The organism is Acidithiobacillus caldus ATCC 51756, assembly GCF_000175575.2.
Classification (GTDB): domain Bacteria; phylum Pseudomonadota; class Gammaproteobacteria; order Acidithiobacillales; family Acidithiobacillaceae; genus Acidithiobacillus_A; species Acidithiobacillus_A caldus.
Genome location: NZ_CP005986.1, coordinates 339856 through 450390 on the forward strand (window position 1 = coordinate 339856; position 110535 = coordinate 450390).

General features: G+C 64.6%; 116 protein-coding genes and 1 riboswitch (2 of these 117 cut by a window edge). Of the genes, 62 read left to right on the top strand and 54 right to left on the bottom strand.

Annotation, left to right across the window (positions count from 1 at the left end; all coding sequences use genetic code 11):
- Nucleotides 1-784 carry the 3' portion of a DNA-formamidopyrimidine glycosylase family protein gene (locus tag ACAty_RS01675; protein WP_004870345.1) on the top strand. Its footprint begins 23 nt before the window's first position, so the window shows 784 of its 807 coding nt (coding positions 24-807); its start codon lies beyond the left edge, outside the window; the stop codon is at nucleotides 782-784.
- Nucleotides 785-826: 42 nt separating this feature from the next.
- Here ACAty_RS01675 and ACAty_RS01680 read toward each other — a convergent pair whose 3' ends face one another.
- Nucleotides 827-1276 carry a rhodanese-like domain-containing protein gene (locus tag ACAty_RS01680; RefSeq protein ID WP_004870347.1) on the bottom strand — a complete coding sequence of 150 codons (450 nt, stop codon included), beginning with the start codon at nucleotides 1274-1276 and terminating at the stop codon, nucleotides 827-829.
- 199 nt (nucleotides 1277-1475) lie between these two features.
- On the opposite strand from ACAty_RS01680, the gene glnA reads away from it, so the two are divergent.
- The 5 genes from glnA (at nucleotide 1476) to rpoS (ending at nucleotide 6042) form a co-directional block, all read left to right on the top strand.
- A complete protein-coding gene (glnA, locus tag ACAty_RS01685) occupies nucleotides 1476-2891 on the top strand; it encodes a glutamate--ammonia ligase (RefSeq protein WP_004870349.1) in 1416 nt (471 codons plus the stop codon).
- Nucleotides 2892-3037: 146 nt separating this feature from the next.
- Nucleotides 3038-3565, top strand: a complete 528-nt coding sequence (locus ACAty_RS01690) for a DUF4124 domain-containing protein (RefSeq protein WP_004870351.1) — start codon at nucleotides 3038-3040, stop codon at nucleotides 3563-3565.
- Between the two features lie 103 nt (nucleotides 3566-3668).
- Entirely contained in the window at nucleotides 3669-4427 is a 759-nt protein-coding gene (surE, locus tag ACAty_RS01695) for a 5'/3'-nucleotidase SurE (RefSeq protein ID WP_004870352.1), read from the top strand.
- Nucleotides 4428-4441: 14 nt separating this feature from the next.
- Complete coding sequence (locus ACAty_RS01700; RefSeq protein WP_226047748.1) at nucleotides 4442-5101, top strand: protein-L-isoaspartate(D-aspartate) O-methyltransferase; 660 nt, start codon at nucleotides 4442-4444, stop codon at nucleotides 5099-5101.
- Nucleotides 5101-6042 carry an RNA polymerase sigma factor RpoS gene (rpoS, locus tag ACAty_RS01705; RefSeq protein ID WP_187288662.1) on the top strand — a complete coding sequence of 314 codons (942 nt, stop codon included), beginning with the start codon at nucleotides 5101-5103 and terminating at the stop codon, nucleotides 6040-6042. Before ACAty_RS01700 ends, rpoS begins: the two co-directional genes overlap by 1 nt.
- Before the next feature lie 10 nt (nucleotides 6043-6052).
- On the opposite strand, the gene ACAty_RS01710 is transcribed toward rpoS, so the two are convergent.
- Nucleotides 6053-6430 (bottom strand): Mth938-like domain-containing protein, encoded by a 378-nt coding sequence (locus tag ACAty_RS01710; RefSeq protein WP_004870358.1) that lies wholly within the window; start codon nucleotides 6428-6430, stop codon nucleotides 6053-6055.
- Between the two features lie 91 nt (nucleotides 6431-6521).
- Between ACAty_RS01710 and alaC the strand changes: the two genes are divergently transcribed.
- From alaC to ACAty_RS01755, 9 genes are all read left to right on the top strand, one after another.
- Nucleotides 6522-7703 (top strand): alanine transaminase, encoded by a 1182-nt coding sequence (gene alaC, locus ACAty_RS01715; protein ID WP_004870360.1) that lies wholly within the window; start codon nucleotides 6522-6524, stop codon nucleotides 7701-7703.
- Complete coding sequence (locus tag ACAty_RS01720; RefSeq protein ID WP_004870362.1) at nucleotides 7704-9029, top strand: homoserine dehydrogenase; 1326 nt, start codon at nucleotides 7704-7706, stop codon at nucleotides 9027-9029.
- A 45-nt stretch (nucleotides 9030-9074) separates the two neighbouring features.
- Complete coding sequence (thrC, locus tag ACAty_RS01725) at nucleotides 9075-10205, top strand: threonine synthase (RefSeq protein ID WP_004870364.1); 1131 nt, start codon at nucleotides 9075-9077, stop codon at nucleotides 10203-10205.
- Nucleotides 10205-11164: a hypothetical protein gene (locus tag ACAty_RS01730; protein ID WP_004870365.1), complete on the top strand. Its 960-nt coding sequence runs from the start codon at nucleotides 10205-10207 to the stop codon at nucleotides 11162-11164. Before thrC ends, ACAty_RS01730 begins: the two co-directional genes overlap by 1 nt.
- Nucleotides 11161-12894, top strand: coding sequence for a single-stranded-DNA-specific exonuclease RecJ (gene recJ, locus ACAty_RS01735; RefSeq protein ID WP_004870367.1), 1734 nt, complete (start codon nucleotides 11161-11163; stop codon nucleotides 12892-12894). Before ACAty_RS01730 ends, recJ begins: the two co-directional genes overlap by 4 nt.
- Nucleotides 12878-13976 (top strand): peptide chain release factor 2 gene (gene prfB, locus ACAty_RS01740; protein ID WP_153801795.1). Its coding sequence is split into 2 segments (ribosomal slippage): nucleotides 12878-12952 and nucleotides 12954-13976, totalling 1098 coding nucleotides; the frame shifts between segments, so codons are not numbered across the junction. Before recJ ends, prfB begins: the two co-directional genes overlap by 17 nt.
- 94 nt (nucleotides 13977-14070) lie before the next feature.
- Nucleotides 14071-15558 carry a lysine--tRNA ligase gene (gene lysS / locus ACAty_RS01745; RefSeq protein ID WP_004870372.1) on the top strand — a complete coding sequence of 496 codons (1488 nt, stop codon included), beginning with the start codon at nucleotides 14071-14073 and terminating at the stop codon, nucleotides 15556-15558.
- Nucleotides 15555-16799, top strand: a complete 1245-nt coding sequence (locus ACAty_RS01750) for a lipoprotein-releasing ABC transporter permease subunit (RefSeq protein ID WP_004870374.1) — start codon at nucleotides 15555-15557, stop codon at nucleotides 16797-16799. Before lysS ends, ACAty_RS01750 begins: the two co-directional genes overlap by 4 nt.
- Nucleotides 16792-17544, top strand: coding sequence for an ABC transporter ATP-binding protein (locus tag ACAty_RS01755; RefSeq protein ID WP_004870376.1), 753 nt, complete (start codon nucleotides 16792-16794; stop codon nucleotides 17542-17544). Before ACAty_RS01750 ends, ACAty_RS01755 begins: the two co-directional genes overlap by 8 nt.
- Here ACAty_RS01755 and ACAty_RS01760 read toward each other — a convergent pair.
- Nucleotides 17529-18092 carry a DUF2062 domain-containing protein gene (locus tag ACAty_RS01760; protein ID WP_004870377.1) on the bottom strand — a complete coding sequence of 188 codons (564 nt, stop codon included), beginning with the start codon at nucleotides 18090-18092 and terminating at the stop codon, nucleotides 17529-17531. The genes ACAty_RS01755 and ACAty_RS01760 overlap by 16 nt on opposite strands.
- Nucleotides 18093-18163: 71 nt before the next feature.
- Between ACAty_RS01760 and ACAty_RS01765 the strand changes: the two genes are divergently transcribed.
- From ACAty_RS01765 to ACAty_RS01815, 11 genes are all read left to right on the top strand, one after another.
- Nucleotides 18164-20272, top strand: a complete 2109-nt coding sequence (locus tag ACAty_RS01765; RefSeq protein ID WP_004870379.1) for a ComEC/Rec2 family competence protein — start codon at nucleotides 18164-18166, stop codon at nucleotides 20270-20272.
- Nucleotides 20273-20355: 83 nt separating this feature from the next.
- A complete protein-coding gene (locus tag ACAty_RS01770; protein ID WP_004870381.1) occupies nucleotides 20356-20973 on the top strand; it encodes a MotA/TolQ/ExbB proton channel family protein in 618 nt (205 codons plus the stop codon).
- The gene (locus ACAty_RS01775) at nucleotides 20970-21377 is read left to right on the top strand and encodes an ExbD/TolR family protein (RefSeq protein ID WP_004870383.1); all 408 of its coding nucleotides are present in this window, start codon (nucleotides 20970-20972) and stop codon (nucleotides 21375-21377) included. Before ACAty_RS01770 ends, ACAty_RS01775 begins: the two co-directional genes overlap by 4 nt.
- A gap of 61 nt (nucleotides 21378-21438) precedes the next feature.
- On the top strand, nucleotides 21439-22152 hold the full coding sequence (locus tag ACAty_RS01780) for a lysophospholipid acyltransferase family protein (protein ID WP_004870385.1): 714 nt from the start codon (nucleotides 21439-21441) through the stop codon (nucleotides 22150-22152).
- Nucleotides 22153-22154: 2 nt separating this feature from the next.
- Nucleotides 22155-23318 carry a hypothetical protein gene (locus ACAty_RS01785; protein WP_004870387.1) on the top strand — a complete coding sequence of 388 codons (1164 nt, stop codon included), beginning with the start codon at nucleotides 22155-22157 and terminating at the stop codon, nucleotides 23316-23318.
- Between the two features lie 3 nt (nucleotides 23319-23321).
- Nucleotides 23322-24302 (top strand): tetraacyldisaccharide 4'-kinase, encoded by a 981-nt coding sequence (lpxK, locus tag ACAty_RS01790; protein WP_004870388.1) that lies wholly within the window; start codon nucleotides 23322-23324, stop codon nucleotides 24300-24302.
- 16 nt (nucleotides 24303-24318) lie between these two features.
- Nucleotides 24319-24504, top strand: coding sequence for a Trm112 family protein (locus ACAty_RS01795; RefSeq protein ID WP_004870390.1), 186 nt, complete (start codon nucleotides 24319-24321; stop codon nucleotides 24502-24504).
- Nucleotides 24501-25280 carry a 3-deoxy-manno-octulosonate cytidylyltransferase gene (kdsB, locus tag ACAty_RS01800; RefSeq protein WP_004870392.1) on the top strand — a complete coding sequence of 260 codons (780 nt, stop codon included), beginning with the start codon at nucleotides 24501-24503 and terminating at the stop codon, nucleotides 25278-25280. The genes ACAty_RS01795 and kdsB overlap by 4 nt, the downstream gene beginning before the upstream one ends.
- A 56-nt stretch (nucleotides 25281-25336) precedes the next feature.
- Nucleotides 25337-25858: an inorganic diphosphatase gene (gene ppa / locus ACAty_RS01805; RefSeq protein ID WP_004870394.1), complete on the top strand. Its 522-nt coding sequence runs from the start codon at nucleotides 25337-25339 to the stop codon at nucleotides 25856-25858.
- A gap of 60 nt (nucleotides 25859-25918) precedes the next feature.
- Nucleotides 25919-26302: a hypothetical protein gene (locus ACAty_RS01810; protein WP_226047747.1), complete on the top strand. Its 384-nt coding sequence runs from the start codon at nucleotides 25919-25921 to the stop codon at nucleotides 26300-26302.
- Between the two features lie 42 nt (nucleotides 26303-26344).
- Complete coding sequence (locus tag ACAty_RS01815; RefSeq protein WP_004870398.1) at nucleotides 26345-26764, top strand: rhodanese-like domain-containing protein; 420 nt, start codon at nucleotides 26345-26347, stop codon at nucleotides 26762-26764.
- Here the strand turns inward: ACAty_RS01815 and ACAty_RS01820 are convergent.
- Nucleotides 26753-27697, bottom strand: coding sequence for a carbohydrate kinase family protein (locus ACAty_RS01820; protein ID WP_004870399.1), 945 nt, complete (start codon nucleotides 27695-27697; stop codon nucleotides 26753-26755). The two genes, ACAty_RS01815 and ACAty_RS01820, sit on opposite strands and share 12 nt — an antisense overlap.
- Nucleotides 27698-27819: 122 nt before the next feature.
- Between ACAty_RS01820 and ACAty_RS01825 the strand changes: the two genes are divergently transcribed.
- The 5 genes from ACAty_RS01825 (at nucleotide 27820) to ACAty_RS01845 (ending at nucleotide 33076) form a co-directional block, all read left to right on the top strand.
- The gene (locus ACAty_RS01825) at nucleotides 27820-28407 is read left to right on the top strand and encodes an outer membrane beta-barrel protein (RefSeq protein ID WP_226047773.1); all 588 of its coding nucleotides are present in this window, start codon (nucleotides 27820-27822) and stop codon (nucleotides 28405-28407) included.
- Between the two features lie 142 nt (nucleotides 28408-28549).
- Complete coding sequence (metK, locus tag ACAty_RS01830; RefSeq protein ID WP_004870405.1) at nucleotides 28550-29719, top strand: methionine adenosyltransferase; 1170 nt, start codon at nucleotides 28550-28552, stop codon at nucleotides 29717-29719.
- A 33-nt stretch (nucleotides 29720-29752) separates the two neighbouring features.
- Nucleotides 29753-29855, top strand: a riboswitch (S-adenosyl-L-homocysteine riboswitch).
- Nucleotides 29856-29874: 19 nt separating this feature from the next.
- Complete coding sequence (gene ahcY, locus ACAty_RS01835) at nucleotides 29875-31281, top strand: adenosylhomocysteinase (RefSeq protein ID WP_014002237.1); 1407 nt, start codon at nucleotides 29875-29877, stop codon at nucleotides 31279-31281.
- Nucleotides 31281-32111, top strand: a complete 831-nt coding sequence (metF, locus tag ACAty_RS01840; protein ID WP_004870413.1) for a methylenetetrahydrofolate reductase [NAD(P)H] — start codon at nucleotides 31281-31283, stop codon at nucleotides 32109-32111. The genes ahcY and metF overlap by 1 nt, the downstream gene beginning before the upstream one ends.
- A gap of 92 nt (nucleotides 32112-32203) precedes the next feature.
- The gene (locus tag ACAty_RS01845; protein ID WP_004870414.1) at nucleotides 32204-33076 is read left to right on the top strand and encodes a phosphoribulokinase; all 873 of its coding nucleotides are present in this window, start codon (nucleotides 32204-32206) and stop codon (nucleotides 33074-33076) included.
- Nucleotides 33077-33170: 94 nt separating this feature from the next.
- Here ACAty_RS01845 and ACAty_RS01850 read toward each other — a convergent pair whose 3' ends face one another.
- The 3 genes from ACAty_RS01850 to glgB are packed head-to-tail and all read right to left on the bottom strand — an operon-like array spanning nucleotide 33171 to nucleotide 36731.
- Nucleotides 33171-34115: an SPFH domain-containing protein gene (locus ACAty_RS01850; protein ID WP_004870416.1), complete on the bottom strand. Its 945-nt coding sequence runs from the start codon at nucleotides 34113-34115 to the stop codon at nucleotides 33171-33173.
- Nucleotides 34100-34540 (bottom strand): NfeD family protein, encoded by a 441-nt coding sequence (locus ACAty_RS01855; RefSeq protein WP_004870418.1) that lies wholly within the window; start codon nucleotides 34538-34540, stop codon nucleotides 34100-34102. The genes ACAty_RS01850 and ACAty_RS01855 overlap by 16 nt, the downstream gene beginning before the upstream one ends.
- Nucleotides 34541-34544: 4 nt before the next feature.
- On the bottom strand, nucleotides 34545-36731 hold the full coding sequence (glgB, locus tag ACAty_RS01860) for a 1,4-alpha-glucan branching protein GlgB (RefSeq protein WP_038471509.1): 2187 nt from the start codon (nucleotides 36729-36731) through the stop codon (nucleotides 34545-34547).
- A 149-nt stretch (nucleotides 36732-36880) separates the two neighbouring features.
- Here glgB and ACAty_RS01865 point away from each other — a divergent pair, with 149 nt between their 5' ends.
- Both ACAty_RS01865 and ACAty_RS01870 read left to right on the top strand, forming a co-directional pair.
- Nucleotides 36881-37258 (top strand): hypothetical protein, encoded by a 378-nt coding sequence (locus tag ACAty_RS01865; protein WP_004870422.1) that lies wholly within the window; start codon nucleotides 36881-36883, stop codon nucleotides 37256-37258.
- A complete protein-coding gene (locus ACAty_RS01870; RefSeq protein ID WP_004870423.1) occupies nucleotides 37255-38748 on the top strand; it encodes an MFS transporter in 1494 nt (497 codons plus the stop codon). The genes ACAty_RS01865 and ACAty_RS01870 overlap by 4 nt, the downstream gene beginning before the upstream one ends.
- Before the next feature lie 18 nt (nucleotides 38749-38766).
- Here ACAty_RS01870 and ACAty_RS01875 read toward each other — a convergent pair whose 3' ends face one another.
- The 21 genes from ACAty_RS01875 to ACAty_RS01975 all read right to left on the bottom strand — a co-directional run bounded on the left by ACAty_RS01875 (nucleotide 38767) and on the right by ACAty_RS01975 (nucleotide 59539).
- Complete coding sequence (locus tag ACAty_RS01875; RefSeq protein WP_004870424.1) at nucleotides 38767-40128, bottom strand: TolC family protein; 1362 nt, start codon at nucleotides 40126-40128, stop codon at nucleotides 38767-38769.
- Nucleotides 40125-43262, bottom strand: coding sequence for an efflux RND transporter permease subunit (locus ACAty_RS01880; RefSeq protein ID WP_004870425.1), 3138 nt, complete (start codon nucleotides 43260-43262; stop codon nucleotides 40125-40127). The genes ACAty_RS01875 and ACAty_RS01880 overlap by 4 nt, the downstream gene beginning before the upstream one ends.
- Nucleotides 43259-44350 carry an efflux RND transporter periplasmic adaptor subunit gene (locus tag ACAty_RS01885; RefSeq protein WP_038471512.1) on the bottom strand — a complete coding sequence of 364 codons (1092 nt, stop codon included), beginning with the start codon at nucleotides 44348-44350 and terminating at the stop codon, nucleotides 43259-43261. Before ACAty_RS01885 ends, ACAty_RS01880 begins: the two co-directional genes overlap by 4 nt.
- A 70-nt stretch (nucleotides 44351-44420) precedes the next feature.
- Nucleotides 44421-44846, bottom strand: coding sequence for a hypothetical protein (locus tag ACAty_RS01890; RefSeq protein ID WP_014002245.1), 426 nt, complete (start codon nucleotides 44844-44846; stop codon nucleotides 44421-44423).
- 118 nt (nucleotides 44847-44964) lie between these two features.
- The gene (tatC, locus tag ACAty_RS01895; RefSeq protein WP_004870428.1) at nucleotides 44965-45819 is read right to left on the bottom strand and encodes a twin-arginine translocase subunit TatC; all 855 of its coding nucleotides are present in this window, start codon (nucleotides 45817-45819) and stop codon (nucleotides 44965-44967) included.
- Nucleotides 45820-45922: 103 nt separating this feature from the next.
- Nucleotides 45923-46288, bottom strand: coding sequence for a Sec-independent protein translocase protein TatB (tatB, locus tag ACAty_RS01900; protein WP_004870429.1), 366 nt, complete (start codon nucleotides 46286-46288; stop codon nucleotides 45923-45925).
- Nucleotides 46289-46294: 6 nt separating this feature from the next.
- Complete coding sequence (gene tatA / locus ACAty_RS01905) at nucleotides 46295-46531, bottom strand: Sec-independent protein translocase subunit TatA (protein WP_004870430.1); 237 nt, start codon at nucleotides 46529-46531, stop codon at nucleotides 46295-46297.
- A gap of 72 nt (nucleotides 46532-46603) precedes the next feature.
- Complete coding sequence (gene hisIE, locus ACAty_RS01910) at nucleotides 46604-47293, bottom strand: bifunctional phosphoribosyl-AMP cyclohydrolase/phosphoribosyl-ATP diphosphatase HisIE (RefSeq protein ID WP_004870431.1); 690 nt, start codon at nucleotides 47291-47293, stop codon at nucleotides 46604-46606.
- 8 nt (nucleotides 47294-47301) lie between these two features.
- A complete protein-coding gene (gene hisF / locus ACAty_RS01915) occupies nucleotides 47302-48096 on the bottom strand; it encodes an imidazole glycerol phosphate synthase subunit HisF (RefSeq protein WP_004870432.1) in 795 nt (264 codons plus the stop codon).
- Nucleotides 48096-48824 (bottom strand): 1-(5-phosphoribosyl)-5-[(5-phosphoribosylamino)methylideneamino]imidazole-4-carboxamide isomerase, encoded by a 729-nt coding sequence (gene hisA, locus ACAty_RS01920; RefSeq protein ID WP_004870433.1) that lies wholly within the window; start codon nucleotides 48822-48824, stop codon nucleotides 48096-48098. Before hisA ends, hisF begins: the two co-directional genes overlap by 1 nt.
- Nucleotides 48825-48884: 60 nt before the next feature.
- Complete coding sequence (gene hisH / locus ACAty_RS01925; protein WP_004870434.1) at nucleotides 48885-49565, bottom strand: imidazole glycerol phosphate synthase subunit HisH; 681 nt, start codon at nucleotides 49563-49565, stop codon at nucleotides 48885-48887.
- On the bottom strand, nucleotides 49562-50158 hold the full coding sequence (hisB, locus tag ACAty_RS01930) for an imidazoleglycerol-phosphate dehydratase HisB (protein ID WP_004870435.1): 597 nt from the start codon (nucleotides 50156-50158) through the stop codon (nucleotides 49562-49564). Before hisB ends, hisH begins: the two co-directional genes overlap by 4 nt.
- Nucleotides 50155-51231: a histidinol-phosphate transaminase gene (gene hisC, locus ACAty_RS01935; RefSeq protein ID WP_004870436.1), complete on the bottom strand. Its 1077-nt coding sequence runs from the start codon at nucleotides 51229-51231 to the stop codon at nucleotides 50155-50157. Before hisC ends, hisB begins: the two co-directional genes overlap by 4 nt.
- 3 nt (nucleotides 51232-51234) lie before the next feature.
- Nucleotides 51235-52530 carry a histidinol dehydrogenase gene (gene hisD, locus ACAty_RS01940; RefSeq protein ID WP_004870437.1) on the bottom strand — a complete coding sequence of 432 codons (1296 nt, stop codon included), beginning with the start codon at nucleotides 52528-52530 and terminating at the stop codon, nucleotides 51235-51237.
- The gene (gene hisG / locus ACAty_RS01945; protein WP_004870438.1) at nucleotides 52527-53174 is read right to left on the bottom strand and encodes an ATP phosphoribosyltransferase; all 648 of its coding nucleotides are present in this window, start codon (nucleotides 53172-53174) and stop codon (nucleotides 52527-52529) included. Before hisG ends, hisD begins: the two co-directional genes overlap by 4 nt.
- Nucleotides 53171-54442: a UDP-N-acetylglucosamine 1-carboxyvinyltransferase gene (gene murA / locus ACAty_RS01950; RefSeq protein WP_004870440.1), complete on the bottom strand. Its 1272-nt coding sequence runs from the start codon at nucleotides 54440-54442 to the stop codon at nucleotides 53171-53173. The genes hisG and murA overlap by 4 nt, the downstream gene beginning before the upstream one ends.
- A gap of 6 nt (nucleotides 54443-54448) precedes the next feature.
- Nucleotides 54449-54781 (bottom strand): Grx4 family monothiol glutaredoxin, encoded by a 333-nt coding sequence (gene grxD, locus ACAty_RS01955; RefSeq protein WP_004870441.1) that lies wholly within the window; start codon nucleotides 54779-54781, stop codon nucleotides 54449-54451.
- Between the two features lie 46 nt (nucleotides 54782-54827).
- Nucleotides 54828-55067, bottom strand: coding sequence for a BolA family protein (locus ACAty_RS01960; protein WP_004870443.1), 240 nt, complete (start codon nucleotides 55065-55067; stop codon nucleotides 54828-54830).
- A 50-nt stretch (nucleotides 55068-55117) separates the two neighbouring features.
- Complete coding sequence (locus ACAty_RS01965) at nucleotides 55118-55981, bottom strand: ABC transporter permease (protein WP_081254345.1); 864 nt, start codon at nucleotides 55979-55981, stop codon at nucleotides 55118-55120.
- A complete protein-coding gene (locus tag ACAty_RS01970; protein ID WP_004870447.1) occupies nucleotides 55974-57413 on the bottom strand; it encodes a peptidylprolyl isomerase in 1440 nt (479 codons plus the stop codon). Before ACAty_RS01970 ends, ACAty_RS01965 begins: the two co-directional genes overlap by 8 nt.
- Nucleotides 57413-59539 (bottom strand): LPS-assembly protein LptD, encoded by a 2127-nt coding sequence (locus ACAty_RS01975; protein WP_004870449.1) that lies wholly within the window; start codon nucleotides 59537-59539, stop codon nucleotides 57413-57415. The genes ACAty_RS01970 and ACAty_RS01975 overlap by 1 nt, the downstream gene beginning before the upstream one ends.
- A gap of 116 nt (nucleotides 59540-59655) precedes the next feature.
- Between ACAty_RS01975 and ACAty_RS01980 the strand changes: the two genes are divergently transcribed.
- From ACAty_RS01980 to ACAty_RS02055, 16 genes are all read left to right on the top strand, one after another.
- Entirely contained in the window at nucleotides 59656-60669 is a 1014-nt protein-coding gene (locus ACAty_RS01980) for an aminoglycoside phosphotransferase family protein (protein ID WP_004870451.1), read from the top strand.
- On the top strand, nucleotides 60642-61331 hold the full coding sequence (locus ACAty_RS01985; RefSeq protein ID WP_004870453.1) for a nucleotidyltransferase family protein: 690 nt from the start codon (nucleotides 60642-60644) through the stop codon (nucleotides 61329-61331). The genes ACAty_RS01980 and ACAty_RS01985 overlap by 28 nt, the downstream gene beginning before the upstream one ends.
- Nucleotides 61321-61755 (top strand): hypothetical protein, encoded by a 435-nt coding sequence (locus ACAty_RS01990; protein ID WP_004870454.1) that lies wholly within the window; start codon nucleotides 61321-61323, stop codon nucleotides 61753-61755. Before ACAty_RS01985 ends, ACAty_RS01990 begins: the two co-directional genes overlap by 11 nt.
- Before the next feature lie 46 nt (nucleotides 61756-61801).
- Nucleotides 61802-62122, top strand: coding sequence for a hypothetical protein (locus ACAty_RS01995; RefSeq protein WP_004870456.1), 321 nt, complete (start codon nucleotides 61802-61804; stop codon nucleotides 62120-62122).
- The gene (locus tag ACAty_RS02000) at nucleotides 62115-63140 is read left to right on the top strand and encodes a KpsF/GutQ family sugar-phosphate isomerase (RefSeq protein WP_103415097.1); all 1026 of its coding nucleotides are present in this window, start codon (nucleotides 62115-62117) and stop codon (nucleotides 63138-63140) included. Before ACAty_RS01995 ends, ACAty_RS02000 begins: the two co-directional genes overlap by 8 nt.
- Complete coding sequence (locus ACAty_RS02005; protein WP_051620726.1) at nucleotides 63137-63685, top strand: KdsC family phosphatase; 549 nt, start codon at nucleotides 63137-63139, stop codon at nucleotides 63683-63685. The genes ACAty_RS02000 and ACAty_RS02005 overlap by 4 nt, the downstream gene beginning before the upstream one ends.
- The gene (gene lptC, locus ACAty_RS02010) at nucleotides 63682-64233 is read left to right on the top strand and encodes an LPS export ABC transporter periplasmic protein LptC (RefSeq protein WP_004870460.1); all 552 of its coding nucleotides are present in this window, start codon (nucleotides 63682-63684) and stop codon (nucleotides 64231-64233) included. Before ACAty_RS02005 ends, lptC begins: the two co-directional genes overlap by 4 nt.
- A complete protein-coding gene (gene lptA, locus ACAty_RS02015) occupies nucleotides 64223-64759 on the top strand; it encodes a lipopolysaccharide transport periplasmic protein LptA (protein WP_004870463.1) in 537 nt (178 codons plus the stop codon). The genes lptC and lptA overlap by 11 nt, the downstream gene beginning before the upstream one ends.
- Nucleotides 64756-65481 carry an LPS export ABC transporter ATP-binding protein gene (lptB, locus tag ACAty_RS02020; RefSeq protein ID WP_004870466.1) on the top strand — a complete coding sequence of 242 codons (726 nt, stop codon included), beginning with the start codon at nucleotides 64756-64758 and terminating at the stop codon, nucleotides 65479-65481. The genes lptA and lptB overlap by 4 nt, the downstream gene beginning before the upstream one ends.
- A gap of 6 nt (nucleotides 65482-65487) precedes the next feature.
- On the top strand, nucleotides 65488-66921 hold the full coding sequence (locus tag ACAty_RS02025) for an RNA polymerase factor sigma-54 (RefSeq protein WP_004870468.1): 1434 nt from the start codon (nucleotides 65488-65490) through the stop codon (nucleotides 66919-66921).
- A 94-nt stretch (nucleotides 66922-67015) separates the two neighbouring features.
- Nucleotides 67016-67357, top strand: a complete 342-nt coding sequence (gene hpf, locus ACAty_RS02030; protein WP_004870470.1) for a ribosome hibernation-promoting factor, HPF/YfiA family — start codon at nucleotides 67016-67018, stop codon at nucleotides 67355-67357.
- Between the two features lie 4 nt (nucleotides 67358-67361).
- Entirely contained in the window at nucleotides 67362-67811 is a 450-nt protein-coding gene (locus ACAty_RS02035) for a PTS sugar transporter subunit IIA (protein ID WP_004870472.1), read from the top strand.
- A gap of 18 nt (nucleotides 67812-67829) precedes the next feature.
- Nucleotides 67830-68777 (top strand): HPr(Ser) kinase/phosphatase, encoded by a 948-nt coding sequence (hprK, locus tag ACAty_RS02040; RefSeq protein ID WP_004870473.1) that lies wholly within the window; start codon nucleotides 67830-67832, stop codon nucleotides 68775-68777.
- Entirely contained in the window at nucleotides 68774-69670 is an 897-nt protein-coding gene (gene rapZ / locus ACAty_RS02045; RefSeq protein WP_004870474.1) for an RNase adapter RapZ, read from the top strand. Before hprK ends, rapZ begins: the two co-directional genes overlap by 4 nt.
- Complete coding sequence (locus tag ACAty_RS02050) at nucleotides 69667-70074, top strand: PTS sugar transporter subunit IIA (RefSeq protein WP_004870476.1); 408 nt, start codon at nucleotides 69667-69669, stop codon at nucleotides 70072-70074. The genes rapZ and ACAty_RS02050 overlap by 4 nt, the downstream gene beginning before the upstream one ends.
- 180 nt (nucleotides 70075-70254) lie before the next feature.
- On the top strand, nucleotides 70255-70560 hold the full coding sequence (locus ACAty_RS02055; RefSeq protein WP_004870478.1) for an Lpp/OprI family alanine-zipper lipoprotein: 306 nt from the start codon (nucleotides 70255-70257) through the stop codon (nucleotides 70558-70560).
- Nucleotides 70561-70628: 68 nt separating this feature from the next.
- On the opposite strand, the gene ACAty_RS02060 is transcribed toward ACAty_RS02055, so the two are convergent.
- The 5 genes from ACAty_RS02060 to glgA form a co-directional block, all read right to left on the bottom strand.
- Nucleotides 70629-71549 (bottom strand): L,D-transpeptidase family protein, encoded by a 921-nt coding sequence (locus tag ACAty_RS02060; protein ID WP_004870479.1) that lies wholly within the window; start codon nucleotides 71547-71549, stop codon nucleotides 70629-70631.
- A gap of 62 nt (nucleotides 71550-71611) precedes the next feature.
- Nucleotides 71612-72718, bottom strand: coding sequence for an FIST C-terminal domain-containing protein (locus tag ACAty_RS02065; protein WP_038471518.1), 1107 nt, complete (start codon nucleotides 72716-72718; stop codon nucleotides 71612-71614).
- Nucleotides 72697-73356, bottom strand: coding sequence for an endonuclease III (nth, locus tag ACAty_RS02070; RefSeq protein ID WP_004870481.1), 660 nt, complete (start codon nucleotides 73354-73356; stop codon nucleotides 72697-72699). The genes ACAty_RS02065 and nth overlap by 22 nt, the downstream gene beginning before the upstream one ends.
- A 24-nt stretch (nucleotides 73357-73380) precedes the next feature.
- Nucleotides 73381-73803 carry a hypothetical protein gene (locus tag ACAty_RS02075; RefSeq protein WP_004870482.1) on the bottom strand — a complete coding sequence of 141 codons (423 nt, stop codon included), beginning with the start codon at nucleotides 73801-73803 and terminating at the stop codon, nucleotides 73381-73383.
- Between the two features lie 180 nt (nucleotides 73804-73983).
- Nucleotides 73984-75417 (bottom strand): glycogen synthase GlgA, encoded by a 1434-nt coding sequence (gene glgA / locus ACAty_RS02080; RefSeq protein ID WP_187288645.1) that lies wholly within the window; start codon nucleotides 75415-75417, stop codon nucleotides 73984-73986.
- A 153-nt stretch (nucleotides 75418-75570) separates the two neighbouring features.
- Here glgA and ACAty_RS02085 point away from each other — a divergent pair, with 153 nt between their 5' ends.
- On the top strand, nucleotides 75571-76131 hold the full coding sequence (locus ACAty_RS02085; protein WP_004870485.1) for a hypothetical protein: 561 nt from the start codon (nucleotides 75571-75573) through the stop codon (nucleotides 76129-76131).
- Between the two features lie 65 nt (nucleotides 76132-76196).
- On the opposite strand, the gene rfbB is transcribed toward ACAty_RS02085, so the two are convergent.
- The 11 genes from rfbB to ACAty_RS02140 all read right to left on the bottom strand — a co-directional run bounded on the left by rfbB (nucleotide 76197) and on the right by ACAty_RS02140 (nucleotide 85724).
- Nucleotides 76197-77321, bottom strand: a complete 1125-nt coding sequence (rfbB, locus tag ACAty_RS02090; protein ID WP_004870487.1) for a dTDP-glucose 4,6-dehydratase — start codon at nucleotides 77319-77321, stop codon at nucleotides 76197-76199.
- Between the two features lie 16 nt (nucleotides 77322-77337).
- Nucleotides 77338-78246 (bottom strand): dTDP-4-dehydrorhamnose reductase, encoded by a 909-nt coding sequence (gene rfbD / locus ACAty_RS02095; protein ID WP_004870489.1) that lies wholly within the window; start codon nucleotides 78244-78246, stop codon nucleotides 77338-77340.
- On the bottom strand, nucleotides 78236-78802 hold the full coding sequence (locus ACAty_RS02100; protein WP_004870491.1) for a hypothetical protein: 567 nt from the start codon (nucleotides 78800-78802) through the stop codon (nucleotides 78236-78238). Before ACAty_RS02100 ends, rfbD begins: the two co-directional genes overlap by 11 nt.
- Complete coding sequence (locus ACAty_RS02105) at nucleotides 78799-79137, bottom strand: DUF3579 domain-containing protein (RefSeq protein ID WP_004870493.1); 339 nt, start codon at nucleotides 79135-79137, stop codon at nucleotides 78799-78801. Before ACAty_RS02105 ends, ACAty_RS02100 begins: the two co-directional genes overlap by 4 nt.
- A gap of 60 nt (nucleotides 79138-79197) precedes the next feature.
- Nucleotides 79198-79746 (bottom strand): dTDP-4-dehydrorhamnose 3,5-epimerase, encoded by a 549-nt coding sequence (rfbC, locus tag ACAty_RS02110; protein WP_004870494.1) that lies wholly within the window; start codon nucleotides 79744-79746, stop codon nucleotides 79198-79200.
- Nucleotides 79743-80627, bottom strand: a complete 885-nt coding sequence (gene rfbA, locus ACAty_RS02115; RefSeq protein ID WP_004870496.1) for a glucose-1-phosphate thymidylyltransferase RfbA — start codon at nucleotides 80625-80627, stop codon at nucleotides 79743-79745. Before rfbA ends, rfbC begins: the two co-directional genes overlap by 4 nt.
- The gene (galU, locus tag ACAty_RS02120) at nucleotides 80620-81516 is read right to left on the bottom strand and encodes a UTP--glucose-1-phosphate uridylyltransferase GalU (protein ID WP_004870498.1); all 897 of its coding nucleotides are present in this window, start codon (nucleotides 81514-81516) and stop codon (nucleotides 80620-80622) included. Before galU ends, rfbA begins: the two co-directional genes overlap by 8 nt.
- A 63-nt stretch (nucleotides 81517-81579) precedes the next feature.
- Nucleotides 81580-82320, bottom strand: coding sequence for a DUF502 domain-containing protein (locus ACAty_RS02125; protein WP_004870500.1), 741 nt, complete (start codon nucleotides 82318-82320; stop codon nucleotides 81580-81582).
- Nucleotides 82321-82357: 37 nt separating this feature from the next.
- Nucleotides 82358-83758 (bottom strand): sigma-54-dependent transcriptional regulator, encoded by a 1401-nt coding sequence (locus tag ACAty_RS02130; RefSeq protein WP_004870503.1) that lies wholly within the window; start codon nucleotides 83756-83758, stop codon nucleotides 82358-82360.
- Nucleotides 83755-84243, bottom strand: a complete 489-nt coding sequence (locus ACAty_RS02135) for a hypothetical protein (protein ID WP_004870505.1) — start codon at nucleotides 84241-84243, stop codon at nucleotides 83755-83757. Before ACAty_RS02135 ends, ACAty_RS02130 begins: the two co-directional genes overlap by 4 nt.
- On the bottom strand, nucleotides 84240-85724 hold the full coding sequence (locus tag ACAty_RS02140; RefSeq protein WP_004870506.1) for a sensor histidine kinase: 1485 nt from the start codon (nucleotides 85722-85724) through the stop codon (nucleotides 84240-84242). The genes ACAty_RS02135 and ACAty_RS02140 overlap by 4 nt, the downstream gene beginning before the upstream one ends.
- A gap of 338 nt (nucleotides 85725-86062) precedes the next feature.
- Between ACAty_RS02140 and ACAty_RS02145 the strand changes: the two genes are divergently transcribed.
- A complete protein-coding gene (locus ACAty_RS02145) occupies nucleotides 86063-86626 on the top strand; it encodes a hypothetical protein (RefSeq protein WP_004870508.1) in 564 nt (187 codons plus the stop codon).
- 5 nt (nucleotides 86627-86631) lie between these two features.
- Here ACAty_RS02145 and recN read toward each other — a convergent pair whose 3' ends face one another.
- Both recN and ACAty_RS02155 read right to left on the bottom strand, forming a co-directional pair.
- Nucleotides 86632-88314 carry a DNA repair protein RecN gene (recN, locus tag ACAty_RS02150; protein WP_004870509.1) on the bottom strand — a complete coding sequence of 561 codons (1683 nt, stop codon included), beginning with the start codon at nucleotides 88312-88314 and terminating at the stop codon, nucleotides 86632-86634.
- The gene (locus ACAty_RS02155) at nucleotides 88308-89201 is read right to left on the bottom strand and encodes an NAD(+)/NADH kinase (RefSeq protein WP_004870511.1); all 894 of its coding nucleotides are present in this window, start codon (nucleotides 89199-89201) and stop codon (nucleotides 88308-88310) included. The genes recN and ACAty_RS02155 overlap by 7 nt, the downstream gene beginning before the upstream one ends.
- Before the next feature lie 167 nt (nucleotides 89202-89368).
- Between ACAty_RS02155 and ACAty_RS02160 the strand changes: the two genes are divergently transcribed.
- From ACAty_RS02160 to ACAty_RS02190, 6 genes are all read left to right on the top strand, one after another.
- Nucleotides 89369-89641, top strand: coding sequence for an HPr family phosphocarrier protein (locus tag ACAty_RS02160; protein ID WP_004870512.1), 273 nt, complete (start codon nucleotides 89369-89371; stop codon nucleotides 89639-89641).
- Entirely contained in the window at nucleotides 89638-91359 is a 1722-nt protein-coding gene (ptsP, locus tag ACAty_RS02165) for a phosphoenolpyruvate--protein phosphotransferase (RefSeq protein WP_004870515.1), read from the top strand. The genes ACAty_RS02160 and ptsP overlap by 4 nt, the downstream gene beginning before the upstream one ends.
- Nucleotides 91325-92605: an AsmA family protein gene (locus tag ACAty_RS02170; RefSeq protein ID WP_226047745.1), complete on the top strand. Its 1281-nt coding sequence runs from the start codon at nucleotides 91325-91327 to the stop codon at nucleotides 92603-92605. The genes ptsP and ACAty_RS02170 overlap by 35 nt, the downstream gene beginning before the upstream one ends.
- 53 nt (nucleotides 92606-92658) lie before the next feature.
- The gene (locus ACAty_RS02175) at nucleotides 92659-93714 is read left to right on the top strand and encodes an A/G-specific adenine glycosylase (RefSeq protein ID WP_004870518.1); all 1056 of its coding nucleotides are present in this window, start codon (nucleotides 92659-92661) and stop codon (nucleotides 93712-93714) included.
- A 48-nt stretch (nucleotides 93715-93762) separates the two neighbouring features.
- On the top strand, nucleotides 93763-94035 hold the full coding sequence (locus tag ACAty_RS02180) for an oxidative damage protection protein (RefSeq protein WP_004870519.1): 273 nt from the start codon (nucleotides 93763-93765) through the stop codon (nucleotides 94033-94035).
- A gap of 408 nt (nucleotides 94036-94443) precedes the next feature.
- Nucleotides 94444-94671: a hypothetical protein gene (locus ACAty_RS02190; protein ID WP_004870520.1), complete on the top strand. Its 228-nt coding sequence runs from the start codon at nucleotides 94444-94446 to the stop codon at nucleotides 94669-94671.
- Nucleotides 94672-94873: 202 nt separating this feature from the next.
- Here ACAty_RS02190 and ACAty_RS02195 read toward each other — a convergent pair whose 3' ends face one another.
- Complete coding sequence (locus tag ACAty_RS02195) at nucleotides 94874-96577, bottom strand: hypothetical protein (RefSeq protein ID WP_004870521.1); 1704 nt, start codon at nucleotides 96575-96577, stop codon at nucleotides 94874-94876.
- 205 nt (nucleotides 96578-96782) lie between these two features.
- On the opposite strand from ACAty_RS02195, the gene ACAty_RS02200 reads away from it, so the two are divergent.
- Genes ACAty_RS02200 through ACAty_RS02215 form a run of 4 tightly spaced genes read left to right on the top strand, consistent with a single transcriptional unit; the run spans nucleotide 96783 to nucleotide 101628 of the window.
- Nucleotides 96783-97262, top strand: a complete 480-nt coding sequence (locus ACAty_RS02200) for a DUF1841 family protein (protein ID WP_049784615.1) — start codon at nucleotides 96783-96785, stop codon at nucleotides 97260-97262.
- The gene (locus ACAty_RS02205; protein ID WP_004870526.1) at nucleotides 97255-99054 is read left to right on the top strand and encodes a M3 family oligoendopeptidase; all 1800 of its coding nucleotides are present in this window, start codon (nucleotides 97255-97257) and stop codon (nucleotides 99052-99054) included. The genes ACAty_RS02200 and ACAty_RS02205 overlap by 8 nt, the downstream gene beginning before the upstream one ends.
- On the top strand, nucleotides 99047-100504 hold the full coding sequence (fumC, locus tag ACAty_RS02210; RefSeq protein WP_004870528.1) for a class II fumarate hydratase: 1458 nt from the start codon (nucleotides 99047-99049) through the stop codon (nucleotides 100502-100504). The genes ACAty_RS02205 and fumC overlap by 8 nt, the downstream gene beginning before the upstream one ends.
- A complete protein-coding gene (locus ACAty_RS02215; protein ID WP_004870529.1) occupies nucleotides 100501-101628 on the top strand; it encodes a 3-deoxy-7-phosphoheptulonate synthase in 1128 nt (375 codons plus the stop codon). The genes fumC and ACAty_RS02215 overlap by 4 nt, the downstream gene beginning before the upstream one ends.
- Before the next feature lie 164 nt (nucleotides 101629-101792).
- Here ACAty_RS02215 and ACAty_RS02220 read toward each other — a convergent pair whose 3' ends face one another.
- Both ACAty_RS02220 and metG read right to left on the bottom strand, forming a co-directional pair.
- Nucleotides 101793-102338, bottom strand: coding sequence for a DUF805 domain-containing protein (locus ACAty_RS02220; RefSeq protein ID WP_004870533.1), 546 nt, complete (start codon nucleotides 102336-102338; stop codon nucleotides 101793-101795).
- 335 nt (nucleotides 102339-102673) lie between these two features.
- Entirely contained in the window at nucleotides 102674-104716 is a 2043-nt protein-coding gene (gene metG, locus ACAty_RS02225; protein ID WP_004870534.1) for a methionine--tRNA ligase, read from the bottom strand.
- 112 nt (nucleotides 104717-104828) lie between these two features.
- Between metG and ACAty_RS02230 the strand changes: the two genes are divergently transcribed.
- Entirely contained in the window at nucleotides 104829-106157 is a 1329-nt protein-coding gene (locus ACAty_RS02230; protein WP_004870535.1) for an aminopeptidase P N-terminal domain-containing protein, read from the top strand.
- Between the two features lie 28 nt (nucleotides 106158-106185).
- Here the strand turns inward: ACAty_RS02230 and ACAty_RS02235 are convergent, their stop codons facing one another.
- The 5 genes from ACAty_RS02235 to holA all read right to left on the bottom strand — a co-directional run.
- The gene (locus ACAty_RS02235; RefSeq protein ID WP_004870536.1) at nucleotides 106186-106746 is read right to left on the bottom strand and encodes an RlpA-like double-psi beta-barrel domain-containing protein; all 561 of its coding nucleotides are present in this window, start codon (nucleotides 106744-106746) and stop codon (nucleotides 106186-106188) included.
- 164 nt (nucleotides 106747-106910) lie between these two features.
- Nucleotides 106911-107633 (bottom strand): type III pantothenate kinase, encoded by a 723-nt coding sequence (locus ACAty_RS02240; protein WP_004870537.1) that lies wholly within the window; start codon nucleotides 107631-107633, stop codon nucleotides 106911-106913.
- A complete protein-coding gene (locus tag ACAty_RS02245; protein ID WP_038471527.1) occupies nucleotides 107630-108517 on the bottom strand; it encodes a biotin--[acetyl-CoA-carboxylase] ligase in 888 nt (295 codons plus the stop codon). The genes ACAty_RS02240 and ACAty_RS02245 overlap by 4 nt, the downstream gene beginning before the upstream one ends.
- A 22-nt stretch (nucleotides 108518-108539) precedes the next feature.
- Nucleotides 108540-109802, bottom strand: a complete 1263-nt coding sequence (locus tag ACAty_RS02250) for a glutamate-5-semialdehyde dehydrogenase (RefSeq protein ID WP_004870539.1) — start codon at nucleotides 109800-109802, stop codon at nucleotides 108540-108542.
- A 48-nt stretch (nucleotides 109803-109850) separates the two neighbouring features.
- Nucleotides 109851-110535: the 3' portion of a DNA polymerase III subunit delta gene (gene holA, locus ACAty_RS02255; protein ID WP_004870540.1), read on the bottom strand. 305 nt of this gene lie beyond the right edge of the window; the window shows 685 of its 990 coding nt (coding positions 306-990); its start codon lies off the right edge, out of view; the stop codon is at nucleotides 109851-109853.

Genomic DNA, 110535 nt, shown 5'->3' on the forward strand with positions numbered 1-110535 from the left:
ACTGTTCCGGCAGAAGCTGCGACGCAACGTGCTGCACAAGCGACTCGGGCTCGTGCAGATGCGCAACGGCAAGGGCGAGATCCAGGACGACGGTGCCGGCCTTGCCAGTGATGCGCTCAAGGGGCGGGAGATTACCGACCTCTACCGCTATGGTCAGTATCTCTTTTGGGAGCTGGACGGTCGAGAAATCCTGGTGCTGCAACTGGGGGGTGAGCTCAGCGTGGAGGTGGAGCGCGGCGCGCCAACCCCCGCCGAAGGCGGTGATGAGCCCCGCGCACAGCTGGAGATCCAGATCAACGCCCACATGCGCCTGCGTTTGCAGGGTACGCAACTGGGTAACCGACTGCGGCTGCTGGACGAGAGCTCCGATGTGGATTTTCTGACAAAGCTGGGGCCGGATCCCTTGCTGCTTCCGGATGGTGCCCGCAGTCACCTGCGCGAGGCCCTGGCTCGGCGGCGCAGCGCCCTGCGTAACGTCCTCCTGGACGATGCCTTCCTCCCGGGGCTTGGTCCCGTCTGGGCCGATGAGATTCTGTTCCAGGCGGGTCTGCGCCCGGATCGAACCGTGCCGACGCTCACTGAGGAGGAGCGTGAACGCCTGCTGGAGCAGATCGCCAGGGTCATCGAGCGGGCCTTGCGTTCCCAGGCCAAGGTGCCGCTTTTGCCCAAAACCTTCCTCACCCGACACCGTGAAGATGGCCATTGTCCGGGCTGTGGCGGAGCACTGGAGACCCTGAGCGTGGGCGGGCGCAACGCGCTGTTCTGCCCCGCCTGCCAGCACTGATCCCAGGGGCTGAACGGCCGATGGGCAGTCGGTCGCCTTCCTTTATTTATGCTTCCAGGGTAGGCCGCTGGCCTTCCAACCCTCTATCTTGCCTCGTTGGCCGCTGGCATCGGGCTTGCCCTCCATACCGCCAAGGATATTGAAGCAGTGTTGGTAGCCCTGCTCCGCCAGATGTTCTGCTGCCGCTAGAGAGCGACCCCCGGTGCGGCAGAGCAGGAGCAGAAATTCGTCCGGCTGGGCAACGCGGCGGATTTCCTCATCAAAGTGTGGGTTGGGGGTCATGCCGGGATAGAGCTGCCAGGGCACGTGGCAACAGCCCTCGATGAAGCCGGCAAAGTCCAGCTCCGGGTGGGAGCGGACATCCACGAGTTTGGCCTTGGGGTGTTCACGCAGGAGCTGATGGGCCTCTTCCGGGGTCAGATCGCCCGCGTGCTTCTTGCCGGCTGCCCGAGCCCTCTCGGCAGCGCGTTCTAGGATGTTCTGGTGCGTCATGATGATGCCTCGTTTCAAACCAATATAGATACGCCAGTGTAGCACGCTGTGGGGATCTGGAGTGCGGCCTGTAGAGACGCTATGATAGCCCGATTACGTGGACCGAATTTGCCAGGTCCACGTCTGGGCTATGGCGCCGGCGGGGATTGTCGTTGCGGCTGTGGGATCTAGGTCGATGGGGTTTTGTGAGGAGAAGACGATGGGATACCGTCCCAAGGACGTAATCAAGCTGATTGAAGAAAAGGATGTGAAGTTCATCGATTTCCGTTTTGTGGACACCAAGGGCAAGGAGCAGCACGTATCCGTGCCGGCCCACACCATCGACGAGAAAACCTTCGCCGAGGGCAAGATGTTCGACGGCTCCTCCATCACCGGCTGGAAGGGTATCGATGCCTCCGACATGATCCTCCTGCCCGATGCCGATACCGCCGTCCTCGATCCCTTCACCGATGAGACCACCCTCAACCTGCGTTGCGATGTGGTGGAGCCCGCCACGGGTCAGGGCTACGAGCGCTGCCCGCGCTCTCTGGCCAAGCGCGCCGAGGCCTACCTCGCCAGCACCGGCATCGCCGACAGCGCCCTGTTCGGCCCCGAGAACGAGTTCTTCGTCTTCGACTCCGTCACCTGGAAGATCGACATGAGCGGCTGCTCCTACCGGGTCGATGCCGAAGAGGCCGCCTGGAACTCGGGCAAGGAGTACGAGTCGGGCAACATGGGGCACCGTCCCGGCGTCAAGGGTGGCTACTTCCCCGTGCCGCCCGTGGACTCCGCCCAGGATCTGCGCTCGGCCATGTGCCTGGCGCTGGAAGAGATGGGGCTCACCGTCGAGGTCCACCACCACGAAGTGGCTACCGCCGGCCAGCACGAGATCGGTGTGGGTGCCAATACCCTCACCAAGAAGGCCGATGAGGTGCTGATCCTCAAGTACGTGGTCCACAACGTTGCCGCTGCCTACGGTCAGACGGCCACCTTCATGCCCAAGCCCATCGTCGGCGACAACGGCAGCGGCATGCACGTCCACCAGTCCCTGAGCAAGGACGGCAAGAACCTCTTTGCCGGCGATCTCTACGGTGGATTGTCGGAGACGGCACTCTACTACATCGGCGGCATCATCAAGCACGCCAAGGCCCTGAACGCCCTGACCAACCCCAGCACCAACAGCTACAAGCGTCTGGTGCCCCACTTCGAGGCCCCGGTGCTCTTGGCCTACTCGGCCCGCAACCGTTCGGCCTCCATCCGCATCCCCTACGTCACCAACCCCAAGGGTCGGCGCATCGAGGTGCGCTTCCCCGACTCCACGGCCAATCCTTACCTCGCCTTTGCCGCCATGCTCATGGCCGGGCTCGATGGCATCCAGAACAAGATCCACCCCGGTGAGGCCATGGACAAGAATCTCTACGACCTGCCGCCGGAAGAGGAAAAGCAGATTCCCCACGTGGCCTCTTCCCTGGAGGAAGCCCTGCGCGCCCTGGAAGCCGATCACGAGTTCCTGATGAGGGGCAACGTCTTCAGCCAGAGCTGGCTCGAGGGCTACCTGGATGTGAAATGGGCAGAGGTCCAGGCCATGCGCATGACCACCCATCCGCTGGAATTCCAGATGTATTACAGCCTGTGATCACGGTTCTTGTCGGACTTTCCACGCCCCCGCCAGTTGGTGGGGGCTTTTTGTCGGGCGGGGCGTCCTTGACAGTCGTGCCTGCGCACAGCTAATTAGTTGCAGGGTTTTTGGAGCGGCGACGAGTGTCGATGGGAGGAGTCGGTATGCGCGTTTCGCAGGTCTGGAAGAGCACGGTGCACTGGCTGCCGGGTGCGGCGGTCGGGCTTGGTCTGCTGGCGATGCCCATCGCCTCGACGCAGGCTGCCATTTATCGCTGGGTGGGACCGGACGGCGTCGTCACCTACGGCGGCAATCCCCCGGCCAATGCGCGTCACGTGGAGACCATATCTGGCGCACCGGAGGCTTCCGTCAGTACGCCGGTGACGGCGGCGCCGGCAAGTCCGCCGCCGACGCGCCCTGTGCCGGTGGCTCCGGCGGAATCGGCTCCCGTCGAGAACATGGCGCAAAAGCAACTGGAAGCACAGTTGGCCGCGGCGCGCGTGGCACTCATCAACGCCACCGAGGCCTACGAAAAGGGTAAGGCGGAGCGGACGGGTAATGAGCGTAACTACGCCCGCTATCTGGACAAGGTAGAGCATCTGAAGGAAAACATGGACGCGGCCAGACTGCGCGTCCTGTTGCTGGAACACCAATTGGAAACGCAAGGCAAGGGAGCGACTCCCGTACCTTGATCTGGACCGGCGGGCGTCGCTGGACTACCATTGGGCCCGCGACGCAGCAGATTGCACCCTGCTGCGAGTCGTCTCCTGCCGCCAAACTCCCAGGGAGGTCCAGATGCCGCGGATTCTGCTGAGTAACGATGACGGTTACCTGGCGCCTGGTCTCGCGGCACTGGCCAAGGCCCTGGAACCCCTGGGCGAGGTGCAGGTCGTGGCACCGGAACAGGATCGCAGCGGCGCCAGCAATTCCCTGACCCTGGATCGGCCCCTGCGGGTGCGTACCGGTCTCAACGGCTTTCTCTACCTCGTCGGCGGAACGCCCACGGACTGCGTCCACCTCGCCGCGACGGGCATCCTTCCCGAGGTGCCGGACATGGTGGTCTCCGGAATCAATCGCGGTGCCAACATGGGCGACGATGTACTTTACTCCGGTACGGTAGCGGCGGCCATGGAGGGCCGTTTCCTCGGTCTGCCGGCCATTGCCGTCTCCTTGGTAGGCCGAGACCCCGAGCATTACGACAGTGCAGCACGGGTGGCTGCCGATCTGGTCCGCGGGCTGCTCAGCAACCCCTTGCCCGCCGATACCATCCTCAACGTCAACGTGCCGGATCTGCCCTACGCGCAATTGCGGGGACGGGAGGTGACCCGTCTGGGGCGGCGACACAAGAGCGAGTGGGTAATCCCAGCGGCGGACCCGCGCGGCGAGCCCGTTTACTGGATCGGGCCCTCGGGTCGCGAGGCCGACGCCGGCCCCGGCACCGATTTCGATGCCGTGCGCCGCGGTTACGTCTCCATCACTCCGCTGGATCTGGATATGACCCGGTACCGGTTTCTGGAGAGTCTTTCGGAGTGGCTGCAATGCTGTCCCATGTGAGCCCGGAGGTGGGTATGATTTCCCCGCGCACGCGGGCACGGATGGTGGCGCGGCTGCAAGACGAGGGCATCGCCGACGAGCGTGTGCTGGCCGCCATGGCGCAGTTGCCGCGCCACCTCTTCGTGGCAGAGGCCCTGTCGAGCCGAGCCTACGAGCCGGTCTCCCTGCCCATCGGCTTCGGTCAGACCATCTCCCAGCCCCTGGTGGTGGCACGGATGCTGGAGGTACTGCTGCAGGAGGCATCCCCCCACCGGGTCCTGGAAATCGGTACGGGCTCGGGTTACCACTGCGCGCTATTGGCCATGCTGGGGATGGAGGTGTTCAGTATCGAGCGCATCGAAGCCCTGCAACGGCGGGCGGCGGCGACCCTTGCCAGACTCTCCCTCGAGGTGCATCTGCGCCACGGGGACGGAGCCTTGGGCTGGCCGGAACGGGCGCCCTTCGATGCCATCGTTTTCACGGCAGCGGTGCCCTGCGCCCTGCCGCCGCTCTTTGCCCAGCTGCGTCCCGGCGGTGTATTGCTGATGCCTGTGGTGGAGAATGGCCGGCAGCGGCTGCGTCTGCGCCGCTGGGATGGGTCGCGGGTGGAGGAGCAGGATCTCGGTCCCTGTCACTTCGTGCCCTTGTTGGCAGGAACGGTATCGGTGTCGCAGGAGGATACGACGTGGATCTGATGGCGGATACGCAGGAAATCGACGATGGCGAAGCCAATCCGGTGGAGGTCGAGGAAGTCGAAGGCGCTTTGGACGAAGCGGAGTCCGTGGCTCCTGGCGAAGCGGACTTGGACTGGGATGCCACGCGGATCTACCTGCAGGAGATTGGTCACAATCCCCTCCTCACCGCCGAAGAAGAGATCTACTATGGCCGTCTGGTGCAGCAGGGCGATGTCCGCGCCCGCACCCGCATGATCGAGTGCAATCTGCGCCTCGTGGTCCGGGTGGCCCGGCGTTATCTGCATCGGGGCATGCCACTGCTGGACCTCATCGAAGAAGGCAACCTTGGCCTGATCCGCGCCGTGGAAAAATTCGACCCCGAAAGGGGTTTTCGTTTTTCTACCTATGCCACCTGGTGGATTCGCCAGAACATCGAGCGGGCGCTCATGAATCAGACCCGTACCATACGCCTGCCGGTCCACGTCATGAAGGAGCTGGCGGTGGTGCTGCGCGCTGCGCGCTGCCTGGAGCAAGAATTGCGCCGTGAGCCCAGCGTCGATGAGGTGGCAGCGGCGCTCGATCGGCCCGTGGATCAGGTGCGCGGCTGTCTGGAGATGGACGGGCGGGTAACCAGCCTCGACAACTCGGGGCAGCGCGATCAGGGGCGTGATCTCAATGAGGTATTGAGCGATGCGGAGGCGCAGGGGCCCGAGGCCATGGTCGCCGCGCAGAACCTGGCGGTGCGCCTGCAGAGCTGGCTGGCTGGTCTCAGTGAAAAGCACCGCCTGGTGTTGTCCTGGCGTTTTGGTTTGGATGGCGGGGACGGCGCTACCCTGGAAGAGGTGGGGACGCGTCTTGGCATCACCCGCGAGCGGGTACGCCAGATACAGGTGGAGGCCTTGCTGATCCTGCGGCGGCGCATCGAAGCCGAGGGCCTGGATACGCACAACCTCTTTGCCTGAGGTGGTGAGTTCAGCGCGCGCTGGGGTGCAGGAGCGCGGCTACCACCCGACGATCCTCAGCGAGGAGGACATTGTAGGTTCGGCAGGCGGCGCCCGTGTCCATGATTTCCAGGGCGAGGCCCAAGCGACGCAGATCGCCCAGGGCGGGTAGGAGCAGATGCTGACGTTGACCGGTGCCGACCACGACGACTTCGGGTGCCAGGGCGGCGATGCCGGCAAAATCCTCGGCCACGAGTTCCGCGGCCGTGGCTGGCCCCCAGGGGCTCTCCAGGGAGTGTGCGGTCACCAGAATCCCGCCGCCGTGGCGTCGACCCTGAATCACGAAGCCGGCGTCGTCGTAGAGCTGTATCTGGTTTTGGCCAGAATCTTGCTGACGGTGGAGTTTCATCACCCTTTCCTTACACAGATTGACACCGTGGTGGACCCCCTCTATTGTTCTTCGATTTACGTTTTGCCCACAAGCCCAAGGTCCAGCGTCCATGAACAGCGATTTCGAGCGGATTCGCCGCCTCCCTCCCTACGTCTTCAACATCGTTACGGATCTCAAGCTGCAGGCCCGCAAGCGGGGCGAAGACATCATCGACTTTGGTATGGGCAACCCCGATCAACCGACACCGCAGTTCATCGTCGACAAGCTCTGTGAGACGGCCCAGCGTGGTGACACCCACCGTTACAGTGTTTCCCGCGGCATACCGCGGCTGCGGCGGGCCATCGCCACCTGGTACGGGCAGCGCTATGGTGTGGATATCGATCCGGAATCCGAGGCCATCGTCACCATCGGTTCCAAGGAGGGCCTGGCCCATTTGGCGCTGGCCACCATGGGGCCTGGCGATACGGTTTTGGTGCCCAGTCCCACCTACCCCATTCATCCCTATGGCTTCGTCATCGCGGGTGCCGATGTGCGCCACGTGCCCATGCTGCCGGGGCTGGATTTCTTCGAGGAACTGGAAAAGGCGATCAAGGCCGCCTGGCCCAAGCCGAAGATGCTGGTGATCAATTTTCCGCACAACCCGACGGCGACGGTGGTAGAGCCGGATTTCTTTGCCCGCATCGTCGAATTTGCCAAAGAGCATCGGATCTGGGTGGTGCACGATCTGGCCTATGCCGACATCGTCTTCGATGGCTACCGTGCCCCCAGTTTTCTCCAGACCCCGGGGGCCAAGGACGTTGGCGTGGAGTTCTTTACCCTGTCCAAGAGCTACAACATGCCCGGCTGGCGGGTGGGTTTCGCGGCGGGCAACCCCAAGCTCATCGGCGCTCTGGCACGCATCAAGAGTTACTTGGACTACGGTACCTTCACGCCCATCCAGGTGGCGTCCATTGCTGCCCTGGAGGGGCCGCAGGACTGCGTCGAGGATATCCGCAGGGTCTATGAGCAGCGTCGCGACGTCCTCTGCGATGGTCTCAACAGCGCCGGCTGGACGGTGGAGCGACCCAGGGCGACCATGTTTGTCTGGGCGCCCATACCGGAGACCTGGCGCGACAAGGGCTCGCTGGAGTTCGCCAAGATGCTGTTGGAGCGGGCCAAGGTGGCCGTGAGTCCCGGTATCGGCTTTGGCGAGCTGGGCGATGGCTACGTGCGCTTTGGTCTGGTCGAGAACGAGCAGCGCACGCGTCAGGCCATTCGCGGCATCAAACACCTGTTTCGGGAGGGCTGGTAAATGGCGTTGGATACCGCCCCGGTGCGCGTTGGCATCCTGGGCATGGGGACGGTTGGGCAGGGCACGGTGCGCGTTCTGCAGCGCAATGCCGACGAAATTCGCCGGCGGGTGGGACGGGAGCTGCGGATCTGTCACGCGGCGGTGCGCAAGCCCGAGCGTCTGCACGGTCTGGAGTTGGATGCCCGCGTCAGCGCCGATCCTTGGGCGGTAGTACGCGATCCCGACATCGACGTGGTCGTCGAGGTCATGGGCGGCATCGATCCCGCCCGCGCGCTGACTCTAGCGGCCCTGGAGAGCGGCAAGCACGTGGTGACCGCCAACAAGGCGCTGCTGGCCTTGCACGGCAACGAGATCTTTGCGGCGGCCCAGGCGCGCGGGCTAATGGTGGCCTTCGAGGCGGCGGTGGCCGGTGCCATTCCCATTGTCAAGACCATCCGCGAGGGCCTTGCCGGTAATCGTATCCAGTCCCTCATGGGCATCATCAACGGCACCAGCAACTACATACTGACGCAGATGTATCGGGAGTCCTGGGATTTCGAGCGGGCGCTCGCAGCCGCTCAGGAGCTCGGTTACGCCGAGGCGGACCCAAGCCTCGATGTGGACGGTGGTGACGCGGCGCACAAGATCACCCTCATGGCCTCGGTGGCCTTTGGCATCCCGGTGGATTTTGCCCACTGTCACGTCGAAGGCATCCGCCACCTGCAGCGACAGGACGTGGCCTTTGCAGCGGAGTTGGGTTACCGCATCAAGCTCCTGGGTATTACCCGGCGGTGTGACGACGGGGTGGAGTTGCGGGTGCACCCCACCCTCATTCCCGCCAGCCACCTCCTTGCCAGCGTCGAGGGTCCCTTCAACGCCATTCTGGTGCATAGCGATGCAGCCGGACAGAGTATCTGCTACGGTCGTGGTGCCGGTGGCGACCCCACGGCCAGTGCCGTGGTCGCCGATCTGGTGGATGTCGCCCGCACCATGACTGCCGACCCCAGCAATCGGGTACCGCACCTCGCCTTTCAGGCCGATGCCCTCACTGCTTTGCCCCTGCTGCCCATGGCCGCCGTGGAGAGCGCCTATTACCTGCGCATCGAAGCCGCAAACCGGCCCGGCGTACTGGCGCAGGTTGCGGCGGTACTGGCCGCCCATGGGGTGTCCATCGAGGCCCTCATCCAACGCGAGCGCCTTGGCGCCGAGACGGTGCCCATCGTCCTGGTGCTGCACCGCTGCCGCGAGGCGGACCTCGATGCCGCCCTGGCGCAGATGGCGCAGTTGCCGGTGATCGGTGGTGAGGTCCTGCGTCTGCGCATAGAAAACATCGATCAGCAAGGCTAGAACCGTCTTTTTACTGTCTCGTTACCACGCTCTGGATGCGTTCCCATGACTCGATATACCGGCATCATCGACCGTTACCGACCCTATCTACCCCTGGCCCCAGAGACCGAGGCCGTAAGCCTCTGTGAGGGCAACACGCCGCTCATCGAGTGCCAGCACCTACCAAAGGTTCTGGGACTCGAGCTGCGCCTCTTTCTGAAGTTCGAGGGGCTCAATCCCACGGGTTCCTTCAAGGATCGCGGTATGACCATGGCCGTGACCAAGGCGCGTGAGCAGGGTAGCGAGATGATCATCTGCGCCTCCACGGGCAATACCTCGGCGGCGGCAGCGGCCTACGCCGCACGCGCTGGCATGCGCGCCTTCGTGGTCATCCCGGAGGGCAAGATCGCCTTGGGCAAGCTGTCCCAGGCCATGATGCACGGTGCCCTGGTGTTACAGATCCGTGGCAACTTCGATGCCGGTATGCGTATCGTCCAGGAGGTGGCGCAGACCGAACCCATCACCCTGGTGAATTCCGTCAACCCCTACCGCTTGCAGGGGCAGAAGACCGCCGCCTATGAGATCATCGAGGCACTGGGGGGTGCTCCCGACTACCACGCGCTGCCCGTGGGCAACGCCGGCAATATCACCGCCCACTGGATGGGGTACTGTGAGGCGAGCGACCGTCGTGCCGATCCCGCCCAGAGCCTTACGGAAGCCTGTAAATTCTGCGACGGACAGTGTCCCTACGGCCACGGTGGTCCTGGCAAGCGCCCGAAGATGCTGGGCTTTCAGGCCGCTGGCAGCGCCCCCTTCATGGCTGGGGAGTTTATTCGTGAGCCCGAGACCATCGCTACGGCCATTCGCATCGGTCACCCCATGTCCTGGCATCAGGCCCACGCCGTGGTTCGCGAGAGCGGCGGTTGGTTTGCCGCCCACAGCGATGCGGAGATCCTCGAGGCGCAGCGCTGGCTGGCGCAGCACGAGGGGGTCTTCTGTGAACCGGCCTCTGCTACCTCCGTTGCCGGGGTCGTCGCGGCCGCCCGCGCGGGCAAGATCGAGGCGGGGGCGAGGGTGGTCTGTACCCTTACGGGCCACGGTCTGAAGGATCCGGACGTGGCCATCGCCCAGGGCGGCAAGGTGCACACGGTGGACGCCGATCTGGACGCCGTGCAGCGAGCCATACTCCGGGATTGATGACGCCCACCTCCAGCGTCTGGCTCAGCGGCTTGCACGGACTGCCGGACGAGGTGGGTGGCTCGCTTCTGCCGCGCCTCTGGGCACAGGGTAAGCGCCGACTCCTGCCAGCAGGGGACGAACTGGAGCTCATGGGGCGCCTGCTGGGGCTTGCCGGGCCCCTGCCTGCAGCTGCCCTGCTGGCCACCGCCGAGGGCATTTCCTGTGGCGATCACTGGGTGTGGGCCCTGGAGCCCGTGCGCATAGGTGGCGGTGCTGGACGGGCCTTGCTGCAGGCCGGTGAGATCCTTTCCGAAGGGGAGCACGAGGCGCTCTTTGCCGCAGCCCGGGAGTACACCCAGGGGTCTTCCTGGCAACTGGCGCGCGGTCGAGAGCGCTGGTATCTCCTCAGTCCGGAGCCTTTGCCCTTGCACAGCCAGCCCCTGTCCCAGGTGCTGGGACGGGAACTGCAGCAGGGGAATCTATCGGGACCGCAGTCGGGCCAGTGGCGCCGCACCCTGGACGAATTGCAGATGATCCTGGCGGCTCACCCCGTCAACCGCCGACGTGAGCTGCAGGGCCTCGAGCCCTGGAACTACTTTTGGCCCTGGGGTGGGGGTTGCCTGCCTGCCATCCCCGAGGATCCGGCGGTGCGGGGGATCTTTTCAGCGCGGCCGGAGCTGCGGGCCGCAGCCCAGTATTTCGGCGTGGAATTCGCGCACCAACCGCAGCGGGGATCGGCGACCCCCTGGTTGTGGGAGTATCCCGGATCCTGGCGCTTTATGGAGACGGCCGCAGACTTCGAGCAGCGCAGCGCCGAGCTTTTGCGACGCGGTAGTGGCCAGCCCCTGAACCTCTACTCTGGCCTGCTCCCGAGTGGTGGGGTGGAGCGCTGCTCCTGGCACCGGCAACAAGGCTGGGCATTTTGGCGACGACGGCGCTGGCCCGATGGTACGGCCCGGCCGGGAGGCTGGACGTGAGCCGGTGGCAGCAGCGGCCCCTGCTTGCCCCAGAAATCCTTGCTGAGGCCAAACGCGTGGCGCTGGATCCGGTGCTCGCTCGCCTCTACGCCGCGCGCGCCGTGCGCGAAACACGGCAGTTGCGGCTCGATGTGGAGCAGCTGAGTCCCGGTGAGGGGGATCAGGGCCTCCTGGGACTGGGTGCGGCGGCGGAGCTCCTGGCGGACGCCGTGCGGCAGCAGCGCGTGGTCTGCATCGTCGGCGATTACGACTGCGATGGCGCCACGGCCACGGCCCTCCTCCATGAAGCCCTCAGTCTCTGTGGTGCCCGTGCCCTGCGTTATGTCGTGCCCGATCGTTTTCGCTGGGGTTACGGCCTGACCCCGGAACTGGTGGCACAGCTCCCCGCCGATACGGAGATCGTGGTGACCGTGGACAACGGTATCACCAGTGTCGATGGCGTGGCCGCAGCCAAGGCCCGCAACCTGCAGGTGATCATCACCGATCACCACCTCCCGGGCGCCGTTCTGCCGGCCGCCGACGCCATTGTCAATCCGCGCCAACCCGGTTGTCCCTTCCCCTGGAAAAGCAGCTCGGGGGTGGCCGTGGCCTTTTACCTGGCGGCAGCCGTGCGCCGGCGCCTGCTGGATCGCGGCTATCTCGGCGCAGGTGCGCCGCACTTTGGCCAGCTCTGGGATCTGGTGGCCCTGGGTACGGTGGCCGACGTGGTGGCTTTGGAACACAACAACCGTATTCTCGTGCAGCAGGGCCTCAAGCGTCTGCGCAGTGGGCGGGCGCGCCCCGGCCTTGCGGCCCTGCTCGAGTGCGCCGGTGTCGAACCGGCCGCCGTGACAGCGGCCACCCTGGGTTTTACCCTGGCGCCGCGGATCAACGCGGCGGGGCGTCTCGAGGACATGGGCCTGGGCATCCGCCTGCTGCTCAGCCAGGATCGTGCCGAAGCCGCGGAACTCGCCCGTACCCTGGACGAGCTCAACCGCCAGCGACGTGCCATCGAAACGCAGATGAGCGAAGCGGCGCAGCAAATCGTGGACGATCTGCCGGACTGCGGGCATAATCTTGGCCTTTGTGTTTTTCAGCCGGAATGGCATGCCGGGGTCATCGGCATCGTCGCCGGTCGATTGCGGGAACGCTACCACCGCCCGGCCATTGCCTTCGCGCCGGTGGGCGATGGTTTTCTGCAGGGCTCCGGCAGGTCCATAGCGGGTCTGCATCTGCGCGACAGTCTGGCCGACTGTGTCGCGCGCGCCCCGCACCTCCTGGAACGGTTCGGCGGGCATGCGGCGGCGGCGGGCCTGCGCCTGCGCCGTGCGCATCTGGACGAGTTCGTGGCGCTGTGGAACACCGTTCTGGCGGAGCGTCTCACGACCGAGGATCTGGAGGAGAGCGTCTTCCACGACGGACCGCTGGAGAGTTCCAGCCTGGACCTCGAGTTGGCCCGGCGTCTGGAGGCGGCGGGGCCTTGGGGTAATGGTTTCCCGGAACCCCTTTTTTGGGGACGGTTTCGTATTTGCGAGCGCAAGGCCTTGCCCGGTGGCCATTGGCGTCTACATCTGGACGATGGTGCCGGGCGCCGTTTCGAGGCGATCCGCTTTCGCAGCCCCGAACTACCGCCCGGCCCCTGGGTGGAGGCCCTCTACGTTCCGGAGGTCAATCGGTATGCTGGTACGGAGCGCCTGCAGCTGCGCCTGCACGCTCTGCGTAATGGAGAGGAAAATGGCAGAACTCAATGAAATAAAAGCCCTTCTGCAGGATCTGGAGACCCGTGTCCAGGGTCTTAGGGGGTATCTTTGACCTGCCGGGAAAAGCAGCCCGACTGGAAGAAGTACAGCTAGAGAGCGAGGATCCCAAACTCTGGGAGGACCCCGAACGCGCCCAGGCCTTGGAGCGAGAGCGCACCCAGCTGGAGGCCGTTGTCCGGCCGTTGCAGGAACTCGATCAGAAACTGCGGGATAGCGCCGAGATGGTGGAACTGGCGGTGGCGGAGCAGGATGAGGCGCTGCTGGAAGCCGTTGCCGGGGATCTCGAGGCTGCCCGGGCGACCGTGGAAAAGCTGGAGTTTCAGCGCATGTTTTCCGGTCCGCAGGACGGCGCCGACGCCTTTGTGGATATCCAGGCGGGGGCGGGCGGAACGGAGGCCCAGGACTGGGCCAACATGCTCCTGCGCATGTACCTGCACTGGTGCGAGGCGCGCGGTTTCAGCACGGAGCTCGTGGAGGTCTCGGAGGGTGAGGTGGCGGGCATCAAGTCCGCCAGTCTGCACGTGCGCGGCGATCATGCCTTCGGCTGGCTGCGTACGGAAACGGGTGTGCACCGCCTGGTGCGCAAATCTCCCTTCGATTCCGGCAACCGCCGCCACACGAGCTTCGCCAGTGTGTTCGTCTACCCGGAGATCGACGACAGTTTCGAGATCGAGATCAACCCGGCGGATCTCAAGGTGGATACCTACCGCGCCAGTGGTGCCGGCGGCCAGCACGTCAACAAGACCGATTCGGCCGTGCGCCTGACGCACATCCCCACGGGTATCGTGGTGGCCTGTCAGACCGACCGCTCGCAACACAAGAACCGGGCGGAGGCCATGCGCATGCTGCGTTCCAAGCTTTATGAGCTGGAGATGCAAAAGCGCAATGCCGAAAAACAAGCCCTGGAAGATACCAAGAGCGACATCGGCTGGGGACATCAGATTCGCTCCTATGTCCTCGACCAGTCGCGCATCAAGGATCTGCGCACTGGGGTGGAAGTGGGCGATACGCAGCGGGTGCTGGACGGCGACCTCGATGGCTTCGTGGAGGCCGCCCTGAAGGCTGGCCTCTGATGCAACGGGCACTGGACCCGGGCGGCCGCGGCTACCGACGGCCGCGGTGGCGTGCGACAATGGCCTTTGGGTCTCGATAAGGCAAGGACAGGTAGTGGACCAGGAACTCAACGACCAGATGCAGGTGCGGCGCCACAAGCTCGAGCGTTGGCGCGAGCAGGGTGCGGCCTATCCCAACGGGTTCCGGCGCGATGCCGAAGCGGCGGAGTTGCACCGGCGCTACGACCAGAGCGATGCCGCGGAACTCGATGCCCAGGCGGTACAGGCGCACCTGGGCGGACGCCTCATGAGCCGGCGCATCATGGGCAAGGCGAGTTTTGCCGACCTACAGGATGGGAGCGGCCGCTTGCAGCTTTTCTTCAGCCGCGACGAATTGGGCGAAGACGCCTACGCCCAGTTCAAGGAGCTGGATCTGGGCGACGTCATCGGTGTCGGCGGGCAGCTCTTTCGAACCAAGACGGGCGAGCTCTCCCTGCGGGTGGCATCCTTTACCTTGCTGGCCAAGGCTCTGCGGCCCCTGCCCGAAAAATGGCATGGCCTCAGCGATCCGGAGACCCGCTTTCGCCAGCGCTATGTGGACCTCATCGTCACCGAGTCGACGCGGCGGACCTTCCGGATTCGCAGCCAGACCGTGGCGGCGCTGCGCGCCGTACTCAGCAACGACGGCTTCATCGAGGTGGAGACGCCCATGATGCAGCCCATCCCCGGTGGTGCGACGGCGCGTCCTTTCATTACCCACCACCACGCCCTGGACATGACCTTGTACCTGCGCATCGCCCCGGAGCTTTATCTCAAGCGCCTGGTGGTGGGCGGTTTCGAGCGGGTTTTCGAGATCAACCGCAACTTTCGTAACGAGGGCGTGTCCACCCGGCACAACCCCGAATTCACCATGCTCGAGTGGTACGAGGCCTATGCCGACTACACCATGGCCATGGACCGTTGCGAGACCCTCATCCGCGCCGCTGCCCAGGCGGCTCTGGGCAGTACCGATATCCACTATCAGGGGCTTGCCATCCATCTCGGTGAGCCCTTCGCGCGCCTTGGCGTGGCCGAAGCGGTGCGACGTTACCATCCGGATCTGGCGCACAAAAACCTGCGCGATGCGGGTATCCTCGGCGACAAGCTGCGTGAACTGGGCCACCCCTGTCCCGCGGACTGGGGCTGGGGCAAGCGCCTTGTGGAACTCTTTGAAAAAACCGTGGAACCTCGCCTCGAGCAACCCACTTTCATCACCGAATACCCTCTGGAAGTAAGCCCCTTGGCCCGGCGCTGCAGTGCGGATCCCGAACTGACGGACCGTTTCGAGCTCTTCATTGCCGGGCGGGAACTGGCCAATGGGTTCTCGGAGCTCAACGATCCCGACGATCAGGCGGCCCGTTTCCGTGCCCAGGTGGCGGCCAAGGAGGCGGGAGACGAAGAGGCCATGTTCTTCGACGCCGACTACATCCGCGCCCTGGAGTACGGCATGCCGCCCACGGCGGGAGTTGGCCTGGGTGTGGACCGTCTGGTCATGCTCCTGGCGGATCAACCCAGTATCCGGGAGGTCATCCTCTTTCCGCATCTGCGGCCGGAGCAGACGTGACGCCCTACGAACTCTGGATCGGACTGCGCTACACCCGCGCCAAGCGGCGCAATCACTTCATTTCCTTCATCACCGGGACGGCCATCCTGGGCATGGTCATAGGCGTTGCCGCCCTCATAGCCGTCATGGCGGTCATGAATGGTTTCGATCACACCCTGCGCTCGCGTATCCTGGCGGTGACCTCCGATATCATCATCCAGGGCAATGGTGTGCCCGTTCTGGACTGGCCCGTGGCGGTCCGACGCCTGCAGCGCCTGCCCGGTGTCACGGGGGTGGCGCCCTACGTGCAGGCCCAGGCCATGCTCTCCCACGACGGTCTCGTCAGTGGCGCGGTGGTGGAGGGCATCGATCCGGAGCTGGAGGGGCGGGTGAACCGTCTGGGTGCCGACATGAAAGCCGGGAGTCTCGATGCCCTGCACACCCGGGACTGGGGGATCGTTCTCGGGCGCGCCCTGGCGCGACAGCTGGGCGTAGGAGTCGGTGGCAAGGTGACCCTGATCTCGCCCCAGGGTGGGGTGACGCCTCTGGGGGTAACGCCGCGACTGCGTCAGTTCACGGTGGTGGGGCTTTTCTCCGTGGGCATCTATGCCTACGACAGCGGCATGGCCTACATTTCCCTCAAGGATGCCCAGCGCCTCTACGGCTTAGATCAGGGCGTTACCGGACTGCGCATGCAGATCAAGGATCCCTTTGCTGCCCCTGCCTTTGCCAAGGATCTGCAGACCCGCCTCGGGCCCGCTTTTTACGTGCAGGACTGGACCCAGACCCATGAGAACTTTTTCAAGGCCCTGGGTATGGAGAAGATCGTGATGTTCGTGATCCTCTCCCTCATCATTGCCGTAGCGGCCTTCAATATCGTGGCCACCCTGGTCATGGTGGTGACGGACAAGGAGGCGGACATCGCCATTTTGCGCACCCTGGGGGTGCGGCCGCGCAGCATTCAGTTCATCTTCATGATCCAGGGGGCCGTGATCGGCCTGTTTGGGACGGCCCTGGGCGTTGCCGGCGGGGTCCTGCTGGCCCTCAATATCCCCACGCTGGTGCCGGCCATCGAACATTTCTTTCACGTCCAGTTCCTCTCGCCGGAGGTCTACTCCATCAGCCAGCTGCCCTCCCGTCTGGAGGCGCGCGACGTCATCCACGTCGCCCTGGCAGCCCTGCTCATGAGCTGGCTGGCGACCCTGTACCCCTCCTGGCGCGCGGCGCGGGTAGATCCGGCGGAGGCACTGCGCTATGAGTGAGGCGCCGGTACTGGCGGTGGAGCATCTGCGGCACGGCTACACCCTGGGACGGTCGCGTCTGGAGGTGCTGCGCGACATCGAGCTGCGGGTGACGGCGGGAGAGCGGCTGGCCATTGTCGGCGCCTCGGGTCAGGGCAAGAGCACGCTCATGCACGTCATGGGCAGCCTCGAACGACCGACGGCGGGGCGGGTGCGCATCCTGGGCGAGGACGTCTACGCGCTCTCCGAGGCCAAGCGCTCTGCCCTGCGCAATCGGTACATCGGCTTTGTCTACCAGTTGCATCGTCTGCTGCCCGAGTTCACCGCCCTCGAAAATGTCCTGATGCCGCTGCTGGTACGGCGGGAACGGCGGCGCCGAGTCGAGCCCTGGGCGCGGGAGCTGCTGGAGCGGGTGGGGCTGGCCGAGCGCCTGCAGCACAAACCCGGCATGCTCTCGGGCGGCGAGCGCCAGCGCGTGGCCCTGGCTCGGGCCCTGGTCAACCGCCCGGCGCTGCTCCTGGCCGATGAGCCCACGGGCAATCTCGACAGTGCCTCGGCAGAACGCGTCCACCGCCTGATGCTCGAACTCAATGCCGAGCTGGGTACGGCCTTGGTCGTCGTCACCCACGAACCAGCCCTTGCGGCCCGTATGGAACGGGTGCTGCACCTGCGCGATGGTCGTCTGGAGGGTGGCGCCGGCGACGGCGACGCACCAGCAGCGCGTGCGCCGGAAGCCCCAGAGGCCGGGAATCAGGGGGTGGGCTGACGGCGTCGCCGTCGCCGCACGACCCGCACGGTAACCCAGAAACGCCAGCCGATGCGCACCCCCCAATAGACCGTGAGGGACAGCAGGGTCCCCAGGATCACACTGCCAACCCAGGTGATGAGATAGGCGTGCCATAGGCGGTTGCCCATGGTCGCCAGATGCACGTGACCATGGACGAGGCGCTGGATATCCGCATAATGGATGGTTAAGGCGGGGGCCATGTCCATCCGCCGCAGCAGAGCGTAACCCACCTGATAGGCCGCATAGAAGAAAGGCACGATGGTGAAGGGGCCGGTCACCACGAAGGGCATGAGCACGGCGATGGGAATATAGGCGCGCCGCCACAGACACAGGACCAGTATGGTAGCAACGTGGCCGAAGTAGGGTAGGGCACCGATGAAGGTACCGATGGCGGCCCCCCGGGCGACGTTGCGGCGATGGAGCTGCCAGTAGGCACTGCGCGCCAGATAATGGGTGAAGCGCCCCAGTGGGCGCCGTCGCAGGATTTCCTCACGGCGAGGCAGGCGAAGAAATGCAGGCAGGCGCAAGTGTGATCCAGTCGTCGCAGAGAGGGCCTAGTGTACGCGCTGGATGGCCCTGGGCCAAAACCTGGCCGGGCATGTTGGCGGTGAGCCTCGCCATCCTCACCGGTGTCGCGGCCTTTCAGCTGTGGCGCAGCCTGCCACCGCTGGTACCGGCATTCCTGCTTTTCGGGATCGGCCTGGTTCTTGCCTGGCGCTGGCGTCCGGCGCTTCTCCTCAGCATCGCGGCGGCGGCCTTTCTGTGGAGCGGCGTCCAGGCCCTGGAGCGACTGGAGCAGGTGCTGCCGGCGGGGAAGGAGCTGGAAATCCGCGGCCGGATCGACGGTTTTCCGCAGCTGCAGCAGCGCGAGTATCGTTTTCGTCTGGCCCCTTCGGAAATTCGCCTCGACGGTCGGCCACTGGCCCATCCCCCGGCGCTCCTGGAGCTGCACGGCGCCTTGCCGGAGCCGCCCGTTCCGGCTCAGGCCTGGCGCCTTTTGGTGCGCACGGAATCCCTCGCGAGCCTGCGCCAGAGCCCGTATCTGGATCTTGCCCGACAGCGCTTCTGGGATGGTGTGCAGGGCACCGGCAAGATCCTCCACGCCGAGCTTTCCCCACCGTCCTCCGGGTCGCCCCTGGATCTCCTCGCCCGGCTGCGGCAGACCATCCTCGAGCGCAGCAATGCCGCCCTCAGCCGCAGCCGTGCCGGTTACGTTCAGGCGCTCAGCATCGGTCTCGGGAACCAGATCCCCGCCGAGGTCTGGCAATGGTACCGCGATACCGGGACCGCCCATCTGTTGGTGATATCCGGATCCCACGTCGCGGTGGTGACGGGCATGTGGGTCCTGCTCTGGCGCTTTCTGTGGCGACGCACCCCGTGGTGCGCCCGTTGGCCGGCGCAGCAGGTGGCCATCCTTGCGGGCATCCCCATGGCCTGGGTCTACGCCTTCATAGCCGGCATGCAGACACCGGGGGAGCGGGCGGCCTGGATGATCACGGCGGCGGCCACAGCGGCCCTGCTGGGCAGGCGGCACAGCGCCTGGGCCGGGCTCGCCGCCGCCATCGCCGCCATGGTGCTGGCCAACCCGGGCAACGTGGTCGATCTGGGTTTCTGGCTGTCCATCCTCGCCGTGAGTGTCCTGTTGCTCATCGGCTTCGAAGAGGGCAACTGGCGGCGGCAGCTGCAGAGTCAATGGACCATTTCCGTCGTCCTGCTACCCCTCATCGCCGCCCTGTTCGGCATGGTGTCGCTCATCTCACCCCTGGCCAACATCCTCGTGATTCCTCTGGTGGAAGTGGTGGCCGTGCCTCTGACCCTGCTCGGCGCACTGTTTGCCCTGTTCGACTGGGAGTGGCTATATCGGGTGATCTTTCGCCTGGTGGCGGTGGAGATGGAAGGGGTGTCGGCGCTGCTGCATGCCCTGTTGCAGATTCCCTGGGCGCGGGTGTCCACGGGGCAGGGGCGTTACTGGGCCATAGCGGCCGCAACCCTCGCCTTTGCCACCTTTTTGCTGCCACCGCGCTGGCCGCACCGCTGGGTCGGGCTTTTGGGCTTCATCCCCCTCCTGGTTCCGAGCCCCGCGGCAGAGGATCTGCAACTCGAGGAAATCCCGGCGGGCAGCGGCATGGCCATTTTCTGGCAACAGGGTCGCCAAAGCGGTCTGTACACGGCCAATCTCTGGGACAAGGAGAGCCAGCGGGCGGCGGCTGCCGGCATCGACGCCCGCCTCCAGCGTGCGGGCATCGCGCGTCTTGGTCTGTGGGTGCGCGGCGATCTGTCCAGCCCCAGCAAGAAGCCGCCGGCGGCACGGATCTTTCTGCCACCGGGGACGCGGGATGCTTCGCTGGCGGATGCGGTTGTCGACCATTGTCTCCCGGATCGGGCGCCGCCGGACCTGCGCTTCTGGCAAGCGGCGCCGATCCAGCCCTGTATCCTCGCCTTACCGCGACCGGCACAGGTGCTCATCCTGGGTGACATGGACGAGGCCGCCAGCGAGCGTCTCCTGCATCGCAAGAACCTGCGGGGTCTGCGCGTGATTCTGGCGCCGGCTACCCTGAGCGCCTGGCAGCGCCAAGGGATCGAGGGAGCGGCCCCGCGCAGTAGCATCCATTATCTTGGCGAGGGTGGGAGCACGCTCTGGAGTTACGGCCATGGGCGTCTGGCCCTCGCGAGCAGCAAGCCGCGTGCCTATTGGCAAATTCCGTAAACAAAAAAGTGCGGACTCGCCTCGCGACGCGCGGGCAATGTTGCTATATTTCACGCTGTCCAAAACGACTCGTGGGAGCTTGCGTGCACGACTTGTGGGAATTGTTTCGCCTTGGGGGCTTTGTCCTGCCCATTCTCCTCTTGGCCGCGGTCATCGCCCTGGCCATAGCGGGTAATCGCCTCTGGGTGCTGCGGCGGGCCCGCATTGCGCCGCGCGGCCTGGTGGAGCGTGTCGGTGAACTGGTGGAGGCAGGCAAGGTGCAGCAGGCGGTGAAAATCCTGTACGAGAACGACACGCCCCTGGCCCGTATCCTCCTCACCGCCCTGCAACAGGCGGGCCAACCGCGCGACGTCATCAAGGAGATGGTGGAGGAAGCGGGACGGCAGGAGGTGGCGCACCTGGATCGCTACCTGAATTTTCTCGGCAGTATCGCCGGGGTGGCGCCCCTGCTCGGGCTCCTGGGTACGGTGATCGGCATCATGCATGCCTTTGCGGCCATCGGTATGGTGGGCATGGGTGATCCCAAGGCCCTGGCCGGTGGCATCGCCGAGGCCCTCATCACCACCGCGGGCGGCCTGAGCGTTGCCATCCCCAGTCTGCTCTTCTATCGGTATTTTCGCGGGCGGGTGGAGACCTTGGTGCTGGCGACGGAAAAGGAGGCGCTGAAGCTCATCAACCTCTTGGGTGGAGGCAAGGCGTGAATTTTCGCCGACCGAGTCTCGAAGAACCGGAGATCAATGTCATCTCCATGGTGGACATCGTCCTCGTTTTGCTCCTGTTTTTCATGGTGACCACGAGCTTCGTGCACCAGTCGCACCTGTCCATGCAACTGCCCAAGGCACAGCAGGCTGCCGCCGGCGAGCCCAAGTCTCCCATCGTCATCGACCTGGCCGCCAGTGGCGCCGTGAGCATCGATCACCAAACGCTCTCCATGACGCAGCTTGCCGCTCGCCTCAAGGCTCTGGCGGCCAAGGATCCCGAGCGGGTGATCGTGCTGCGCGCCGATCGCAACGCCACCCAGCAGTACGTCGTGGACGTGCTGGATGCCGCCCAGGAAGCCGGACTGACGCGTATCAGCTTTGCCACGCTGACCAGTAGCCACTGATGCCGCAAGCCGAGCGCGCCGCTGCCGTTCCACCTTTGCCCATGTCCGCAGCGTTTGCCTGATGCGTCTGTCCGGTCGGTCCCTGGACCTTGCCGCCTGGCTGGCTGCCCTGATTCTCGGTAGCATCGGTCGTAGTCTGCGCTGGCGGGAAGAGGGTGCTGAGGGGGTGCGAGCATTGGTCGCCCGTGGTCAGCCTTTTATCCTCGTGTTTTGGCACGGACGCCTCGCCATGCTGCCACGCCTGTATCGGGAAGTCGGTGGCCGGCGGGTGAAGATTCTCATCAGCGATCATCGGGACGGCGAGTTGATTGCCCGCGCCATGGCCCACTGGGGCTTTGGCGCGGTACGCGGTTCTACCCGCCGGGGCGCGGTGCGCGGTGCCAAGGGTATGCTGCGCGCGGCGCGGGAGGGGTACGATCTTGCCATCACGCCCGATGGTCCCCGCGGGCCGCGGGAAGTGCTGCAGGCTGGGGTAGTGGACCTGGCGCGTCTGTCGGGCCTGCCCCTGGTGCCGGTGACCTTTTCGGCGCGTTGGGCCTGGGAGTTCGGCAGTTGGGATCGTTTTCTCTTGCCGCGTCCCGGCAGTCGCGCCCTGGCGCTCTGGGGAGAGCCGGTCTGGGTAGGCAGGAATCAGTCGCCCGCCGCCGCGGACGAGTTGACGCGCCAGTTGGAGGATACCCTACGCCGCATGCGTCAGCGCGCCGATGCACTAGTCGGACGCCGACCCTGCCGGGAAAGGGGCGGAAGCCGGAAGCGGATCGAGCCCGGGGAGTGACCATGAGTTATTACGGAGGCAATTTCTGGCGCGCGCGCTGGAGCTCCTGGCAGGACGCACGCGCCGGACGCCGGGCGCAGGCCAATGGCCGCTGGGGATTTCTGCGCGCACCGGGAGAGCGGGGCCCGCTGCTGTGGCTGCAGACCTACGCCGATGCCGAGGAGTTGCAGCTGGCCCTGGAGCTGGCGCGGGCCATCACCGACAAACGTCGGGATCTGCGCGTGGCCCTGACCTTCGAGGAAGAGCCGGAAGATCTCGCGCAGATGGCCAACGGTATTCCCCGACTGGGTCTCGGTTTTGGGCCCTGCGATCATCCCACGGCACTGCGCCGCAGTCTGGAACGCCTGCGCCCCCTGCGGGCCATGACCGTGGGTGGCACGGTGCGACCGGGCTGGCAGCAGCAACTGGAACGTGCCGGGGTGTCGGCCCTGGCCGTGGCAAGCGAGCCGCAGGCCCCCCGGGCTGCCCCGGCGGGAAGCGCTCCCTGGGAGGCCATTTATCCCCGCAGTCTGGGCCAGTGGCAACGCTGGCAGACGCAGGGTCTACGCGCTACGGTGCTGCAAGCGCCGGTGGATTTCGCAAGCCTCATCACCATCGCCCAGGTCGAGCCCAATTTTCGCAGTCTCGCCCTGGGTTCCCGCAGCGAAGCGCTGTTCTGGGTGACGGGGCTCGATCCTCGGGATCTGCCGGCCTGGATCAGCGCCTGGCAGGCCTGGCCCCATCACGACGAAGCCCTGCTTTTTCTCGAGTCCCGCGTGGGTCTGGACACTTTGCCCGCCTTATCCCGCTGGGATCGCAGCCCCCTCACGCCCGGCAGCGTGGTTTGGGTGGATTCTCCCCGCTGGCGCCCAGCTTTGGCGGCTGCCGCCACCGCCATTCACGCCGAGGCGCTCAGCCCGGCGCTGACCTGGCAGCTCTTTGCCGGGGGGCGGCCCTGTTCCATGGCGCCAAGGGTGGAACTGGAGCTGCCGACGACGGTGGATCTCGCCCCGGTTCTGGTCCGCCCCTCCGGGCATGCCGAAGTGCTGTCGTACTGGTGGGACATGTGGCGCGACGCCCATGGAGCGCGTGAGCGCGGCGACGCCCTGCGGCGACTGTTCTGGCAGGTACGGCGTGAGGCCGGTGCGCGCCTGCCGGAACTGCTGCAACGGGTCTTCGACTGGTAGGCCGTGGGTCTGCGTCAGCGCCTCGAACAAGAGTGGTATGGCGGCGGGCCGTTGGTTAACGCCTTGCGGCCGCTGGGGGCCCTGACCTGTGCCCTGGCGGGCTGGCGCCGGCGCCACGTGCGCGGCCGGGGGGGGGCGCTACCCAGTCTCGTGGTCGGCAATCTGACGGTGGGCGGTAATGGCAAGACGCCCTTGACCCTGGCCATCGGTCGCCGCATGCAGGACTGGGGCGTGGCCGTGGCCGTGGTGAGCCGAGGGCACGGTGCTCATCCACCGGAGTTGCCCTATCGCGTGAATCCGGACGACACCTCGGTACGGGCGGGCGATGAGCCACTCCTGCTGGCCCAGACCCTGCCCGTATATCTCAGCCCGCGGCGACATGCCGGTATCGCTGCCGCCGCTGCTGCAGGTTTTCGCTGGGCGCTTCTGGACGATGGCTTTCAGCACCTGGCCTTGCGTGCGGATCTGCGTCTTTTGGTGTTTTCTGGCGCACGGCCCCTGGGCAACGGTCGCTGTCTGCCCGCCGGGCCGCTGCGCGAGCCACGCTCTGCTTGGGAGCAGGCCGACGCCGTGCTGCTGGATGAGGCTGTGGGCAGTCTGCCTCTGCCGCCGACCCTCCCCCAGTTTCGCTACCGCTTGCAGGTGGTGGGCGCGCAGCGCCTGGGAGATGCCGGGCAGCGCATCGACCCCCGGCAGTGGCGCGGTCGGCGCTTCAGTGCCGTCACCGGCATCGCCCGACCGGAGCGATTTTTGCAAACCCTGAAGACGCTGGGTGTCGAGACGCGTCTCTATGCCTTTGCCGATCACCACGCCTTCCGCCCCGAGGACCTGCAGGCTATCCCCCGTCCCCTCGTCATGACGGCCAAGGATGCCGTAAAATGCGCAAGCTTCGCCGGGCCGGACGATTGGGTGTTGCTCACCGAGGCTGAGCCCGAATCGGCCTTCTGGGATTGGTTGCATTCGGCCATAATGAAGCGGTCCTAATTTCCGGGAGAGTCCCATGAGCATCGATCGCCGTTTGCTGGACCTGTTGGCCTGTCCCCAGTGCAAGGGTACGCTCCGGCCCTGTCGCCAGCGGGAGGCTCTCTGCTGTGAGCGTTGCCAGCTCCTGTTTCCCATTCTCGACGATATTCCCGTCCTGCTCCTGGACGAAGCCCAGCCCTTTAGCGGATCGCCGCCACCATGAACTTCACCGTCCTCATCCCGGCGCGGCTGGCCTCCACCCGCCTGCCCGGCAAGGTCCTGCTGGACGTCGCTGGCCTGCCCATGGTCGAGCAGGTACGCCGCCGTGCCCTGGAAAGTGGTGCCGAACGGGTGGTGGTTGCCGCCGATGACCCGCAGATCGTCGAGCGGATTCACCGCTTCGGTGGTGAGGCCTTGCTGACCGCGACGACGCACCGCTGCGGTAGTGAGCGACTGGCGGAGGCGGCACGCCTTCTGGGCCTTGGGGACGAAGAGATCGTCGTCAATCTGCAGGGGGATGAGCCTGGTATGGATCCGGCACTCATCCGTGCCGTGGCAAAGCTGCTGGCAGCCGTTCCCGCACCCGTGGCGACGGTGGCGGTGCCCATCCAAAAAACGGAGGAACTCCTGGATCCGCACGCCGTCAAGGTGGCCCTGGCGGGTGATGGTCGTGCCCTGTACTTTTCGCGGGCGCCCATTCCCTGGCGGCGGGACGACTTCCCCCCGACCTCCACAACCCTGCCGGCGCCAGGGAGCCACTGGCGCCATCTGGGTCTCTATGCCTATCGCCAGGCCTTTCTGCAGGACTACGCCTCCTGGCCCGCCTCCGCGCTGGAGGACATGGAAGCCCTGGAGCAATTACGCATTCTCGAACGCGGGTACAGCATCTTCGTGCACCGAGCGCAGCAGGCGCCCGTGACCGGCGTCGATACCGCCGATGACCTGGAGCGGGTACGGCGCGCCTTTGCCGCGCGCCAGCCTTCCACGGCGGTGCCGTAACCTTTTCGCGAATACCGCCATATCTTCTGATCTCGCAACGAAAGGAGTGATAGCTAATGGACCTCAAACACATCCCCGCCGGCCGCGCCCTGCCCGACGACATTCACGTCGTCATCGAGATTCCCCAGGGCTCCAGCATCAAATACGAGGTGGACAAGGCCTCGGGAGCCGTCTTCGTGGATCGCTTCCTCTTCACGTCCATGCACTATCCCCTCAATTACGGCTTCATCCCCAATACCCTCTCCGATGATGGCGATCCCACGGACGTGCTGGTTCTGGCGCCCCAGGCCGTGGCTCCGGGCGTGGTCCTGCGCGCCCGGCCGGTGGCGGTGTTGTTGATGGAAGACGAGAGCGGAGTGGATGCCAAGATCGTCGCGGTGCCCCACGGCAAGCTCGCCGCTGGTTATGAGGCGATACGGGACGTCCACGATCTGCCCACGGACCTGCGCGATCGGGTCCGGCATTTCTTTGAACACTACAAGGATCTCGAGCCCGGCAAGTGGGTGAAGCTCAAGGATTGGGCCGATGCCGCCGAGGCCCGCCGCATCATCAGCGCCGACGCGGCCCGCGCCGGCTGAAACTTGCGCACGGCACGCGGGGCCGGCAGACTGGGTGGGTTGCCCATGGAGGTTTCGGCCATGAAAACCCCAGCCAAGTCCATCGCCCAGCGCCACGGTTACCGCGGCCTGCAGCGTTCCGATGGCCCTGCCCTGCTGCCCGAGGAACCCCTGTGGCGACGGGTACCCAGTCGCGACGAAGAGGGCCGGTGTCTTGCGGATTTTCGCATGATCATCCCCGGACTGCGCGACAGATCGGGCTCCCAGCAACGCAATACCCTGCGTATCGTCAACGCCGTCCTTCAGCACTACGGCGCCTGGGTCGTCTTTGCCGACTTCAATTTTCGCACCAATCTACTTTGGGTCAGCATCAAGCCGCGGCCGGGTTTGACCTTGGAGATTCCAGCCGCCATCAAGACCTTGGTGCCCGAGGCCTTGCTGCTGGCCGCCTACTGGCGTCGTTGACGAGGCCCAGGGACCATCCACGCATAGCCCAGGAGGTACAGCATGACCAGCAAAAAAAGCCTGGCCGATTTCATCCACGCCGCCCGGGCCGAAGTGCCCGAGGTGGATTGCGAGACGGTACAGGGTTGGTTCGAGATGGGTGATGACGTCCTCGTCGTCGATGTCCGGCAGCGTGAGGACTATGAGGCCGGACGCCTGCCCGGTGCCGTTCACGCGCCACGCGACCATCTGGAGGCCTTGGCCGACCCCAACTACCTGCGCTGCCACCCGGAACTTGCCCGCGCCCACAATCGCCGCGTCCTGCTCTACTGCGACAGTGGCACGCGCTCCCTGCTCGCGGCCCGCACCCTCAAGGACATGGGTTTCGTGGAAGTCTATAACCTCAGCGGCGGGTATCACGTCTGGGAGGCAGAGGATCTGCCCACCCATGCCGGCCCGCCCGCTGCACCTTCAGCCGGGTAGATCGCTGCCGAAGCTGTCGCGATAGCGCGCGCGGAAGTCGCGCAGGTCGAAGTGGTGATTCTGGGTCCCCGCGCTCTCGATCTTGTAGGCACCCATGAGTGAGGCCACCCGACCACAGGTGGGCCAGTCCCAACCATGCTCCAGACCGTAGAGCAGGCCAGCCCGGTAGGCGTCGCCGCAGCCCGTGGGATCGACGACCTGGCGTGCCTTGGCGGCGGGGATGGCAATGTGCTCGCCTTGGGTGTGGATGGTGGAGCCTTCCTCGCCGGCGGTCACCACCAGGGCCTTGAGCTTGCCGCGCAGGGTGTCCAGATCCCACCCGGTACGCTGCAGGATCAACTGGCACTCGTAGCTGTTGACGGTGAGGTAGTCGGCCTTTTCCACGAGCGTGCGCAGGGTGTCGCTGTCGAAGAGGGGCAGCCCCTGACCGGGATCGAAGATCGTCTGCACGCCAGCCTCCACCAGGTCCTGGAGGTGCTGGACCATGGCCGCCAGGCCATCGGGCGCGACGATACCCCAGCGGGTTCCAGCGGGTACCCGTCCCGACAGGCGGTTCTCCTGGGACGAGAACATGGCACCGGGGTGGAAGGCGGTGATCTGGTTGTCGTCGAGGTCCGTGGTGATGAAGGCCTGGGCCGTGTACTGCTCGGGCAGGATGCGGATGTGGCTGGTCTCGATGCCCAAGGCGTGTAGGTGTTCGGCGTAGGGTCCGAAATCCTGCCCGGCGGTACCGACGATGAGGGGTTCCCCACCCAGGAGCTTGAGGTTGTAGGCAATGTTGCCGGCACATCCACCAAAATCCTTGCGCATCTCGGGTACCGTGAAGGATACGTTGAGCATGTGCACCTGATCCGGCAGGATGTGCGCCTTGAAGCGGTCCTGAAAGACCATGATGGTGTCGTAGGCCAGGGAACCGCAGACGATCGTGGGCATGGAGTCTCCTTGTTGGATTTCTGTCAAAAAGAACGTAAGGCTGTGGTATTTTTATCTAAGACGCATTACAATGATACCAGTTTTCCATCGACGTGGCGGTTTCGGGAGTGGCGGTCGTGCGGATGTCCTTGCGCCTTGGGCTTGCGGCCCTGTGTTTCCTGGCGGTGCCGGTGTTTGCCAGCGCCGCCGATCGGGCGTACGTCGACCTTTTCGGCGGTAACACCTGGCTCGACTCCGGCAGCGGTCTGGGTGGCAACGACCACGCCCCCGTACTGGGTCTGCGCGTCGGTCAGAGGGTGGATGCCCACCTCGGTATCGAGGCTCAGGTTGCCGCAGCCTTTGCCCAGTTGCAAAAGCCCGTCGGCCAAAGTGCCAAGCAGTACAGTGGTGCCGTCATCGGCAATCTCTACGCCTTCAACGGACCCAACACGCCCTACCTCTCCCTGGGCCTCGGTGCATCCAGCAATGTCTTTGGTACCGCGGCCGGGCGGGTGACCAATCCCGTCGCCATCTTTGGGGTGGGTTATCAGCATCTGCTGGGGGATCACTTCGGTCTGCGTCTGGATGTGCAGGATCAGATGCTCTTCGACAACCCCGTGCCCCACAATGGTCTGCTGAACGATGTACAGGTCACCGGCGGCATTTCGTACTTCTGGGGCGGTTCCGGCCGTCATCGCGCGTTCCCCATCATCGGGCCCGCCAAGCCCTGAGGTCGTGGGGCCCCTGCCCAGTCCCCCATGAAGGCCATTTGTCGCCTGTCTGAGCGCCTTTCACTTCGTTGCGCAGCCGTCCTCTGCTATAGTCGCAGCCGCTCACCCGTCCTGTGAAAGGCCATTGCGCGAGGATTTCTGCATGCCCAAGAATTATCTCTTCACCTCCGAATCCGTCTCCGAGGGTCATCCCGACAAGGTCGCGGACCAGATATCCGACGCCATTCTCGATGCCATCCTGGCCCAGGATCCCTATGGACGGGTGGCGGCAGAGACCCTCATCACCACCGGCCTCATCGTCCTTGCCGGTGAAATAACCACGACGGCGCAGCTGGACTATGCCGATGTCGCCCGCCAGACGGTGCGCCGCATCGGTTACGACTCCTCCGAGATGGGTTTCGACTGGGCCTCCTGCGCCGTGGTGCAGACCCTGGGCAAACAGTCCCCGGATATCGCCCAGGGTGTGGACGAGGGCCGTGGTCTCGATCTCGACCAGGGTGCTGGCGATCAGGGTCTGATGTTCGGCTACGCCTGCGACGAAACGGATGTGCTCATGCCCACGCCCATTTACTTTGCCCATCGCCTCACGGAACGGCAGGCTCTGGTGCGCAAGGATGGGCGTCTGCCCTGGTTGCGCCCCGACGCCAAGAGCCAGGTGACGGTGCGCTACGAGGGCTCGCGCCCGGTGGCCATCGACGCCGTCGTGCTCTCCACCCAGCATAGTCCGGAGATCAGCCACGGCGACCTGGTGGATGCCGTGCGGGAAGAGATCATCAAACCGGTCCTGCCCCCGGAGATGTTGCACAAGGACACCAAATACTTCATCAATCCCACAGGCCGCTTCGTCATCGGCGGGCCGGTGGGGGACTGTGGGCTGACGGGTCGCAAGATCATCGTCGATACCTACGGCGGCCAGGGCAGTCACGGCGGTGGCGCCTTCTCTGGCAAGGACCCCTCCAAGGTGGATCGCTCTTCCTCCTACGCCGGCCGCTATGTCGCCAAGAACATCGTCGCTGCCGGCCTTGCCAAACGTTGCGAGGTGCAGATTGCCTACGCCATCGGCATCTCCCAGCCCGTGAGTCTGATGGTGGATACCTTTGGCACCGGCGTCATCGACGATGACCAGATCGCCAAGCTCGTGCGGGAACACTTTGACCTGCGGCCCAAGGGCATCATCCAGATGCTCAACCTGCTCCGTCCCATTTATAGCAAGACCGCAGCCTATGGCCACTTCGGTCGTGAGGAACCGGAGTTTACCTGGGAGCGTACGGACCGGGCGGCCAGCTTGCGGGAGGCCGCCGGCCTGAGGTAAAAAGGTGGGGTGGGCCACGGCCCACCCGCCACCGTGGTCGAGGGGCGCTGCAGCTTCGTCCACCTTCCCCCTGCGCGAAGGTGCCCGATGAAGTCAGGCTCGATCCGGTCTTTCCTTCCAACGGCGCTCGCTTTCATGACCAGAGGATATCGACCATGAATGCTGTGCTGCAGACACACCACGATTACAAGGTTGCCGACATTTCCCTGGCCCATTGGGGCCGTCAGGAAATCGCCATCGCCGAGACGGAAATGCCGGCGCTCATGGCCATTCGCCGCAAATATCGGGCCGAGCAGCCCCTCAAGGGAGCCCGCATCGCCGGCTGCATCCACATGACGATCCAGACGGCGGTGCTCATCGAAACCCTGGTGGCCTTGGGTGCCGAGGTGCGTTGGTCGTCCTGCAATATCTTCTCGACCCAGGATCAGGCGGCGGCCGCCATTGCTGCCGCTGGTATTCCCGTCTTTGCCTGGAAGGGCGAGAGCGAGGAAGAATACTGGTGGTGCGTGGAGCAAACCATCCGGGGTCCCGAGGGCTGGCGGCCCAACATGCTCCTGGACGATGGCGGTGACCTCACTGGCCTGCTCCACGACAAGTATCCGGATCTCCTGCGCGACATCCACGGGGTCTCGGAAGAGACGACCACCGGCGTCCACCGTCTGTGGGAGATGCTCAAGGAAGGCAAGCTGCGCATCCCCGCCATCAATGTCAACGACTCCGTGACCAAGAGCAAGAACGACAACAAGTACGGTTGTCGCCACTCCCTCAACGATGCCATCAAGCGCGCGACGGACCACCTGCTCTCGGGCAAGCGTGCTCTCGTCATGGGCTATGGTGACGTGGGTAAGGGCTCCGCGGCCTCCTTGCGCCAGGAAGGCATGATCGTGCGGGTGACGGAGGTGGATCCCATCTGCGCCATGCAGGCCTGCATGGACGGCTACGAGGTCGTCTCGCCCTACGTCGGCGGTATCAACGATGGTACACCGGACTGCATCGATCGTTCCCTCCTAGGGCAGATCGACCTGCTGGTTACGGCCACCGGCAACGTCAATGTCTGCGATGCGGAAATACTCAAGGCGCTCAAGAAGGGAGCCGTGGTCTGCAATATTGGCCATTTCGACAACGAGATCGATACGGCCTTCATGCGCAAGCACTGGGCCTGGGAAGAGGTCAAACCCCAGGTGCACAAGGTCTACCGCCAGATTCCGGCGGGGGGCAAGGTGGATCTCGGCGATGATGACTACCTGATCCTGCTCTCCGAGGGGCGCCTGGTGAACCTTGGCAATGCCACGGGTCACCCCAGCCGCATCATGGACGGCTCCTTTGCCAATCAGGTGCTGGCGCAGATGCACCTTTACGCGGCGGGCTTTGCCCACCTGCCCGAAGAGGAGAAGGCCAAGGCCATCGGCGTGACGGTCTTGCCCAAGAGCCTGGACGAGGAGGTGGCGCGCTACATGGTAGAAGGCTTTGCTGGGGTCATTACCCGCTTGACGGAGGCGCAGGCCCGCTACTTGGGGGTGCCCGTGGACGGCCCCTACAAGAACGACGCGTACCGCTACTGATGGCTACCCGTTGCGAGTTTTCGGTGGAGTTCTTTCCACCGAAAAATCCGGCGGGTGAGGCGAAGCTGCGCGAGACCATCGGGGCGCTGCAGGCGCTGCGTCCCGATTACGCCTCCGTCACCTACGGTGCTGCCGGCTCCACCCAGGAGCGGACCCTGGCGACGGTGGCCATGCTCGCTCGGGATACGGAGCTGGAGGCCGTACCCCACCTCACCTGCATCGGATCCACGGAAGCGGGCATCCGCGCCATCCTCGAACACTACCGGGAACTGGGCATACGCCGTATCGTCGCCCTGCGCGGCGACCTGCCCCCGGATCGGGAAGATCCCGGTTTTTTCCACCAGGCCCTGGACCTCATCGCTTACATTCGTGCCTTTGGCGGCTTTCAGATCTATGCGGCGGCTTACCCAGAGTTTCACCCCAGGGCCGTCCATGCCCGCGCCGATCTGGAGTATCTGCAACGGAAGGTCGAGGCGGGTGCGTCGGGCCTCATCACCCAGTATTTCTATAATCCCGATGCCTACCTGCAGTTGCGCGACGACCTCGCCCGCCGCGGCGTCGATGTTCCCATCACCGTAGGCGTGATGCCCATGACCAACTACGCGCAGATTGCCAATTTTTCGGCGCAGTGTGGTGCCGAGATTCCACAGTTTCTGCGCCGGCGGATGGAAAGCTTTGCCGACGATCCAGGTGCGCAAGCGGAGCTGGCCATCGAGGTGGCCAGTCGGCAATGTCGCCTGCTGCTGGACCAGGGCGCGCCGGGCCTGCATTTCTACACCCTCAATCAGGCCGAAGCCACCCTCGCCATCGCCCGCAACCTCGGTCTTTGAGGGCCTGCATGCGGATGTTACACTCCGATGCAAAGGGCAGACGGGACGTGGCGCCCTGGCCCCACCTTTTCTAACCTCAAAGGAGTTCCTCGATGTCCAAGAAGCATCCTGTCGTTGCGGTCACCGGCTCTTCGGGGGCAGGTACCACCACGGTGAAGCACGCCTTTCACGATATCTTCCGGCGTCTGAAGATCAACCCCGTCGTCATCGAAGGGGACAGTTTTCACCGCTACAATCGCGCGGAGATGCGGGAAGCCATTGCCAAGGCGGCGGCGGAAGGCAAGACCATCAGCCACTTTGGCCCCGAGGGCAACGACTTTGCTGCCTTGGAGGATCTCTTTCGGCAGTACGGTGAGACGGGCACCGGTCGCATGCGTTACTACGTGCACGATGAGGAAGAGGCGGAACTGCGTGGCAGCGCGCCCGGTACCTTCACCCCCTGGCAGCCCATCCCCGAAAACACCGATCTCCTGTTTTACGAGGGTCTGCATGGCGGCGTGAAAACCGAGGAGCACGACGTCGCCAATTATGTGGACCTGCTCGTGGGCGTCGTCCCCGTGGTCAATCTGGAGTGGATCCAGAAGATTCACCGCGACAATGCCCAGCGCGGCTATTCCGCCGAGGCCATCGTCGACACCATTCTGCGGCGGATGCCCGATTACATCCACTACATCACGCCGCAGTTCAGCCGGTCACACATCAACTTCCAGCGGGTACCCATGGTGGATACCTCCAACCCCTTCATTGCCCGGGATATCCCCACACCCGATGAGAGCATGGTGGTCATCCGCTTCGCCAACCGGCGGGATGAGAACTTCCCCTATCTCCTGCAGATGATTCCGGGCAGTTTCATGTCCCGCACCAACACCATCGTCGTCCCCGGGACCAAGATGGGTTATGCCATGGAGGTCATTCTGGGGCCGCGTATCGAGCGGATGATGGAAGAGAAGGGCATGGCCATCTGAAGGACCTGGCCGCGGGCGTCCTTGCGGGCGCCTGAAGTCGAGTGCGCGGGGCCACCGGATGCCGGTGGCCCCGGTTTTTTTGGATGGCGTCCGCTCAGGCTTTCGGTGCGGCGCCGTTGGCGCGATCCTTGGTCTGGACGATGGACAGGGCAGTGGCCACCAGCGCCCCCACATTACCCATGTCCGAGGGAATGACCAGGGAGGTGCCGGCCTTGGCCAGGTTCCCCCATTTTTCGATGTAGTCCTTGGCCAACTGCATCTGCAGGGCCTCCATGCCGCCGGGTCCTTCCACCGAAGCACCGATGACACCGATGGCTTCGGCGGTGGCCTGTGCCACCAACTGAATGGCCTTGGCCTCGCCCTCGGCGCGCAGGATTTCCGCCTGTTTGCGCCCGTCGGCTATGTTGATCTCCTGCTGGCGCTGGCCCTCTGAGGTGTTGATCTGCATCTGTCGCTGGCCTTCGGACTTGGCGATGACTGCGCGTTTTTCCCGCTCGGCGGTAATCTGCAATTCCATGGCGCGGATGATCTCCGCTGGCGGGGTGATGTCCTTGATCTCGTAGCGCAGTACCTTGACGCCCCAGTTCAGGGCGGCTTCATCCACGGCATTGGCGACGGCCGTATTGAGGAGCTGACGTGAGGAGAGGGCCTGATCCAGATGCAGCTTGCCGATCTCCGAGCGCATGCTGGTCTGAGCGAGCTGGATCACCGCCGTATAAGGGTTGCTGGAGCCGTAGGCCGCCTTCACGGGGTCGGTGATCTGGATGTAGAGCACACCATCCACGGTCATGGTGGTGTTGTCGAAGGAGATACACACCTGAGGCGGCACCTCCATGGGGACTTCGCGCATGTCGAAGCGAAAGGCGATGCGGTCGATAAAGGGAAAAATCAGATTCAGACCCGGGCCCAGGACCCGATGATAGCGGCCGAGGCGTTCCACGACCCAGGCGCGCTGCTGCGGGACCACCTGAATGATGGTGCGCAGCAGGAGAAAGGCAGCAAACAGGACGACCAGAATGACGATCAGTGAGGCGGGCATAGAGGCTCCTGTGGTGGGGACACTACGGCAAGCTTGAGGATGTTGCCTTCCTTGGCGACGATGACGGCGCGATCGCCGGGGCAGGCGCTACCCGTTTCCAGTTCCGCCGACCATTCGCTACCGCGGTAGTGCACGCGATACCGTTGTTGTGCGTCGGGACCGCTGAGTATGGCGACGGTCTGACCGAGATCCATATCGTCGATGCCGCTGGCCCTGCGCGCCAGACGATGCCGCAAGGCCATGGTCGCCGGTATGGTGAACAGGCAGGCCGCGAGGAAAACCCAATGGAGGAAATCCGGACGGACGAAGGTGCTGGCACCCAGGGTGATGAGTGCGGCTAGGGCGACGGCCGCCAGATAAAAGGTACCGGTGAAAAGCTCGGCCACGCCCGCGACGAAGGCTATCAGCAGGTAGATGGCCGCCACGGCGCTATTCCTCCTGCCGGCTGAGGAAAACGGCCGCCAGTGGCGGCAAGGTCAGTAGCAGGCTGTGTTCCATGCCCATCCACGCCGTTGCCGTGGCCTCTTGCGGCCAGTTTCCCACGTTGCTGCCGCCGTAGACCTCGGCGTCGCTGTTGAAGATCTCGGCATAGCGCCCGCCGGCCGGGACGCCGATGCGGTAGTCCCGGCGCACCACGGGCGTGAAGTTGAAAACCGCGACAACAAAACCCCCACCGCGATCCCAGCGGAGAAAGCTGAGCACCGACTGCTCCGCATCGTGGCAATCGATCCAGCGGAACCCCTCGGGGGCGAAGTCCTGATCGTGCAGGGCCGTCCTTTCCCGGTGCAGACGATTGAGATCGGCAAAAAGGCGATGCACACCCGCGTGCCAGTCCACCTCCAGGAGTTGCCAGTCGAGACTGCGGCTGCTGTCCCACTCGCGGCCCTGGCCGAGATCGTTGCCCATGAAGTTGAGCTTCTTGCCGGGATGGGCAAACTGATAGGAGAGCAGAAGACGCAGATTGGCGAAGCGCTGCCAGGTGTCTCCGGGCATCTTGTCCAGCAGGGAAGCCTTGCCGTGAACGACCTCGTCGTGGGACAGGGGCAGGACGAAGTTTTCGGTGTAGGCATAGATCTGGCTGAAGGTCAGACTGTCCTGGTGATAGCGGCGGTAGATGGGATCCTCGTGCATGTAGGCCAGGGTGTCGTGCATCCAGCCCATGTTCCACTTCATGGAGAAGCCGAGCCCGCCGACATAGGTGGGGCGAGAGACCATGGGCCAGGCAGTGGATTCCTCGGCGATGCTGAGAATACCTGGAAAACGTTCGTTGAGAACGACGTGCAGTTCCCGCAGGAAATCGATGGCCTCGAGGTTTTCCCGGCCACCATAGCGGTTGGGAATCCACTCGCCCTCCTTGCGCGAGTAATCGCGATAGAGTAGGGAGGCGACGGCGTCCACGCGAAAGCCATCGACATGAAAACGGTCGGCCCAAAAACAGGCGTTGCTCAGGAGAAAGCTGCGCACCTCGTTCCGGCCAAAATTGAAGACGTAGGTTCCCCAGTCCTTCTGTTCACCCTCGCGAGGATCGGCGTGCTCGTAGAGCGCACTGCCATCGAAGCGGGCCAGCCCCCAGTCGTCCTTGGGAAAATGACCGGGTACCCAGTCCAACAGGACGCCGAGGCCGTGGCGATGGCAATGGTCGACGAAGTAGCGGAAGTCATCGGGCGTGCCAAAGCGACTGGTGGGGGCAAAGTAGCCGCTCACCTGATAGCCCCAGGACTCATCCAGAGGGTGCTCCATCACCGGCAGGAGTTCGATGTGGGTGTAGCCCATCCGCTGGCAGTAGTCCACGAGTCTCTCGGCCAACACCCGATAATTCAGGAAATTGCCTTCTTCGTCGCGCTGCCAGGAACCGAGGTGCACCTCATAGATGCTCATGGGAGCGTGCTGCCAGTCGCTTTGGGCACGCGCGGCAAGCCAGGCCTCATCCTGCCACTGGAAGGTGGAGCGGGTGACGCGGGCGGCATTGCTGGGACGTAGTTCAAACTCTTGGGCATAGGGATCGGTCTTGGTGAAGACCAGACCGGTTTCCCGGTGGCGTAGCTCGAATTTGTAGAGTTCGCCCACCTTGAGATCTGGGATGAAAAGCTCCCAGAGGCCGCTTTGCCCGCGCGAGCGCATGGGGTGGGCGCGTCCGTCCCAGCCATTGAAATCTCCCACCACGCTCACCCGTTCGGCATTGGGTGCCCAGACGGCGAAACTGACCCCGTCGACCCCTTCGAGGGTCCGACAGTGGGCACCCAGATGGGCGTAAGCGGCAAGGAGCCGCCCTTCATTGAAAAGGTGGATGTCGAGGTCGGAAAGAAAAGGCAAAAAAGTGTAAGGGTCGTGGCGCTGGTGTTCTCCGCGCAGATCCTGCCAGCGCAGGAGGTAGGGGGTGGGCAGGGGCTCGCTGCTGCGACCCTGAAAGAGTCCGGCCGGGTGCACCTGCTCCAGCGTCTGACTCCCCTGGGCCCAGACGATCTCGGCTCGGCTGGCCGTGGGCAGGAACACCCGTTGCACATAGGCGCCGTTGAGGGCGTGCTGGCCGAGCCAGGCAAAAGGGTCGGCGTGGCGCGCCTCGAGGATGGCCATGGCGTCATCCTCCATCCCTGCCGCTAGCCTTGCACGCGCCATCGCTCTCCCTCTCTTGCCTTGTACCGCTTTGAGCATAGCACAAGCGGTCGCTTTGGGAAGGGACGGTAGCGACGCGACGACGCGCTTGTTCTGACGGAATACTATGTTACCCTCAAGACATACGTACAGAAAAATACTGGGAGGGATGGATGGCGAAAAAATCCGCCGCGGTCGTCTGGCTGGAAGAACCGGAGGGCCACGATTATCCCGCGGCACAGTCCTACCTGTCTTTGCTCTTCGATCCAGCACATGCGGCGCAATGGGTTGCCGACCTTGTCCGTGCGGATATGACGCGTTTTTACGCCAAGGATATCTTTCGCGCTTCCGGCGCCTCGCTGCTGGGTGTCAGCAATTCGCACGTGCAGAAGGACGTCCGCAAAATCCGCAAGGGTATTGCCCTGTCGCCCCTGCTGCTGGTGCGCGATCCGCGCGCCACGCGTCTGATCATTGCCGATGGTTATCATCGCCTGTGTGCCGTCTATCGTTTTGACGAGGATGCCATGATCCCGGCGAAGATCTGCGGATGAGTACCGTGGCCGAGACCGCAAACCACGGCACGCGACTCGCCCCGGGGATCGTGGTGCATCCGGATCACGCCAGCCTCATCCAACTTCTGGACCAGGCGCCACTGCGTCTGCCCCACTACCTTGCTTGGCTGCTGTCTTCGGGGGGGACGCTGCTGGATGGCCTGTCGGTATTCATGCTGGGCATGGCCGTCCCGCTGGTACAACGGGAAATGGCCTTCACTCCGTGGCAACTGGCCTTTCTGGGGGCGGGCCTCGTGGCGGGTGCGGTGCTGGGGGCCAGTGGTGGCGGGCGGCTGGCCGATCGCATCGGGCGCAAGGCCGTTTTCCTGCTGGATATGTTCCTGCTCGTACTGGCTGCCTTGGGGGCGGCGCTGGCCTGGACTCCCACGCTGCTGATCCTGGCCCAGACCCTGGTGGGCGTGGCCATTGGCATGGACTTTCCGGTGAGCAGCAGCTACGTGGCCGAGACCATGCCGCAACGGGCCCGCGGGCGGATGATGGTGGCTACCATCGCCAGCCAGTCCGTGGGTATGATCCTCGCGGCCTTCGTCGTGCTGAGTCTTTTGCACCTGCACGCGGCCGCCGACGTCTGGCGCCTCTTTTTCGTGGCCGAGGCGGTCCTTGCCGCGTTCTTCCTCATCGCCCGTCTGCACCTCGACGAGAGTCCACGCTGGCTCATGAGCCAGGGCCGCAATCGCGAGGCGGTCCACGCCATCATGCGCATCCTGCCGGAGGACCGTCAGATACTGGAGACCATGGCGACCCGGCTTGCCGATACCCGCCTGCACGCGGCGCGTATTCCCCGAGATGACCAGCGGCCGCCTTTTTCGGCGCTTTTTGCCAAGGCCTACCGTCGGCGTACCCTTTTGAGCGCCGTGCCCTGGTTTTTGATGGATATGGCCACCTACGGCGTGGGAATGTTTACCGCCGTGCTTCTGGCGGCCATGCACCTGGGTAGTGGTAGCGGGGATCTTGCGGCGCGCACCCGCGCGCTGACGCTGGGCAGCGGTTTCATCGATCTTTTTCTCCTGCTGGGTTTCCTGCTGGGGATCTGGGCGGTAGTGCGCTTTGGGCGGATCCGCATGCAGTTGTTGGGTTTTGGCGGCATGGCCCTGGGGATGTCCGTACTGCTTCTGGCGAGCATCCTGCCCGGTGGCCCCGGCGCCCACATGGTACTCGTCTTCATCGGTTTCATCGTTTTCAATCTCTGCATGAACATGGGCCCCAACAGCACTACCTACGTCCTGCCGGCGGAGCTTTTTCCGACTCAGCTCCGGGGGACGGGTTCGGGCTTTGCCGCGGCCGTAGCCAAGGGCGGCGCAACCCTGGGGGTTTTCCTGCTGCCCATCGTGCAGGCGCAGGTGGGAGTGTCCGGAGTGCTCGTGCTGATGATCGCCGTGAGTGTGTTGGGCCTGTCGACGACCTGGATATTCCGGGTGGAGGACGGTGAAAAAAGTCTGGAAGCCCATCAGGCTCAGGATCTGGCCTGAGCCCGACGGGGCGGGGTTTCAGGGAACCGGTGTCTCCATCGTGGTCATCTGCGCCTCTGCCGGTTCTGCCAGCGCCCAGAGTTGGTGACTGTCCAGCAACAGCTCCGCCTGTGCCGCGTCGGCCTCGAAGCGCGTCTGCACCAGGGTGCGAGCCGTCTGCAGACTTTGGCGACGTAACTGCAGCCAGTCACTCAAGGGACTCTCCCCCAGGACATAGGCCTTCTGCGCTCGCTGCGCCGCGCGCCACTGGTCTGCATAGGCGCGTTCCAGTTGCGCCACACTCTCGGCAAGTCCCTGTGACTCCCGCAGACGGGCCAGGAATTCGCCTTGCAGGAACTCCCGGGTCTCGGCCAGACGCGCCCGGGCAGCGGTGGCATCGGCCGTGCGCGCAGCGGTCTGATCCTTGCGACTGCCGCTGGGGATGGGTATGGACAACTGCACCCCGACGATGCGCTCGTTGCCGCCACGCTCCGAACCCAGGTATGCGCCGAGGGTGGGTTGTGGCCACTCCTGCGCACGGGCCTGACGCGCCAGAGCCATGGCCTGTTGCCACTGCGATTGCCGGAGGAGCAACTGGTGGTTGTGCTCGAGGTAGTCGTGCAGCAGATCCGTAGAACTGCCGCTCAGGGACTCGAGTTGGATGTGCGCCTGGGGTTGTGGCGGAAGCTCCGGAAAACGACTGTGCCAGGTGGCCAGGGAGGCCTCGGCGCGTGCCCGGTCCTGAGTGGCCATGGCCTCCTCTTGGGCTGCCTCGGCGCGGAGGCGATCCCGTTCGAGAAGACTGGCGTCACCGGCGGCCTGGCGCTTTTCCACGATCCGGACCTGGGTCTGTAGGAGGGCTACGGCGTCGCTGGAAAGCTGCGCGAGGCCTGCATCGCGTTGTACCTTGGTCAGCATCCGCAGAATCTCGCGCAGGTTCTCGTGGCGGGCATCGCCGATCTGGATTCGGCTTTGTCGTACCAGTTCCTCGCCGACGACCCCATCGGCCTGCGCCTGTCCGGGCCAGCGCAGGGGACGCTGCACGCCCAACTGCCATTCCGTATAGCGGCCCTGATCGGGGCCACTGCGAATCTCGCGGCTCTGCACCTGGCTGGAGAGGCTGAACTCGTCGCTACCGCGGCGCAGGGCAGCGGCCTGCGCCTGCGCCGCCTGCCCTGCGGCCTCGGCCGCTGCCGTGGCTGGCAAGCGTTGGAGGATGGGCTCCAGCGCCGTGGTCGTTGGCAGTCGCAGGCCGCTGGAGCTGGCCAGAGCTGCGGGTGGGGGTAAGGCGGGAGCCTCCAACTCCGGGGGGTTGGCCGCAGCGCCCGCCGAGAGGCCAGCACTGAAAAGGCCGGCACTTGCCCATACCGCCAGTTTTTGGGTGATGTGTCGTATGGTCATAGGATTGCCTCACGGTTTTGGGACTGCCCCTTGGCGCCCGAATCCGGTTTCTGCGGTGGCAGACCGAAGCGCGTGAAGAGCAGGGGCAAAAGGATCAGGGTCAAGGCGGTGGAACTCAGGAGTCCGCCTACGACCACCACCGCCAATGGTTTTTGGATCTCGGATCCGGGGCCCGTGGCAAAGAGCAAGGGGATGAGCCCCAGTGCCGTGATGCTTGCCGTCATCATCACCGGTCGCAGGCGCCGCTGGGCTCCGGTGCGCACCGCTTCCACCAGGGGTAGACCGCGTTCCAGAAGCTCGTTGAAATGGCTGACCAGTGCCACCCCGTTGAGTACGGCGATACCCAGGAGGGCGATGAAACCCACGGAAGCCGGTACCGACAGATAGAGGCCCGAGGCCCACAGGGCGATGACGCCGCCCACCAAGGCAAAGGGAATATTGATGAAAATCAATGCGGACTGGCGCAGGGATCCAAAGGTCGTCAGCAGGATCACGAAGATGAGCAGCAGGGCGATGGGGACGACCAGACCGAGGCGCGCCGCGGCCCGTTGCTGATTTTCAAACTGGCCGCCCCACTCGATATGGACCTCCGGCGGCAAGGGCACGGCCTTGGCCACGGCCCGTCGCGCATCGTCGACGAAACCCACCAGGTCGCGACCGCTGACATTGGCCTGCACCGCCGCGAAGCGGCTGCCATTCTCGTGGGCCACCTGGACCGGCCCTTGGATCGCGCGCAGGTGGGCGAGATTCTGCAGCGGGTAGCTCACGCCTTGACCGTTGTCGACACGCACGGAAGCGAAGGCTTCGGGATTACTGCGCAAGGCCTCGCCCGCGCGCAGGAGGATGGGCACGGGCCGGACCCCCTCCAGTAGCGTCCCCTGGGGTTGTCCCTCCAGAAGCGCCCGCAAGTCTCCCTCGAGCGTGCTGGCATCGAATCCCGCCCTACCCATGGCCAGTCGATCCAGTTCGACGTTGAGGTACTCCACCCCTTCAGGCCGTGCTGCCAGGACTTCCGCGGCCCCGGGCAGTCCACGCAGGGTGGCAGCCACCTTCTGCGCCAACTCCCCGAGCTGGGCGATGTCGGGTCCGTAGATCTTCACCACCAAGTCGCCACGGGAACCGGTGAGCATCTCCGCGACCCGCATCTCGATGGGCTGGGTGATGCTGTAATCGAGTCCCGGAAAGCCGTCCAGGACCCGACGCATGGCGGCGATCACGCTCTCCTTGTCGCCGCGCCATTCCTTGCTGGGCTTGAGTACGGTGAACATGTCCGTTTCGTTGAGGCCCATGGGATCGAGTCCCAGTTCGTCGGCACCGCTACGGGCGATGACCGAGCGGATCTCCGGTACGCCATCCAGGAGCGCCTTCTCTACCTGCAGGTCCAGAGCTGCGGCACTTCCCAGGGAGATGGAGGGAAGGGTCTGCAATTGCACGATGACATCGCCCTCATCCAGGGTGGGCATGAAGGTCTTGCCGATGCGGGTATAGGCGATGCCCGCTGCGAGCAGGGCGAGCACGGCCGTGGCATACACCAGGCCGCGGTGACGGAAGGCGAAGTCCAATACGCCGGTGTAGATGTGACTGAGCCGGCGCACGAGCCAGGGATCCTCCGCAGGGCCCTGCCGCAGCAGGAGCGAGGCCAGGACCGGAACCAGGGTCAGGGCGATGAGCAGGGAGGCACCCAAGGCGTAGACGATGGTCTGGGCGACCGGGCGAAACAGTTTTCCTTCCAGACCCTCCAGGGACAGCAGAGGCAGAAAGACGATGACGATGATACCTACCCCAGCCGTGACGGGTGCTGCGACTTCGCGTACGGCGTGGAGGATGCGGTCGAGGCGCTGGCCCACCGCGCGGTCCTGGTCCAGCGGGCGTCCTGGATCGTGGGCGAGGTGGTGAACGAGGTTTTCCACCACCACCACGGCGGCATCCACCAGCATGCCCAGGGCAATGGCCAGTCCGCCGAGGCTCATGAGATTGGCGCTGAGGCCAGTGACTTTCATGAGGATGAAGGTGGCCAGGGCGCTCAAGGGTATGGTCACCGCCACCACGGTGGCTGCGCGCCAGTTGCCCAGAAAGATCAGTAGTAGCACCACCACCAGCACGATGGCCTCGAGCAGCGCATGACTGACCGTGCCCACAGCGCGGTCCACCAGCTGGCTACGGTCATAGAAGGAGTGCACGGTCATGCCCTGGGGCAGTCGCGGGGCAATTTCGGCCAGCCGTGCCTTGACGCCCCGGATCACCTGGGAAGCATTGGCACCCTTCAAGGCGACGACGATGCCTTCCACGGCTTCGTGGCGTCCGTCCTGGGTGACCACTCCGTAGCGGGTGAGGGCTTCCTCCCGGACTTCGGCCAGGTCGCGGACACGCAAGGTCTGACCTGCGCGTTGGGCGACGACGGTGTTGGCAATGTCGTCGCCATTGCGAAACGCGCCCTGCACGCGCACGATACGGGTCAATTCGCCCTCCTCCACGCGCCCCGCCCCGTCGTTGCTATTGTTGCTCTGCAAGGCCTGGCGCAGCCTGTCGAGGCTAATGCCAAAGGCCGTCAGTTTGGCGGGGTCGGGCTCCACCGCAAAGGCGCGGACGTCGCCACCAAGCATGTTGACATCGGCCACTCCGGGGAGAGTGCGCAACTGTGGGCGGATGATCCACTGTAGGGCATCGCGCTTTGCGGCGAGGCTGGCATCGCCATCGACGGTGAACATGAAGACGTCGGACAGGGGGGTGGCGATGGGCGCGAGCCCCCCCTGGGTGCCGGCGGGCAGGTCACCGCGGACATTGGCCAAGGCTTCCCCCACCTGCTGGCGAGCCCAGTAGATGTCGGTCCCCTCCTGAAAATCCACGGTGATATCGGCAATGCCGTATTTCGACAGGGAGCGCACCTGAGTTTCGCGGGCAATGCCCAGCAGCTCCTGTTCCACGGGCAGGACCACGCGAGTTTCCACTTCCTCCGGGGTCATGCCGGGGGCCTTGAGGATGATCTTGACCTGCGGCGCCGAGACATCGGGAAAGGCATCGATGGGCAGGCTACGCCAGGCCACGATACCCGCCCCGAGTAGGGCAAGCAGCAGCAGTAGCGCCAAGAGACGCTGACTCAGGGCGGCACGGGTAAGGGCAAGGAGTGCGTTCACGGGTGCACCTCGCCGGCGGCGGTTTGAATGGCGATGACGCCCGCCGCTGCCACCTGCTCACCCTGACGCAGCGCGCCGGTCACCACGGCTTCGCCATTGCTCCGACCCTGGACCTCTACGGGTGCTACCCGGAAGCCCTTGGCCTGATGGACGAAGACCACGCTCTGGTTTTCCATCTGGGTGATGGCGCTGGCGGGGATCCGCCAGCTCTTGGCAGGAACCGGGAGCAGGACCATCGCGCTCACCGTCTGCCCAGCCAGAAGACTTCCTAGCCGTTCCACTTTGGCCCGCACACGCACTTCCTGACCGGGGCCAAGACTCAGGCTCTTGCTCTGGATACGGCCGACGGTCCGGCTATCCGGGATTTCGACGCGCGCGCCCACCGGGATCTCTCCCGCCTGGCCGACCGGAACCGCCATCTCCAGATAGAGGGCCGCGACATCGACGATGCGCATCAGACTCTGTCCCGGGTCCACCCGCTGGCCAGGGACCACCCCGAGCTCGGTGACCTGTCCTGCACCTTTGGCCCGCAGCACGGCCTCACCGTTGATACCGGCGCTGCCCCCCAGGGCCTGCAGGGCCAGACGCCGCTCTGCCAATACCCGGCTCGACTCGGCGGCGGACAGGCGGCTTTGTTGTAGTCGGCTCAGGGGAATGATGCCTTCCTTGAACAGCATCTCGTCGCGCTGTAGTTGGGCCGCGGCGAGTTGCTGGCGGCCCAGGGCGTCACTGGCCTCGCGCTGAAGCAGGGCTATATCGCTTCCCTGAAGGCGTAGCACCGGCTGACCCGACCTGACGCTGCTGCCGTTGTCCACGAGGACAGCCTGCACAAAGGCCGAAGTGGGGCTGCTGACCAGCCACTGATTCTGCACCGGCACCATGGCCTGCGCTGGTAGCACGAGTGTGCGGGAGCTTGCCGCCTGGACTGGCGCAAGGCGTAGGCCCAGCGCCACCTGACGATCGGGACTGAGGGGAATTTCCGTGGGTAAGGCAAGGGCGGCGTTGGTCCCAAGACTCAGGGTGCACAGGAGCACGGCAAGGGCGAGTGGGCGCACACCCGCCACTGGACGACGGTTGAAAACCTGCATGGCATTTCCTCGATGACTGGATCAAAAAGGGTCTGAACTCGGCCGAGATGGGCCGAAGGACGGTTTTTGCTCAGGGACGAGGAGGCGCCAGGGGTTGTGGTGGCAGACCGGGGGAATGTCGATGCCGTGGCCCCGGACGACGTGGCCAAAGCCGCGCGCGCGGCTTGTCCCCAGCGGGTGCCAGAAAAAGGACCAGGAGGAGAAGGAAGGGGAGCGCGATGGGGGTGTCTGGAATTTCCTGGGCGGGACGCTCCAACAGGGCGTCGATGCCGATGGTGGCACCATCGCCGGGTGTGCTGCCGTTGCTGAGTTGCTGATCCACGGGGTCGGCATCCACGGGTAGCGTTTGCCCCAGATGGAGATGCCAGTGCCAGCCGGCAACGGAGGAGCTTCCAAGATGCTCATGCAGAAAGGGGGCAAACATCAGCAGCAAGGCAAGCCACGCCCCGACACCGATTTTGAGCCACTGGTAAGCCCGCGTTCTTGGACGAGCCATGCTACGCTCCCTTTCAGACTGTTTCCAAGTCTATCTCAGGTCGCGATGGGAGTAAAGGCCAAGGTCAGGTGCTCTGGGCGTTGATGGGAAGCGACGTCACCCGGTGTCGAGGGTGGGCTCAGGGTTCCCGGTCGCTTGGTCTCTGCTCATCCCTGTGGAAGCTGGCTTCGGCGGCGTCCATGGCAGCGGCCGTGTCGGTTTCCTGCGCGCTGTCCACGCCTGCGGCATTCCCTTCTTCCGCCCAGGGACGCGGTGCGACGCGCGCAGCAAAGAAAAGTCCGATCTCAAAGAGCAGGTACATGGGGATGAGCAGCAATACCATGGACATCACATCCGGGGGGCTGAGGATGGCGGCCGCCACGGCACAGATCAAGAACGCGTAGCGACGCCCACGGCGCAGGGTATCGATCTGCAGAATCCCGACCCGTACCAGGACCACGATGAGCACCGGTATCTGAAAGGCAAGGCCAAAGGCCAGGGAAAACTTGACGATCAGGGAGAGATAATTGTCGACCTTGGGCATGGCCGTGATGTCGGTTCCCGAAAAACTCAGGAAAAAGCGAAAGGCATTGGGAAAAACGACAAAATACGCAAAAAGTACGCCGACGATGAATAAAGCAAGAGAAACGAAAATCAAGGGGAAGAACAAGCGCCGCTCGTGCACGTAGAGACCTGGTGCGACAAAGGCCCAGAATTGATACAGCACCACCGGCAAGGCCAGAACGAAGCCGGAAATCAACGACAGTTGGACATAGGTGAGAAAGACCTCCGGCAGACTCGTGTAGATGAGGTGACTACCGGCCGGTAGGAGGCGGGTGAGCGGCTGCGCCAGGATGGTATAGATCTGCTGGGCAAAAGGGTAGGAGATCAGGAAGCCAATGAAAATGGCCAAAACGGCATAGAGCACCCGACGGCGAAGTTCCAGAAGGTGGCCGACGAAGGTATTCTCGGAGGAATCCGGGATGGTGGCCATGGTGATCTTCTACCCTTCTCGGTGGTGAACGGAACTCGTGGAGTGTAGCTCAGGCCGGTGGCAGCCGAGAATGCCCGCACCTTGCGCCCACGCAAAGGTACTATCAGGAGCTTTGCTTTGCTGGGTGAGGCTTGGTTTCGCTGGGCTGCGCCTGGACGACCTGGCCGTCTTCCGCAGCCGCCCGCGTGGTGGCGTCTGTCCGTGGCTCCTCCGCCGGGGCTGCACTCTGGGTGGGATCGGCGGGAAGCAGTTCCGTATCGGCATACTCCCGCAGCTTACGGGCCTCCTGCCGCAGTTCATCCAGGAGGAGCTGTTGTTCTACCTCGGATCGCGCATGGTCGACGGTACGCCGCAGCGCCCCATACCAACGGCCTGCCTTGCGCGCGAGCTCCGGCAGACGTTCTGGACCCACCACCAGCAGGGCGATGATCGCCAGCAGCGCCAGCTCGCCAAAACTGAAGTCAAACACCCTCGCTCACCCGTGGTGGACGCTCTCGGACTCCTTGACGGGCTTGGCCTCGGCGTCGATGGTGCTGTGGCTGAGATTGGCAGGCTCCTGCGCCTTTTTCTCTTCCTCATCCTTGACGGCGGAGCGAAAGCTCTTGATGGCCGCGCCCAGGTCGCTACCCACGTTGCGCAGCTTGGCCGTCCCGAAAAGGGCGACGACGATCAAGAGGATGATGACCAAATGCCAGATACTGAAAGCGCCCATGAACCACTCTCCTTCCCCGCAGGGATATTGCGCCGATATGCCTTGGACCTTATGCCAAGGCCTTAAGTGCCGTCAAGTTTGCTTGCCCCGTGCCGCTTTCTCGGCGAGGCCCGAGACACCCTCGCGGCTGGCCAGGCGGTCGAGTACATCGTCGATGTGCAAGTTCCGTTCCTCCAGGGCGACGAGGGTGTGGAAGAGGAGATCCGCCGCCTCGTTGAGGATGGCCTCGCGCTCGCCATTCTTGGCGGCGATGACGAATTCCGTGGCCTCTTCGCCCACCTTTTTGAGGATGCGGTCCTGGCCGCCCTGGAGCAGCCTGGCGACATAGGACTGGCCGGGATCGGCCGCCCGCCGCCCATGGATGGTCTCCTGCAGACTGTCGAGAAAGCTGCCCGGAGGCGGGGTCGTCTCAGCCCAGGCCGCATCCTTTGCAGCGCGGAAAAAGCAGGTGGCTGCCCCGGTGTGGCAGGCAGGGCCCTCCTGCAGCACACGCAGAAGTACGGTGTCGCCATCGCAGTCCAGGCGCAGGTCCACGAGTTTCTGGACGTGACCGGAGCTTTCTCCCTTGCGCCAGAGTTGCTGGCGTGTGCGCGACCAGTAGACCCCGCGGCCTTCGTCAAGGCTCGCGCGCAGGGCATCGGCGTTCATCCAGGCGAGCATGAGCACCTGGCCGCTGCGCGCGTCCTGGGCGATGGCAGGCACGAGACCCTGGTCGTTCCAGTGAACGGCCGCAAGCAATGCTTCGCTGTCCTTGGCTATCATGCTAGTCCTTACGCGGGCTTGGACGGCGCAGATGCATCGTCCAGGGAATCCAGACGCATGGGCAGGCCACGGGCGGCCAGAGCGGCCTTGACCTCGTGGATGCGGAATTTGCCGAAGTGAAAGACCGAGGCGGCAAGGACAGCGTCCGCCTCACCCTCCATGAGGCCTGCGGCAAAGTCGGCGATACTGCCGACGCCACCCGAAGCGATGACCGGTACCGCTACGGCCCGACTCACCGCGCGGGTGAGTTCGATGTCAAAGCCCTGTCCCGTACCGTCCCGATCCATACTGGTGAGGAGAATTTCGCCAGCGCCGTACTCGGCCATGCGCTGCGCCCAGGCTACGGCATCCAGGCCCGTGGGACGGCGCCCGCCGTGGGTGAAGACCTCCCAGCCCTTGCGCACGCGCTTGGCATCGATGGCCACGACGATACAGGAGTTGCCAAAACGTTGGGCAGCCCGACGCACCAACTCGGGCTCGCGCACGGCGGCGCTGTTGATACTGACCTTGTCCGCACCCGCCCGCAGCAGCGTGCGCACGTCCTCGAGGCTAGCCACCCCGCCGCCGACGGTGAGGGGAATAAAGACCTGGGCAGCCACCGCCGCCACCACCTCGGCCATCGTCCCCCGCCCCTCGTGGCTCGCCGAGATGTCCAAGAAGGTCAACTCGTCGGCGCCCTCGGCATTGTAGCGGGCTGCCGTCTCCACCGGATCACCGGCATCCCGCAGTTCGGCAAAGCGCACGCCTTTGACCACGCGACCGGCATCGATATCGAGGCAGGGAATGATGCGTCGGGTGAGCATCAGTCCTCCACCTGGGCCCGGGCACTGGCATAGTCCAGACTGCCTTCGTAAATGGCGCGGCCGGTGATGGCACCGACGATGCCGTCCTCTTCGTGAGCCTTCAGGGCCAGGACCTGCTCGAGGTTGGCGATGCCCCCGGAGGCGATGACCGGTACCGGTACCGCCCGCGCGAGCGCGACGGTGGCCTCGATGTTGGGGCCACTGAGCATGCCGTCGCGGCTGATGTCGGTGTAGATGATGGCCTCGATGCCGTCGGCCGCAAAGCGCTGGGCAAGATCGATGGGGTCGTGCCGGGACAGCTTGGACCAGCCTTCGGTGGCGACCTTGCCATCGCGTGCGTCGATGCCCACGAGGATGTGGCCGGGAAAGCTGACGGCGGCGTCGGCGACGAAGCCCGGGGCCTTGACGGCCTGGGTGCCGATGATGACGTAGCGCACCCCCGCCTGGATGTAGACCTCGATCTGTTCCTCGTCGCGGATGCCACCGCCCACCTGCACCTCCAGCTCCGGGAAGGCGGCGCAGATGGCGGCGATGGCGGTGGCATTGACGGGTTCGCCCTGGACCGCACCATCGAGATCCACGACGTGCAGCCGCCGGGCTCCGGCCTCTACCCAGCGGCGCGCCGTGGCCACGGGATCATCGGAGAAGACGGTGTCGTCCTCCATGCGCCCCTGGCGCAGCCGAACGCAGTTGCCGCCCTTGAGGTCGATGGCGGGGATCAACAGCATGATGTTTCCTCCATGGTCGCTGTCTATCGATGAGACTTTGTCGGGATGCCGTGCCGGTCCTCAGCCGAAAGCAGCGGGGCAATCGCTGCCGCAGTCGCCGCTCCACTGCAGAAAGTTGCCGAGAAGGCGCAGGCCCGCCTCACCACTTTTCTCGGGGTGGCACTGCAGCGCAAAGATGTTGTCCTGCGCCAGGGCGGCACAAAAGGCAAAGCCATAGTCGCTGGAGGCCGCCAGAAGGTCGGGGTGGGCCGGTTCCACATAGAAGGAGTGGACGAAGTAATAATGGGCATCCTGGGGGATACCCGCAAAGAGCGGATGGGTGATGAGCTGGTGCAGTTCGTTCCAGCCCATGTGCGGGACCTTGAGCCGACGTCCGTCGCTCGCCACCAGCGCCTCCTCGGGAAAAGGTAGGACCCGACCCGGCAGAATGCCAAGCCCGGTGTGCTCGCCGTGCTCGGTGCTGGATTCCATCAGGAGCTGCATCCCCAGGCAGATACCGAGAAAGGGGCGACTGCTGGCCGCCACCCGGACGAACTCCAGAAGATCGCGATCCTCTAGAGCCGCCATGCAGTCGCCGAAGGCACCGACACCAGGGAAGACGATGCGGTCGCAGCGGGCGAGCTCCTCGGCCCTGCTGCTGATGGTGGCCTTGCCCCCGAGATGTTCCACGGCCTTGGCAACGGAGTGGAGATTGCCCATGCCGTAGTCGACGATACCGACGCGGGTGAAACCCATGCTCATCCGCTGAGGGTCCCCTTGGTACTGGGGACACCGCTTTGGCGCGGATCCGGGCTCACCGCCACCCGCAGAGCCCGGCCGCAGGCCTTGAAGATGGTCTCGGCGATGTGGTGGGCATTGTGTCCCCGAAGATTGTCGATGTGCAGGGTGACCTGGGCGTGGTTGACGAAGCCCTGAAAGAATTCATGGAGCAGATCGACGTCAAAGCTGCCGATGAAGGCGCGCGGGTACTCCACGGCGTAGACGAGACCCGGCCGCCCCGACAGATCCACCACCACCCGCGACAGTGCCTCGTCCAGAGGCACATAGGCGTGCCCGTAGCGCTGGATACCGGCCTTGTCGCCCACAGCCTGGGCAAAGGCCTGACCCAGGGTGATACCGATGTCTTCGACGGTGTGGTGGGCATCGATCTGGAGATCCCCGTGGGCGTGGATCTCCAGATCAAAAAGGCCGTGGCGGGCGATCTGGTGGAGCATGTGATCGAGAAAGGGTATCCCGGAGGCGAGTTCTGCCCGCCCGCTGCCATCGAGGCCGATGGCAGCACGGATCTGGGTTTCCTGAGTATTGCGCTCGACAGCAGCGCGACGGGCGGTCATAGCAAGTTCTCCAGGGCAGTGAGAAAGCGTTGGTTCTCGACGGGAGTGCCGACGCTCACCCGGAGATGGTCACCTAGGCGCGGATGTCCTGTAAAGGCCCGGATGAGCACGCCACGCTCGCGCAAGCCGGCGTGGATGGCTGCCGCCCGCCCCGGGCAATGGAAGAGCAGAAAATTGGCCCGGCTTGGCCAGACCTTGAGCCCCAGAGCCTGGAGGGCCGCCGTGAGGCGCTCCCGCTCGCGACAGATGGCGTCCGCCTGCTCCGCCAGAAGGTCCGCGTGCGTCAGGAAAAAATCCAGGCTCAACTGACTCAGGACATTGATGTTGTAGGGTAGGCGCAGTCTGTCCAGAACCTCGATCCAGGGCCTGGGGCCGGCGAGGTAGCCTAGACGCAGGCCCGCCAGACCCTCTTTGGAAAGGGTTCGCAGGAGCAGCAGGTTGGGGTAGTGTCCGAGCTGCTGGGCAAAGCTCAGGCCGCTGAAGGGATGGTAGGCTTCATCCACCACCACGAGACCGGGAGCGGCCGCGACGATGGCCTCCAACGTTGCCTCGGGCAGGCACTGACCGCTGGGGTTGTTGGGCCAGTCCAGAAACACGATGGCCGGTCGCTGGGTCGCCATCTCACGCAGAAACTGCGATAGGTCGAGCTGGAAATCATCGTCCAGGGCCACGCCCACGAAGGGCAGCCCAAAATGCTCGGCGATGATGCGGTACATCACGAAGCTCGGCTCCAGGGCGAGCACCGGTCGGCCCGTGTGGGCCACGGCCAGGATCAGGAGCTGAATGAGTTCATCGGAGCCGTTACCGAGCATGAGCGCCTGGTCCGCCGGGATGCCGCCGTGATGGGCAAGGGCGGCCAGCAAGGCCTCGGGTCGCGGCTCGGGATAGCGGTTGAGGGGAGCCTCCCGCAGCCGCGCAAGCCACGACGCACGTAAGTCCTCGGGCAGGCCGTAGGGGTTCTCCATGGCGTCCAGTTTGACCATGCCCCGGGCATCGGCGACGTGGTAGGCCTTGCCCGCCCGCAGTTCGGGTCGCAGCAGCGCTTCCTGCAGTGCGGCGATGTCGCTGTCCATGCTTCAGTGGCCGGGGATGCGGGCGGCGGCGGATCGAGCGTGGGCGGTCAGCCCCTCCGCCCGCGCCAGACGCTCTGCCAGGGCGCCCAGGGTGGCGGCACCGGCGGCGCTGGCACCGATGAGGCTGCTACGCTTGACGAAGTCGTAGACGCCCAGGGGCGAGGAAAAACGGGCGCTACCGCCCGTGGGCAGAACGTGGTTGGGACCGGCCACGTAGTCGCCCAGGGCCTCGCAACTGTGGATGCCGAGGAAGATGGCGCCGGCATTGTGGATCTTGTCCAGCAGGGCCTCGGGATCGGCCACGGCGAGCTCCAGGTGCTCCGGGGCGATACCATCGGCGATACGGCAGGCGTCGGCGGCGTCCGTCGCGAGGATCAAGGCACCGCGTTCTTGCCAGCTCTGCCGGGCGATGGGAGCGCGATCCAGCTGGCTCAGGGCGTGGTCGACGGCTGCAGCCACCGCTTCCAGGTGGGCGGCATCCCAGGCGATGAAGATGCTCTGGGCTAGTTCGTCATGCTCGGCTTGGGAGAGCAGATCCCAAGCCAGCCACTCGGCGGGCGCGCTGCCGTCGCTGATCACCAGGATCTCGCTGGGGCCGGCGATCATGTCGATGCCCACGCGCCCAAAGACCATGCGCTTGGCCGTGGCGACGTAGGTATTGCCGGGCCCGACGATCTTGTCCACGGCGGGTACGAGTTCGGTGCCGTAGGCCAGCGCCGCCACCGCCTGGGCGCCACCCAGGCGGAAGACGCGATCCACCCCCGCCACCGCGGCGGCCGCCAGCACCCAAGGATTCACCTCGCCACGCGGGGTGGGCACGGTCATGTGGATCTCGCCCACGCCGGCGACGCGGGCGGGCAAGGCGTTCATGAGCACGGAACTGGGGTAGGCGGCCTTTCCTCCCGGCACATAGATGCCGACCCGGGCCAGGGGCAGGACGCGTTGGCCAAGAAGGGTGCCGTCGGCTTCTCGGTACTGCCAGGATTCCAGTTTTTGCCGCTCATGATACCCACGGATACGATGGGCGGCTTCCTCCAGGGCTTCACGCTCCGGCGCGCTCAGGGCGGCCAGCGCCTCCTCCCAGTCACGGCGCGGGATTTCGAGTTCGGCGGCGGTCTCGAGGTGGAGGCCGTCGAAGCGCGCCGAGTATTCCAGGAGCGCCGCATCGCCGCGTTCCCGCACCGCAGCGAGGATCTCCCGCACCCGATTCTCCACCAGCGGATCCAGATTGGCGTCCCAGTCGTGCAGCTGCCGCAGGGCTTCGGTAAAGTGGGGGTCGCGGCTATTGAGGCGCTTCATGGCTGGATGCTCTCCTGCAGCTGAAGGATGAGGTCATCGATGCATCGCTGCTTGCGTTTCATGGCAGCGCGATTGACCACCAGGCGGCTCGAGATGGGCATGATCTCCTCCACCTCCACGAGTCCGTTTTCCTTAAGGGTCCGTCCGGTGGAGACGAGATCGACGATGCGGTCGGCAAGTCCCACCAGCGGCGCGAGTTCCATGCTGCCGTAGAGCTTGATGATCTCGGTCTGGACGCCACGGGACTGGAAGAACTGTCGGGTAATGCGCGGGTATTTCGTGGCGATGCGTACCCGTTCCCAGCGCGCCGGGCGATCGTGCTCGGCAAGGGCAGCAGGCTCCGCAACGGACATGCGACAGAGGCCGATACGCAGGTCCAGGGGCTCGTAGAGATCCAGGCCCTCCTGTTCCAGGAGGACGTCCTTGCCGGCAATGCCGAGGTCGGCGGCACCCCAGCTGACGTAGGTGGGGACATCGCTGGCGCGGATAATGAGAAACCGAATGTTTCCTTGGGTGCTCGGGATGATGAGCTTGCGCGAGCGTTCTGGGTCTTCCGCCAGAGCGATCCCCGCCTTGGCGAAGAGGGGCATGGCCTCTTCCAGAATGCGGCCCTTGGACAGGGCGATGGTAAGGATCTGGCTCACGCGACACTCCGACTGGCGCGCACGCGCTGGATGTCGGCGCCGAGAACACTCAGTTTTTCCTCGATGACCTCGTAGCCACGGTCCAGGTGGTAGATTCGGTCGATGAGGGTTTCGCCCTCGGCGACGAGGCCTGCCAGCACCAGACAAGCCGAGGCGCGCAGGTCTGTGGCCATGACTGGAGCGCCGTGCAGGCGTTCCACACCCCGGACCACGGCCGTTTTGCCGTCGCTGCTGATGTCGGCGCCGAGCCGTTGCAGTTCCGAAACGTGCATGAAGCGGTTCTCGAAGATGGTCTCGGTGATGACCCCACTGCCTTTGGCAATGGCGTTCATGGCCATGAACTGTGCCTGCATGTCGGTGGGGAAGGCCGGATAGGGCGCCGTGCGCACGTCCACTGCCTGCGGCCGCTGGCGCATACGGATGCGGATGCCATCACCGTCGGTCCAGATCTCCGCACCGGCCTCCCGCAGTTTGAGGAGGACGCTTTCCAGGAGCCCGGGGTCCGTACGCCGCAGGAAAACCTCACCGCCGGTCATGGCCGTCGCCACCAGGTAGGTACCGGTCTCGATACGATCGGGCAGGACGGTGTGCTCGGCGCCGTGCAGCGCCTTGACGCCCCGCACCCGGATCACCGAGGTGCCTTCACCTTGGATCTGGGCACCCATGGCGCGCAGGCAACGGGCCAGATCCACCACTTCTGGCTCGCGCGCGGCATTTTCGATGACGGTCTCACCCTCGGCCATGGTGGCGGCCATGAGGATGTTTTCCGTTGCCGTCACCGACACGAGTTCGAGGACGATGTGAGCGCCGCGCAGGCGCCCGGCGCGGGCCTTGACGAAACCGTCTTCCAGAACGATGTCCGCACCCAGGGCGGCCAGACCGCTGAGGTGCAGGTTGACGGGGCGACTGCCGATGGCGCAGCCGCCGGGCAGACTCACCTCGGCGGCCCCGTAGCGCGCGAGCAGCGGGCCCAATACCAGGATGGAGGCGCGCATGGTCTTGACGAGATCGTAGGGCGCCACCAGGGAGTGTATGGGACGGGGATCCACCTCGATGCCCAGATGGCCATCCACCATGACCCGGGCGCCCAGCGTGCTCAAGAGCTGCAAAGTGGTGGTGATATCCCGGAGGTGGGGAATGTTGTGCAGGCGCACCGGCTCCTGCGCCAGGATGGTGGCGGCAAGGCAGGGTAGCGCGGCGTTCTTGGCCCCCGAGATCCGCAATTCGCCACGCAGGGGGCCGTTGCCCCGCAGGAGCAGTTTATCCACTGGCGATCAGGCGTCCTGCTGCTTCTGCACGTTGGCCACCAGCTTCTGGAGCTCGCCCTGCTGGTAGAGGTCGGCCATGATGTCGGAGCCACCGATGAACTCGCCGCCGATGTAGAGCTGCGGTATGGTGGGCCAGTTGGAGTACTGTTTGATGCCGTCGCGGATCTGCGGGTCGGCCAGGACATCCACGGTGAAGACCTCCGTGGCGCCGGCCTGCTGCAAGAGCTGCACGGCGCGGGCCGAAAAGCCACACTGGGGCATGCGTGGGTTGCCCTTCATGTAGAGAACGATGGGGTGCTTGTGCACCTGTTCCTGGATGAGATCTTGAATACTGGCCATATGCACCTCGTTTGGGGATGGGAGACCGGGCCCGCCGGGCGCGGTCTCAGGAAGGCTTGTGGACTTCTTCGGGACTGAGCGTGCGCAACTGCAGGGCATGGATTTCGGCACGCATGCGCTCGCCCAGACACGCGTAGACCTGCTGATGGCGCTGCACCAGCGAGCGTCCAGTAAACTGTGGGGCAATGACCACCGCCTCAAAATGCGCCCCGTCGTCTCCCAGGACCCGGACGTCGGCGCCGGGCAGGCCGGATTGGATCAGTTCGCGAATGGTATCTGCGTTCATGGGCCGGATTCTACCTCAAAAAATGGACGCTGTTGATCCCCGCAGGGTATTCAGGGACGGAGCTTGTAACCGCGGTACAGCAACCACCACGCCCAGCCCCCGGCGAGGAGGAAAAAAACCAGGGCCACCGCCAGGCTCACCCAGACCGAGACGTCGGCGTCGGCGAAAAAGCCGTAACGAAAGCCATCGATGATATAGAAGAAGGGGTTGACCATGGAAAAGCTGCGCCACACACCGGGCAGGGATTGCACCGAGTAGAAGACACCGGCCAGAAAGGTCAGCGGCATGATGAGAAAATTCTGAAAACCGGCGATCTGGTCGAACTTCTCGGCCCACAGGCCAGCGATGATGCCCAGAGCACCCATGCCCCCCGCGCCGAGGATGGTAAAAATCACCACCCACAAGGGATGCAGGATCGGAATCTGCAGATACAGCAGAGCCAGGGCCAGAATCGCCAGCCCCACGGCGGCACCACGGACGATGGCGGCTGCCGTCATGGCCAGAAAGATCTCCGTGGGGCTCAGGGGCGACAGCAGCAGGAAGACGATATTGCCGGTGACCTTGGACTGGATGAGGCTCGAGGAACTGTTGGCAAAGGCGTTTTGCAGGACCGACATCATCATCAGGCCAGGGACGATGAAGGTGGTGTAATCCACTCCCGGATAGACCGTGACCCGTCCTCCCAGGGCGTGACCGAAAACGAGCAGGTACAGCAGTGTAGTCACGAGGGGTGCGGCGATGGTCTGCAGCCAGACCTTGGCAAAGCGCAATACTTCCTTGCGGAACAGGGTCAGGGTGGGGGTGAGGTGCACTCCCTGGGGTAGACCCCGGGGATCGCTGGTCCCGAGCCGCGACGGGCTGGCGCAGGGGTTGCCCCGCGTCGCCCCGGACCCGAGCGTGGGCAGCTCAGGCATCCTGACTCCGCAGGCTGGGGTCGAGGATCTCCACATAGGCACCATCGCGGATGCGGCGCTGCCACTCTTCCAGACGCTGGCGGGCGATGCGGTTGTAGAGCTGCATCCGCGCTGCGGCCAGGATCTGCTCGTCTCCCACTGGTACCTGGCGCTGCGCCTGGGCCTGGAGGATATAGATGGCGTCGCCCACCCGCACGGGACTGCTCACCGCACCGGGCTGCAGGGCCAGGAGGGTGCGCTCCAGCTCATCGGGAAGCTTGCCCGGTGCGACCCAGCCCAGCTCCCCCCCGGCGGCGGCGGTACTGGGGTCCTGACTGTAGCGGCGCGCGAGTTCCGAAAACCGCGTGCCTCCCTGCAGGGCCGTCTCGATGTCCTGGGCGCGTGCCTCGGCCTCCTGCAACTGCAGGCCGTTACTGGCGCGCAGGACGATGGCCGCGGCTTTCACCTCGGTGACCGTCGGTTCTTCGTGTTTGGTGTCCAGCACCTTGAAGATGTGGAAGCCCGTGGGGCCTGGGATCACCGGGCTGATTTCACCAGGCTTCAGGCTCATGAGGGTCTGGCTGATGGCAGGGGGGAGCTCGGCGGCCTTGACCCAGCCCAGTCGTCCGCCCTGGAGCGCGTCGCGACTGCTGCTGACCTCTGCCGCGAGGCGGCTGAAGCTCGCTCCAGCCTCGAGGCGATCGCGTATCTCCTGGGCCTGACGGCGGGCGGCGCTGATGGCGTCGGGCGTGGGATTGTCCGGCAGGGGGATGAAGATCTGCTGCAGGTCGAAGCTCACCCCCCCCAGTTCCTTGAGCTGGCGGGCGAAGGTCTTGACCTCGTCGGGGCCGATGTGGATGCGGCTCTCCACCTCTTGCTGGGTCAGGCGGTCGACGAGGATGCGATCGCGCAGATCGTCCTCGAATTGGGTCCAGGACTGGCCCTGCTGCGCCAAGGCCTGGCGCAGCTGATCGGGGGTGAGATTGTTGGCTCGGGCGATATTGCCAATGGCCTGATCCAGGGTGGCCTGATCGACCTTGATCCCGGCCCGCTTGGCAATCTGCAGCTCGACATCCTGCAAGATCATCTGCTGCAGGACCTGGCGCCGCAGGACCTCCTCCGGTGGCAGCGCATTGGGATCCTGCTGCTGCAGGCGCGCGCGAATGGCCGCTACCCTCTGCGCCAGCTGCAGGGAGGTGATGATGTCGTCGTTGACGACGGCGACCACCTTGTCCAGATCCTCGGCGTTGCTGGGCAGAGGAGCGACGCTAGGGGCGAGGTCGGAACTTTCGGAATAGACCCGATCCGACGCCGATGTAGCAGGCGCCTGCTTTACCAAGACGCTGGGTGCCAGCAAGGAATCGCGGTTGACGAAGGGGGTATCGGCAAGGCCGACGGTACAGATGCTGTTCAAGGCAACCGCAAGGGCTAAGGCAAGACGAGGGTGTGACATCAAAACTCCATGCTGGCGCCCGGCACATACTGGTTGAGCAAGCCGTTGGAGGCGTTACCCACACTGGTCAGGCCGCGCAACACAATCTCGAGATAAACGGCATTGTTGGTCTGCCCACCCAAGAGGATCTGATGATAGACCATGAGTTGGGCCGCCCAGCAGCCGCCATCATAGCCGATCCCCACCAGTTCCTCCAAGGGCTTGTGATCGGCCACATCGTACTGATAGCTCCCCAATACCCGCCACTGGCGAAACACGGGCCAGGCGGCGGATACCCCCGCCTGATTCACGTAGTTTCGGGTATAGCGGTAGTCGAGGTTGAGGACCTTGCCCGCGCCGGGCAGCCACTGCGCGCGAAAATCGGCGCGTTCGAGGCGTTCCCAGCCAGAGCGCGCCTGACCGCTGCCGAGGAGGTAGAGATTCGGCAGCGGTGAATATTCCCCTTGAAAGAAATAATCGGACTGGGGATTCTGCGGAACGATATTGCCGGCGAGATCGATCTGTTGGCGATTGAAGTAGCGAATCTGCCCCAGGGCCGCCTGCCAGATCTGGCGTCCCGCGGCATTCTGGTGACTGCCCTGGAGCCCGTAGATGATCTGATTGGCGCCATTGATGCGGTCACTGCCGCTGAAGAGGCTATTGTCGGCAAAAATGCTGTCGTAGTTGGAAAAGGGCAGGCTGGTATCGAACAGTGGGATGTCGTTCTGGGCGCGCAGGGGGATGTACAGATACTTGAAGATGGGCTGCAGGACGGTGACGCCGTCGGCGGAACCGTAGCGGACGAAATTCAGGCTGCCCTTCAGGCTCAGGGCCGGCAGGGTGCGACTGATGGCGCGACTGTAGGGCGGATTGCGCTGCACCTGATAATAGCTGTAGTAGAGGCGTGCCTTGGGATCGAGAAAGCCCCAGGCGCGGCTGAAGCGCCAGCCGAAGGTCGGAGTCAGGTCCAGACGCTCGCCGATGGGTCCGGCGGACGCGTAGAAGTAGTTGAAATTGCTGCGCCAGTCGAAGTAACCGCGATTCCCCACCCGCCAGTAGCCATTGGCGTAGAGGTAGGGCAGCTGGGAATAGGGGGCGACGCCACCTGGTGCCAGCTCTTGATAATTCTGCAGTACGGCGCCGGCGTCGATGTGGGCGTTACCGTAGTACACCCCCGCCGTCGAGGTCAGGTAAGGAGCGTTGCCGATGCCGCCCAGGAAACTGCTGCCAAAGCCCGCACTGCTGCCGAAATCGGCGAGAAAATTCCGGTAACTCACCCGGTTGATGTTGGTGGCCAGGCTGAATCCGTCGCCCAGATTCTGCTGGTGCTGCCAGGAAATGGCCCAGACCGTGTTGTGCGTGAGGCGATCGGCGGGGAGCAGGTCGAGGTTCAAGCGCCCGGAATAGCTGGGCTCGAGGTAGCGAAACTGGTTCTGCAGCATGACGCCGCGCTTGGTGAAGCCCAACACGGTCAGGGTATCGTCCAGGTTGGGAGCGATGTCGAAGTAATAGGGTATCCCAAGCGTCAGGCCATTGACGGTGGAGCTGCCGAAGGTCGGGGTCAGGAAGCCGGAGTGGCGCTTCAGGGGAAAGCTCAGATAGGGCAGCCAGAAGATCGGCAGGCCAAAGACGTTGAGGGTCGTATTGCGGGTGGTGACGTAGTCGTCGTTCTGGTTCAGGTCCAACTGGCTGGACCACAGCTGCCAGGCCGGAACCTTGCCGTCGCAGGTGGTGTAGCAGGCCTCATTCAGGCGATAGCGTCCCTTGCCCAGTTCCTCGCCCTTTTTTGCGTGGCCGTGGCCGTGCTGGGCTTCCAGCAGATATCGGGGTTGCAGGACGATGCCCTGGTTGGCCTGGACGTGGACGATGGCCTTGGGGGCGGCGGTGACGAGGCCAGGGCTGACCATGCGCACGTGCCCAGTGGCGATGATCTCGTCTTCGTCCTGGCGGTAGTGCACCTCATCGGCATACAGGCGACGGTCGCCGTAGAGGACTTCGACGTCACCACTCGCGGTCCAGTGGCCGCTGGCCACCCCCTGCACGTGATCGGCATAGAGGGTGATGGGTCCGGCTGGCGATCCCCAGGCGCCCGGGGCGAGACCCAGCAAAACCAGGAGAGACCATCGCCAGGGAGCCACCCGAGGCATTTGGGCGTGGTGCCCGTGCGCCGTGCCGCGCGCGCGGTGGCCGCGAAGCCGTGGGGCACAGCCGGAGTGGGCGTGGGGCGCTTTCATAGGCGCCTAAAATCGCACAGAATGCGCGCATGTCGCAATCGCCCATGGCCGCCCGTCCAGAACCCTCGCCACTGCCCGCGCAGGTACGCTCCTGGCTTGCCCAATGGCATCTGCAGGATGGCGCCCAAGCGTTGCGCGGCGACGCCAGCGCCCGGCGCTACTGGCGTCTGCGCGGCGCCATGCTCGCCCAGTTTCCCGCGGAGGATGAACTGCTTCCCTTTCTCCGGGTCCAGTACCGTTGGCAGCGGGCAGGCCTGCCCGTGCCTCGCATCCTTGCCGTACAACCGCGCCTCGGGCTCATCCTGCAGGAGGATCTCGGCGATGTGGATCTGAAGTCCCGGCTGGACGACCGGGCGTCTGCAGAAGCCGCCATGGAGGCGGGCTTGGATCTCGCCTTACGCCTTGCCGCAGCGGGCCGGGGCCAGTGGTCGCGGCCGGCCTTGCCTGCCTACGATGCTACCCGTCTGCTCGGCGAATTGCGGTTGTTCCGCGACTGGTATCTTCCCGCGCACGTGCCGTCGGCGCCGTCTGCCGCGGCGGAAGCGGCCTTGGACGAAATTTTTGCCACGCTCACGGCGCGGGCCCTGGCCCAGCCACGGGTGTGGGTACACCGCGATTTCCATGCCCGTAACATCCTCATCCACCCAAGGTCTGGAGAACTCGTCCTCATCGACTTTCAGGATGCGGTGGAAGGCCCCTGGACCTACGATCTTGCTTCCCTGCTCTGGGATCGCTACTGGGACTGGAGCCAAGAGCGGCGCTCCGCCTGGATTGCCTCCTATCGAGAGGGTCTCGTGGATGCAGGCTTTGCGCCGCCGTCGCCAGAGATATTCGAGGCGCAGGTGCAGAGCATGGCCCTGCAGCGCAATCTCAAGATTCTGGGAATCTTTTGTCGGCTGGCCCGACGCGATGGCAAGGAGCACTATCTGGACTTTCTGCCACGCTTTTGGTCCTACGTCTGGGAAGGGTTGGGACACGATGCGAAGCTCGCAGCGTATCGGGACTGGTTTGCGCCGTGGGCACCCGCGTCCGCCAGGCCATGATCCTCGCCGCCGGGCGCGGTGAGCGGCTGCGTCCGCTCAGCGACTATGTGCCCAAGCCCCTGCTGGAGCTTGGCGGCAAATCGCTGCTGCACTGGCACCTGGAAGGTTTCGCCAGACTAGGGCTGGAGCGCGTGGTCATCAACATCGGGCACCTCGGCGGACAGATTCGTGCCAGTCTCGGTCGGCGCTGCATGGGGCTGGACATCCTCTATAGCGACGAGCGCGATAATCGCCTGGAGACGGGTGGAGCCATCGTCCGCGCCCGCGAGATCCTCGGCGATGCCCCCTTTCTGCTGGCCAATGGCGATGTCTGCAGCGATTTCGACTGGACGCCCCTCGTGACTGCCGACGCCGTGGAGACGCTGGTGCTGGTCCCCAATCCGGCACATCATCCCGGGGGAGATTTTGCCCTCGTGAACGGCCAGGTCCAGTGCCCGCGGGCGGGCCGTGCGACCTTCACCTACGCGGGCATGGCGCGCCTGTCGGGAGCCTGGTTTGCCGAGCGCGTGTGCGCGCCCGCACCCTTGGGCCCTTGGCTGTTGGATTGGGCGGCGGCTGGGCTTCTGGCGGGTTGGCTGCATGAGGGCAGATGGTTTGACGTCGGTACGGTGGCGCGCTGGCGCGATGCCCGGCGCGCCTGTGGAGGAAGACATGGCCTTTGATGAAACCGAGGTGGCCCGCTGGACGCGTCCCGATGTGCAGCAGCGACGGCGCTGGCGGGAAGCGTGGTTGGCCCTGATGGATCTGTGTCTGTGGGGAGAGCTGCGCAGCACCCAGATCGGTACCCTGAGCCGCCTGCGCAAGCGTGTGCTCGACCTGGGCGAGAAGCTGCGTTCCTACGTCGGCGACCGCCAGTGGATTCCCCACCCCCGCGAGCGCATTAAAAACTGCTTGAGCTCGGGTCTGCAGCTGCGCGAGGCGCTGGGGAAGGTGACCGAGAGTCTGGAACAGCTGGATGGTGGGGCAGATCTCGCCCAACTGCACACAATGTGGGATACTTTTTCGTCTTCTCTCCTGGATGACCTCGGCCCACGCGAAGAGGCTCTGGTGGCTCTGCTCAACCAGCAATACGCAGAGGATGTCTAGGGGTACTCCCATGCGGGCACACGGGTGGTTACAAGCGACTGGATCTATGAAAATCGTCTACACCTTGGTAGTTATCGGGGCCATCGGCCTCATCGCGCTGCTGCTCTGGTCGGAGCGGCCCCAGATCCTGTCGTCCGCGGAGACCGGGCAGGTCGGCTGGTACCGCAGCCATCCGCAAGCCCTCGCCAATGAGAATGTCAAATGCTGGCGGCTGTTGCGTGCCGCCTCCTTTGCCGACGTTGACCGTGTCATGGCCGAGCATCCCCGCTGCCAGGAGGTCTACCACGCCCTCTACGGCAAGGACTCGGCGACGGACGACAACGATGAACCCGACCAGCAGGATCCGGAGTCCGATGCGGATGACTGAAACGGCAGGTCGGACGGTGACTGCCCAACGACCCGCGCCCCCCGCGGTGGCTGCGGCGGACTTGCTGGCCACCGCCGCCGAGACCCTGCGCCTGGAGACGGCTGCCCTGGCCGCCCTGGTGGAGCGCCTGGACGAACACTTTGTCACCGCCTGCCAACTGCTCTTGGACTGCCGCGGGCGCGTCGTCGTCACGGGCATGGGCAAGTCCGGCATCATCGCCAAGAAAATTGCCGCCACCTTGGCCAGTACCGGCAGTCCCGCCCTGTTCCTCCACCCGGCCGAGGGCAGCCACGGCGATCTGGGCATGCTCACCCGGGACGACGTCCTGCTGGCCCTGTCCTACTCGGGCGAGACGGCGGAGCTTCTGGCCATTCTGCCCGTCGTCAAACGCCTGGGTGTGCCGCTCATCGCCATGACCGGGCGGCGTCAATCGACCCTGGCACGGCTGGCAGAGGTACACCTGGACTGTCGGGTGGAGCGGGAAGCCTGTCCCCTCAATCTAGCGCCCACCGCCTCCACCACGGCGACACTGGCCATGGGCGACGCCCTGGCCATGGCCTTGCTGCGCGCGCGCGGATTCACCGCCGACGATTTTGCCCTCTCTCACCCCGGCGGTGCCCTGGGGCGGCGTCTGTTGCTGCGGGTGCAGGATCTCATGCGCCGTGGCGCGGATCTGCCGCGGGTCCGACCGCAGACACCGCTTCATGAGGCCATCCTCGAGATGAGCGGCAAGGGCCTTGGCATGACCACCATCGTGGATGAGCAGGAGCGGGTTGTGGGTATCTTCACCGATGGCGACCTGCGGCGTGCCCTCGCCCGCGGGCAGGGAATCTGGAATCTGCCCATGGCCGAACTCTGCCACCCGCGACCCCGGCACATCGCGGCCACGGCCCTGGCAGCGGAGGCCCTGGCGCAGATGGAAGCCGAGCGCATCAACGCCCTCCTCATCCTACGCGACGATGGCCAGCTGGAGGGGATCCTGGCCATGCATGATCTGCTGCGCGCGGGTATCGTATGACGGAGCACAGCGTGGCGCAGGGCGTGTGGGCAAATATCCGGCTGGCCATCTTCGATGTCGACGGCGTGCTCACGGATGGGCGTCTGCTCTTCGATGCCGAGGGCAGGGAGAGCAAGGTCTTCCACGTGCGCGACGGGCATGGCCTGAAAATGTTGCAGAAAGCCGGAATCGAGATCGCTTTCATCACCGCCCGCTACTCGCCGGCACTGGCCTATCGCGCCCAGGACCTCGGCGTCAGCCGAGTCTATCAAGGCAGCCTCGACAAACGCCTGGCGTACCGGGAGCTGAAGCTGGAACTGGGTCTGGAAGATGCCGTCATCGCCTACATGGGCGATGACCTCATCGATCTGCCCATACTGACCAGCGCGGGGCTTGCCACCTGTCCCAGCGATGCCCACCCGGAGGTGCTGGCGCGGGCACATTGGTGTGCCCAGGCCCCTGGTGGTGGCGGCGCGGTGCGCGAATTCTGCGAAAACCTCCTTAAGGCCCAGGGTCATTGGGACCGTCTGCTGGATGCGTACCTGTCGGTGGAGGGGCGAGGGTGAGGCAGCATTGGTCGCAGGCGCTGACGCCCTTTTTCCTGCTCGTGCTCGCGGCGCTGGTCTGGTGGACCTGGCCGAAGCACGCGGTGGATCTGTCGGGCATCGACTGGCACGGCCAGATACATCGAGGCGATCAATCTGTCACCCAGGTGGTCTTGCGTCAGTACGACGCGGCCGGACGCCTGGACCTGCTGGCCACCGCGGCCTCGGCTTATCACGAACCCAAGGACGATGAGACTTTCCTAAGCGACGTGCATATCCGCCGTTTTCGTGCCGATGGTGACCTGCTCCTGAGCGGTGCGCATGCCCTGATCCACGATCAAAGTCGCGATGTGACCCTGTGGGGTGACGTGCGTGGTCGGCTGCAGCCCGATTCCACCCTGCGCACCCAGAAGCTGCGCTACGATCCGGCCAGCGGCATCCTGCGCAGCGCCGATCCCGTGTTCCTCACCCACGGTCGCAGCACCCTGCGGGGTGTGGGTCTGTGGGCCTCGGTGAAGACCCAGGAAGTCCGTCTCCTGCACGATGTGGAGGGAAGTTATGTCCCCTGATCGCCGCCGTCTCATCCCGTTCCTTGCGCTATTGGCCGGCGTCTTCTTGGCGTCGGCCCAGGGCGCCGTCGCACCCACGGACGCCGGTCTCGGTAAAGGACCCATCCACATCAGTGCCGACAGCCTTGCGGCCCAGAACAAGCCGCAGCAGCAGGCCGTATATACCGGCAAGGTGGTCATGACCCAGGGCGACATCGTCATCCACGCCGAAAAGCTCACCATCGATGCGCGTCAGGGTAAAGTCGAGGTGGCCACGGCCGTCGGCTCGCCCGTGACCTTCACCATGTCCAGCGCCCAACGCCATGGCTATGGCAATACCCTCGTCTATCGCCCCGGCAGTGGCGAAATCGTCCTTACCGGCAACGCCCACCTCTGGCAGGGCCCCAACGAGGTGAGTGGTCAGCAGGTTATCTATCACCTGGACGATCAGCGCACCAGCGTCAGTGCCGCCCCGGGCGGGCGCGTTCAGTCGGTGTTCTATCCCGGTACGGTCAAGACCGCCTCCAGCCCCGGTGGGAAACCATGAACGACTCCCTGCACGCCGAGGGTCTGTGCAAGCGCTATCGGCGCCGGACCGTGGTGCGGGAAGTCTCGGTGGAAGTGGCAGCCGGCGAGGTGGTTGGCCTGCTGGGGCCCAACGGCGCCGGCAAGACCACGACCTTCTACATGATGGTGGGCTTGGTGCGTCCCGATGGCGGCCACATCTCCCTCCTTGGGAAGGACATCACCGACCTGCCCATGCACCAGCGGGCACGTCTTGGTCTGGGCTACCTGCCGCAGGAGCCCTCGGTCTTTCGCAACATGAGCGCCGCCGACAACATCCTCGCCGTGCTCGAGCAACTCCCCCTGACGCCCACGGAGCGTGCGGAGCAGCTGGAGCGGCTCATGGGCGAATTGCACCTGCACGCGCTGCGCGACACCAAAGGCCATAGTCTCTCGGGGGGCGAGCGGCGGCGGGTGGAAATCGCCCGAGCCTTGGCCATGAACCCGCGATTCATCCTGTTGGACGAGCCCTTCGCCGGCATCGATCCCATCTCCGTGCTGGACCTGCAGCACCTCATCCGCGGTCTGCGGGAGCGGGGTATCGGCATCCTCATCACCGACCACAACGTCCGCGAAACCCTCGGAATCTGTGAACGCGCCTATATACTCCACGATGGAGCGGTGCTCACCTCCGGCAATCCCGAAGCGGTGGTGAGCAATCCATTGGTGCGGGAAGTGTACTTGGGAGATCAGTTCAAGATCTAAGCAGCCATGAAGCCAGGACTCGAACTCAAGCTCGGTCAGCATCTGACCATGACCCCCCAGCTGCAGCAGGCCATACGCCTGTTACAGCTGTCCACTCTCGATCTGCGCCAGGAAGTGCAGAGCATGCTGGAGAGCAATCCGCTGCTGGATGAGGATGTGGAAGAGGGGAACGAGCCTGCAGAGGCGCTGGAGCCGCGTAGCGAAACCCACGCCGACGAGCGCCAGCTGGATCTCGATGCCGACGACGCGCTACCCAACGAGCTTCCGGTGGACAGCCAGTGGGACGACATCTACGACCTCGGTAATACCCCCTCGGCGGGCCCGCCCCCCGACGACGATCTGCCCGATTTCGAGGCGCGTAACAGTCGCTCTCAGTCTCTGCAAGATTATCTGCGCTGGCAGGCGGACCTCAGCCATTTCAGCGTTCAGGAGCGCAATATCGCCGAGGTGATCATCGACGCCGTGGACGACAGCGGCTATATGGCGGCCAGCATCGAAGAGCTGGCGGCGACGCTGGAGCTGGCGCCGGCAGACGTTACGCCGGTGCTGCGCCGGGTCCAGGACTTCGACCCCCCGGGAGTGGCGGCACGGGATCTCGGCGAGTGTCTGTCCCTACAGTTGCGCCAGTTGCCGCAGCCGGATCTGCCCGTGGTCACCCTGGCGCGGCGCATCGTCGAAGCGCACCTGGACCTTCTGGGCAAACACGATTACGGCCGTTTGGGCCAGCTCCTGAATGCCGATCCCGAAACCCTGCGCCAGGCGGTGGCGCTCATCGCGAGTCTCAACCCTAAGCCGGGCAGCACGGTGGGCGACGATTCGGCCGAATACGTCATCCCCGATGTCATCGTGCGCTGGCGGGGTCGACAACTGCGCGTCGAACTGAATCCGGAGGCCATGCCGCGCCTGCGCATCAATCGGCATTATGCCGAGATGACCAGCGCCCGCGATGCCGCGCATCGCTACATCCAGGACCAGCTCAGTGAAGCGCGCTGGTTCATCAAGAGCTTGCAAAGTCGCCAGGAGACGGTGCTCAAGGTGGCCAGCGCCATCGTCGAACGCCAGCAGGACTTCTTCCGGCACGGGCCCGAATCCATGCGGCCCATGGTGCTGCGCGACATTGCCGAGGCAGTGGAGATGCACGAGTCCACGGTATCGCGGGTCACCAACCAGAAATACATGATCACCCCGCGCGGGCTTTTCGAGTTCAAGTACTTCTTTTCGAGTCACGTGAATACCGATAGCGGCGGAGCAGCCTCCGCCACCGCCATTCGTGCCCTCATCGCCAAGTTCGTGCAGGCGGAGGACCCGCAGCACCCCCTGAGCGATGCCGAGATCGCCAAGATCCTGGCAGATCAAGGGGTACAGATTGCCCGCCGTACCGTGGCCAAGTACCGGGAAGCGGCCAATATCCCTCCGGCCAGCCAGAGACGGCGGCTCTAAGGCGGGATTGGTTCGTCCCTGGGATGGCGCTACACTGTGCTTAGCCCGTAGGTATCGAGAGCGGCCATATCATTAAAGTTTAAAGGAGAATGCCATGCAGATCAGCATCACGGGGCAACACCTGGATCTCACCGAGGCCCTGAAGAGCTATGTCTCAGAAAAAATCTCGCGCCTCGACCGCTACTTTGATCACGTGCTCGACGCGCGTGTGGTGCTGAAACACCAGAGCCATGAGAAGCTGCCCAACATCGTGGAGATCACGGTCCACTCCCCCGGTCACGATTTCCATGCCGACTGCCACGACGCCGATATGTATGCCGCCATCGATCTGGTGGCCGCCAAGCTCGAGGGCCAGGTCCGGCAGTACAAGGAGCGGCTCCGGGACCACCGGACCGAGCCCTCTGGCGCCGTCAGCGTCGCCCTGCAGACGGATTGATACCATGACCGCTCTGCCCCTGGCACTGGATGCTGTCGTCCTGGATCTCGATGTCGATAGTGCCGAGGCAGTTTTGGCGGAACTCGCCCGTCTTTTGTCGCAGCAGTCGGGTGCTCCGGTGGACTCCGTGCAGCAAGCCCTGCGCGAGCGGGAGCAGCAAGGATCCACGGCCATCGGGCATGGGGTTGCAGTCCCCCACGCCCGTTCTGCGGCAGCCCGGGAATTGGTGGCGGCGGCCCTGCGTACCCGCAAGCCCGTTGCCTTTGCCGCGCCCGACGCGGAACCGGTGCAGATCTTCATTGCCTTGCTGGTGCCCGCCAAGGCCACGACGGATCACCTAGAGATTCTCTCGGGCCTCGCCAGCCGTCTGATGCGCGCGGATCTGCGCCAGGCTGTGCTGACGGTGCCGGAGGCGTCGGATTTTCATCGGCTTCTGGCCGAAGCCCTCGGCTGAAGCGGGCGAGGGCTCGGCATGGCCCTGGAGCGGCACATTCAATGTGAGGCGCTTTTCCACGCGCTGGAGCCGGGGCTTTCCTGGCGTTGTCTGCACCTCCCCGATCCTTTCTGCGTTCTCGCTGCAGACCCCGGTGGCGATGCCCACGATCTGGCCAGCGGTGCAGCACTCGTGGGTTTTCTCAATTTCATCCGGCCCCACCCCGTGCAGGTGGCAGGAAGGCTCGAACTGGACTACCTCCGGCACCAGCCCGAGCAGATTCCCCAGTTTCTCAACGAGCGTCTGCGGCTTTTGGTGCTGTGCGAGGTGGACGATATCGATACCGTGCTGCTGGAGCGTCTGCGGGCGCAACAGGTGGCGGTTTTCGTGGCGCCACAGCGGGCGCGAGCCGTGCTGTCGCGTCTGCAGCACTTTCTGCATCAGGAACTGGCACCGCGGGAGTTCCTCCATGGCGTCCTGGTGGATGTTTTCGGCGTCGGTGTGCTGATTCAGGGTGAGGCAGGCATCGGCAAGAGTGAGCTGGCACTGGAGCTCGTCAGTCGCAATCATCGCCTGGTGGCCGACGACAGTGTGCTGTGCGTGCGGGAGGCACCGGAGGTCATCACCGGTCACTGTCCGCCGGCCCTGCGGGATTTTCTGGAAGTGCGGGGGCTCGGGATCATCAATATTCGCGAGCTCTTCGGCGCGGCTGCCATCGTCCGCTCCAAACGTCTGCGCTTGGTCATCGAGATCAAGGAAATGGCCGATCGGGAAATGGCCGATATCGATCGGCTCCAGGGCAAGGTGGATCGTTTGCAGATTCTTGGTGTGGAATTCACGCGCCTGCGCCTGCCCGTGAGCCCCGCGCGCAATCTGGCCGTGCTCGTGGAAGCGGCGGCGCGCAGCCAGTATGTCAAGGAGTCGGGTATCGACATGCTCGCCGAGTTCGATGCCCAGACGCGTCTCGCGGCTGCGGGGCTGCCGTGACCGTTGCGCGCGACTTCATCGTCGTCAGTGGCCTGTCCGGCTCCGGCAAATCCACGGTGTTGCAGGCGCTGGAGGACCAGGGCTACTACTGCGTCGATAATCTTCCCGCGACACTCCTGGTGGAATTCAGCCACACCCTGCGGGCGCGAGCGCCGGAGCAAGCCCTAGCGGCGGTGAGTGTGGATGTGCGCAACCGCGAGTTCCTCGATGACCTGCCCGCAGCGCTGGCGCAACTGCGCGAAGAGGCGCAGCCACGCATACTCTTTCTGGAAGCAGACGAGGACACCCTGATTCGCCGCTACAGCGAAACGCGTCGCCGCCATCCCCTGACGGATGCCACGGATCAGAGTCCGGCGGCAGGCCTGCGTGCAGTTCTCGGGCGCGAGCGGGAGATGCTGCAGAGTCTTGCCAGTGAGGCCGACAAGCGTCTGGATACCTCGCGTATCAACGCCCACGAACTGCGTCTGCGGGTGCAGGCCTGGAGTCTGGCCGCGCGGCATTACCGCGGACTGGTGCTGCTCTTGCAGTCGTTTGCCTTTCGTAATGGCCTGCCCCTGGATTCCGACTTCGTTTTTGACTTGCGGGCCTTGCCCAATCCCCACTACCACCCTGAACTGCGCGAGCTTACCGGCCGCGACGCGCCGGTGCGGGATTTTCTCGCCGCGCGCCCGGAGCTGGCCCGCGCCCGCGATAGCCTCAACGATTTCCTGCAACAGTGGTTGGCACCCTTTGCCCGCGACCATCGCAATTATGTCACCGTATCCTTGGGATGCACGGGGGGCAGGCATCGTAGCGTCTATCTGACGGAAGCACTTGCCGATCTTTTGGCACAGGAGGGCCGCAGGGTGCTCGTCCATCACCGCGAGCTGCAGATTACCGAGTCGCGCCCGTGAATCGCATCGTGCTGCTGACCCACAGCGGGCTTGGTCGCGGTTTTCTTTCGGTGCTGGAACATATCTACGGGGCTGTGCCGGACGCCGTGGAGTTGCGTGAAATTGGCGCCGACAGCGACCTGGAATGGGAAAAAGCGCAACTGCGTCAACGTATCGGGCAACTGGCACCAGGCGAGGCGTTGCTGATCCTCACGGACCTTTTCGGCGCGACACCGACGAATATCGTGCCCGTGGAAATGCTGGGCGCGCGCGCGCGAATGGTGACGGGTGTCAACCTGCCCATGCTTTTGCGCGCGCTATCCCGGCGCGATATGCCCGTGCAGCCGTGGCTGGACGCCGTGCTCGCGGGTGCCCACGAGGGTATTCGCGCCTTTCCCCATAAGCGCGGTAATTTTCCGTCCTAGCAAGATTTTCCGCTTTTGCCCTGTTGCGCGTATTGAGTAGCGTTGCGGACCTGCTACAATGCAGCCCACGGAATGCTCGACAGCGGGGCACTGAGGTTTGGCTCTGCGCGTGCTGGTGCGCCGGACTTTTTTTGACTATGCTTTAAACGCTCGTTATCCAACTCGACAAAGGAGACTGTCATGAGCAAGTTCACCACCGCTTTGAAGGTTACTGCGCTGATTCTGCCCCTCGGTCTGGCCGGTTGCGCCACCACCTCCGATCTGAACAAGGTCGCCGCCAAGGCCGACGCCGCGCAGTCCACGGCCAACGAGGCGCTTGCCAAGGCTAACGCTGCTCAGAACACCGCCACTGAGGCCCTGAGCAAGGCCAACGCCGCGCAGAGCACCGCCGATCAGGCCATGAGCACTGCCAACTCCGCCAATCAGAAGGCTGAAGAAGCCAATGAGAAGGTTGAGCGCATGTTCAAGAAGGCGATGATGAAGTAAGACCACCGAAAGTTTCGGAAAAACCCCCGCCCATGGCGGGGTTTTTTATTCCCGCCAGCGCAACGGTATCAGGACGCCGCTGGCAGGATGCCCACCAGCACCGGCACCCCCTCGGCCTTGTGCAATAGGGTCAAGGCTTCGCTTGGTTCCAGATAAATCCCGGCCGGTGCGCTTTCCTTCAGCCAGAGCATGAACTTTGCCTCGAGTTCCGCCGGGTCCGAGTCATCGTCCAGCACGGGATAGATCTGTAGGTACACGTGGTCCCCGCGCCGGCCCCACAGCCAAGGCTGATTGACCACGGTCACCGGGGTGCCCGCGGGCACCGCAGCAAAGAGCTTGGCGATATCCTCCGGGTAGAGGCGGATGCAGCCGTGACTGACACGCATGCCCACGCCCCAGGGCTTGTCGGTGCCATGGATGAGATAACCGGGCCAACCCAGCCGCAGGGCGTACTGACCGAGGGGATTCTGGGGGCCCGCCGGCACGACATCGGGGAGTATTTCGCCCTTCTCCGCGTGCTCGGCGCGGATGCTGGCTGGAGGCGTCCAGGTGGGATCCTTGACCTTGCCGGTCACCTGCGTCTTTCCCAGGGGCGTGCGCCAGCCCTCGCGGCCAATGCCCAGGGGATAGCTCACCACGACCTTTCCGTTCTTGCCCTCGGGGTAGTAAAAAAGCCGCATGGCCGCAAGATTGATGACGATGCCCTGGCGTGGTGCGTCCGGCAGTATGGTCTCGCCTGGGATCAGCACGGGCGTCCCCGCACCGGGAAGCCAGGGGTCGACCTTGGGGTTGGCCAAGCGGATCTGGTCGTAGCCGATATCGTGGCGCCGGGCAATGTCGATGAGGGTGTCTTCATAACGGGCGTCGGTGTAACCGAGGCTGCCAATCAGGTTATCTGGAGGCGGTGGCAAGGGGAATTCCGCTGCCGCAATGGACGTGGCGGCACAGAGCCCGATGAGCAACAGGGTAATTCGGATGACGACGTCCAAATGAGCTCCCTCTAGTTTCTCGTTCATGGATTGGTGGGGATGGATCCCCGTGCCCGGCGCGGTCAGCCCTCGACGGCAGATCGAAGCGGTTTACCGATTATGGTAAAGACCTTGCTGAACCTTAGCAATCGCGTATGTCCCATGGCACTGGGTTGAAATTCCCCCAGAGCGTAGACCCCGAGCATGGGTAGCCGGCCGAAGCGCTCCTTCCACAGGGCCAGGTCGTCGTCCCGCTGACCAAAGAAGCTGGCGTTTCGCCCGATGGAACTGCTGATCCACGCCGTTCGTGCCTCGATGTCGGCGGCTTCCAGCGCCTCCAGCGCCAGACGGGTGTCGCGACGGGCGACCTCAGGATCGCGCACGGCCAGATAGACGCTGGCTCCAGGGTGCAGGGGTCGTTCTAGCCAAAGGCCGCTGCGGCCGACATCCGTGGCGGTAATGGAGAGCAACTCGGGCTCTGCGTCTCCACCTTCCGGCACCTCCACCACCACAAAGCGGTCCAGGGGCAGCTTGCGCGCCTGGCGCAGTGCATAGGGGATATTCCGGGCCAGCAGGGGCAGCGCGGAGTACCGTTCCAGCGCCAAGAGCAGCGCGCCCTGCTGACGGCGGATGGGCAGCGCCTCGGTGAGGGGGCGCAGGCCACGGGAGGCCTGGCTTCGTGCATGCAGCGGTCCAACCACCTGCAGACAGAGACTGCCAGAGATGGGGCGACCCTGGGCTCCACGCCACTGGCTGAATTGACTGCCGACGGCGCCGAAGCTGCCATGGGAGCAGGCTTCAGCATACCGGTTGAGGCTGGCCCCGGGTCGGTCCCACAACAGAAACGGAGCCTCGGCAACGGATCGTTCGGACCGGCCCCAGGCCAGCCCCAGTGGAGCGGCAAAGAGTTGCACGGCACAGGCGGAACTGCCCAGTGCGCTCCCATCCTGGGTAAAGACACCTGGGAAGGTGCCGACGACGAATTGAAGACAGCCGAGATCGGCACGGGCCCGCCGTAGCGCCTCCTGCGGCAGTTGGAGGTGCGGCGGGCTGAAAAGGATGATGGCCGCGGTAATCTCGCCGCACTCCCCCATGCCTGCACGCGCCATGGTCAGGGCCTCGTCAAGAAGGGCTGCCGGCGCCCGCGCACCCGAGGCAAAACCGGTGCTTAGCTGGGGCTCCGCTGCCAAAGGGTCTTATCGGGCCAGGCACAGCAGGAGAAAAGGGCGCAGTCGGCGCAACGCGGCTTGCGCGCTGTACAGGTGTAGCGGCCGTGCAGAATCAACAGGTGGTGGGCGTCCTTACGCACGTCGGCGGGGACGACCTCCAGCAAGCCTTTCTCCACCGCCAAGGGCGTTTTGCCCGGAGCAATGCCGAGGCGATTGGCGACGCGAAAGATGTGGGTATCCACGGCGATGGTGGGTTCACCGAAAAGGGTGTTGAGCACGACATTGGCGGTCTTGCGCCCCACTCCAGGCAAGGATTCCAGCGCCTCTCGGGAGTTTGGCACTTGTCCATCGAAGCGTTGCAACAGGGCACCGGAGAGGGCGTGGACGTGCCGGGCCTTGGCGTTGAAAAGACCCAGGCTGCGAATATGGGCACGGATCCCCTCCTCACCCAGTTCCCACATGGCTTTCGGTGTCGGCGCTGCAGCAAAAAGCCCAGCGCTGCAGAGGTTTACCGCCTTGTCGGTGCTCTGCGCCGAGAGCACCACCGCCACCAGCAGTTGAAAGGGACTGTGGTAGTGCAGTTCCGTGCGCGGGTCGGGAATGGCAGCGCGCAACGCGGCGAAACAGCGCGCTGCGCGCTGCTTGCGAGTCTGGCTCAATGTCCGGAATTGGCCTTCGGAACCTCAGACGTGCCGATAGCGTCCGATCTCCGGAGCTTCGGGGCGAGGATGCTTGGCCGCCACGGCATTGGCCTCTTCCACCCAATGGTGGTGCTCTTCTTCCAGCTGGTGCAGTGCCTCGTGGTCCAGCTTGGGCAGAATACTACCTTTGATGAATTCGCCAAGATCCAGCAGACGGGTGGCGATGGCATAACCGTGCAGGTGGAACTCGTGATCGGCGTGGGTACCGAAGTGGAAATGCTCGCCCTGGAAGAGTACACCCTTGGCGGCCAGCAGGTCCGGATCGTTCAGAACGAAATTCTTGGCCCAGGTATACCAGTGCTCGTAATACTTTTCCTGTGCTTCAAGGCCCCAGTTGTGGGCTTCGAAGAAGGCATAAACGGAAACCCGGTTGGCCTTGCCGGAAAAAGGAAAGTGTCCTGCCATGCTGTACTCCTTGGGGTCGTTCACGAATATATGCGCATCATTATAGACCCTTTGCCGCGGTATCGGGTAGCGTGGCGGTCAGGCTGTCCTCGGTCTGCAGGCAATGGCAAGAGGACAGGTAGTGGAGTCTCCTTGGGATGATCCCATGTGGTGGCCGTCGCCGCAGGACCGCCCAAGGCGCTACACAATACTGCCGTAGAGATCCCGGTAGGCGAGGGCGGCGCTACGCCAACTGTGGTCTTCGCCCATGCCGCGTGCTTGCAGTTCCCGCCAGAGGGCAGGCTGATGAAAATAGCGCTCGGCGCGCAGGATGGCCGTGCGCAGGGCATCCACCTGGGCGGGACGGAAAACGAAGCCGTTACCGGGCCGGGTCACGGACCCATCGACATCGACCACGGTATCCGCAAGGCCACCCGTCTCGTGGACGATGGGCACGGTCCCGTAACGGAGACTGTACATCTGGTTGAGACCGCAGGGCTCGAAGCGGGACGGCATCAGGAAGATATCGGCACCGGCTTCGATGCGATGGGATAAGGCTTCATCGAAGCCGATCCGGGCCGCCATCTGGCCGCGGTGCATGGACCCGAGCTCGCGCAGACGCTGCTCCAGTGCCCGCTCGCCACTACCGAGGATGACCAGCTGGAGGCCACGCTTGAGTAGCTCTGGGGCCAAGGCCAGGACGAGGTCCGAGCCTTTCTGCTCCACCAGGCGACTGATCATGCCCAGCACCGGCACGCCGGGATCGGGAAAGAGTCCAAGTTCCTGCTGCAGACGCGCCTTGCAGATGGCCTTGCCCTGCAGATCGTCGGCGCTGTAGTGGGCAGGCAGATAGGGGTCGGCAGCCGGATTCCAATGCTCCGCGTCGATGCCATTGAGAATCCCGCTGAGCGCGTGGCTGCGCGCCCGGAGCAGGCCGTCGAGGCCCATGCCGAATTCCGGGCGCTGAATTTCTTGGGCGTAAGTCGGGCTCACGGTGCTCAGGTGGTCGGCGTAGACGAGGCCGGCCTTGAGGAAGGAGAAACTGCCGTAGAGCTCGGTTCCCTCGGGATGGAAATCCGCCGCTGGCAGATGCAGAGGCTCCAGAACGGTGGGGGCAAAGCGCCCCTGGTAGGCCAGATTATGGATGGTCAGGAGCGTTCGCGGTCGGGCCGCACCGACGCGCGCCTCCAGATCCAGCAGGTAGGGCACGAGACCCGTCTGCCAGTCGTTGACGTGGACGAGATCCGCTTGCCAGAAGAGCTCCGCTACCCGTCCCTGGGCAATTTCCACCGCCGCCCGGCACAGGCGGGCAAAACGCTGGGCATTGTCGGGCCAGTCCTCCCCCGCCGGATTCTGATACGGGGTGCCGGCCCGCTCGAAGTCGGGGTGGCGCAGGAAAAGCCACTCGGGGTGCTCGCTGTGGCTCAGGATCGCCAGCTTCTCGCCGCTGAAGGGTAGGTAGATGTCGGCGCGATGCTGCAAGCGTGCGCCATCTGGCCGTCCGTACCAGGGAACCAGAACACGTACATCCTCGCCCGCCGCCAATAACTGACGCGGCAAGGCACCGCTGACGTCGCCGAGGCCGCCCGTCTTGGAAAAAGGCGCCATTTCCGAGGTCACGAAGAGGATCCGCAAGGGCTGCTCCCATTTTGCCAAGGGGACCATACCCTAGCACGAAAGGTGCGGGGCTTCATCGCCTTTTTTGAATGTTATCCGCGTCTCCCGTATATTCAGTGGCCATTGCGACCCCTCGCCGCAGGGGGGGGGCTTGGCCAAGGAAGACGGGACATGGATATCTGTGAACGTTTCAAGGAGTTTCGGGATCGTGGGCGGCTGGTGGTGTACTTTCCCAATACCCATACGGGGGAGGAGCCGGAAGCCTACGCCGTGTTTCTGGCGCTGATGCGGGTGCGCATGGGCCTCATGGTGCTGGCCCCGGACCAGGAAGAACGCTACGAACCCATCTACCGGGAGGCCATCAAGTACCACCTGCAGACCATTCGCCACAGCCGTCTTTTCACGAGCTTCGTTCCCATCAAGACCCGCGTTTATTTTGTCGAGACGGCGGCGGTACGCGATGCCTTTTACGGCTGTGCCGATTTCTGTGTTCCCGGAGGGAGTCTGGTGGGGGGCGCCGTCGATCTCGCCGGCCCCATCCAGGCCGACTGCCCCATCGTGCTTGGACCAGCGGCTAACGATGGCGCGAGCAAGGCTCTGGTGGCGGCGGGCGGCGCCCTGCAGGCCGATAGCATCGCTGCCATCCCTGAGCTTGCCAAAACCTGGCTCTCCGACCCGCAGGCGGCTCGCGACGCGGCACGCAAGGCGCGCGATTGGTGGCAGAACCGCTGAAAAATGCTACCCGGCAGTAGCGCCGAGCATCGAGGCTTTGCTTCCCGAAGCCCGTGGAGTCGGCGTCAGCCGTAGTGGCGCGCTATCCAGTCGCGATAGCTGCCGTCCAGTACCGGCTGCCACCACTCCCGGTGCTCCAGATACCAGCGAATGGTCTGGCGGATGCCCTCGGCAAAGGTATACTGCGGTGCAAAACCCAACTCCTTGCGGATCTTGCTGGCGTCGATGGCGTAGCGGCGATCGTGTCCGGGGCGATCGCGGACGTGCTGGATGAGTTCGGCGCTGGGTCGTCCGTGGGCAGGTGCCGCCTGCGGATAGCGCCTTAGCCAGGCACCGTCCTGGGCAAAGATCGCATCGATCTCCGCGCAGATGAGCTCGACGATGTCCAGATTGCTCCACTCGTTACAGCCGCCGATGTTGTAGCTCTCGCCCACCGTGCCCCGCTCCAGAATCTGGGCGATGCCTCGACAGTGGTCCTCGACATACAGCCAGTCGCGGATCTGCCGTCCATCGCCGTAGATGGGCAGTGTCTTGCCGTGCAGGATGTTGAGAATAACCAGGGGGATGAGCTTTTCCGGGAAATGGAAGGGGCCGTAATTGTTAGAGCAGTTGCTGGTGGTCGTCTGCAGCCCGTAGGTGTGGTGATAGGCCCGCACCAGATGGTCGGACCCCGCCTTGCTGGCGGCATAGGGTGAGTTGGGTGCGTAGGGGGTGTCCTCGCGAAAGGGCGCGTCGCCTGGGCTGAGGCTGCCATAGACCTCATCCGTGGAAATGTGGTGGAAGCGGTGCGGGACGGAGCCCTGGGGATCGTCCAGCCAGACGGTCTTGGCTGCCCGCAGCAGACTGTGGGTGCCGAGTATATTGCTGCGAATGAAGGCGTCTGGGTCGTGGATGGAGCGATCGACGTGGCTCTCGGCGGCAAAGTGCACCACGACATTGAGGCGATGGTCGCGCAACAAACGTACCACCAGTGCCTCATCGTTGATATCCCCCTGCACGAAGCGAAAGCCCGGACGTGCCTCGAGGCCCGCCAGGCTATGTCGGTTGCCGGCATAGGTCAGGGCATCCAGCACCACCAGAGTGGCCCGTGGATGCTGCTGCAGCCAGTAATGGCAGAAATTGGCCCCGATGAAACCGGCACCGCCCGTTACCAGCAGGCGTTTTTCGGGGAAGATGTCCGTGTTCGGCATGGTGGCTCCCATGGGTTCAAGCAGAGGATACAGTGGCCTGGGCGGCCAGCGTCTCGCGCAGGGCGACGCGCCAGTGCGCCGCGGCACCCAGAGCGGCGTAGGATCGGCTCTTGTCCAACTGGCTGTTGGCGGGACGCCGGGCCGGGGTAGGGTAGGCGCTACTGGGAATGGCTTCGATGGGGATGCGGCGGGAAAGCAGCCCCAAAGCCAAGGCCTCTTCCTGGATGGCCACGGCAAAATCGTACCAGGAGGCGACCCCGGCATCGGTCCAGTGCTGGATACCGCGAAAATCGGGTCGCGCAAGCGCCCGCCAGAGGGCACCGGCAAGGCTGTGGGCGGAGGTGGGGCTCCCCACCTGATCACAGACGACGCGCAGCAGCGGCCGGTTTTCCATGAGCCGCAGCATGGTCTGCAGAAAATTTTGCCCCCAGGGCGCATACACCCAACTCGTGCGCAGAATGAGGGCTTGCTCGCCGAGGATCGCCGCTATGGCCTCTTCACCCGCCACCTTACTGGCGCCGTAGGCATTGATGGGGGCAGTGGGATCTTCGGGGCGGTAGGGTTGTCCTTGACTCCCCGAAAACACGAAGTCCGTGGAGATGTGCAGCAGTTCCGCACCCAGTTCTCGGGCGGCGCGAGCCAGATGGGCCGGGCCTTGGGCGTTGATGGCGTAGGCCTGATCGGCCTCGGATTCAGCGCGGTCCACGGCGGTGTAGGCAGCGGCATTGATGATGACCTGGGGCCGATGGGCGGCAAGGGCTTTAGCTACGGATCCCGCGTCGGCGACATCCAGGGCTTGCCGATGGAGGAAAACGGCATCGACCTCCGCTGGCACCGTCTGCGCCAAGGCGCGGCCCACCTGGCCCCCGGCCCCTGTGACCAGCACCCGTTTGCGACTTGCTCCCGCCATGGCTTCAGGGCCCATGGCGCTCCAGCAAACCCCGGAGCAGCGGGTAGAGCGGCACGGACGGCTCCGGCTCCGAACGGCTCGCGGGCGGATATGGGTAGAGAAATTCGTAAAAGTTGTCCATGGGCAGACCCTGGGTGTCGTAGGCCTGGACACGAATTTCCGCACCCTGGCGTTCCACCAGGATATGGCAGGCACGGGCAGCGTGGGCGCGGGGCAGCTGCGTCTGGAAGGGCGAGCCTGGCATGCCGCAGGCGGCGTGCGGAAAGGCATCACGCCATTCCTGCAGGAGACTGTCTTCGAGCTTGGCGGCAACCTTGGCCGAGGGGAGCAGCAGGGCGCGTCGGTCGGCCCAGGCGGCATCCACGGCCGCACGCTCACCCGGCGCGCTGACGGCCACGAGCTGATGGAGGCGGTCCAGATTCTCCAGGGCCATGGTGAGTTCGGTGCGGACGGCTGCCTGGCGATGGATGATGTGCACACTCAGGGCAATGGCGCCGATGCCGTAGGCGGCAATGATGCCCAGCAGAATCCAGGCAAAGCGACGGCGGGCACGGGGCGATGGTGCGCTCATCCGGGGCTGCTGCGGCGGGAGTCGCGTCGTGGCATCTCACCCAGCAGGCTGGCACGCTTTTGCGCGACGCTGCCCGGCTCGTAGTGCATTACCAGATGATTTTCCTTGGCGAAATGGAGAATCTCCTTGTAGGCCTCGGGACGGATCTTTTCCAGTTCCTCGTCCATGAGGATGGCGGCGTTACCGTTGATGGTGGCGGGCTCGATGTATGGCAGATAATGGATCTTGTGGTCGATACCAAAATGGGCAAGGCCCACGCCCTCGATGAGCATCTCCGCCCAGGCCGAGGGTCGAAACTTCCGCCCGCTGGCCGTGATTCCTTCAATGATGATCATGCAGCGCCCCTCCGTGAACCGGCGCCATAGCATACCGCAAAGCGGGGCGGGCGGGAAAAGTCAGGGGAAGCACTCCAGTTGGGCGAGGAGGCTGCCGGCGGCGTCCTTGGCGGCAAGGGTGGGCTGGCTGCCGGGCGCAAGGGGCCACTGGACGCCTACGCTGGGGTCGTCCCAGCGCAGGCAGCGCTCGGCTTCGGGCAGATAATAGTCCGTGGTCTTGTACAGAAAGTCTGCCTGCTCCGACAGCACCAGAAAACCGTGGGCGAAGCCCGGTGGTACCCAGAGCATCTGGGCATTGTCGGCGCTGAGCCTTGCCCCCACCCAGCGCCCAAAGTGCGGTGAACTGCGGCGCAGGTCCACGGCGACATCAAAGACCTCTCCCGCAACCACCCGCACCAGTTTGCCCTGGGGCTGACGGATCTGGTAGTGCAGGCCGCGCAGAACCCCGCGTTGGGAGCGGCTGTGGTTGTCCTGGACGAAATCCAGGTCCAGTCCGGCGGCGGCAAAGCTGCGGCGATTCCAGCTCTCGAGGAAGAAACCGCGGGCATCGCCGAAAACCCGCGGCGTGATGAGGAGTACCTCGGGGATGGCCAGGGCCTCGATGTTCATTCCGGTCTTCCTCCCTCCTCCAGCAGGCGCAGCAGATAGTCGCCATAGCCGCTCTTGCGCAGGGGTTCGGCCAGCCTGCGCAAGGCTTCGTCGTCGACGTAGCCCAGCCGCCAGGCGATCTCTTCGGGACAGGCTACCTTCAGCCCCTGGCGCTCCTCCAGGGTACGGATGAACTGGGCGGCGTTGAGCAGATCGGCGTGGGTTCCGGTATCGAGCCAGGCCGTGCCACGACCGAGTATCTCCACGCGCAATTTGCCGTGGTTGAGGTAGAGGTTGTTGAGGTCGGTGATCTCCAGTTCACCGCGGGCCGATGGGCGCAGCTGGCGCGCCAGACGGCTGCCGTCGGCGTCGTAGAAGTACAGGCCGGTGACGGCGAAGGGTGAGCGCGGTTGGGCAGGCTTCTCAGAAAGGCGCAAGGCGCGACCGGCGGCATCGAACTCCACGACCCCATAGGCTTTGGGGTTGGCCACGTGGTAGGCAAAGATGGTGGCGCCAGCGTGATCGGCGGCGGTGGCCTGTAATTTTTCGCTGAGCTCGTGGCCGTAAAAGACGTTATCGCCCAGCACGAGGGCCGAGGGCGCACCCGCCAGAAAGTCCTCGGCAATGATGAGGGCCTGGGCAAGTCCCTCAGGGCGCGCCTGTTCCGCGTAGTGGAAATCCAGCCCCCACTGGCTACCATCGCCCAGCAGTTGCTGAAAGCGGGGTAGGTCCGTCGGTGTGGAGATGATCAGAACCTCGCGGATGCCGGCGAGCATCAGGGTGGAGAGGGGATAGTAGATGAGGGGCTTGTCGTAGACGGGCATGAGCTGTTTGCTCAGAACCTGCGTCAAGGGATAGAGACGGGTACCCGAGCCGCCCGCCAGAATGATGCCTTTACGCATCTTTGTGCTCGCTGGCACGGGCGGCGCAGAGTCCGTCGAGGTAGCGCACGAAGGCGGGACCAACCTCGGGATGCAGCTGGGCAAAGGCAATGGTGGCCTGCAGGTAGCCGAGCTTGTCGCCACAGTCGAAGCGCTGACCGCGGAAGCGGTAGGCCAGAACCTGGCGCTCACCCAAAAGGTTGGCGATGGCGTCCGTCAGCTGGATTTCGCCGCCGGCGCCACTGCCAAGATGCTCCAGAAAGTGGAAGATCCGAGCCGGCAGGATGTAACGTCCCACCACGCCGAGATTGGATGGCGCGTCTTCCGGCCGGGGTTTTTCGACGATGCGACTGACCTGGAAGATGTTGTCGTCCCAGGGTCTGGCATCCACCACGCCGTAGCGCGAACTGTGCTCCCGGGGGATTTCCTCCACGCCCAGAATACCGGCCTGATAGTGCCGATACTGCTCGACCATCTGGCTAAGTACGGGTTCCGTTGCCAGCATCAGATCGTCTGCCAAAAGTACGGCAAAGGGCTCGTTACCCACCACCGGACGCGCCATGAGGACGGCGTGGCCGAGGCCCAAGGGATAGGGCTGGCGCAGGAAAATGGTGCTGACGTGGCTGGGGAGAATGGCCCGCACCTGGTCGAGGAGCGCGGTTTTCTGCTTCTTTTCCAGCTCCATCTCCAGTTCGTAAGAAACGTCGAAGTGGTCGGCGATGGCCCGTTTGCCGCGACCGGTGACGAAGATGAGCTGATCGACGCCGGCGGCGATGGCTTCCTCCACGGCGTATTGGATGAGCGGCTTGTCCACCACCGGCATCATCTCCTTGGGACTGGCCTTGGTGGCGGGAAGAAAGCGGGTACCCAGACCCGCCACGGGGAATACGGCTTTACGCACGAGCTCCATGTCGTCTCCTCACGGTATTGTCGGCGCCAGTATAGTGAGCCGGGTCGAAGGCGGCAAAACCCCTCAGGGCTGCGGTGCCTTGCCGGGGTCCGCCTGCTCCACGCTGTCTGTGGCCGCCTTGACCGCCTGCAGTTTTTCGCGCAGGTGCCGCCCGCTGCCCACCCCGCCTGCCATGGCAAAGCGCAGCGCCTGCTGTGGCGAAAGCTCTGGCAGCGGGATGAGCTTGTCGCGCGGCACCACATAGGTGAAGCCGCCGATGTTGTAGGCCATGGGCACATAGACGGCCAGACAGTCCTCGCCCAGGCCCGGCACTTCGCTCAGTTCGTCCCGGGTGACCAGGCCGATGACGTAAGCGCCGGCGCCATTCTGGGGGACCAGCACGGCGCTGCGAAAACCACGGTCCTTACCGCCCAGAAGGAGTTCCACCGTTTCCTGGATGGTGCTGTAGATGCTGTGGAATACCGGGATGCGCTCGAGTACGGCATTGATCCGTTCAAAGATCCAGGCCGACAGGGTGTGCGAGGCCAGAAAGCCAACGCCGAGGATGGTGACGAGGGTCAACAGAATACCGAGACCGGGGATGTCCACACCAAAGAGGGCATGGATGGGGCCGTTGAAGATTCCATCCACCCAGCGCCCCACCAGCAGCACGAAGTAGACGGTTAGGCCGATGGGCAGGGAGATCAGCAGGCCCTGGACAAACCAGCGGCGCAGATGCCAGCGCCGCGAGGGTGGAACTTTCGGAGGACTGGATACGGGTAGCATGGTGGCCTCGGCGAAGGTCAGTGGTGGCTGTGGAAGCATAGCAAGGCCACCCCCTGGGGCAAAGGGACGTCGTCGTTCACGGCGCTTCCTCGTCGCCCTGATTCTTGAACTCCTGCGGGGTGAGTTCGTGCTTGCGCATCAGCTTGTAGAGGTCCGTGCGGTGCCGACCGGCAATGCGCGCCGCCCGCGAGATGTTGCCATCCGTTGCGCGCAGCAGGTTCTCGAGATAGCCGCGTTCAAAGGCCGCTTTGGCATCTTGCAAAGGCGGGAAGGCACTGCGTCCGCCGGCGCGACTGGGGTCGGGAATGGTTTCGGCGGCCACCCAGCCTTTTTCCGTCAGGGCTGCGGCCAGGGTGACGGCATTCTCCAGTTCGCGGACATTGCCGGGCCAGGGGCGGCAGATCAGCTTGTCCAGGGCCTCCGGGCTGAATCCTTGGATGGGGCGACGCAGGCGGGCGATCTCCCGATCGAGAAAGTGCTGGGCCAAGAGCAGGATGTCCTCGGGGCGTTCGGCAAGGCTCGGCACCCGCAGTGGAATCACGTGGAGGCGGTAGTACAGATCCTCGCGAAAGGCGCCGCTGGCCGTCAGGGCGCAGATGTCCTGGTGCGTGGCGCTGATGACGCGGATGTCCACGCGATACTCCTCCCGCGATCCCACCGGTCGCAGGGTGCCCTCTTGCAAAACGCGCAGGAGCTTGACCTGCAGGCTCAGGGGAAGATCGGCAATCTCGTCCAGAAACAGGGTGCCGCCGTCGGCGGCGCGGATGAGACCGGGGTGATCCTGGCTGGCGCCGGTGAAGGCCCCCTTGACGTGCCCGAAGAGCTCGCTCTCGGCCAGATCGGCGACGATGGCGCCGCAGTTGACGGCGACGAATGGGCCCTGGGCGCGGGGGCTGGCGGCGTGGATGGCGCGCGCCACCCGCTCCTTGCCCGAGCCGCTCTCGCCCGTGAGGAAGACGCTGGTCTGGGAGTGGGCAACGCGGGTCAGTTCATCCACGAGCTTGGCCATGACGGGACTGCGGTGCAGGATCATCTGCCCGGCCAGATCCTTCAGCGTGGCGCGCAGGCGGCTGGTTTCGCGACTTGCCTGACGCTGGCGCAGGGCGGCGGCGACCAGGGATTCCAGCTCCTCACTGCTGAAGGGTTTGCCAAGATAGCCAAAGGCTTGCGCACGCATGGCGGCGACGGCGTTGGGGATGCTGCCGTGGGCGGTGAGGAGGATCACCGGCAACTCGGGATCCAGCTCCTGCACCGCTTCGAGGACTTCCATGCCATCCATTTCGGGCATGCGCAGGTCGGTGATGACCAGATCCGGAAGTTCTCGCTCCATGGCCTTGACCGCCTGCACCGGCGTGCTGAAGGCCTGTACCTTATGCCCTTCACTCTCCAGCCAGAGGCCGAGAAGGCGCAGGAAATCGGCATCGTCGTCGATGATGCAGATGTGGCCAGGGTCGCTACCCAGGGACTTTCGACTCATTGCGGGGCCTTTGTGGTGAGACTTTCCTCAGCCTGTTGATGCAAGAGCTGCTCCAGACGTTGCAGACGCTGCGCCGCCGATGCTTCCGCAGCCGATTTGGCGGGGGCCGTTGCCGGATGTGCGGCCTTCGGGAGCTCCGTCGGTAGGCAGGAAAGGCGGCGCCGTTGCAACGAACGGCTATAGGCGATGAGGTTCTGCCAGGGCTGTATCTCCTCGGCCACCTTGGGGTTTTGCGCGGCCATCTGCAACTCCCGTGCGGCGTTGTCGACATTGGTACTGGTCAGTGGCGCCTGCTGCAGGTAGCCTCTGGCCAGGGCAAAATGGATACGGGCGCAGTCGACGCCATCGGCCGCGCCGCAGTGACCAAGCTCCGTCAAAAGCTGCGCCCGGCTGGAGCTTGCGGCTGGCTCTGCGGACGGAAGTATCTGGGCACAGGCAGCCAGGGCCGGCAGGACCAGAAGCACAATGGAGCTACGGATGTTCATGGCTGTGCCTCGCGGGGTGGCGGAGCGGGAAGCCAGACCTCGGCACTGAGCCCCCCCTGGGGATGGTTGCGGACCCGGATCTCACCGTGCTGGGCAAGTACCAGTTCGCGGGCGATGGCCAGGCCGAGGCCGGTTCCGCGCGGCAGATTACTGCTGGCAGAGACCTGAAAGAAGCGCTCGAAGACGCGGCCCAGGAGTGCCTCGGGTATGCCCGGGCCATGATCGCGCACCTGAATCCGTACCCCTGCGCCCTCCGCCCGCGCTGCGACGCGGATGGTATCTCCGGACACACTGTACTTGTGGGCATTGCTCACCAGATTGCTGAGGATCTGGAGCAGGCGCTTGGGATCGGCGCGCACCTGCAGTCCCGCGTCCACCGCGATTTCCATTTTCTGCTGACGACGGTCGAGGAGCGGCTGCATCCGTCCGCATAACTCCTGCAGTTGCGTCGCCAGTTCCAGATCCGTCACCGCATACTCCAGACTCTGTGCCTGCAGGGCATGCATGTCCAGCATCTCTTGGATGGCGAGGTAGAGTTCCTGGACCTGCCTCGAGATGATCTCCAGCACCTCGCGCTGTGCCTGGGAGAGTTTTCCGAGGCGCTCGCTGAGCATCAGCTCGGCGCCGGAGCGAGCCGAGGCCAGTGGCGTCTTGAGCTCGTGGGACACCTGACTGAGAAAGAGGTGGCGCAGGCGCTCCTCTTCGCGCAGGCGGCTCTGCATGGTCTCGATGCTCGCCGCCAGATCGCGGATCTCCTGGGGCCCCTCGCGCACGAGGCGTGTTGCCCGCCCGGCCCCAAGGTCCTCCAGAGCGCGGCGGATCTCTGCCAGGGGGCGCGTCAGCGCCACCGCGACCCGCCAGGGAATCCACAGGGCGAGGGCTGCCGTCACCGCCACCAGCAGGTAGAGTAGCCAGACGGCCCGCGTCCGCGCCACGGCCGCCTGCTCCGACTCGCGGGTGAAGAGTTTCCGCAGGCTAGCGTGGAGATCGGCCAGAGCCGCATCGACGCCAGCCTGGCCGGCCTTCCCATCCTTGGTCTGGACACCGGCGCGCCCGTAGTCGGCGAGGGCCTTGCTGAGTGCCATTATCCGACTGCCCAGTTCAGGGTGCCGGTTCTGCACGATGGGCAGGAGCTCCTGTAGTTCCTGCTGTTCCCTCTGCACCAGCGCGCGAAAGGTGCGCTCGTAGCCGCTGTGGGGAAGCACTCCGGCCAGACGCCGGTAGAATTCTGCCTGTCCTTGGGTGTCCCGGATCTCCAGAAGCTGTCGTTGTACCGGCAATGCCGTATCCAGCAGCACGTCGCTGCTACTGCCCAGGCTGTGAATGGCTTGCAAGGCGAGGGCCACGAGCAGCACCACCATGAGGAAGATGAGCAGGGCAGCGGCCCGCACCCGCCGCGGAATGGACCCACCCTGGCGGCTATCCACAGGCACGCCGGCAGCCCAGCTTCCATCCGTCTCCAATCCCTTGACCACGCTCATGATTGCACTCCCCGTAGCGGTTCGGGGCCTCCTTGATCCCGGCGAGCAGAATGTCAGTGTACGGGAGCGCCGATCTTTCGCCCACTGTAGTCATGTCGCTACGGCCGCCAAAGCCACGCTGGCGCGGGTGCTCTGACTCGCCCGTGCGCGGGTACGGGCCAAAATGTCGGTAATCGTCTACAGGCGAAGCGCTGGGGCTGGGGCTTGGTCCGCCGCCGCCGCCGTCGGATGCGTCGCCAGGGCCTGTCGTTTCTGGGCTGGCACGAACCCTGCTTCAATGACTTGCAAAACATCAGAAAAAGTAAATTTGCTAATGGAATGACGGTAAAGGAGTCACGATGCAGCTACTGTCTTTGTCCCCGAGTCGACCACGCCACCAGCACCGTCAGGCTTTGTGGGATGCCGCGAGTCATGAGGCCTTGATCCTAGATTTTACCAGCGCTGCCCTGGAGGGCGATCTGGATCAGCTCCTGGACCGTGACCCGCAGTTGCGGCCCCGATATATCCTGGTCAGCCACAGCGATCCGGACCTCAATGCCGCCGCCGAGCGCTTGGCCCTACTCCTGCCCGACGCCCGTCTGCTCTTGCCGAGCGAGGAGAACTGGGACCAGAGCGCGGTGGGACCACTGTCCTTGGGTCGTCAACAACTGCACCTCATTCGCCTGGGAAATGGCCATTGGGGCGTGCATGCCCCGGGACACTGCCTGTGTGCCGCGGTCTGGGACCAGCACGGTCGCTGGCAAGGGGATGAACTGGGCTATCGGCGCGTCCGGCACCTGCCGACAACAACCCGGCTCTACAGCGCCGGATTGCCCGACGGCGGCCTTGCGGTAGCGCGCTGGCAGGCCGCGCGCGGTCAGGTGCTGACACTTCCGCGCCCGCGACACCATCGCGCTGCCTGAGGGCTTCAGGTTTTGTTCGCCTCGTCCAGAAGCCGCTGGGCGGCACGGTGGATACTGTCGTCCAGTTCGATCCCGCCGAGCATGCGCGCTACCTCGTCCCGTCGTCCCTCGGTATCGAGTACCCGAATGCGGCTGTGGGTCGCCTCGCCCGTCACCACTTTTTCCACCAGGAGTTGGTGGTGCGCCTGGGCTGCCACCTGTGGCAAGTGCGTCACGCACAACACCTGCTGCGCCTTGCCCAGGCGGCGTAGCAGGCGACCGATGCGCTCGGCCACCGCTCCCCCTACGCCGACGTCCACTTCGTCGAAGATCAGGGTATCGACCTGCTCTGGTTGTGCCAGGATGACCTGCAGCGCAAGGCCGATACGGGCGAGTTCACCACCAGAGGCAACCCTGGCCAGTGCCTGCAGGGGATGTCCGGGATTGGCGCTGAAGTGCAGCTCCACCTGATCCCAGCCCGTGCTTTGCCAGTGACGGGGATCGTCCGGGTAGCTTTGCACGTCCACTTTCACCGTCGCATGGGGCATGCCGAGATCCCGTATTTCGGCGGCGATGGCCTGTGCCAATCGGGGTGCCGCTACCCTGCGGGCCGTGCTGACGCCCTTGGCCTGCTCCCGGTAGGATGCTTCGCTCTGGTCGGCCTCTGCTTGCAGACGATGGAGGCGCTCGCCATCCTGCTCTGCGTCACCCAGTTCAGCGCGTAGTTCCTCCAAGAGGGACAGCAGTCCCGCCATATCCCGCTGATGCTTGCGCTGCAGGTCCTGCAGTACCTGAAGGCGATGGCCGATCTGTTCCAGGCGCGCGGGGTCCGCTTCCAGATGCTCATGGTAGGCGCGCAGAGCGTGACAGGCCTCTTGAACCTGGATTTCTGCGCTGTCGACGAGGGCCGCGCTATCGGCGAGGGCGGTATCCTTCTGGCAAGCACCTGCCAGGGCGCGCTGCGCCTCACCCAGCAGCCCAAGGGCACCACCCTCGTCCTCCAGGCAAGACAGGGACGTGGCGACGGCCTCACGAAGCTGTTCCACGGCCCCCAGGCGACGGGCTTCGCTGGACAATTCCTCCCACTCACCCGCGCGCAGACCGACACGCTCCAATTCCTCCAGCACGAAGCGGCGCCATTCCCGTTCTGCGCCGCTGCGTTCGCGTTCGCTGCGGTACTGCTCAAGGGCGGCTTGAGCGGCGCGCCAGCGTTGTTGGCGACGTGCCAGCTCGTCCAGTTCCGCCTCCAGATGGGCAAAACGATCCAAAAGAGCGCGCTGGCGTTCTGGACGCAACAAACCTTGCTGGGCGTTCTGGCCGAGCAGCTCTATCAGGTACTCCCCCAACTCGCGTAGCTGATTGCCAGCAACCTGCCGACCATTGATGAAGGCTCGGCTGCGCCCTTGTCGCGGGATGAGACGACGGACGATGCAGCCCTCGCCATCGTCGTCGTCGAGTCCCTGATCGCGCAGCCATTGACGGGCAGGTGCAGCGTCCGTCAGGCTGAAACTCGCGGCAATCTCCGCCTGTTCGGCGCCGAAACGGACCAGGTCCGCACTGGCCTTGTCGCCGAGGATCTGGGCAATGGCATCGACGACAATGGACTTGCCCGCGCCCGTCTCGCCCGTCACCACGGTCATGCCCGGGGCGAGTTCCAGTTCCAGAGCCTCGATCAAGGCAAAATTACGGATTTCCAGACGGGTCAGCATCGCTCCTCACCCGGAAGCTCACCCCAGTGCAGCTTGCGGCGCAGAATGCCATAAAAGTCATGATCCAGGGGATGGATGAAGCGCGCCTCACACGGTGAGCGGCGGACCCGGACCTCATCGCCCGCCTGCATGGGGTAGGAATGGTGACTGTCCAGACTGAGGGCCGCCGGGTGGCGGGCTGCCAGCAGCGACAGGCGCAGTTCCAGCCCGTCGCCGATGGCAATGGGTCGGGCGCTGAGGGTGTGCGGACAGATGGGAACCAGCAGCAGGGCCGGAAGCTCCGGGCTCAGGATCGGTCCTCCCGCCGACAGGGCATAGGCAGTGGAGCCCGTGGGTGTGGCTATGATCAGGCCATCGGCTCGCTCGGTGTAAAGGGGCCGGTCGCCCAGCAGCACGCGCAGTTCTACCATGCTCTCGCCGCAGCCCTTGTGGACGAAGACCTCGTTCAGGGCAAGACCGCTGACGATGCGGCGTTCGTCGCGCCAGAGTTCAGCCACCAAGACGCTGCGACGGTCCTCGCGGTAGGCTCCGGCGAGGATGGGCGGCAGGGTCTCCTCAATGGTGTCCAGAGGAATATCGGCGAGAAAACCAAGCCGTCCCTGATTGACGCCAAGAACCGCCGTGCCGCTGCCAGCGAGACTCCGGGCCGTGCTCAGCAAGGTACCGTCGCCGCCCAGGGAAATCACCAGATCCGGTGTGGGCGTCGGATCTTCCAGGTTCAGCAGGGGCAGGCGCAGGTCGTGCTGCAGCGCCGGCGCACAATGGCTTTCGAGAAAAACCTCGGCGCCGAGGGTGTGTAGCAGCGTCGCCAGACGAGCAAGACCGGGCCCCGAGCTCGGGTCTCGATACTTGCCGATGAGCAGGACGCGCGGGAATATCGGTGCCATACCGCTAGCCTACCTTGGGCCATGGCCGGCGCCAAGGGGTGCGGCCCCGGGGTGCGGCATAGCTGCCATCCGCGCCTGCGCTGCCCCGCCAGGGAGCTCTGGGGCCTTGGAGGGTAAGGCCACGGCGCGCTATGCTCGCCACTGATCTTTACTGGCGAGGAAAACCCGTGACTGTCCGCATCGATTTTCCGATCCTCAACCGTTTGGGTCTGCACGCGCGGGCATCGGCGCGCTTTGTCAGCATCGCAGCTCGTTTTCCCTGCCAGGTCTGGGTGGAGCGCGATGGTCAGCGAGTCAACGGCAAGAGCATCATGGGCCTGATGACTCTGGCGGCGGCCCAGGGCAGCACCTTGCAACTGGAGACCTCTGGCGAGGGTGAGCGTGAGTGTGCCGATGCCCTGCTGGCGCTGACCATGGATCGCTTTGGGGAGGGGGAGTGAGCTTCGAGATCAGCGGTATTCCTGCAGCCGCCGGTATTGCCATCGGCACGGCGGTGGTGCTGGAGGCCGCCGCTTTGGACATCCCCGAGTACCTGGTGGAGCCGGGTGCCGCCACGGCGGAGGCAGAGCGCCTGCGGCGGGCCCTTGGCCTCGCCCGGGAGGAGCTGCTGCGGGTACGCGAAGCCATCCCCGGCGATGCGCCCCAGGACACGCGGCTGTTCATCGACGCCCACCTGCTGATGCTGGACGACCCGGCCCTGCGCGATCGCCCTCTGCGTCTCGTGCTGAACGAGCACCGCAATGCCGCCTGGGCTCTTCATCACGTACGCGAGCGCTTGCTCGAGATCTTCGAGCGCATGGAAGATGCCTACCTGCGCGCCAAGCGTGAGGACATCCTGCAGGTGACGGATCGGGTGCTGCGCCACTTGGTGGGCGTGCGCACGCCGGAGCTCCCCGTGGGCGAAGAGCGCATCATCGTGGCAGCGGAGATGAGCCCGGCCGATACCGTACTCCTCAAACAGGGCAAGGTGCTGGCCTGGGTCACGGACTTTGGTGCCTCCACCTCGCACTCGGCCATTCTGGCGCGCAGCCTGGGATTGCCTGCCGTCGTCGGCACCCATATCGCCAGCCGGCTGCTGCGCACGGGCGACACCGTCATTGTCGACGGCGAACAGGGTACCGTACTGGTCAACCCGGACCCCATGCTGTTGGAGCAGTACCGTGAGCTACAGGCGCAGCGCCTGCGTCGCCTGCAGCTTCTCGAAGAGCAGCGTGGCCTGCCAGCGGTCACCCGCGATGGTCTCTCCCTGCACCTGTACGCCAACATCGAACTGCCCGAGGATGTCGATTGGGTGCTGCGCAGCAATGCCGAAGGGGTTGGCCTTTTCCGCAGCGAGTTCCTCTTCATGAATCGTGCCGACAGTCCCGGCGAGGAAGAGCAGTTTCAGGCCTTCAGCCAGGTCATCAAGGCCCTTGGCGGCGCGCCGGTGACCATTCGCTCGGTGGATGTGGGGGCCGACAAAGGGCTGCGCGACGATGAGTTTCGCGCCGCCCACGGCGTCCTCAATCCGGCTCTGGGCCTGCGCGGCCTGCGCCTGTGTCTGCGCCGACCGGAGTGGTTTCGACCGCATCTCCGGGCCATCCTGCGCGCCTCTGCGCTGGGGCCGGTACGGCTCATGCTGCCCATGGTGAGTTCCCTGGTGGAGCTGCAGCAGACGCGGGCCCTGCTCGCCCAGATCCAGGAGGAACTGCGACGGGATGGGCATTCCTTCGACCCGCGGCTGCCCGTGGGTATCATGGTGGAAGTACCCGCCGTGGCCATGGCGGCCCACAGCTTTGCCCGCGATGCCGATTTTTTTTCCATCGGCACCAACGACCTCATCCAGTACGCCTTGGCGGTGGATCGTGGCGACGACGATGTCAATGCGCTCTTCGACCCCCTGCACATCGGCGTGCTGGCCATGATCCAGCACACCATAGCGGCTGGGCAGACGGCGGGAATACCCGTGGCCATGTGCGGTGAGATGGCCGCCAACCCCGCCCTCACGCCGCTGCTCATCGGCCTCGGTCTGCGGGAATTCAGCATGTTTCCGGGGGCGGTTCCCGAGGTCAAGGCGCAGATCCGCCAGACCTCCGCCGCTGAGGCGCGTGTGCTCGCGCTGCGTGTACTGGCAGGGGAAGATCTTGGCTGGAGCCCGGATCAATCCGAGAATATCTAGAAAATCCCGGAGGAAGAGGCTCCTTGCACTCTTCATCCTCGGCCTGCCGCTGGCGCTCTTGCTGTTCTGGCTGGCGCGTGGGCCGCGCGCGCTGCTCGTCCAGGCCCTGGGCGCCGCCACGGGTCAACCGGTGCGTCTGGCCGCCAACCCCCACTTCTTCCTGGACCGCGACGCCCTCGGCATCGTGCTTGACGGTCTTGTCGTGGGCCCCGCCGCGGAACCTCTGTTGCAGATACCCCGCCTACAGCTGGAAATCGCTTTGCCCGCCCTTTTCCACGGACGTCTGCGCCTGCGCCAAGTGCTTGCCGATGCACCCCGTATCCGTGGCCCCTGGCCTACTCACGGTAGCGGCACGGGTCTGCCGCCACTGCCGCAGGCGCTCCTGGTGCGTGGCGCGTCGGTCCAGTGGACGCAGGCGGGGCGAACATTGGAGCTGACCCATCTAAATCTCGGTTGGCAGCGAAGTCGGCTGTATGCCCGTGGGCAATGGTCTGTGGCTGGTGCTGCCGGGTATCTGGCCGTGGCGGCGCGATGGCCAAGCGCGTCCCGTCTCGGTCACGGGCAGCTGCAGTTGACGGTACGCAGCAGTCAAGGCGCGGACCGCTTGCATCTTCAAGCCAGCGGCCTGCAGCGTGCTGGCGCGGATCTGCACATGGCGAGACTCGTGGGTAGGGGTAGCTGGCGTGGTCGGGAATTTTCCCTGAATCTGGAGCAACTCGCCTGGCAGGCGCAGAGCGCTCGCCTCTCCTGTGCCGACTCGCGCCTGCGCACGGCTGGAGCCGCCCTCGAGCTGCGGGATTTCCAGCTCGGTCTACGTCCGCCGCAGCCAGTTGAGGCACAGTTGCAGATGTGGGTGAGCCGGCCTCAGCTGCTTGCCCAAGGCTTTGGCATTCACCTTCCTCCTATGGCCAATGCCCATAAGGCTCTGGATCCCCTGCGCCTGGAGGGCTCTGTGCGCGGGCATTGGCCAGCGCAGTGGTCCATGGATGGCGCACGGGGTCAAGTGGGGAAAACCCATTTCCACGGCCTGCTGCGTGCCCGTCTGCAAGGTCCACACCTGGACGTCGATCTGCAGATTCCCAAGCTCGATCTCGACCCCTATCTTCCGCGATCTTCCCCCCGCGCCGGCCCCGGCCAACTGCCGGCGCTGCCCACGCGGTGGCCGGTGCAGGGTCGCATCGAGATCGGGCAGCTGCATTGGAAAAGCTACACGGCGCGGGGGGTGGTCGTGGAGATCCGCCCTTGAAGCCGCCGCCACGTTCAGAACCAGGGACTGGAACCGCGGAGGCACCCCTTGGCTTGGCCGAGCTGCTGCTGCCCTGGTACCGCCGCTGTGGCCGACACGATCTGCCGTGGCGGAAGACCCAGGACGACTACGCCCTGTGGCTGGCGGAAATTCTCCTGCAACAGACCCAGGTGCGTACCGCCTTGCCCTACTACGGGCGTCTTCTGGCGCACTTTCCGCGCTGGCAGGATCTGGCCAGCGCCCCTCTGGATGCGGTTCTCGCGCAATGGAGTGGCCTCGGTTACTACGCCCGTGCACGCAATGCCCACCGCGCGGCGCAGATGGTGGTACGCGACCACGGCGGTCGCTTTCCCAAGGATAGGGCCAGCGCCATGGCCCTCCCCGGCGTGGGGCGCAGCACCGCGGCCGCCGTCTTGGCCAGCGCCTATGGTCAGGATGAGGCGATTCTCGATGCCAATGCTCGGCGCGTTCTGTTTCGCACAGCTGGACTCGTGGGCGAGCCGCGCAGCGCCGCCAACGATCGGCGGCTGTGGCAGCTCGCCGCCATGGAGACGCCCCGGGGTACCGCCCACGACTACAATCAGGCGATCCAGGACCTCGGCGCCATCCACTGCCGCTCGCGTCGGCCAGATTGCCCCGGTTGCCCGCTACGCCCGCGCTGCCGAGCCGCCGCCCGGCCCGAGCTCCTGAATCGGTACGAGCAGACCCACAGGTCCGACCGTCCGCAGCGCTACGCAACCTTGCTGCTGGCCCGCGATGCTGCTGGTCGGGTATTGCTGCACCGCCGTCCGGAACACGGCATCTGGGGCGGGCTGTGGTCCCTGCCCATCCTGGATGCCAGCCAGATCCTTACCGATCCAGACCAGCGCGCGCAGGCCCTCGAGCGTTACGCCTCTGCCTGCGGTTTGCGGCTAAAAGCGCAATCCCTGGATCCCGTGCGACGCCACCTCTTCAGCCACTTCCAACTGGAATACGCAGTACTCCACGCGCAGCTGCGTGCCGAGGTCGTTGCCGACGGGGATTCTGGATTGGTTTGCCAGGATATTGGTAGTGCCCTTGGCCTCGGTCTCCCAAGCCCAATCCGGCGGCTGCTAGAGCAGCTGGATTGAGCTACACTGCGCAACCGTATTCTGCTTTCGTCGACAAGGAGTGCTGGCATGACCCGAATGGTACATTGTGTGAAGCTGGGGCGTGAGGCAGAAGGTCTCGATCGCCCCCCCTATCCCGGTCCCCTGGGAGCACGAATCTACCGTGAAGTGTCCAAGGAGGCCTGGGCCGATTGGCTCAAGCACCAGACCATGCTCATCAACGAGTATCGTCTTTCCCCCATCGACCCCAACTCCCGCAGTTTTCTGGAGAAACAGATGGAGGCCTACTTTTTCGGTGAGGGTGCCCAGGCTCCGGAAGGCTACGTTCCGCCCGAGCAGTGAGTTGTCCCTGTCTCCCGACAAGGACGATTCAGCAGGGACGCGGATTTTCGTGGATCGCTGCGGTGCGCGTCGCCGGAAGGTGACGCCTCCGCTGGTCAGCCCCAGGCGGCAGGGAAACCGGGCGAAAAGCTTACAAGGAAATGCATAGGCCGGAATACCTTCCCTTTTTTGATGAGGCGCGGCCAATCCCAGTGCCCAGCTGCGCAGGTCGCGGGCCCGAATCCCTGGTCCTTGGGCCACGGGCCGATACCAAAAACCGACAACATGGTGCTTTCCGTGGCCGCCAAAAACGCTCCAACCCCAGGATGGACGGGCCTTGGATACCTTGGCATGGCTTATGCTTCAGAGCCGGTGCCGCCCGTGCGGCCCGCATTTGCGGTGGACCATCACTTATTTGGAGAGCTTTTTATGAAGAAGATTGTTGCGTTGAGCGTCGCCCTGTCTTTCCTCACCGCCAGCAGCGCTTTCGCTGCCGAGGCTGCTGCCCCCGCCGCCGCGCAGGGTTCCGAGATGGCCGCCCAGAAGGCTCCGGAGAATAAGATGGAGCACAAGAGCTACCATCACCACAAGAATACCCATCACAAGAAGGCGATGGAGAAGAAGGAAGAGGCCAAGGAAGCTGCTCCTGCGGAGTAAGTCGCCCCATGGGTCGGCCCCCCTGGGGGCCGTGCCAAAAGCCCGGACCACAGCGGTTCCGGGCTTTTTTCATGAACGAAGTCCGGCAGCCAGGATTTTGAGCCAGGGTTTTGAGATTACCGTCATCCACAAAGAACACTCCGCTGCAAGAGCGGAGTGTGGGACGGACCAGACTACGAGCCGTGAAGGTCGCCGGACGAAATCAGGCGGTGGACTTCATGGACTTCAGGAAGATACTGGCAAAGCGCACGACGTAGCGCAGGACGTACTGGGTGTCCTTGGCAAAGAAGATCTTGACCAGGCCAAGGATGCCACCACCGCGATTGCTCTCGTCCTTCATCTCACGCTGGGTCTGTGCCAAGGCCTTGGCTGCCTTGTCCACCCCGCTGGCAAAGGCCTGATCCGAGGGCATGAGGGGCACGACCTGTGCCATTACCAGGTTGACCTTGTGCAGTAGACCCGCCTTCTGCAGGTTGCCGAGCAGGGCAAAAAGCTCCGGCAGCATGTCCAGGAGCTTGGCATCGTGCAAGCCCTGCACGATCCCACGCACACGGCTGGCAATACTATCGGCGTCGCCCTTGAGGGCCTTGCCGCCCAGTTGGGCAATTTCGAGCCAGATCGTGGCTCCCTGGGCAATATTCCCGCCGATGCGCTGGATGGTGCCGTCGCGCCACATCTCCCCGATGAAGTCCGCGGCCGTGCCAAAGGCGATGTTGAGGTCCCCATCGGTGGAGAAAATGTTCTTCAGGTGAATGCCCTGCGCTTCCAGGGACTGCGCAACCGAGGCCATGGACTGGCTCACCGTCTCGGCCATCACCAGAAGACCATCTACCCGATCCGCAAGACTTTCCGCGTTGCCTTGGGCCAGGGACTTGGCGCGCTGGGCGATCTTCAGCCACCTTTCCGCTTCGCTGGCGAGCTCGTCCAACTTGTCGGGCAACTGCATCTCGCTGACCATGTCCTTGACCACGGTCAGGCCATCCTTGCCCGCCTGCAGGAAAAACCGCAGGTTTTCACCATAGCTGGCCAGGTGTTCGATCTGACCCAGCAAACCTTCCACCCGGGTGGCGAGATCCGGGGCATCCCCCTGGGCCAGACCCTTGACCCGCAGGGCGATACTCAGCCAGCGCCGGCCACCACTGCCGATGGTGGCCAGAGCGCCGCTCATGTCGGCGGACTTCAATAGCTCCGGCGCCGTGTCCGTCAGGGTGCCGATGGCCACGCTCATCTGTCCGGCGAGAATCTCGCCCATGTTGAGCAGGCCCTCCAGACGGGCGTGCAGGCTCGGCGCATCCCCTTGAATGAGTCGCTGTGCGCGCTTGGCCAACTGCAGCCACTGGTCGGCCATCTCCTGGATCTCATCGAGGCGATCGGGCAGATCCATCTCGCTGAGGACATTGCCGATGACGCCGACGCCTTCCTTGGCGCTCTTGGTCCAATACTGCAGGTTGGCCGCAGCGGCGCGCAGCTTCTGCACCATGTCTTCAGGGGAATCGCCCACGAGCGGGCAACGCAACTCGCCGCTGAGCGCCGCCAAAGAGGCAAAGAAGCCGGCTTTCTGGAGGTTGTTGAGGATGGTGATGAGTTCTCCGAGGGTCTTGTCCAGCTGTGCTTCCTTGACTTCGGAGAGCAGGGCCTTGAGGCGTTCCGTGCCGCCCTCGACGGTGAGCATGGACTGCAGGCTCTCCACGGTCTCGCGCAGGGCATCCAGTTGGGGCTGGTATTTGGCCAGGAGCTTGTCGGTATCGATGGCGTTGGGCAACTCGGCGAGCACATCCCGGAGCATCTGCAGCAGATTCTGTACCTGTAGGGCAGCGTCACCGACCTTGCCCAGGCCCTCCCACTGCTTTGGGGTCAGAGGAGTAACGTTGTTGTCCGAGGATGCGACTGCATTTGCGTTGGCCATGACGTGCTATTCTCCCGCTAAGATATGGCTGTACCAGGCTAGTTCTGGTGGAATGGGGCCCAAATCCAACTTTTCCTTATTTACCACAAAAAGCAGTGCGTTCCCAGTCCGGCACTGGACCAGCGGCGCCGGTGTGGCGCCGGATTTGGGCGCGTGGGCACACCATCCGTATCATCGCGCAACAACGGCCTGAGGTCTTGCAAACATGCTTTATGGCAGTAAACGAGAGACTTATCGACAGGTGTTCATTGACCAATGGCAGCGCTATCGCCGTGGTTTGCCCCTGGATGGCATCGGCCAGCGCATCGTTGCCGTCGTCCTCGAGCACCCCGAGTACCACGCGCTGCTGGACGACCCGGACAAGGCCCTTGCCGCCGATTTCTCGCCCTTGCAGGGTGAGACCAATCCCTTCGCCCACATGGGCCTGCACGTCGCTCTCCTGGAGTTGTTGGCAAATGCCGAGCCGCCGGGTATCGTCGAGGCTTTCGCCGGACTGACGGAGCGCCTGGAGCGACACCCGGCGGAGCACGCCTTTGTCGAGTGTCTGGGTGAATTGATCTGGCAAGGCCAGCGTGCGGGCCGGCAACCGGATCTTGCCGATCTGCTCCCGTGCGTGCGGCGCGCCACCCGGGTGGGTGGAAGTGCAGATCCGGAGCGGAACTCTGAGGAGATGGACGATGCATAAGCGAGCCGGGCAGACGGGTGCGGAGCAGATACACTGGCGGCTGGAGGATCTCTATGCCGGACCGGACGACCCGCGTCTGGAAGCGGACATGACCTGGGCCGAAGCGGCGGCGACCGCCTTTGCCCGCGATTATCGCGATGCTCTGCCCAGGCTCGATGCCGCGCAACTGGCGGAGGCCCTGACACGCCTGCAGGAAATTCGCCAGCGTCTCGCGCGGGTCGGCAGCTACCGTTATCTGAGCTATGTCACCCATTCCGACGATGCGCGTTTTGGCGCAGCCCTGCAGGCCTATGAAGAGCGCGCCACACAGATTGGCAATATCCTGGTCTTCTTTGACATAGCGTGGGCGCGCCTGGATGAGGACCGGGCCCGCGCGCTCATGGCGGCGGCGGAACTCGCGCCCTGGCGCCACCTCCTCGCGCATTGGCGAGCCTATGGCGATCACCTCTTGAGTGAGGCGGAAGAGCGTATCCTGGCCGAGAAACGGGTGACTGGTGCAGGTCTCTGGGCGCGCCTCTTCGACGAGACCCTGACGGAGATGCGCTTTCCCCTGCGCGGCAAGAGCCTGAGCGAGCAGGAGATCCTGAGTAAGCTCTCGGACCCCGATCGCGCTCTGCGCCACGATGCGGCCGAGGCCCTGAGCAGCGGGCTGGAAAGCCGGCTGCACACCTTGACCACCTGTTTCAACGCCATCCTCGCGGACAAGGCCCTGGACGACCGTCTGCGCCGTTATCCCCATTGGCTGGCGGAGCGCAACCTGGCCAACGAGATCGACGACGCCATGGTTGCCAGCCTCGAGGCCGCCGTGGTGGCGCGCTACCCCCTGGTTGCCCGTTACTACCGGCTCAAGGGCCGCTTGCTCGGTATCGACCGGCTCATGGATTACGATCGCTACGCGCCTTTGCCGGGCAAGTCCCGCACCCACGACTGGCAAGACTGTCAGCGTATTGTCCTGGCGGCGGTGGCGGATTTCTCGCCGGAGTTGGCGGCCATCGGTCGACGCTTCTTCGACGAGGGCTGGATCGATGCGGCTCTGGCGCCGGGCAAACGGGGCGGTGCCTTTGCCCACCCCGTGACACCCGATGTGCATCCCTACCTCATGGTCAACTACACCGGCCAGACCCGCGACGTCATGACCGTTGCCCATGAGCTCGGCCACGGTATCCATCAGTATCTGGCGCGAGAGCAGGGCTTCCTCAATGCCGACACCCCCCTGACCACCGCCGAGACCGCTTCGGTCTTTGGCGAAATGCTCACCTTCGAGCAACTTTTGCGCGAGGAGAGTGACCCGCGCGGACGGCTCGCGCTGCTCTGTGGCAAGATCGAAGACACCTTTGCCACGGTCTTTCGGCAGATGGCCATGCATCGCTTCGAGGCACAGATGCATGAGGCGCGCCGACGGGAGGGTGAATTGAGTCGCGAGCGGCTTGCCGAGCTGTGGCTCGCCACCCAGACCGAGCAGTTTGCCGATTCCGTCGCCTTCAGCCAGGGCTACCGTTGGTGGTGGAGCTACATTCCGCACTTCATCGGCTCGCCGGGCTACGTCTACGCCTACGCCTTTGGCGAGCTGCTGACTCTGGCCCTCATCCAACGCTACCGCGCCGAGGGCAAGGCCTTCGTGCCGCGCTACATCGAGATGCTGCGTCTAGGCGGTTCCCGTAGTCCGGTGGAGGTGGTGGGGGTGACGGGGATCGATCTCACGGATCCCGGTATCTGGTCCAGCGCCCTGGATTACCTGGAGAGTCTCGTCGTTCAGGCCGAGACCCTGGCACGGGAGTGTGGCGATGTCTGAGGCCTGGCGTGAGGAGCGGGATTCCCTCGGTGTGGTCCGGGTGGCGGCGGATGCCCTCTGGGGCGCGCAAACCCAGCGATCCCTCCAGTACTTTGCCATCGGCTCCGAGATCATGCCGATGGAGCTCATCCACGCCCTGGCCGAGATCAAGGGGGCTGCGGCCCTGGTCAACGCGGAGCTTGGCCTCCTGCCGCCCGAGCTCGCCGCCGCCATTGCCAAGGCCGCGGCGGAGGTGGCCGCAGGGCGCTGGGATGCGCATTTTCCCTTGCGTATCTGGCAGACCGGTAGCGGCACCCAGAGCAACATGAATGTCAACGAGGTCATCGCCAATCTCGTCAACGAGCGCTTTGGTACGCCGCGGGGCAGTAAGCGGCCGGTCCATCCCAACGACCACGTCAACCTGGGTCAGTCCTCCAACGATGTCTTCCCGACGGCCATGCATCTGGCGGTGCTGCGGCGGCTGCACGAGCACTTCCTGCCGCGCCTCGAGGGCCTGTGTGCCGGCCTCGAGGCCCGCGCCAGCGAGTTTGCCGGGATCCTCAAGATCGGTCGGACTCACCTCATGGATGCCGTACCTCTGACCCTGGGACAGGAGTTTTCCGCCTACGCCCACCAGCTTCGTCAGGGCGAGGAGGCGCTGCGGGCGAGCATTCCGGGACTCTCGGCGGTGGCCTTGGGAGGAACGGCTGTGGGCACGGGGCTCAATACCCATCCGGACTTTGCCCGCTTGGTCTGTGCCCGCCTCGAGCAGGATACCGGGCTGCCCCTGCGCCCGGCGGAGAATCCCTTTGCGGCCCTGGCGGGGCACGAGGCCCTGGCGACCGTGAGCGCCGCCCTGCGCAATCTGGCCATGTCCGCCATGAAAATGGCCAACGACATCCGCTGGATGGGCTCGGGTCCGCGGGCGGGCCTTGGTGAGCTCGCCTTGCCGGAAAACGAACCGGGCTCCTCCATCATGCCTGGCAAGGTCAACCCTACCCAGGCCGAGGCCCTGACCATGGTCTGCGTGCAGGTCTTCGGCAACGATGCGGCGGTGGCCTTCGCCGCTTCCCAGGGGCAATTCGAACTGAATGTCTTCAAACCGGTCATAGTCAGCAACGTGTTACGCTCGCTGCAGCTCCTGGGCGACGCGCTGGATTCCTTCGCCCACCACTGTCTGGAAGGTCTACAGCCGCGGCGGGAGGTCCTGGACCGGCATCTGCACCGCTCGCTCATGCTGGTCACGGCCCTGGCGCCGCGTCTGGGATATGAGAAAGCGGCGGCGGTGGCGCAGTACGCCCACCAGCACGATCTGGATCTGCAAAGTGCCGTACTGGCTCTGGGTTATCTCGAGCCCGACGAGGCGCGCGAACTCCTGCAACCGGAGCGGATGCTAGAGCCTGCGTCCGGGGAGATACCGGAAAAAAGCGAGTCCCACCCCCTTCTGGCCACGAAAAGGAAGCCTTCATGATCTTGATTCTGGATACCGACCTCACCGAGGAATCTCCCACCTTTCAAGCTCTGGTGCAGCATCTGCGCGGCCTGGAAGGAATCGAGCACCGGGTACATCGGGTGCAGGGGGCCGAGCAGACCCTGCGCGAGATCTACCTCATCGGAAACACCAAGGCCCTGAACATTGCCGACATGGAGGCCTTGCCGGGGGTTGCCAAGGCCATCCGGGTATCGCGGGAATATCGGGTGCTGGGACGGCATGCGGGGGACGCACGACCCTCGGGCTTCGACTACCATGGCGTCCACTTCGGTCAGGACAACCTGCACATCTTCGCGGGCCTCTGCGCCGTGGACACCCGTGAGCATGTGGAAGCGATGATGCGCGCGCTCAAGGACAACGGCCAGGTATGCACGCGCATGGGTGCCTACAAACCGCGCACCAGCCCCTATGCCTTCCAGGGACACGGCGCTGCCTGCCTGCCCTACGTCTTCGAACTGGCGGGCAAGTACGGGATCCAGGTCATCGCCATGGAGATCCTCCACGAGGCGCACATGGACGAGATCCGCAAGGCCCTTGCCGAGACGGGTCACCCCACTGGGGTCATGCTCCAGATCGGCACCCGCAACACGCAAAACTTTGAGCTTCTGAAGGCCGTGGGTCGACAGCGGGAGTTTCCGGTGTTGCTCAAGCGCGGCTTTGGCATCACCCTGGAAGAATCCCTCAACGCCGCCGAGTATCTGGCCTCGGAGGGTAACGATCGGGTGATCTTTGGCTTGCGCGGCATGAAGAGCAACCTCGGCGACCCCCACCGCAATTTCGTCGACTTCGCCCAGGTGCCGGTGGTAAAGCGTTTGACGCGCATGCCCGTCTGTATCGATCCCTCCCACTCCGTCGGTAGCCGGGAGGTGGGGCCGGATGGGATTCCGGAGGTCTTTCAGGTGACCGCTCAGGGCGTGATCGCCGGCGCCAACATGGTCCTGGTGGACTTCCATCCGGATCCCGCCACTGCCCTCGTGGATGGGCCGCAGGCCCTGCGGCTAGAGGAGTTGCCCTGGTTTCTGGAGGATGTGCGCTTGGCGCGGGAGGCCTACGAGGAGCGCAGGCTCCTGGCGGAAGCCCAGACCTTCGCCCAGGCCGGATAATGGTGGCCATGGCCGTGAAGAGTTGATCCAGGTCCCCTTGGGTGAGTCCACCCGGGTAGTCGGGCGTACGCGAATAGTAGGTAGAGGCGTCGATGAGGATGAGTTCCCGGAACCCTTGCAGCGCGGCGACCCGACGGCGATCCACGCCGTCGGGTCGCCGAGAGTCATGAAGCGGTCTCAGCCGTGCCGGACACTTTTGGCGAAACGGCTCTCCCATAGCGCACATGCGGGCCGTAGCGCTCGCCGCTGGGTCGGCTGGGCAGGAGTGTAAAAATAAGCATCAGCAGTTCAATGAGGATAAACGAGACCACCACCGGGGCCAGCCACCACGGTGACAGGAGACGAAGCGCTGCAAGGCCGCCGATCAGGAAACCGGCAAACATGGATACATACGCAGCGAGTACCCACTTGCCCGATTGACCTGCGTCGTGCAGGCGCCGCACGGTGATGGAGAGCTCAGGTATGGCAAACCAGAGCAGGACAATCCCATAGAATATGGTGAGTACGGTTCCAAGGAGGGTGGTCGTCTTCGTTTCAGAATCCCCAAAAATGTCGGAATCCCCAAAAATGAGGGCGACGATCACGGTTGGGCCAAACAGGATAATGAGATAGGCCAACCGGTACCACCAGTAATCCACCCTTCGGGTACGACCAGTGAAGTTGAAATAGTTGAAAAAAACCTCGTACTTGAGAACGTCCAATAGGCGCATACATACCCTCCAACACGGTATTGTGGTCATAGGCGACGCGGCGGGGAGTAGAAGGAGTCCCGCCGGCAACCATTGGAGGGAGCAGAAGCGGCACGACCGGATAAACCCGGCCCTGCCCGAGATACGGCCACAGCTTTTGCTCCCTCCACTGCACGTGGTTTTCTATTCAGCAACGCGGGGGACCGGCAGGCTGGACCAAAGGGCATTCAGCGCGTGGGCGAAGCCCAGCGAAAGGCACCCGAGAAGCCGTCGATAGTATAATGGCTAAGCCATTGAAAAGGCAAAGAGGATCTGGGCTGGGTGGCGCTGCCAGGGCCCTTTGTTCCAGCCCGTCCCTATTTGATACGCATACCGGGCTCAGCGCCGCTGTCTGGAGCCAGCAGAAAGGGTCCGCCCGTGGGGCCGCTGGCGGCAAGCACCATGCCCTCGGACAGGCCAAAACGCATCTTGCGCGGCGCGAGATTGGCCACCATGACCGTCAGGCGCCCCTGCAGGTCCTCGGGACGGTAGGCGGACTTTATACCGGCAAAGACCTGACGCGGCTTTTCCTCGCCAATGTCGAGGGTGAGGCGCAGGAGCTTGTCCGCCCCTTCCACGGCCTCTGCCGCAACGATGCGGGCCACGCGCAGCTCCACGCGGGAAAAGTCTTCAATGGAAATGGTGGCCGGGGCTTGGGTTGCCTGGGTGCCACTCGCCGCCTCGGGACTGCGCTCCTCGGCTGCCTTGTCCTTGGGGGTTTGCGCCGGCGTGGGGCTGGCGATGAGGCTGTCCACGGTGCTTTTCTCCATCCGTTGCAGGAGGTGCTGGTAGGGGGCGATGTGGTGATCCAGCAGCGGCTCGGCAAGGCTATCCCAGTCCAGCGGGCAGTGCAGGAAATCCAGGGAACGGCGGGCGAGCTGCGGTACCACCGGGCTCAGCAGAGTGATCAGCAGACGAAAGGCATTGAGCGTGGTGGTGGCCACCCGCAACAGGACCTCGCGCTGTGCAGGATCCTTTGCCAGTTGCCAGGGCGCATGGCGATCGACGTAGGCGTTGACGCGATCGGCCATGGCCATGATGTCGCGAATGGCGCGCGCGTAGTCGCGCTCGGCGTAGGCGGCACCGATTCGTTCCCGCTGTCCTGCCAGTTCGGCGTAGAAGGTGGCGTCCTCGCCCAGACTCGGGGCAAGGCGACCGCCACCGAACTGGTGAATGAATCCGGCGCTGCGGGCGGCGAGATTGACCACCTTGCCCACCAGGTCGCCGTTGCCCTTAAGCAGGAAATCCTCGAGGTTGAGGTCGATGTCCTCCGGACGCGGATTGAGCTTGCTGGCGAAGTAGTAGCGCAGGAACTCCGGCTCCAGGCGCTCCAGATATCGGGCAGCGGTGATGGAGGTGCCGCGGGATTTGCTCATCTTGGCACCGTTCACGGTCATGAATCCGTGGGTGAAGATGGCCGTGGGCAGGCGGTAGCCCGCACCCTTGAGCATGGCCGGCCAGAAGAGGGCGTGGAAGTAGATGATGTCCTTACCGATGAAGTGGTAGACCTCGCTTTGGGCCTGGGCTCCCCAGTAGGTATCGAAATCCCGGCCGTGCTCCTCGCACCAGTGGGTCGTTGCCGCCATGTAACCGGGTAAAGCATCCAGCCAGACGTAGAAGAATTTGCCCTCGGTATCGGGAATGGGGATACCGAAGTAGGGGGCATCGCGGCTGATGTCCCAGTCGGCCAGACCGGCCTTGAACCACTCGTCGAGCTTGTTGGCCATCTCCTCCTGCAGCGTGCCGCTGTGGATCCACTCCTGCAGAAAGTCGGCAAAGTCGCTCAGGGTGAAGAAATAGTGCTCCGTGGGGCGCCGCACGGGGGTGGCGCCGGAGACGGCTGAGACGGCATCCACGAGATCGGTGGGGCTGTAGGTAGCACCACAGACCTCGCAGTTGTCGCCATACTGATCGGCGGCGCCGCATTTTGGGCAGGTGCCGCGGATGAAGCGGTCCGGCAAGAAGATGCCGGCTACGGGATCAAAGGCCTGCTCGATCTCGCGCACGACGATGTGCTCGGCTGCCCGCAGCCGCCGGTAGATATCCTGGGAAATGGTGAAGTTCTCTGGCGAGTGGGTGCTGTGATAGCAGTCGAAACCGATGCCGAAGGCGGTGAAGTCACGCAGATGTTCCTTCTGCATGCGTTCCACCAGGGTTTCCGGCGAGATCCCCTCGCTCTGGGCGCGCAGCATGATGGGGGTGCCGTGGGCATCGTCGGCGCAGACGTAGACGCAGTCGTGGCCCCGCAGTTTGTGGTAACGGACCCAGATGTCCGTCTGGGTGTACTCGACGAGATGGCCAAGGTGCAGAGGACCATTGGCATAGGGAAGGGCGCTGGTGACCAGGATCTTGCGTTTCATAGCCTGCTAAATTACCTGCCTTGCCGCCGCGGAGCAATGGGCCGGGGACTCCCGGCGCGGCAGACTTGCCGCCTTTGTGGCATACTGGATCCTTTGCGGATTTGGAGTTGCCATGTCCAGTCACGACTTGCCCCGGCCAGACTATGCCGCCCGTCGCCGTCGCCTCATGGAGCGGCTTCCCGACGGGGTGGCCATCGTCCCCACGGCTACCGAAAAGTCTCGCAATGCCGATGTGCATTATCCCTTTCGGCCCGACTCCGACTTCTGGTACCTCACCGGCTTCGCCGAGCCCGAGGCGCTGCTGGTTTTGGTGCCTGGTCATCCCGATGGGGAGGAATGGCTGTTCTGTCGTCCCCGCGATCCGGAGCGGGAGATCTGGGACGGCCGTCGGGCGGGTCTGGAGGGCGCCCGAGAGCTCTGTGGTATCCAGCAGACGCGTTCCATCGCGGAGCTGGACAGCCTCCTGCCCGAGCTCCTGCGGAACCGGGAACTGCTCTGTGCGCCCTTGGGACGCTCCGCCGATTTCGACGCCCGCCTCATGCTCTGGCGCAACCAGGCCCGAAGCCGCTCCCGGGCGGGCATACGCTATCCCCAGGAACTGGTGGATCTGGGCTTTTTGCTGCACGAGATGCGGGTCATCAAGGACCCCGTGGAGCAGGAGCACCTGCGGGCGGCGGTGGGCATCAGTGCCGCCGGTCACCGCCACGGCATGCGGGTGTGTCGTCCCGGTATGACAGAGTATCAACTGCAGGCAGAGATCGAGTTCGTCTTCCAGCGCCTGGGTGCACGCAGCGTGGCCTACCCCAGCATCGTCGGTGGTGGTCCCAACGCCTGTATCCTGCACTACACGGAAAATCGCGATGCCCTTGCGGACGGTGATCTCGTCCTCGTCGACGCCGGTGCCGAGTACGGCAACTACGCTGGGGACATCACCCGCAGCTATCCCGTGAACGGGGTCTTCAGTCCGGCGCAGCGGGAGGTCTATGCGCTGGTTTTGGCAAGTCAGAAGGCAGCCATTGCTGCACTTGCCCCCGGTCGCTCCGTGGCCGACTACCACGAGGCAGCGGTGGCCGTCCTGGTGGACGGCCTACGGGATCTGAAGATCCTCTCGGAAAGTCGCGAGACGATCCTCGAACAGGGTCTCTATCGGAGTTTCTACATGCACCGCACCGGCCACTGGCTGGGCCTCGATGTCCACGATGCCGGATCCTATCGCCAGCGCGACGGCAACTGGCGGATGCTGGAGCCGGGCATGGTGGTGACGGTGGAGCCTGGACTCTACTTTTCCCTAGAGAATCCTGCCTGTCCGGAGCGTTACCGCGGTATCGGCATCCGCATCGAGGACGATTGCCTGATCACCGCCGAGGGAGTGGAGGTGCTCTCGGCGGCAGCACCGAAGGAGATCGACGAGATCGAGGCCCTCATGGCCCTGGGTGGCTAGCTGCCGGGGGTCGTAATAGCCGTTCCCGTCACGAATTCGTACTGGTGGGCAAGCGCGCGGGCAGGATGCGCAATTCCGCTTCCTTGACGCCAAATTGCACGGCCTCGTGTACCGAATCCATGAGAATGTCCGCTGCCATTTTGTAGCGGGCGTTCATGGTATCCCAGACCACGCCGCGGATGACCTTGCCCGAGGACAGGACGATCTCCACGCGCTCGCCACAGCGGTTGCCGCCATTTTTGCGGAAGAAGAGATCCTGGGAGAGGGCAATCTGATCCGGTCGCGTCGGGCCGCAGGCCGAAATCTCCGGGTCGCTACTGGTCTGCCAGGGTACGGCGTTGTAGGCCGTCACCCGATGCAGGTAAAAGACGCGATGGTCGAGGAGCAGGGCGCCTTTGTCCTGTTCTTCCAGCGTCGCGTCCGAATCCGTACCGGCTGCGGCGGTGATAGCCAAGGACGCTGCTGCCGCTGGACCGTCCACGGGTTGGGTCCAGGCCCAAGCGAGTTCGGGCCGGGCCAGAGACAGGGTATTGGGGAGCAGGAACGCCAGGAGGGCGACACCAGCACCCGCAAAAATACCTTTGAACAATCTGCAACTCCTTTTGCCTGATGGGATCTTCGCCGAGATCCGCTCGCCTCATAAAGCGTTCTTATCCACCAGCAATGGTTTTTGGGTCGCAAACTATCTCAAAAAAATCGCTCTGAATCAATATCCTGCTTATAATCGTTCAGAATCAAAGCATTAGAAACAACTCACTGAAGCAGCAAGAAAAATCCCCGCAGGAGCAACTGCGGCGCAACCTCACCGTGGCCGAGCCGCTGGCGCAGCAGGGGCGCGTCCCCGCCGGTCAGGAGCAGATCCAGATCGGGGTAACGGCGGCGTCCGTCGAGAAGGGCTGCATCCACGGCCGCCGCCGCTCCCGCCGTGACGCCCAAGAGCAGGCACTCCTGGGTGGAGTTGCCAAAATCCCCCGTGCGGTCTTCTGGTACCAGTTCGGGAAGCCGGGCGGTCTGCTGGGCCAGTGCCCTCAGGCTAAGGCCGAGTCCCGGCAGGATGCGGCCGCCGCGAAAGCGTCCTTCGGCCAGCAGATCCAGGGTAATGGCGGTGCCTGCGTCCACCACCAGGAGGTTTCGCCCCGGCCAGTCGTAGGCGGCGGCCAGCAGGCAACAGCGGCGATCAAAGCCCAGACTTTCTGGCGGTCGATAGGCGTTGGGCAGGAGTGCGTGGAAACGCTCGGGATCCCAGGGGCATAGCTGTTCGCGGGCAAACTGCGCTCGCCAAGCGGCTTCCCGCTCCGGGACCACGCCGCCAATATAGACGGGTTCTTGCGCCAACCAGCGGGGCCAGGGCGGCGGCAGCTGTGCACGCACATCGGCAATATCGGCGCTGCTGGGTCGGCGTTCCACCAGAAAGTCGTGCCCGTCCTCGGTGTGGGCGATCTGCGTGTGGGTATTGCCGACGGCGATGAGGATCATGGGCGGGCCCGGATGCGGACATCGGCGGCGTGAAGCCGCTCCTCATGGCCTTCGATCCGGACCTGCAGGCGGCCTTCCTCGTCGACACCCAGGGCACGTCCAAGCCTTTGCCGACCATCCTGCTGGATCTCGACGATCCGATCGCGGAGGCGGTCCGCTACTTTCCAGCGCTGGGTAAAGGCGACAAAGCCCGCTTGGTCCAGGAGCGCAAAGTCCTTTCGCCACTGCCGTAGGATGGCAGCGGCCAGCTCGTTGCGGTGGACGATGAGGCCATGCTCGGCCAGGCAGGTGGCCGCGGGCTCGAGACTCGGGTCCAGGTGGCAGTTGAGTCCCATGCCCAGTACCCAATCCTGCCGCCCGCCGCAATATCGGCCCTCGAGGAGAAAACCGCCCAACTTTTGCCCGCCGACCCAGAGATCGTTGGGCCACTTGACCCAAAGCCCCGGTAACTGGGCGGCGAGGAGCTGGTGCACACTGAGCGCCGCCACCAGCGGCAGACTAGCCGAGGTTCCGGGAATGGCGGGCAGCCGCAGGCTGAGGTAGAGGTGACGGCCAAAGGGCGAGTACCAGGAGCGACCACGCCGTCCCCGTCCGGCCCATTGCGCCTCGGCCAGACAAAGCATAAGCCCGGTGGCCTCGAAGAGGCGGGTATTGGTGGAATCGCAAAAGGCGAGCGTGCGGACGGACTGCGGGGGGTATCCAGCGTCCGCGGCGATGCGCGCGGCATCCAGGGGCTCTGCGGGGTAATCCAGAATGGGCCCGTTGCCGGTAAAGGAGAGCGGCAGACCCCACCGTTGCGCCTCAGCGAGGACGGCGCGCCGTGTCGCGTCATCCAGCTGCGGTGGCGGCGTGCCCATGCGCCCGTCGGCGGCCGCTGCTACCACCTGCTGCAACCAGGTGGAGGGTTCAGGAACGGATATGGCCGTCCCCCAGCACGATCCACTTCTGCAGGGTCAGGCCTTCCAGGCCCACTGGCCCGCGCACGTGCAGGCGATTGGTGGAAATCCCGATCTCTGCACCGAGTCCGTATTCAAAGCCATCGGCGAAACGGGTGGAGGCATTGACCATCACCGAACTGGAATCCACCTCCCGCAGGAAGCGCCGGGCGGTGGTGAAATTCTCGGTAACGATGGACTCCGTGTGCCCCGAGCCGTAGCGGGCGATGTGGGCCATGGCCGCATCGAGATCATCGACGATCTTGAGAGAGATGATGGCCGCCAGATACTCCGTGGCGAAGTCTTCCTCCGTCGCCGCCACCGCCTCGGGTATGCGTGGGAGACTCTCGCTGCAGGCGCGAATCTCGACCCCTTTCTCGCGCAGGGCTGCCGTCAGGGGCTCGAGCAGATCGTCCACCCGGTCGCGATGCAGGAGCAGGCTCTCGGCGGTGTTGCAGGTTCCGAGTCTCTGGGTTTTGGCGTTGACCACGATCTTCAGGGCTTTGGCGGCATCGGCATCGCGATCCACATAGACGTGGCAATTGCCGTCCAAGTGCATGATGACCGGGACCGTAGCCTCGGCGCGGATCCGGCTCAACAGCCCCTTGCCGCCCCGGGGGATGACCACATCCACCAGATCGTCCATGCGGATGAGGGCACCCACCGCCTCCCGATCGGGAGTCTGCAGATACTGCACCAGGTCCAGAGGCAGCTGCGCCCGACCGAGGGCCGCACGCAGGCGTTCGGCGATGGCGAGATTACTGTGCAGGGATTCGGAGCCGCCGCGCAGGATCACGGCATTGCCGGATTTCACACAAAGACCGGCGGCATCGGCCGTGACATTGGGGCGGGATTCGTAAATCATGGCGATGACGCCCAGAGGCATCCGCATGCGCCCCACCTGAATGCCGCTGGGTCGATAGGTCAGGTCACTGATCTCTCCCACGGGGTCCGGGAGGGTCGCGATCTGTTCGAGGCCCTTGGCCATGGCCTCGATACGGCTCTCGTCCAGACGAAGACGGTCGATGAAGGCGGGATCACGACCCGCCGCCTCGGCTGCACGCAGGTCCTTGCGGTTGGCGCGCTGGATGTCCTCGGCATCGCGGCGAAGCAATTCCGCCATTCCCCGTAGCGCCCGATCCTTGGCGCCACTGTCTCTGGCCAGAAGCTGTCCCTGAGCCTGACGCGCGCGTTGGCCGAGGGCGCGAACTTCCGCTTCGATTTCCTGGGTCATACGGTCTCCTAGCTAGTGGCGAGGCAGATGCGAATTTCCATTGTGCCTTCAGGGGCGGGCAGCGGCAATGCGCAGGGCGAGCGTGCCCAGGGCCGGCCACGGAGGGCTCGGATCCTGACCTTTGATGCGCGCATCGATGGCCGCGCAGCTGGCAAGGGCCTCCCACAGGGTGCGTGCGGGGATGCGCGCCGCCGCACGGCGCAGCCACTGGCTGCGGGGCGGAAAGAGCCGCTCCTCACGACACAGGGTAGTGACGTCTTCGCTCTGCAGACGCAGCAAGAGGCGCAGGTCGCGGTGCAATGCCCAGAGCAGGAGCACCGGCTCGGCATCGCCGCCCCGCAGTCGGTCCAGAATGTGGTCTATCCGCTCCACCTCGCCGCGCAGTGCCGCATCGGCCAGTTCGAAGACCGTGAAGCGACTGTCATCGGCGAGCAGCTCGCGGACGGTGGCCGCATCGATGCGGGTCCCAGCAAACTCGCGCAGGCGCAGGATGGCCTGCTGACAGGCGACGAGATTGCCCGCCGTCAGCTCGCAAAGCAGGTGCCTGGCCGAGTCGTCCGCCTCCAGACCTGCCTGCTGCAGCCGCCGCCCTACCCATTGCGGCCACTCCTGGGCATTGGGAGGATAGAGGATGAGCACGGTCGCGTGCTTTTCCAGATCCCGGAACCAGGCGCTCTTCTGCTGCCCGGCATCGGGGCGTGGACCGACCAGGCACAGGCGGGCCATTTCTGCG

Bases quoted from the DNA above. Each gene is read 5' to 3' on its own strand.
- ACAty_RS01680 (WP_004870347.1), bottom strand. From the start codon at position 1,276: ATGACGCACCAGAACATCCTAGAACGCGCTGCCGAGAGGGCTCGGGCA.
- glnA (WP_004870349.1), top strand. From the start codon at position 1,476: ATGGGATACCGTCCCAAGGACGTAATCAAGCTGATTGAAGAAAAGGAT.
- ACAty_RS01690 (WP_004870351.1), top strand. From the start codon at position 3,038: ATGCGCGTTTCGCAGGTCTGGAAGAGCACGGTGCACTGGCTGCCGGGT.
- surE (WP_004870352.1), top strand. From the start codon at position 3,669: ATGCCGCGGATTCTGCTGAGTAACGATGACGGTTACCTGGCGCCTGGT.
- ACAty_RS01700 (WP_226047748.1), top strand. From the start codon at position 4,442: ATGATTTCCCCGCGCACGCGGGCACGGATGGTGGCGCGGCTGCAAGAC.
- rpoS (WP_187288662.1), top strand. From the start codon at position 5,101: ATGGCGGATACGCAGGAAATCGACGATGGCGAAGCCAATCCGGTGGAG.
- ACAty_RS01710 (WP_004870358.1), bottom strand. From the start codon at position 6,430: ATGAAACTCCACCGTCAGCAAGATTCTGGCCAAAACCAGATACAGCTC.
- alaC (WP_004870360.1), top strand. From the start codon at position 6,522: ATGAACAGCGATTTCGAGCGGATTCGCCGCCTCCCTCCCTACGTCTTC.
- ACAty_RS01720 (WP_004870362.1), top strand. From the start codon at position 7,704: ATGGCGTTGGATACCGCCCCGGTGCGCGTTGGCATCCTGGGCATGGGG.
- thrC (WP_004870364.1), top strand. From the start codon at position 9,075: ATGACTCGATATACCGGCATCATCGACCGTTACCGACCCTATCTACCC.
- ACAty_RS01730 (WP_004870365.1), top strand. From the start codon at position 10,205: ATGACGCCCACCTCCAGCGTCTGGCTCAGCGGCTTGCACGGACTGCCG.
- ACAty_RS01755 (WP_004870376.1), top strand. From the start codon at position 16,792: ATGAGTGAGGCGCCGGTACTGGCGGTGGAGCATCTGCGGCACGGCTAC.
- ACAty_RS01765 (WP_004870379.1), top strand. From the start codon at position 18,164: ATGTTGGCGGTGAGCCTCGCCATCCTCACCGGTGTCGCGGCCTTTCAG.
- ACAty_RS01780 (WP_004870385.1), top strand. From the start codon at position 21,439: ATGCGTCTGTCCGGTCGGTCCCTGGACCTTGCCGCCTGGCTGGCTGCC.
- ACAty_RS01785 (WP_004870387.1), top strand. From the start codon at position 22,155: ATGAGTTATTACGGAGGCAATTTCTGGCGCGCGCGCTGGAGCTCCTGG.
- ACAty_RS01795 (WP_004870390.1), top strand. From the start codon at position 24,319: ATGAGCATCGATCGCCGTTTGCTGGACCTGTTGGCCTGTCCCCAGTGC.
- kdsB (WP_004870392.1), top strand. From the start codon at position 24,501: ATGAACTTCACCGTCCTCATCCCGGCGCGGCTGGCCTCCACCCGCCTG.
- ppa (WP_004870394.1), top strand. From the start codon at position 25,337: ATGGACCTCAAACACATCCCCGCCGGCCGCGCCCTGCCCGACGACATT.
- ACAty_RS01810 (WP_226047747.1), top strand. From the start codon at position 25,919: ATGAAAACCCCAGCCAAGTCCATCGCCCAGCGCCACGGTTACCGCGGC.
- ACAty_RS01815 (WP_004870398.1), top strand. From the start codon at position 26,345: ATGACCAGCAAAAAAAGCCTGGCCGATTTCATCCACGCCGCCCGGGCC.
- ACAty_RS01820 (WP_004870399.1), bottom strand. From the start codon at position 27,697: ATGCCCACGATCGTCTGCGGTTCCCTGGCCTACGACACCATCATGGTC.
- ACAty_RS01825 (WP_226047773.1), top strand. From the start codon at position 27,820: ATGTCCTTGCGCCTTGGGCTTGCGGCCCTGTGTTTCCTGGCGGTGCCG.
- metK (WP_004870405.1), top strand. From the start codon at position 28,550: ATGCCCAAGAATTATCTCTTCACCTCCGAATCCGTCTCCGAGGGTCAT.
- ahcY (WP_014002237.1), top strand. From the start codon at position 29,875: ATGAATGCTGTGCTGCAGACACACCACGATTACAAGGTTGCCGACATT.
- metF (WP_004870413.1), top strand. From the start codon at position 31,281: ATGGCTACCCGTTGCGAGTTTTCGGTGGAGTTCTTTCCACCGAAAAAT.
- ACAty_RS01845 (WP_004870414.1), top strand. From the start codon at position 32,204: ATGTCCAAGAAGCATCCTGTCGTTGCGGTCACCGGCTCTTCGGGGGCA.
- ACAty_RS01850 (WP_004870416.1), bottom strand. From the start codon at position 34,115: ATGCCCGCCTCACTGATCGTCATTCTGGTCGTCCTGTTTGCTGCCTTT.
- glgB (WP_038471509.1), bottom strand. From the start codon at position 36,731: ATGGCGCGTGCAAGGCTAGCGGCAGGGATGGAGGATGACGCCATGGCC.
- ACAty_RS01865 (WP_004870422.1), top strand. From the start codon at position 36,881: ATGGCGAAAAAATCCGCCGCGGTCGTCTGGCTGGAAGAACCGGAGGGC.
- ACAty_RS01870 (WP_004870423.1), top strand. From the start codon at position 37,255: ATGAGTACCGTGGCCGAGACCGCAAACCACGGCACGCGACTCGCCCCG.
- ACAty_RS01875 (WP_004870424.1), bottom strand. From the start codon at position 40,128: ATGACCATACGACACATCACCCAAAAACTGGCGGTATGGGCAAGTGCC.
- ACAty_RS01885 (WP_038471512.1), bottom strand. From the start codon at position 44,350: ATGCAGGTTTTCAACCGTCGTCCAGTGGCGGGTGTGCGCCCACTCGCC.
- ACAty_RS01890 (WP_014002245.1), bottom strand. From the start codon at position 44,846: ATGGCTCGTCCAAGAACGCGGGCTTACCAGTGGCTCAAAATCGGTGTC.
- tatC (WP_004870428.1), bottom strand. From the start codon at position 45,819: ATGGCCACCATCCCGGATTCCTCCGAGAATACCTTCGTCGGCCACCTT.
- tatA (WP_004870430.1), bottom strand. From the start codon at position 46,531: ATGGGCGCTTTCAGTATCTGGCATTTGGTCATCATCCTCTTGATCGTC.
- hisIE (WP_004870431.1), bottom strand. From the start codon at position 47,293: ATGATAGCCAAGGACAGCGAAGCATTGCTTGCGGCCGTTCACTGGAAC.
- hisF (WP_004870432.1), bottom strand. From the start codon at position 48,096: ATGCTCACCCGACGCATCATTCCCTGCCTCGATATCGATGCCGGTCGC.
- hisA (WP_004870433.1), bottom strand. From the start codon at position 48,824: ATGCTGTTGATCCCCGCCATCGACCTCAAGGGCGGCAACTGCGTTCGG.
- hisH (WP_004870434.1), bottom strand. From the start codon at position 49,565: ATGAGCATGGGTTTCACCCGCGTCGGTATCGTCGACTACGGCATGGGC.
- hisB (WP_004870435.1), bottom strand. From the start codon at position 50,158: ATGACCGCCCGTCGCGCTGCTGTCGAGCGCAATACTCAGGAAACCCAG.
- hisC (WP_004870436.1), bottom strand. From the start codon at position 51,231: ATGGACAGCGACATCGCCGCACTGCAGGAAGCGCTGCTGCGACCCGAA.
- hisD (WP_004870437.1), bottom strand. From the start codon at position 52,530: ATGAAGCGCCTCAATAGCCGCGACCCCCACTTTACCGAAGCCCTGCGG.
- grxD (WP_004870441.1), bottom strand. From the start codon at position 54,781: ATGGCCAGTATTCAAGATCTCATCCAGGAACAGGTGCACAAGCACCCC.
- ACAty_RS01960 (WP_004870443.1), bottom strand. From the start codon at position 55,067: ATGAACGCAGATACCATTCGCGAACTGATCCAATCCGGCCTGCCCGGC.
- ACAty_RS01965 (WP_081254345.1), bottom strand. From the start codon at position 55,981: ATGCCTGAGCTGCCCACGCTCGGGTCCGGGGCGACGCGGGGCAACCCC.
- ACAty_RS01970 (WP_004870447.1), bottom strand. From the start codon at position 57,413: ATGTCACACCCTCGTCTTGCCTTAGCCCTTGCGGTTGCCTTGAACAGC.
- ACAty_RS01975 (WP_004870449.1), bottom strand. From the start codon at position 59,539: ATGCCTCGGGTGGCTCCCTGGCGATGGTCTCTCCTGGTTTTGCTGGGT.
- ACAty_RS01980 (WP_004870451.1), top strand. From the start codon at position 59,656: ATGTCGCAATCGCCCATGGCCGCCCGTCCAGAACCCTCGCCACTGCCC.
- ACAty_RS01990 (WP_004870454.1), top strand. From the start codon at position 61,321: ATGGCCTTTGATGAAACCGAGGTGGCCCGCTGGACGCGTCCCGATGTG.
- ACAty_RS01995 (WP_004870456.1), top strand. From the start codon at position 61,802: ATGAAAATCGTCTACACCTTGGTAGTTATCGGGGCCATCGGCCTCATC.
- ACAty_RS02000 (WP_103415097.1), top strand. From the start codon at position 62,115: ATGACTGAAACGGCAGGTCGGACGGTGACTGCCCAACGACCCGCGCCC.
- ACAty_RS02005 (WP_051620726.1), top strand. From the start codon at position 63,137: ATGACGGAGCACAGCGTGGCGCAGGGCGTGTGGGCAAATATCCGGCTG.
- lptA (WP_004870463.1), top strand. From the start codon at position 64,223: ATGTCCCCTGATCGCCGCCGTCTCATCCCGTTCCTTGCGCTATTGGCC.
- lptB (WP_004870466.1), top strand. From the start codon at position 64,756: ATGAACGACTCCCTGCACGCCGAGGGTCTGTGCAAGCGCTATCGGCGC.
- ACAty_RS02025 (WP_004870468.1), top strand. From the start codon at position 65,488: ATGAAGCCAGGACTCGAACTCAAGCTCGGTCAGCATCTGACCATGACC.
- hpf (WP_004870470.1), top strand. From the start codon at position 67,016: ATGCAGATCAGCATCACGGGGCAACACCTGGATCTCACCGAGGCCCTG.
- ACAty_RS02035 (WP_004870472.1), top strand. From the start codon at position 67,362: ATGACCGCTCTGCCCCTGGCACTGGATGCTGTCGTCCTGGATCTCGAT.
- hprK (WP_004870473.1), top strand. From the start codon at position 67,830: ATGGCCCTGGAGCGGCACATTCAATGTGAGGCGCTTTTCCACGCGCTG.
- ACAty_RS02055 (WP_004870478.1), top strand. From the start codon at position 70,255: ATGAGCAAGTTCACCACCGCTTTGAAGGTTACTGCGCTGATTCTGCCC.
- ACAty_RS02075 (WP_004870482.1), bottom strand. From the start codon at position 73,803: ATGGCAGGACACTTTCCTTTTTCCGGCAAGGCCAACCGGGTTTCCGTT.
- ACAty_RS02085 (WP_004870485.1), top strand. From the start codon at position 75,571: ATGGATATCTGTGAACGTTTCAAGGAGTTTCGGGATCGTGGGCGGCTG.
- rfbB (WP_004870487.1), bottom strand. From the start codon at position 77,321: ATGCCGAACACGGACATCTTCCCCGAAAAACGCCTGCTGGTAACGGGC.
- rfbD (WP_004870489.1), bottom strand. From the start codon at position 78,246: ATGGGCCCTGAAGCCATGGCGGGAGCAAGTCGCAAACGGGTGCTGGTC.
- ACAty_RS02100 (WP_004870491.1), bottom strand. From the start codon at position 78,802: ATGAGCGCACCATCGCCCCGTGCCCGCCGTCGCTTTGCCTGGATTCTG.
- ACAty_RS02105 (WP_004870493.1), bottom strand. From the start codon at position 79,137: ATGATCATCATTGAAGGAATCACGGCCAGCGGGCGGAAGTTTCGACCC.
- rfbC (WP_004870494.1), bottom strand. From the start codon at position 79,746: ATGAACATCGAGGCCCTGGCCATCCCCGAGGTACTCCTCATCACGCCG.
- rfbA (WP_004870496.1), bottom strand. From the start codon at position 80,627: ATGCGTAAAGGCATCATTCTGGCGGGCGGCTCGGGTACCCGTCTCTAT.
- galU (WP_004870498.1), bottom strand. From the start codon at position 81,516: ATGGAGCTCGTGCGTAAAGCCGTATTCCCCGTGGCGGGTCTGGGTACC.
- ACAty_RS02125 (WP_004870500.1), bottom strand. From the start codon at position 82,320: ATGCTTCCACAGCCACCACTGACCTTCGCCGAGGCCACCATGCTACCC.
- ACAty_RS02130 (WP_004870503.1), bottom strand. From the start codon at position 83,758: ATGAGTCGAAAGTCCCTGGGTAGCGACCCTGGCCACATCTGCATCATC.
- ACAty_RS02135 (WP_004870505.1), bottom strand. From the start codon at position 84,243: ATGAACATCCGTAGCTCCATTGTGCTTCTGGTCCTGCCGGCCCTGGCT.
- ACAty_RS02140 (WP_004870506.1), bottom strand. From the start codon at position 85,724: ATGAGCGTGGTCAAGGGATTGGAGACGGATGGAAGCTGGGCTGCCGGC.
- ACAty_RS02145 (WP_004870508.1), top strand. From the start codon at position 86,063: ATGCAGCTACTGTCTTTGTCCCCGAGTCGACCACGCCACCAGCACCGT.
- recN (WP_004870509.1), bottom strand. From the start codon at position 88,314: ATGCTGACCCGTCTGGAAATCCGTAATTTTGCCTTGATCGAGGCTCTG.
- ACAty_RS02155 (WP_004870511.1), bottom strand. From the start codon at position 89,201: ATGGCACCGATATTCCCGCGCGTCCTGCTCATCGGCAAGTATCGAGAC.
- ACAty_RS02180 (WP_004870519.1), top strand. From the start codon at position 93,763: ATGACCCGAATGGTACATTGTGTGAAGCTGGGGCGTGAGGCAGAAGGT.
- ACAty_RS02190 (WP_004870520.1), top strand. From the start codon at position 94,444: ATGAAGAAGATTGTTGCGTTGAGCGTCGCCCTGTCTTTCCTCACCGCC.
- ACAty_RS02195 (WP_004870521.1), bottom strand. From the start codon at position 96,577: ATGGCCAACGCAAATGCAGTCGCATCCTCGGACAACAACGTTACTCCT.
- ACAty_RS02200 (WP_049784615.1), top strand. From the start codon at position 96,783: ATGCTTTATGGCAGTAAACGAGAGACTTATCGACAGGTGTTCATTGAC.
- ACAty_RS02205 (WP_004870526.1), top strand. From the start codon at position 97,255: ATGCATAAGCGAGCCGGGCAGACGGGTGCGGAGCAGATACACTGGCGG.
- fumC (WP_004870528.1), top strand. From the start codon at position 99,047: ATGTCTGAGGCCTGGCGTGAGGAGCGGGATTCCCTCGGTGTGGTCCGG.
- ACAty_RS02215 (WP_004870529.1), top strand. From the start codon at position 100,501: ATGATCTTGATTCTGGATACCGACCTCACCGAGGAATCTCCCACCTTT.
- ACAty_RS02220 (WP_004870533.1), bottom strand. From the start codon at position 102,338: ATGCGCCTATTGGACGTTCTCAAGTACGAGGTTTTTTTCAACTATTTC.
- metG (WP_004870534.1), bottom strand. From the start codon at position 104,716: ATGAAACGCAAGATCCTGGTCACCAGCGCCCTTCCCTATGCCAATGGT.
- ACAty_RS02230 (WP_004870535.1), top strand. From the start codon at position 104,829: ATGTCCAGTCACGACTTGCCCCGGCCAGACTATGCCGCCCGTCGCCGT.
- ACAty_RS02240 (WP_004870537.1), bottom strand. From the start codon at position 107,633: ATGATCCTCATCGCCGTCGGCAATACCCACACGCAGATCGCCCACACC.
- ACAty_RS02250 (WP_004870539.1), bottom strand. From the start codon at position 109,802: ATGACCCAGGAAATCGAAGCGGAAGTTCGCGCCCTCGGCCAACGCGCG.